The following is a 90,443-nucleotide window of genomic DNA, read 5'->3' as shown; positions in this document are numbered from 1 at the left end:
AGGTGGGAGGCTTTGAAGGCGTGACGCCAGTTGCGCTGGAGCCGTCCTTGAAATACCACCCTTGTATGTTTGATGTTCTAACGCAGGGCCCTGAATCGGGCTCGCGGACAGTGCCTGGTGGGTAGTTTGACTGGGGCGGTCTCCTCCCAAAGAGTAACGGAGGAGCACGAAGGTTGGCTAATCCTGGTCGGACATCAGGAGGTTAGTGCAATGGCATAAGCCAGCTTAACTGCGAGACGGACAGGTCGAGCAGGTACGAAAGTAGGTCATAGTGATCCGGTGGTTCTGAATGGAAGGGCCATCGCTCAACGGATAAAAGGTACTCCGGGGATAACAGGCTGATACCGCCCAAGAGTTCATATCGACGGCGGTGTTTGGCACCTCGATGTCGGCTCATCACATCCTGGGGCTGAAGTCGGTCCCAAGGGTATGGCTGTTCGCCATTTAAAGTGGTACGCGAGCTGGGTTCAGAACGTCGTGAGACAGTTCGGTCCCTATCTGCCGTGGGCGTTGGATGATTGAAGGGAGTTGCTCCTAGTACGAGAGGACCGGAGTGAACGAACCTCTGGTGTTCGGGTTGTCACGCCAGTGGCACTGCCCGGTAGCTAAGTTCGGAATCGATAACCGCTGAAAGCATCTAAGCGGGAAGCGAGCCCTGAGATGAGTCATCCCTGACCCCTTGAGGGTCCTAAAGGGCCGTTGGAGACCACAACGTTGATAGGTGGGGTGTGTAAGCGCGGCGACGTGTTGAGCTAACCCATACTAATTACCCGTGAGGCTTAACCATACAACACCCAAGAAGTGTTTCTGGCCTTGTAGCAAGTGCGTGAACTACTAACTAATTCAGTGATAGCGACGAGCCATTAAGGCCAAGTCGTTATTCACGTCAGCTTTCCGGATGAAGTTTTTTGCCTGGCGGCCATAGCGCCGTGGAACCACCTGATCCCATGCCGAACTCAGAAGTGAAACGCGGTAGCGCCGATGGTAGTGTGGCATTCGCCATGCGAGAGTAGGACACTGCCAGGCACCCAATTAGAAGAAACCCCGCTCATCGAGCGGGGTTTTTTATTGCCTGAAAATCAGTGCGTTGACTGATAATTTAGCTCGAACTCTCCCGCGGTTTGACGACATGATCTCCCCGGCCCAAAAAACTAGCCCCTTTTCTGTTCGATATTCATCCATCGGCGCCGAGTGCTGGATATAAAAAGCACAGAATGTGATGACTCTACCTTTCTTGTGATGCCCGCTCTGCTTTAATTCGTCTGCCCAGGTTCGATGGGCCAAGGAATCACAATAATCTGAGGAATGGACACATGTTCAAAAGAACAGTAACGATGATGCTGGCGGCGGGAACCCTGGTATTAGGCGGTTGCGCATCCAATGGCGGTGCAGAGCAGGCGGCAGACAACAGCGACTTCGATGGCAAATCCATCTACCTGCGCGGGGAAATGAACGACTGGATGGCGACCGATGAGAGCAAGGTGGTCAAAGTGGCCGACAAGCTCTACATGGCCAAGGGCACGCTCAAGAAAGAGTGGGCTCCCTACAAGTTCAAGTTCGCCGATACCGGCTGGAGCTGTGGCACCAACTTCGGCTACAAGAGCCCGAGTGATGGTGTCGCCGTGCTGGGCGGAGAGCCTGTGCCGGTCAATCCCTGCTCCAAGTATGAGGACATGAAGTTCTCGCCGGATGCCGATGGTGTCTACGAGTTCTATCTGAATATGGCGGGTGAGACGCCGAGCGTGTACGTCAAGAAGCCCTGAGATCCCCTCTCCCGTTAAATTTATCGGGAATGAACCGGTTAAATGCCCTGGCCCAAATATCTGCTGGCCGGGGCATTTTTTTAGGATAGAATCGGCGCCCCGTGAGAGAGATACTATATATAGTGTTATCTGGTTGATATGAAACCTATTGGTTGTGTTTTTGACTCTGTCATGACGTTGTTGCATTCACATAAGGTGGCTTGAAAATGGCTAAATCCAACCCTGTGCTAGAGAGTGGAACCGGCTCTGCCCTCATCCCCATGCAGGAAACCTCCCTCGAGATCTGGGACAGCAAGTATCGCCTCAAGAGCAAGGATGGGGCGCCTATCGACGGCACCATAGACGAGACTTATCAGCGGGTCGCCCGTGCGCTGGCGGCGCAGGAGAGCGAGCCTGATGCATGGTATGAGCCCTTCCTGTGGGCGCTGCGCAATGGGGCCATTCCAGCGGGCCGCATCACCTCCAATGCCGGGGCCTTTGAGCACAAGCCTGCCACCTCGACCATCAACTGCACTGTCTCCGGTACCATCGAAGATTCGATGGATGACATTCTCGGCAAGGTGCACGAGGCCGGTCTGACCCTGAAAGCGGGCTGTGGCATCGGCTATGACTTCTCGACCCTGCGTCCGCGCGGTGCCTTTGTCTCCGGTGCCGGGGCCTATACCTCGGGGCCGCTCTCCTTCATGGATATCTACGACAAGATGTGTTTCACCGTCTCGTCGGCGGGCGGTCGCCGTGGCGCCCAGATGGGCACCATGGATATCCGGCATCCCGACGTGATCGAGTTCATCCAGGCCAAGCGGGAAGATGGTCGCCTGCGCCAGTTCAACCTCTCCCTGCTCATCACCGAAGAGTTCGTCAAGGCGGTGAAGGAAGATGCTCCCTGGCGACTCATCTTCCCCTACACTGCCAAAGAGGTGGAGCAGGATGGCATTGCGCTGGACGATCCCGAGCAGGTGCTCTGGGCCGACTGGCCGAACAAGGAAGGGGTGGTGATCAACGCGCTGGGCCAGGTGGCCTGCAAGGTCTACAAGACCCTGCCCGCGCGCAAGCTGTGGAACGTCATCATGACCTCCACCTATGACTATGCAGAGCCCGGTTTCATCCTGATCGACAAGGTCAACCAGATGAACAACAACTGGTTCTGCGAGGAGATCCGCGCCACCAACCCCTGTGGCGAGCAGCCCTTGCCCCCCTATGGCGCCTGTCTGCTCGGCTCGGTCAATCTGACCAAATTTGTGCGCGACCCTTTTACTGAAAAAGCGGCGTTCGATTGGCAGGCATTTCGCAAGGTGGTGGCCATCTTCACCCGTATGCTCGACAACGTGGTGGAGATCAACCAGCTGCCGTTACCCAGGCAGCGCGAGGAGATCACAGCCAAGCGCCGTCATGGCATGGGCTTCCTTGGTCTGGGCTCGACCCTCACCATGCTGCAGATAAAATATGGCTCTGCCGCTTCTGTCGCCTTCACCGAGCAGGTCTCCCAGGAGCTGGCCATGACCGGCTGGCAGGAGTCCCTGCGTCTGGCCAAGGAGAAGGGCCCTGCCCCCATCATGGAGCAGGAGTTCGAGGTGACCGGCAAGATGTTGCGGCTGCGCCCCGAGATGGCGGCCGATGGCATCAAGGTCGGCGACAGGCTCAAGGGCAAGGTGCTGCATGCGCGCTACAGCCGCTACATGCAACAGGTGGCCGAGGTGGATCCCGCCCTGGTGGCCGCGCTGGCCGAAACCGGTGGTCGTTTCACCCACCACAGCAGCATAGCGCCGACCGGCACCATATCTCTGTCACTGGCCAACAACGCCAGCAACGGCATAGAGCCGAGCTTCGCCCATCACTACAGCCGCAACGTCATCAAGGCGGGCAAGAAGAGCAAGGAGAGCGTGGATGTCTACTCCTTCGAGCTGCTGGCCTACCGGGAGCTCATCAACGCCGCTGCCATGCCTTACACCGAGGATGAGGCCTGCCGTCTGCCGGATTACTTCATCACAGCCGACGACATCAGCCCGGCCCAGCACGTGGACATCCAGGCGGCAGCCCAGCGCTGGATAGATTCGTCCATCTCCAAGACGGCCAACGTACCGACCGACTTCCCGTTCGAGCAGTTCAAGGACATCTACATGTATGCCTCGGACTCCGGGCTCAAGGGTTGTACCACCTTCCGCTTCAACCCCGAGGCCTTCCAGGGGGTACTGGTGAAGGAGAAGGATCTGGAGAACACTCAGTACGAGTTCACTCTGGAGGATGGCTCCGTCATCACGGTGAAGGGGAACGAAGAGATCGAATACGATGGCGAGCTGCACACCGCCGCCAACCTCTATGACGCCTTGAAAGAAGGCTATTACGGCAAATTCTGAGAACAGATTATGGTCAAGAAGATCGACAGGAAAATCGTCGCCTACAAGGTGAAAACCCGGGATGAGCCGCAAGAAGCACCGGCCCCCGAGGATGACGTGGTGCACATGCACGAGACTGTGCTGCGTCCGGAGCGGCTGATGGGCACCACCTACAAGCTGAAGACGCCGGAGCATGTCTCCGAGCACTCGTTGTTCATCACCATCAACGACATCATTCTCAACGAAGGCACAGTCCACGAGACGCGCCGTCCGTTCGAGATCTTCATCAACTCCAAGAGCCTGGAACACTACCAGTGGATAGTGGCGCTGACCCGCATCATCTCCGCGGTGTTTCGCAAGGGCGGGGATGTCACCTTCCTGGTGGAGGAGCTGAGATCCGTGTTCGATCCCAAAGGCGGTTACTGGAACAAGGGCAAGTATGTGCCGTCGCTCATCGCCGAAATTGGCAACGTGATCGAGACCCATCTCACCGAGATAGGCATGCTCAAGGCCACCGGGCTGGATGAGCACCAGCAGGCGTTTCTGGCCGAGAAGCAGGCACAGATGCAGGCCGAACAGGAGGCTGACGCCCAGCAGTCAGGAAGCGGCTTCCCGGCCAGTGCGGCGCTCTGCTACAAGTGCCACACCAAGGCGCTGGTGCAGAAGGATGGCTGCATGACCTGCCTCAACTGTGGCGATTCCAAGTGCGGCTGACAGGCGCGGCCTGACAGACAGAAGTGAAAAACGACCGGCCAGAGTGCCGGTCTTTTCATTGCTGCTTTTATGTTCGAACGAGACTGCCTTGCAAGCGATTTGTTGCGCAGCGGTAAAATCGGGCGTAGCGTTGGGGGTAATAAAACTGTCACGGCCGTGTGGTTTCAATGACATCTGAGATTCACACACGTGGCACCTTCAGTGCCAAGGAGGATGCTTATGGACAACACGGACCGAAAGCTGTTTATCCTGGATACCAACGTTCTGCTTCACGAACCCCTCGCCATTTACTCCTTCAAAGAGCACGACGTGCTCATCCCCATGACGGTGCTCGAAGAGCTCGACAACATCAAGGATCGCCAGAAAGACGTCAGCCGTGATGCCAGGGTCGCCATCCGCGCGCTGGAAGATGTGTTTCGCGACGCCAACCCCGAACAGATAGTGCAGGGGGTGGCGCTGGCGGGTGAGGCGAGCGGTCATATCTCCATCTTCAGCGATCACCATCTTCCTCAGGATGCCGAGGTGTTCACCGACAAGGAGGCGGACAACCGCATCATCAACGCGGCCCTCTACCTGCAAAAGCACGAGATGAAACGCCAGGTGGTGCTGGTGACCAAGGACATCAACATGCGCCTCAAGGCCAAGGGGGCTGGCCTTGCCCATGTGGAGGATTATCGCAGCGACCAGCTGATCGACGACATCCGGCTGCTGGCCAAGGGCTTCCAGGTGGTGCCTGGCAGCTTCTGGGAACGGGTGGGCGAGTGCGACAGCGAGACCCATGGTCGCGACACAGTCCACGTGATCGACTCGAACCTGCTGGAGGGGGTGCACGTCAACCAGTACCTGCTGGACGAGGAGAACTTCTTCGCAGCCAGGGTGCTCAGCCACGACGGTAACAAGATCCGCCTGAAAGATCTGGGCCGCGAGCGACTGATGTCACGCAAGGCCTGGGGGGTGCATCCCAAGAACATCTATCAGGGCATGGCGCTCGATGCCCTGCTGGATCCGCACATCGATCTGGTGATTCTGACCGGCCCGGCGGGCTGCGGCAAGACCTTGCTGGCCATGGCGGCGGCCCTGGAGCTGGTGATCGAGAAGGGGATCTACGAGAAGGTCATAGTCACCCGCAACACCCCGGAAATTGCCGAGAGCATCGGCTTCCTGCCCGGCACCGAGGAGGAGAAGATGATGCCCTGGCTGGCGGCGGTGACCGACACCCTGGAGGTGCTGCACAAGCAGGACGAGAACATGAGCGGGTCCCTGAGCTACATCATGGAGAAGGCCAACATCCAGTTCAAATCCGTCAACTTCATGCGCGGGCGCAGCATCCAGAACACCTTCGTGCTGCTGGACGAGTGCCAGAACCTGACCGCGTCCCAGATCAAGACCATCATCACCCGCTGCGGCGAGGGGACCAAGATCGTCTGCTCCGGCAACCTGGCCCAGATCGACTCCAACTACCTGAGCCCGGTGACCTCGGGTCTGACTTACATAGTCGAGCGTTTCAAGGACTTCGACGGCAGTGCCAACATCTTCCTGAACGGGGTGGTGCGCAGCCGACTGGCTTCGTTCGCCGAGGAAAATCTCTGATTTAACGCAATCTCTTGTCTAGTCCTGAAATAGGTTTACACATTTTCGTCTAGCTTCACGTGACTCAGAACCCCCGATGCACTGCATCGGGGGTTCTGTATTTCAAGGCATGATGCGGTCGCTCCAGGTTGTAAATATCCACTGCCTCACGCACCATCTCCCGCGCTTGCGCCAGGTCCTGCGGGCTTTGCAACAACAACTCCCCTTTCAAAATCCCGTTCACCCGCTCCGCCAACGCATTCTGGTAACAGTCATAACCATCCGTCATTGAGCATTTCACCCCGTGCCGGGCATGCAATGACTGATACAGGCCCGAGCAATACTGCACGCCGCGGTCCGAGTGATGGATAAGCTCCCCGCCGCCACGCCGTTGCTTCAGCGCTTGTCTGAACGCCATCGCCACCGACTCGGCGTGCATCCCTTCGTGCACGTGATGGCCCACTATCTTGCGTGAGTAAGCATCCGTCACCAGGCTCAGGTACAGCGGCCCGCTCCTGGCTGGCAGATAGGTGATGTCGGCGACCCAGACTTGCTCCGGTGCCACCGGCGTGACCTGCTCCGGCCCGGCCTTGAGCAAGTTGGGATGACGGTAGATACGGTGAAAACTGTGGGTGGTCTTGTGATACGCCCGCTTTGGCTGCACCAGCAGGCGGTGCTCGGCCAATATCTGAAACAGCCTGTCCCGCCCGACCTTGAGCCCGCCATCATCCTGACCCTGAAGCAGATAATGCAGCTTGCGGGTGCCCACCCGTGGTTGTCGCAGCCGTACCTGACGCACGAAGCGCACCACCTGCAGCCCCTGTGCATGGCGCAGGTCGGCAACCCGATTGCGCTTGTAGTAAGCCTGACGGCTTATCCCCAGAAACCGACAAGCCCTGACGATGGTCAGCCTCTGGACTTGCCGCTGCGAGAGGACTTGCCGGGTCGCTTTTTTACGATGGAGACGCCGTAGTCGTTCTTCAATACATCGACGACGGCCTCAAAGAACTGGGCCTTCTGGCTCATCAGCGCCAGCTGCTGCTCGAGCTCCTTGATGCGCTGTTCGGGCGTCTGGTTGTTGGGGTCAGGCATAGTGATGCTCCTGCCGGCGCGCACAGAAGCCCCCTGGCTCCAATCTTGCCGACCATGTTTACGCAACCATACCAGAACGGTGGAGTTGCCCTGAATGCCGTATCGGGCTTGTGCCTGCTGGCAGGTGAGCTCGCCTTTTTCAATCTGCTCGACCAGTGCCAATTTAAAAGTCAGCGAGTAATCGCGCTGTGTCCGTTTCACACCTTGTCCCATCGGGTTCTCCATTTATTGGGGGGAAAGGTGTAAACCATATTCAGGACGGGACATCTGCATGAGAAAGGGGAAGCCAGCAGGCTTCCCCTTTTTTGATCCCGTTGCCGTCATTACCCTTGTGTACGGCCAAGATAGCGCAGCAGCCCGGGGTGCTCGCTGTCTTGCAGTATGTCGGGTTTGCCCTGCAGAGCGATGCGGCCTTCATCCACGAACAACACCTGATCGGCGATGAGCTGGGCATCCTCAGGGTTGTGGGACACCATGAGCACAGTGATCCCCTGTTCGCAGGCGAGGCGGGCCACTTCGGCCAGCATCTCCCGGCGCAGGGCGGGATCCAGGGCCGAGAAGGGCTCATCCAGCAGCAGCAGGGGTTTTCCCCGCACCAGGGCGCGGGCCAGCCCCACCCGCTGTTGCTGGCCACCGGAGAGCTGCTCCGGCAGGCGGGTCAGCATGTCGCCAAGACCGACCCGCTTTGCGCCCTGTTTCACCTGCTCGCGCTGGGCCGGGCTCAGGCGCAGGCCCGGGTGCAGGCCGATGGCGATGTTGTCGAACACCGAGAGGTGCAGGAAGAGGTTGTGATCCTGAAACAGGGTGGTCACCGGCCGCTCGGCGGGGCCGAGCGGCAGCAGATCGACACCATCGAAGCTGAGACTGCCGGACTCCACCGGCACGAAACCGGCGATCATTCCGAGCAGGGTGGACTTGCCGGCGCCGCTTGGCCCTATCAGGGCGGTGATCTCCCCCCTGGGCAGGGTGGCGCTGAAGCTGACGCGCCAATCCGGGTAGCTGGTGACCAGCTCATCGATGTTCAGCATTTTTTCCTCTCAAAGAGTCCGTTCGACCAGCCAGAACAGCCGCAGAAACGGTAGCGCAGGGTTTGTACCTCAATGCTCGCCATTTTTTCCTCCAAGACCTCGCTCAACCAGCCAGAACAGGGAGAAACAGAGCGTGAGCAGCAGCAGGGCTGTGGCGGCCGCCTCGGTCAGCCGGTAGCTGCCGAGCTGCTGATAGAGCAGCCAGGGCAAGGTGGTGAGGGCCTGGCTGCCGAACATGGCGATGGCGCCGAGATCCCCGAGGGACAATATCATGGAGAGCGCCATGGCCAGCGCCAGCGGGCGGCGCAGCAGGGGCCACTCCACCAGTCGCAGGCGATGCAGACCGCGCACCCCCAGGCTGTCCGCCAGCCGGTCGTACTGACGCACCACCAGCTGCATGGGGGCGCTGAGGGTGCGCAGCACATAGGGCAGCGCCATCAGGGCGTTGACCAGTACCACCAGCCAGGGGCCGAGGGCAAAGACGTCGGCAAAGGGCATGAACATGATGAAGAGACCTGTACTCAGCACCACGGCCGGGATCATCAGGATCATGGAGCCGCTGGCCTCCCACAGGGCGGCGGCTCGCCGCTTGCGCCCGCGCACCCTCAGGTGGCGGCTGGTGAGCAGCAGACCGGCGCCAAGCAGGGTCGCCAGCGACCCGGCCGCTAGGGCGATGGCCAGGGATTGACCGCCCGCCTGCCACAGTCCGGGGGATGCCAGCGCCGTCAGCAGGCCGGGGTTGAAACCGGCCACGACTATGGCCAGCAGCGGCGGCAGGAAGATGGCGAGCCCGGTGCAGAGCGCCACGGCGTCCACCAGGCCTGTCCCCGGCTGATGGCGATCCGGCCGCAGGCAGGGGCGGCGGCTGGTGAGGCGGCTGGCAGGTGTGGTCTGCAGCCTGTGTTGCAGCAGGAGCAGGGCGACGGTCAGCAGCAGCTGTACCAGCGCCAGGCCGCCCGCGGTGGCGAGATCGAAATCAAAGCGCAGTGCCTGATAGACGGCGACTTCCAGGGTGGTGGACTTGGGGCCGCCGCCCAGCGCCAGCACAGTGGTGAAGCTGGTGAAGCAGAGCATGAAGATGAGGCTGGCGAGCCCCGGCAGTATGCCGCGGATGAGCGGCCACTCCAGCAGCAGGAAGATGTGGGATGAGCGCATGCCGAGCTGGCTGGCGAGGCGCCAGGAGGTCTCAGGGACGCTCTCTATGCTCTGCAGCATGAGGCGCGCCGCCAGCGGCATGTTGAAGAAGACATGGGCCAGCAGTATGCCGAACAGGCCGTACAGGTAGTTGCCAGGATCCAGCCCCAGGCCGCGCAGCAGCTGTGGCAACCAGCCCTGGCGACCGTGTACCGCGACCATGCCGAAGATGGCGATGATGACGGGCAGCACCAGGGAGAGGCCGAACAGCTTGAGCAGCAGGGCTCGGCCGGGGAAGCGGCGCCGCGTCAGGGCACGGGCCACCGGAATGGCGAGCCCCAGACTCAGCAGGGTGGAGAGCAGGGCCTGCCCCAGGCTGAAGCCCAGCACATGGCGCAGATAGGGATCGGCCAGCAGGGTGCGGGGAGACAAGGTGCCCGCCTGCCACAGCAGGGCCGCGAGCGGCCCTAGGGACAACAGCAAGATCAGCAGGGTGGCCGCACTGCCCGGCAGCCACCAGAGGGGACGAGAGCCTGCGTTCACTGGGTGACGGCTTGCAGCCATTCGCGGATCCAGTTCTTGCGATTGGCGGCCACCTCATCGGCGCTGAAGGTGAGCGGCTTGGCTACTGTGATCATCTGCTCGAAGCCCTTGGGCAGCGACTGGTCGATCACAGGGTACATCCAGTTGCCGGCGGGGATTTCCTGCTGGAAGGCCGGGCTTATCATGAACTGCAGGAACTGGTCCGCCAGCTTGTCCTGGACTGCGCCTTTCAGCTTGGCGGCCACTTCCACCTGACGGTAATGCCCCTCTGCGAAGGCGGCCGCCTGATACTGGGGCTTGTTTTCGGCGATCAGGTGATAGGCGGGGGAGGTGGTGTAGGAGAGCACCATGTCCGCCTCGCCATCGAGGAACATGCCATAGGCCTCGGACCAGCCCTTGGTGACGGTGACCGTCTTCTTGGCCAGCTGTGCCCAGGCGGCGGGGGCCTGGTCGCCGTAGACGGACTTCATCCACAGCATCAGCCCCTGGCCCGGGGTGGAGGTGCGGGGATCCTGATAGATCACCTTGAGATCGGGCCGTTCCACCAGCTCTTTCAGGCTCTTGGGGGGCTGCTTGAGTTTGTCCTTGTCGTAGACGAAGGCGAAGTAGCCGTAGTCATAGGGGACGAAGGTGTCATCCTGCCAGCCACCCGGCATCTTGAGGGCGTCTAGCCTGGTGTGATGGGGGGCAAACAGGCCGCTCTGCTTGGCCTCGCTGACCAGGGCATCGTCCAGCCCCAGCACCAGGTCTGCCTTGCTGTGCTGGCCTTCCAGCCGCAGCCGGTTGAGGATGGCGACGCCGTCTTCCAGGGCCACCAGGTTGAGGGTACAGCCGCACTCCTTCTCGAAGGCCTGCTTGATCTTGGGACCCGGGCCCCATTCGGCTGCAAACGAATCGTAGGTGTAGACGGTGAGGGTATCGGCGGCAAATGCCTGGGCAGAGAGCAGGCCGGTCGCGAGCAGCAGCAGGGTCTTCATCAATGGCACTCCTGTGGGTACTGAGGTGCCATGGGCAGCGGTCTGCTCATCAATGGCACGTCTCCTGTGGTGAGGGCCAGCGGATGAGGGCACAAAAAACGCGCGCCATGCCTCAAATTCCTCCGCCAGCATTATCTGGATCAGGTTCACGGGTATAATCTCAGCGGTAAACCGCACCCCGTTTGAGCAACGAACCGCATTGTATTGGCCTTCTTTGGGGGAGGCCAGCACTATGTTTCACGGGCCGCGCCGTGCGAGCCACCACCAAGGAGGATGCCCCCAGTGATCACCAGCACCAAGGAAAGACGTGCCTTCCAGCGCATGGTCATCAACGCCCCCGTCACCCTGTTCCAGCGCCAGCAGGTGCTTGAGGGAGTCTGCCGGGATCTCAGCGCCAATGGCATGGGGGTCGAGGTGAATGAACATGGCTTCGATCTGGCTCAACCCATCAGGGTGAGCCTGGCCACCAGCAGCAACCTGCTACCTCCCTTTGAGGCCCAGGCCCGCATAGTGCGGGTGCTGGAGGAGGAGGGCGGGCTCTTGCTGGCGCTGGAGTTCCTGCCGCTGACCTGAGCCCGCACGCCACCCTGTTCCATCGACCAGCCACCGGCTGGTCGATGCATTTTCGGCCCGGGCCAATCTTGTCTTCCCGCCCGGGTTGCCGCCCTGGGTGCGTTTCAGTTGCTGGCCAGCACGGGTTGGACGCTCAACTGTTTGCTGTCGACCAGCGTCTTGCTGGTGGGGGCGAGCTGGCCCATGGGAAGCTGGGCGGGGCCGGTCGGTTCCAGCAGCAGATAGCTTTCCCCTTGCCAGCTCAGGGTCGCCTGACCCGGGCCGGCCGGCAGCGCCACCCCCAGCAGGGCATGGCCCGGCACGAACACCATGGCCTGCTTCAGCTCGGGAAAGCGCTGGGCCAGCAGGGCCGCCATCAGGGTGACCTTGCTGTCACAATCCCCCCGGTTCTGCTCCAGCACCTGGCGGGGGCTCAGAAAGCCCTTGCCCGAGCGCCCCGACTGGCTGTCGAGCAGCTGATAGGGGATGGCCTGGATGAAGTCGAGCATGTGCGCCACCGTCTTCTGGCGCGCTTCCGTCTCTGTGGCTCCCTCCTGCTTGAGCTGCTCGGCCAGGGGCGCCAGTTCGGCGCGGCTCTCCAGGGCGATGCGCACATGATCCTGCTTGATGGCGGGGGCGCCGTCGGGGGGGGTGAAGGGCTGGAAGTAGTGCTGCTTGAGCCACTCGGCCTCCAGCCTGGCCTGCTCCGGCTTGACCCAGAGCGAGGCTTCCCTTGCCTTGTCGGCGTTGCGGCTCTTGAGGCTGAGGGCGAGGCTGGGGCGGGAGAGGGAGAATTGCACCTCGGGGAACTCAAGGGCAGCCTGCTGCAGCAAGGTCTGCAGCACCTCCTCCTGCATCCTGGCCGGGCGATAGGCGATGAGCGGCGGCAGCTTGCCCGCCTCCAGCCGGTAGCTGAGTTGCTGGGGTTGGCCCTCCCTGTCCTGCCAGCCGACGTTGAGCTGACCGCCGTTGCTGTTGAAATAGGTCTGCCCGGCGCTGGCCGGGAGGGCGAGCAGCATGCCAAGCAGCAGGGAGAGGGAGCGGGTCGTCTTCATCATCCTTTCCTGTCGGTGAGCCCACTGTGCCTGGGCGGGACTGAGAATAAAACAGGGAGCCTGGGCTCCCTGTGGATTCTACTCGTTTTCTTGCCGCTGGCGCGTCAGAGCCAGCTTGGCTGTTTTGCCTCGAAGGCACTGATGGCCGCTTCGTGCTGCAGGGTCAGGCCTATGGCATCCAGCCCGTTGAGCAGGCAGCAGATGGATGGGGGCGGAACTCGTCGATGTGGAAATCTCATCGGGCCCGCCCTCATATGTCTGTTTAAATCCAGCTTGGCTGTTTTGCCTCGAAGGCGCTGATGGTCGCTTCGTGTTGCAGGGTCAGGCCTATGGCATCCAGCCCGTTGAGCAGGCAGTAGCGACGGAATTCGTCGATCTCGAAACCGAAAGTGAGTGCACCGGCGCGCACCTGGTTCGCCTCCAGATCCACTTCGATCTGGGTGCCCGGATTGGCCGCGACCAGTTGGAACAGGGCCTCGACCTCTTCTTCTTTCAGGCGTACCGGCACCATGCCGTTGTTGATGGCGTTGCCGTAGAAGATGTCGGCAAAGCTCGGGGCAATGATGGTCTTGAAGCCGTAATCCGCCAGCGCCCAGGGGGCGTGCTCGCGGCTCGAGCCACAGCCGAAGTTCTCCCGGGCCAGCAGTATGCTGGCACCGGCGAATTGCGGCTGGTTCAGCACGAACTCGGGGTTGGGCTGCTGGCCTGCATCGTCCAGGAAGCGCCAGTCGTGGAACAGGTGCTTGCCAAAACCGATGCGGTTTACCTTCTGCAGAAACTGCTTCGGAATGATGGCGTCGGTGTCGACGTTGGCGCTGTCGAGGGGGACGACGATCCCCTTGTGTTGCTTGAAACCTGTCATGTTAACTCCCTCTTACAGTGCGCGAATGTCGGCAAAGCGACCGGTGACGGCGGCGGCGGCGGCCATGGCCGGGCTCACCAGATGGGTGCGACCGGCACGGCCCTGGCGCCCTTCGAAGTTACGGTTGCTGGTGGAGGCGCAGCGCTCCCCCGGTTGCAGCCGGTCGTTGTTCATGGCCAGACACATGGAGCAGCCGGGCAGGCGCCACTCAAAGCCCGCCTCGAGGAAGATCTTGTCCAGCCCCTCGGCCTCGGCCTGAGCCTTCACCTGCTCGGAGCCCGGCACCACCAGGGCCTGTACCCCGGCGGCGACCTTGCGGCCACGGGCAATGGCGGCGGCGGCACGCAGATCCTCGATGCGGCTGTTGGTGCACGACCCGATGAACACCTTGTCGATGGCGACATCACAGAGCTTCTGGCCTGGCTGCAAGTCCATGTAGGCGAGCGCCTTGCGGGCGGACTGCTGCTCCATCAGATCGCTGAAGGATTCCGGTGCCGGAATGGGTTCATTGACGGCGATCACCTGGCCCGGGTTGGTGCCCCAGGTCACCTGAGGCGCGATGTCGGCGGCGTTGAGCACCACCTCGGCATCGAAGGTGGCATCGGCATCGCTCTTGAGGGTCTGCCAGTAGGCGATGGCCTGCGCCAGTGACTCGCCTGTGGGGGCGAATACCTTGCCCTGGATGTAGTCGATGGTGGTCTGATCCGGGGCTATCATGCCCGCCTTGGCGCCGAGCTCGATGGCCATGTTGCACACCGTCATGCGCCCTTCCATGGAGAGACCCCTGATGGCATCGCCAGCGAACTCCACCACGTAACCTGTACCGCCGGCAGCGCCGACCTTGCCTATGATGGCCAGCACCACATCCTTGGCGCTGATGCCCTCGGCCAGCTTGCCATTGACCGAGATGCGCATGGTCTTGGCCCGGCCCTGTTTCAGGGTCTGGGTCGCCATCACGTGTTCCACTTCCGAGGTGCCGATGCCGAATGCCAGGGAGCCGAAGGCGCCGTGGGTGGCGGTGTGGGAGTCGCCGCAGACTATGGTGGTGCCGGGCAATGTGATGCCGAGCTCAGGCCCCATCACGTGGACTATGCCCTGGTATTTGTGGTTCAGATCGTAGAGACGGACCCCGAACTCCTTGCAGTTGGCTGCCAGGGTTTCCATCTGAATTCGGGCCATCTCGCCGGAAGCGGCGATGTCCTTGGTGGTGGTGGAGACGTTGTGATCCATGGTGGCCCAGGTCAGATCCGGGCGGCGCAGCGGGCGCTTCATGGCGCGCAGGCCGTCGAACGCCTGCGGGCTGGTCACTTCATGCACCAGATGGCGGTCGATGTAGATGAGGGGGGTTTCCCCTTCCACTTCCCGGACCACGTGGGCGTCGAACACTTTCTGATAGAGGGTCTTGGACATTGCTCTGTATTCCTTGTTATGTGCTGCGTGGCTCAGATCCGTGCGGCTATCTGGCTGCCCATCTCTGCGGTGCTCTGCACCGGATGCTGTGCGCTACCCTGATGCAGATCGGCGGTGAAGTAACCCTCGGCCAGAGCCTGAGCCACGGCCTGCTCTATGGCCTGGGCGGCGGCTTCCTGGCCCAGGCTGTAGCGCAGCATCAGGGCGGCGGAGAGGATCTGGGCTATGGGGTTCGCAATCCCCTTGCCGGCGATGTCCGGGGCCGAGCCACCGGCCGGTTCGAACAGGCCGAAGCCAGATTCGTTCAGGCTGGCGGAGGGGAGCAGCCCCATAGAGCCGGTGATCATGGCGCACTCGTCGGAGAGGATGTCGCCAAACAGGTTGGAGCAGAGCAGCACGTCGAACTGGGACGGATCCTTGATGAGCTGCATGGTGGCGTTGTCGATGTACATGTGGTTCAGCGCCACGTCCGGGTAGGACTTGGCAACTTGCGTCACCACCTCGCGCCACAGTATGGAGGAGGCGAGTACGTTGGCCTTGTCGATGGAGGTCACTTTGCTGCGGCGCACCCGGGCCGATTCGAACGCTATCTTGGCGATGCGTTCAATCTCGAAGCGGTGATACACCTCGGTGTCGAACGCCTTCTCGGTGGCACCTTCCCCTTCGCGCCCCTTGGGCTGGCCGAAGTAGATGCCGCCAGTCAGCTCGCGCACGCAGGCGATGTCGAAGCCGCGATCCGAGATGTCGGCACGCAGGGGGGAGAACTGCTCCAGACCGGTGTAGATACGGGCCGGACGCAGGTTGCAGAACAGTTTGAAGTGGGCACGCAGGGGCAGCAGGGCGCCGCGCTCCGGCTGATCGTTCGGCGGCAGGTGCTCCCACTTGGGGCCACCGACCGAGCCGAACAGCACGGCATCGGCTGCTTCGCAGCCGGCTATGGTGCTTTGTGGCAGCGGGGTGCCGTGGTTGTCGATGGCGATGCCACCGACATCAAAGCGATCATAGTCGAGGGAGAAGCCGAATTTGGTCTGCACCTTTTCCAGTACCTTGATGGCCTCTGCCATCACTTCCGGGCCAATGCCGTCCCCCGGCAATACTGCGATCCGATAACTGCTCATACTCTCTCCGTCCTGATGTTGTGTTGAGTTCCATCTGCCCAGTGACCCGGTACTGCGATCCTATACCTGTTCAGACTGTCTCCGTCCTGATGTTGTGTTGAGCTCCATCTGCCCAGTGATCCCATGCTGCGATCCTATACCTGTTCAGATTGTCTCCGTCCTGATGTTGTGTTGAGCTCCATCTGCCCAGTGACCCGATACTGCGATCCTCTACCTGTTCAGACTGTCTCCGTCCCGATGTTGTGATTTCATTCCATCTGTTCAGCTAGTCGATCGCTGCTCAGACGGTTTCCGATTTGATGTTGTTATTGCGTTCCATCTGCTCGGCGACCTGATCGGCGCGCCAGATGCTGTTGATGACATGGACCAGGGCCTGGGCCGAGGACTCTATGATGTCGGTGGCCAGCCCCATGCCATGGAATTTGCGACCCTTGTACTCGGCGACTATGTCGACCTGGCCGAGGGCATTCTTGCCTTCACCCTTGCCCTTGAGTTCGTACTTGTCGATGCGGATCTCGTAGCCTGTGATGCGGTTGATGCACTGATAGACAGCATCCACAGGACCGTTGCCGGTGGCCGCTTCGCAGATCAGATCCTGGCCCACCTTGAGCTTGACCGAGGCGGTGGCGAGCACAGAGCTGCCGCTCTGCACGCCCAGATATTCCAGCTTGAAGTGCTCGGGCTCCTCGTGGATCTGGCTGAAGAAGGCCAGCGCCTCGAGATCGTAATCGAACACCTGCCCCTTCTTGTCGGCCAGGGTCAGGAACTTGCCGTAGAGGTGGTCCAGGTCGTAGCTGCTCTCGGCGTAGCCCATGCTCTCCATGCGGTGCTTGATAACGTGGCGGCCGGAGCGGGAGGTCATGTTGAGGTTGTTCTGGGTCAGGCCGATGCTCTCGGGGGTGATGATTTCGTAGGTGTTCTTGGCCTTGAGCACGCCGTCCTGGTGAATGCCGGAGCTGTGGGAGAAGGCGTTGGCCCCGACGATGGCCTTGTTCGGCTGTACCGGCATGTTGCACAGCTGGCTGACGAGGGTGCTGGTACGGTGGATCTCGTTGTGGCGGATGTTGGTGTGCACCCCGAGCAGGTCGGCGCGGGTTTTCAGGATCATCGCCACCTCTTCCAGGGAGCAGTTGCCCGCCCGCTCGCCGATGCCGTTGATGGTGCACTCTATCTGGCGTGCTCCCATCTGCACCGCGCCGATGGAGTTGGCCACCGAGAGGCCGAGATCGTCGTGGCAGTGCACCGAGATGATGGCCTTGTCGATGTTGGGCACCCGGTTGAACAGGGTCTGGATGATGCCGGAAAATTCGGTCGGTACCGTGTAGCCTACTGTGTCCGGGATGTTGATGGTGCGGGCGCCCGCCTTGATGGCGGCCTCCACCATGCGGCAGAGATTATCGATCGGCGTGCGGCCCGCATCCTCGCAGGAGAACTCCACATCATCTGTGTAGCGCAGGGCATGCTTGATGGCGCCGACCCCCATCTCCAGCACGTCTTCGAAGCTTTTCTTCAGCTTGCTCTCCACATGGATGGAGGAGGTGGAGATAAAGGTATGGATGCGAAAGGCTTCTGCGACTTTCAAGGCCTCGCCGGCTGCGTCTATGTCTTTGGGCAGGGCACGGGCCAGGGCACAGACCCGGCTGTTCTTGATGTGACGGGCTATGGTCTGCACCGATTGAAAATCACCGGGGGAAGAGACAGGGAAGCCCACTTCCATGATGTCGACACCGAGTCGTTCCAGCGCCTGGGCAATCTGCAGCTTCTCCTTGACCGTCAAGCTGGCCGACAGCGCCTGCTCGCCATCACGCAAGGTGGTATCGAATATGATGACTCGATCTGACATGTGACTTCCCTCTTCCTAAGTTCGGTGCGTGCATCCTGCATTGGCATAAAAAAACCCGTGCGGGGTGCACGGGTTTTTGTAAATTCCGGCTATGCCTTAGCCCGGCTACAAGGATCCCGCGCGAGGAGTCGCGATTAGGGGGAGCAGTAGTAGCAGAGCGGCAATATGCATGATGACTCAATCCTTCCAGTCGATAACGCTACTACCAATATCGAGATTTTTATGCTGTGTCAACTCGAAAGGACAGGTTCAATTCACTGTGTTATTTAATCGGATTGTAAAGGAGTGCAAATTTCCTTGTCCCATATTCGGTTCATGCCTGATTATCTGGTCGTTCCTGCTGTACTCGATCACCCGCACAATCAGATCGACTTATCAGCCCTTGCTGAATTATCTGAGGTATTCCATGGAAAAGCGCAGACCTGGCCGTCCGGTCGGACGTTCCGACATTCGTGACAAGCTGCTCGCCGCCGCACGCGAACGTTTTCTCAACACCCCCTACAGCAAGGTGACGACCCGTGAGATCGCCGAGCTGGCCGGCTCCAATCTGGCGATGATCCACTACTACTTCGGCAGCAAAGAGGGCCTCTACAAGGCGGTGCTGGGGGATGTGGCCGAGCCGCTGGATCAGGCCTGGCATGACGAGAGCAGCAATCGCAGCCTGACCGATCTGCTCAATACCTACTATCAGGTGATGGCGCCGAACAGCGAGCTGACTTCCGCCATCTCCAGTGCATTATCAACCGAAAAAAGCCCGGGGCGGGATTTTGTATTGAATCGTCTGCTGGAGCGTCAGCTGCCCCAGTTCGATGCCCTGCTCGAATCCATGCGCTCCAACGGTCAGCTGGGTGACAACCTGGATCCCGAGATGCTGAAGATCTCCTTCCTCAGCATGATGTGGCAGCCCTTCGTGATGAAGGATCTCTACGAGCAGGTGTTCGGCCTGACGGTGGACGAGAGCTTCATGAGCCGGTTGGCGGCCCACAACTGCCAGTTGATGGAGAACGGGCTGCGCGGTTCCCTGAACTGAGTCTTCCCGGGTAATAGCTGAAAAAGGGCCGCATGGCCCTTTTTTGCATGGTTCATGTCACAAATCTGTTATCTCTCCTTCAACCAAGTGTCACTGCGCCGCCCTAGTCTGCATTCAAGACTCAAGGGAAGGGGGCGTGATGAACAAGATCCAGCAATGGGACCTGCGGGTGTGCCGTGCCTGTCTGCTCCATCCCTACAACCGGCCGCAGGCCAGGATCAGTCGGGTCATTTCCCGTACCGGTGACGGCCCCCTCTACGCCGTGCTGGCCGCCCTGCTCTGGTGGCAGGGGGAGGCGCAGCGGGAAGTGGTACAAGTCGCCCTGCTGGCCTTTGCCGCCGAACTGCCGCTCTATCTGCTGCTCAAGAATGCCCTCAGGCGCCAGCGCCCCGTGGGCTTGCCAGTCTTCATCACCCCCTCCGATCGTTACAGCCTGCCTTCCGGTCATACCGCCGCCGCCTTCCTGATGGCCACCGTGCTGGCGGCCAGCTTCCCGCTATGGGGGCCGCTGCTGTTTCTCTGGGCCATCCTGGTCGGGGCGTCGCGGCTGCTGCTCGGGGTGCACTATCTGAGCGATCTGGTGGCCGGCGCCCTGCTCGGGGGCTGCTGCGCCCTGTGGGCGCTCGGCTGGAGCCAGGGATGAGGATACTGTTTGGAGTACAGGGGACCGGCAACGGTCATATCAGCCGCAGCAGGACTCTGGCCCGTGCCCTGAAGAGCAGGGGGATAGAGGTCGACTACCTGTTCAGCGGGCGTACCGCCGACGGCTACTTCGAGATGGGGGAGTTCGGGGACTATCGCACCTTCCCTGGCATCAGTTTCGTGAGCCATCAGGGCCGCATCTCGGGCTGGCGCACCCTCAAGGGGCTCTCTCCCCTTCGCTTCTGGCAGGACATGCGGGCCCTCGACTGCCGGGATTACGATCTGGTGATCAGCGATTTTGAGCCACTCAGTGCCCATGCCGCCCGGCGCTGGCAAAAACCCAGTCTGACCATCAGCCATCAGGCCAGCTTCGACTGGCCCATTCCGCGCTGGGGGGAGAGTGGTTTCAACCGCCAGCTGATGCGCCACTTCGCCCCTGTGAGCCGCTCTCTTGGGCTGCACTGGTTCCACTTCGGTCAGCCGCTGCTGCCCCCCATCATAGATCCCATGACCCCGGCCCCGGACAACCAGCAGATCCTGGTCTATCTGCCATTCGAGCAGACAGAGCAGATAGCTGCGCTGCTGTCGCGCTTCAACCAGCAGCGCTTCGTCTGCTTTCACCCCGGCCTTCGCAAGGCCAGCCAATGGCGCAACATCCGCTTCGAGCCTGCGGCCCGGGAAGGGTTCAAGCTAGCGCTGGCCGGTTGCCGGGGTGTCATCAGCAACGCGGGATTCGAACTGGCCTCGGAGGCGCTGTCGCTCGGCAAGAAGCTGCTGGTCAAGCCGCTGGGCGGCCAGTTCGAGCAGCTGACCAACGGCAGGACCCTGGAGCTGATGGGGCTGGCCCAGTTGATGGAGACGCTGGATGCCAATGCGTTGAGAACCTGGCTCGAGGCACCGTCACCCGGGCGGATCCGCTACCCCGATGTGGCGGGGGAGCTGGCCGACTGGCTGCTGGCCGGTGCCAAGGAGGAGCTGGCCTCTCTCTCCCGCCGCCTGTGGGGCAGGACCCTCTTCCCGGAAGAGGTGTGCGATCGCCTCAGCGAGCTGGCGGGCAACCCGGCATTGGCCCGTCCCTGGTTATCGCAACTCAGCGCCTTTGACTAGACTGAGTTGATCCCATCAAGGAGAGGACGGACAACATGCGCTTTACCAATGAAAACGGCGACACCATGACACTGGCAGACAATCTCACCCTGCATGAGCTGCTCGACATGGGGGTCAGCATCTCGGTCTGTGAAGAGACGGATCCGGATCAGCAGATCTGGCTGGTGGAGCCGGAAGACGAGCACTGAGACGGGATGGTTTTGACGGCCCGCCCTCTGGGGCGGGCCATTTATTTCCATCCCTGCCCAGATTGGCAGCATGATCCGCTAGTTTCCCCCCCATACTCCCCGCTTTGTTTCCGGTCTGGTGACCAAGTCACTGAATGTTAATAGCTGTTTGAAATTTATGACTGTTCTGGTCAGACAAAGCCGTGGACAAGCGTTCACAAGCGGGTTAAGTTGGTTTTTCACCCGCTTTTCGGGTGAATGATGGAAAAAACCTATTTTTCTACTATCGACGGCTCCGAACTCGCCTGGTCTGGATGCAGACAACAACAAGAGACGGATCGGCGCTGCCGGGAAGCAGCGGACTGTCGGTAGCTTTCGCTTAACGGAGCAAAGCCTGGAGGGCTTTATCATGGAGATGTTATCAGGCGCCCAGATGGTGGTTAGAGCGCTGGAAGATCAGGGAGTTGAGCATGTCTTCGGCTACCCTGGTGGCTCAGTGCTCGACATCTATGACGCTCTCTTCGAAAACGGCAAGATGGAGCATGTCCTGGTGCGGCACGAGCAGGCCGCGGTGCACATGGCGGACGGTTACGCCCGCTCCACCGGCAAGGTGGGCACTGTGCTGGTGACCTCGGGTCCCGGCGCCACCAACTGCATCACCGGCATCGCCACCGCCTACATGGACTCGATCCCCCTGGTGATCCTGTCCGGTCAGGTGCCGACCAGCATGATAGGGGAGGACGCGTTCCAGGAGACCGACATGATCGGCATCTCCCGTCCTGTGGTGAAGCACAGCTTCCTGTGCAAGAAGGCCAGCGAGATTCCCGACGCCATCAAGAAGGCCTACTACATTGCCGCCAGTGGCCGCCCGGGGCCCGTGGTGGTGGACTTGCCCAAGGACGTGCAGAACCCGAAAGAGAAATTCCCCTACCAGTATCCCGAGTCCGTTTCCCTGCGTTCCTACAATCCGACCAAGGCCGGACACAAGGGCCAGATCAAGCGGGCCGCCAAGCTGCTGACCGAGGCGAGCCGCCCCGTCATGTACGTGGGCGGTGGCGCCATCAACGCCAATGCGGATCACCTGGTGACCAAGCTGGCAGAGCTGTTGAACCTGCCGGTGACCACCACCCTGATGGGACTGGGGGCCTTCAGCGGCACCCATCCGCAATTCATCGGCATGCTGGGGATGCACGGCACCTTCGAAGCAAACAAGAGCATGCACAACGCGGATCTCATCTTCGCCGTAGGTGCCCGCTTCGATGACCGCGTCACCAACAACGTGGCCAAGTTCTGCCCCAACGCCACCATAGTCCACATCGACATAGACCCCACCTCCATCTCCAAGACGGTACAGGCCCATGTGCCCATCGTCGGCTCGGTGGAAACCGTGCTGGAGCAGATGCTGGAAGTGATCCGCGAGTGCGGCTTCGACAACGACAAGCAGGCGCTGGCGGACTGGTGGAGCCAGATCGATCAGTGGCGCTCCCGCAACTGCCTGGCCTACGAGACCCACCCCACCCTGATCAAGCCGCAGCAGGTGATAGAGGCGCTCTACAAGGTGACCAAGGGGGAAGCCTTCGTCGCCTCCGACGTGGGTCAGCACCAGATGTTCGCCGCCCTCTACTATCCGTTTGCCAAGCCACGCCAGTGGATCAACTCCGGGGGCCTCGGCACCATGGGCTTCGGTATTCCGGCCGCCATGGGGGCCCAGTTTGCCAACCCGGATGCTGTGGTCTGCTGCGTCACCGGTGACGGCTCGGTGCAGATGAACATTCAGGAGCTCTCCACCTGCATGCAGTACGGGGTGCCCATCAAGATCATCTCCATCAACAACCGCGCCCTTGGCATGGTCAAGCAGTGGCAGAAGATGTTCTACGGCGGCCGCCACAGCCACTCCTACATGGAATCCCTGCCCGATTTCGTCAAGCTGGCAGAGGCCTATGGCCACGTCGGCATCGCGGTGAGCGATCCGGCCGAGCTGGAGAGCGCCATGGAGAAGGCCTTCGCCATGAAGGATCGGCTGGTGTTCATGGATATCTCGGTCGACCCGGATGAGCATGTCTATCCGATGCAGATCAAGTTTGGTGCCATGGACGAGATGTGGCTGAGCAAGACGGAGAGGACCTGACGATGGAACATATTATTTCGGTCGTACTGGTGGATCCCGCCGTCGATGAGATGTGGCTGAGCAAGGCGGGGGAAATCTGATGAGGCATATCATTTCAGTACTGCTGGAGAACGAATCCGGCGCCCTGAGTCGCGTGGTAGGTCTCTTCTCCCAGCGCGGCTACAACATCGAGACCCTGACGGTGGCCCCCACCGAGGATCCCACCCTGTCCCGCATGACAATCGTCACCATGGGTGACGAACGGGTGCTGGAGCAGATCCAGAAGCAGCTGCACAAGCTGGTGGACGTGCTCAAGGTGTGTGACTTGAGCGAAGGGGAACACATAGAGCGGGAGATCGCCCTGGTCAAGGCACGCGCCGCCGGTGGTGCCCGCGACGAGCTGAAACGGCTGGCGGACATCTTCCGTGGCCAGATCGTCGATGTCACCCCGGAGCAGTACACGGTGCAGCTCGTCGGGACGAGTGAGAAGCTGGACGCCTTCATCAAGACTGCCGCCCAGACCAACGAGATCATCGAAGTGGTGCGCTCCGGCGTTTGCGGTATCTCCCGGGCCGACAAGTCCCTGCGTCCTTGATATCAGGGGCTGGTAACCTATCCCATAGGGGCTCTTCGGAGCCCTTTTTCATGGACGCAAGGGAAGGAGGGCGCTGGCTAGCGCTGTCATTTTCTTTCAAATGATCGGTAAACTATCCACAAAAGCTGTGGAAAACTCTGTAGATTAGCGGTGTGTCTGGCGTTAGTTAGCTGATCTTAAAGGGATATTCTGATTTGATCCTGACTGGATCGCAATTGTGCAATCCCCCTGCGCGGGTGTGAGTGTTTGCTTATCGCCGGCCCCTTGCCAGGAGGCGTTCGCGGCCAGTCCGGCGGATCCTGCGAGGATCCGGATTTGATCTCGCCGATCAACAGATCCCTGTCCGCCATAAAAAAACCCGCCTCTCGGCGGGTTTTTCACAGGGTCAGCGCTGGGCGATATTACTCGGCCTGGGCTGCCTGGATACCGGTCAGGGCTATGGTGTAGACGATGTCGTCTACCAGAGCGCCACGGGACAGGTCGTTGACCGGCTTGCGCATGCCTTGCAGCATGGGGCCGATGGAGACCAGTTCTGCGGAACGCTGTACCGCCTTGTAGGTGGTGTTGCCGGTGTTCAGGTCCGGGAACACGAACACAGTCGCTTTACCTGCGACCGGTGAGTTCGGTGCCTTGGACTTGGCCACGTTCTCCATGATGGCCGCGTCGTATTGCAGCGGGCCGTCGATGATGAGGTCGGGGCGCTTGGCCTTGGCCAGCTCGGTCGCTTCGCGCACTTTCTCTACGTCAGCGCCGGCGCCAGAGGTACCGGTGGAGTAGGAGATCATGGCGACGCGCGGCTCGATGCCGAAGGCGGCAGCGGAGTCGGCGGACTGGATGGCGATCTCGGCCAGCTGTTCGGCGCTCGGATCCGGGTTGATGGCGCAGTCACCGTACACCAGCACCTGATCAGGCAGCAGCATAAAGAAGATCGACGAAATCAACGAGGAACCCGGGGCAGTCTTGATGATCTGCATCGGCGGACGAATGGTGTTGGCTGTGGTGTGCACGGCGCCGGAAACCAGACCGTCCACTTCGCCACGCTCCAGCATCATGGTGCCCAGCACCACGTTGTCTTCCAGCTGCTCGCGGGCGACCACTTCGGTCATGCCCTTGTTCTTGCGCAGCTCGACCAGACGCGGCACATAGCGCTCGCGCACTTCCAGCGGGTCGATGATCTCGACGCGATCGGTCAGTACCACACCCTGCTGTTCGGCGACGCGACGGATCTCTTCCGGGTTGCCCAGCAGTACCGGACGGGCGATGCCACGCTCGGCACAGATGGCGGCAGCCTTGATGGTCCGCGGCTCTTCCCCTTCCGGCAGCACGACGCGCTTGTTGGCCTGACGGGCCAGCTCGGTCAGCTGATAGCGGAAGGCCGGCGGGCTCAGGCGACGGGAGCGGGTGGACTTGGCAGAGAGAGACTCGATCCAGTGCTTGTCGATGTGGCCAGCCACATAGTCCTGCACCAGCTCGATACGCTCGCGGTCATCTTCCGGGATGTCGACGTTGAAGTTCTGCAGGCTGACGGCGGTCTGCCAGGTGTTGGTGCCGGTGATCATGATCGGCAGGCCGGTGGCCATTGCCTGTTGGCACAGGGCAATGACTTGCGGCTCAGGGTGGTAGTTGCCGGTCAGCAGCAGGGCACCCAGCTTGACGCCGTTCATGGCGGACAGGCAGGCGGAGACGATGACGTCGGAGCGATCGCCGGAGGTCACCAGCAGGCTGCCCGGACGGAAGTGCTCGATCATGTTGTGGATGGAGCGGGCACAGAAAGTCACGGTCTGCAGGCGACGGCTGTCCAGCTCACCCTTGTGCAGGATCTTGGCGGCCAGATGCTTGGCGAGATCCTTGGCGCGCGGGGCGATCAGCTGGGTGTTCCAGGGGATGCAGCCGAGGATGCGCAGCGGGCTCTTGCCGAACACCTGCAGCACTTCCAGGTTGTGGGCGGTGTCGGAGGTGTGGTGATGGGCCTCGAACATCTCGGTCAGATCGGGGCGGGTCACGCCGTGCTCGTCAACCGGTGCACCCACCTTGTTGATGACGCAGCCCACGATACGCGGGTTGCTGACGCCACCGAAGTTGGAGCAGGCCAGCTCGATGCGCTCTTTCAGCTTTTGGCTGGAGTCGTTGCCCGGATGAGTCACGAACACCATGTCGGCGTCCAGCGCCTTGGCGACGTCGTAGTTCAGCTTGTTGGCAAAGGGCTGCTTGTCGGTCGGCACCAGGCCTTCGATCACCACCACTTCGGCACCGCTGGTCTTCACGTGCTCTTCGAAGCGAGCCACTATCTCTTCCAGCAGGATATCGGTGTTGCTGGAGGTGATCATGTTCTCGGCATAGGAGAGGGCGAACGGCTCGGGCGGGTTGATGTTGGCGGCAGCGCGGATCACGGCGGTGGAGCGCTCGGTACCGGTTTCACCCGGACGCGGCTGGGCAACCGGTTTGAAGAAGCTGACATTGACACCGTGACGTTCCATGGCGCGAACGACGCCAAGGCTCACGGAAGTTACGCCGACACCAGTGCCGACCGGGATGAGCATAATAGTGCGTGCCACTTATTACCCCTTGTTCATTTTTTGGGATCAGGAAAAGGCCGCCCTGGGGCGGCCTTGCTCTACAGCTAATTTATGCGCCGACCAGTTCCAGCGCGTCGTGGGCGATGACCCACTCTTCGTTGGTCGGGATAACCAGGGCCTTGGTGGAGCCAGCCTTGGTGATCTCGCCACCCTTGCCGAAGCGCGCCTTCAGGTTGGCGTCGTGGTCGACGTCAAAGCCCAGCAGGCCCAGCTTGTTCAGGGTGATCTCACGGATCGGGGCGGAGTTCTCGCCGATGCCGCCGGTGAAGACCACGGCATCCAGACGACCGTCCATGGCGGCGGCGTAGGCGCCGATGTACTTGGCCAGACGGTAGCAGTACACGTCCATGGCGCGCTTGGCTTCTTCCTTGCTGTCGTAGTTGTCTTCAACGAAACGGCAGTCGGAGGTGACTTCGGTCAGACCCTGCAGGCCGGATTCCTTGGTCAGCATGGTGTTGATCTCGGCGACGCTCATGCCCAGCTTGTCGTGCAGGAAGAAGATGATGGCCGGATCGATGTCACCGGAACGGGTACCCATCACCAGGCCTTCCAGCGGGGTCAGACCCATGGAGGTGTCGACGGATTTACCGTTCTTGATGGCGCAGACGGAGCCGCCGTTGCCCAGGTGGCAGTTGATGATGTTGAGCTCTTCGACCGGCTTGTTCAGCTGCTTGGCGGCTTCCAGGCTGATGTAGTAGTGGCTGGTGCCGTGGGCGCCGTAGCGACGGATGCCGTTCTCTTTGTAGAGCTTGTACGGCAGGGCGTACAGGAAGGCTTCTTCCGGCATGGTCTGGTGGAAGGCGGTGTCGAACACGGCGACGTTCTTCTCGGCCAGCTCAGGGAAGACCTTGAGGGCGGCACGGATGCCGATCAGGTGAGCCGGGTTGTGCAGCGGAGCGTAAGGAATGGCGGCTTCGATACCGGCGATCACGTCTTTGCAGATCCGCACGGAAGAAGTGAATTGCTCGCCGCCGTGTACCACGCGGTGGCCGATGGCAATCAGGTTCTTGGACAGTTCAGGGTTGAGCGGCAGGATCTTGTGGACGATATAGTCCAGTGCTTCCTGATGAGCGGCACCGGCACCCAGATCGGCACTGCCCTTCTCGCCGTTGAGCTTCCACTTGATGCGGGCGTCGTCGAGGTTGAAGCATTCGGCCAGGCCGGACAGCAGATCATCACCGGTGGTTGCGTCAATGACAGCAAACTTCAGGGACGAGCTGCCACAGTTAAGAACAAGAACCAGCTTACTCATGAATAAATCCTATCGCAGATTGGGTTGGGTTGGAGGATGCGCCGGACGCGGTGCGCCCAAAAACTATCAACTTATCCTTATGAGGGTTGGCAATCTGTTGCTTGCCCCTTGTATAGTGATACAAGACCCGTAATTCTGACGTCCCTGACAGGCCAGCAGCAAACCACTGGCGTAAAAATTGGGCGTACAAAGGATAACCTGATTGTTGAAAAATAACAAAGTCATCCTCAACCTTTGTTATTGCCTCTCAAATATTGTCGAGGTTTTGCCGTTAATACGTTCAAAAAGAGCTCGGAGGTAGTATGAGCATGAACATTTTTGGAACTAAATTACAGCAAGGCCGTCATTATATGACTCTTTGGCCGCGCCGTCCCGAGCTTAATTCCATGTTCCCGGAGAATCGGGTGATCAAGGCCACCGAGTTCGCCCTCAGGGTCATTCCGGCGCTCGCCGTGCTCAGCGTCATGCTGCAGTTCCAGTTCGGCGAGCTGCACTACTGGCCCTCCGTCATGGCCTCAGTGTTGTTCCTACTCAGTCTGCCGCTGCAAGGCTATTACTGGCTCGGCCAGCGTGCCGATACCCGGCTCCCGCCCTCCCTCGCCAACTGGTACAGGGAGATCAACGGCAAGATGAACGAGCAGGGCGGTCATCGTCAGCTGGTGGCCCGACCCCGTTACGAGGAGCTGGCCGACACCCTCAACGCCGCCTTCAAGCAGCTGGACAAATCCTTCCTCTACGAATAGCCCCGGCAGGGGAGCAAAAGGCGCCACCAGGCGCCTTTTTCACATTCAGGCGGCCAGTACCTTGCTGATCTCCTGGATGGAGAGCTTGTACTGACGGGGGCACTGACGCCAGGCCGCCAGCATGCGCTGGTACTTGTCGCGCATGGCGATGTCGCTGGAGAGCTCGTCACAGGGGCACGGCAGCTCGGGGAAGCGCTTGTCCACCTCCAGCAGGAAGCAGACATAATCCGCCAGTTCCCGCTCCTGGCTGCGGCTGTAGCCGTTGAAGGCCAGGCGACTCTCGTTCACCTCGGATCGGGTACCTGCGTCTAGGTTGCCCCAGGAGATGGCCAGCGCATGGTGCAGTTCCAGAGTGTCCAGCACCTCCTGGCAGGTGGCGAGATCCAGATGGCCGAAGCTCTTCTCCAGCTCGAGGATCTGCAGGCAGTAGCCACGCTCGACTATGGTGCTGGCCCGCTGGTAAAACGCCGCCTTCTCCGGGTTGAGTTTGGCCAGGATCTCGTACTGATTGCTCAGGATCAGGCGTTCGGTATGGCTCATGTTCATGGGCTGTCTCACTGGAAAATGAATCTGGGGCCACGTTAACCCATATCCAGGATGAATTTTTTGATCTGATAGGGGAGGTTGGCGAGAAAAACGGGGAGGAGGGCGCAACAGGGGCGCTACTTTTGGCAGGACATTCCCGGCGCTTGCGCGGCAGAGAAAATGAACAGGGCCTGCATCTGCAGGCCCTGTTGTCGTCTCTGAACTGGCGGGGCTTCAGCCCTTGACGAGATCGAGCACCACCTGATGGTGATCGCTGGTCTTGAACTTGTCGAAGCGATGGGCCACCTTGCCCTCCTCATCGATGAGGAAACTCAGCCGATGGATGCCGTCGTACTCCTTGCCCATGAACTTCTTCGGGCCCCAGACGCCAAAGGCATCGGCCACGGCGTGATCCTCATCGGCCAGCAGTCGGAAGTTCAGGCTGTCGCGCTCCTCGAACTTCTTCAAACGCTTTGCCGGATCCGGGCTGATGCCGAGCACCACCACGTTGAGGGCGGCCAGTTCGGCATTGACGTCCCGCAGGCCGCAGGCCTGGGTGGTGCAGCCCGGGGTCATCGCCTTGGGATAGAAATAGATGAGCACCTTCTTGCCCCGCAGGGAGGACAGACTGACCTGCTGACCATCCTGATCGGAGAGAGAGAAATCGGGGGCCTGAGTACCAACTTGTAGTGGTTGCATGGGGTCTCCTCGGATAAACGCCGTCAGGCGTATTTGTGATTGACGATGAACTCGAATGACTCGGCACCCAGTTCACGACAGAAATCGGCGAAGGCCGTTTTCGAGTCGGCCGCCTCTCCCTGCTTGGCCTGATTGAGCTGGAAATTGGCCTTGAGCAGGTTGAAGGGTTGCTGCTCGAGGGTGACGGTCTGCATGGCCTGAATGTCCCAGCCGTGATCGCTGAAGAACTGGGTGCACTGGCTTACGATGCCCGGCTGATCCCGGATCAGCACCTCGGCGCTGGCGCTGATGTCATATTGCAGGGAGTGGTGGCGCTCGGTGCGCTTCATCATGGTGATGAGATCCCACTCCTGGCTGCGCAGGGGGAGGCTTATCTCAAGCTGCATCAGGCTGTTCCAGTCACCGGACAACAGCATGATGAAAGTGAATTCGTTACCGAAGATGCCAAGACGGCTGTCGACAATGTTGCAACCGCAGCCACTGACGTGACGGGTAACCTCATTGACGATGCCAGGCCTGTCCGTGCCGATGGCCGTTACGACCAGGTAGTGAGTCATAAATCGTCTCTCGTCCATTTATTGCGAATGCGGTGACAGCGAGCGCGCTTGGCGGGCATGACGCCCTGCTCCGGGCCCTGTCCTGCCCTCGTGCATCCATACGTTTTGTGGCGGATGGTAACACGGCTTGTCCCTTGCCTCCCTTGTTTTTCAAAAGGGGCAGCTTTACCATTACGCCCCTGAAAATCGGGAGAAATATCCATGTTACGCGGTAGTATTGTTGCGCTCGTTACCCCCATGCTGGCCTCGGGTGACATCGATTGGACCAGTCTGGCAGCTCTGGTGGAGTATCATGTCGGTGCCGGCACCAGTGCCATAGTCGCGGTGGGCACCACGGGAGAGTCGGTCACCCTGAGCGAGCAGGAACATATCGCCGTCGTTGAAAAGACCGTCGAGTTCGCCGCCGGTCGCATTCCGGTCATCGCAGGCTGCGGCTCCAACAGCACTGCCCACGCCATCGCGCTCTCCCGGCGTTTTGCCAAAACCGGCGTGGTGGCGGGCCTCTCGGTGACCCCTTATTACAACAAACCCACCCAGGAAGGCCTCTATCGTCACTATTGTGCGATCGCCGAGGCTAGTGGTCTGCCTCAAATTCTCTATAATGTGCCCGGTCGCACCTGTTGCGATCTCAAACCGGAGACCGTGGCTCGTCTGGCCAAGGTTCCCGGCATTATCGGTTTGAAAGAGGCGACGGGTGATTTGAGCCGCACCCCGCTGCTGCGCGAGTTGTGCGGGCCGGATTTCGCGCTATATAGTGGCGATGATGCCAGCGGATGTGATTTTATGCTGCAAGGGGGCGATGGCGTCATTTCGGTCACCACCAATATTGCGGCGCCCCAGATGGCCGACATGTGTCGTGCTGCGCTGGCCGGTGATGCCGGGCAGGCTCATGACATCAACAATCGATTGATGCCGTTGCATCAGACTCTGTTCTGCGAACCGAGTCCCATCCCGGTGAAGTGGGCCTGTGCCCGCCTGGGATTGATGGCGACGGCGACCTTGCGCCTGCCGCTGACCGACCTCACCCCCGAGGGGGAACAGGCGATGGCGCGAGCACTGACGACTGCGGAGTTGATGGCGAGTGTTTAAAGCAAATGGAAAGGGAAATGCAGTGCGCCTGGTGCTGAGTGTCGCGACTGTTGCCGTGTTGGCAGCCTGTAGCTCACCCCAGGATCGCAAGATGGCCAACCGTGGCTTCGAGTATGAAGAGAGCCGCCTCGAAGGTCGCGCCTTCCTCGTGCCCGCCGGGTTGAGTACCCCCGCCTTTAACAGTAATTTCGACATTCCGGCCCTGCCTGAGAGCAGCCGCGAAGGTGCCATCGGCGCCAAGGTGGACGTGCGTCCGCCAGCCCAGCTGCTGACGGTGGTCCCTGGCAGTCAGGTGGTGGCCAAGGCCAGCGAGCCTACTCTGGCCTTCTATGCCCTGAGCACCAGCCAAAGCGTGGAGCGCGATACCTGGGCCTTCCTGATGAACTTCCTGGCCCAGCACAAGGTCACCACAGAGAAGCTGGATCAGCAGGCCGGCGTGTTGCAGACCGGCTGGTTTGACAACTCCGCCGCCCTCGATGGCTGGGCGGAGGAGGACGAAGACTTCCGCATCCGTCAACGCTACCAGTTCACCCTCAGCAACGACCTGCAGCGTCACGCCGTCAACATGTCGGTACGGGTGCTGGATCATGAAGAGACCATAGACGGCGAGACCAGCACAGTGCTGACCCCGGCCGATGCCCAGCGTTATGCGACCCGGGCACTGAACCAGTTCTCCCTCTACTACGACAAGCAGCTCAAGGCCCGCGAACAGCACAAGTCCACCGATGGCATGGGCCTGGAGCTGGGTCTGGACAACAACGAGCTGAGTGCATGGATTGCCGATGGTTCCTTCGAGCAGGTCTGGCGCCGTCTCAATCAGGTGTTGCCGGCCTACGGTTTCACCATCAAGGACACCCAGCAGTCCCTGGGCTGGATCGACGTCGAGTATGACGAGCCCAATGCCGAGTTCTGGCAGGCCAAGGGGGCCGAGCCGTTCAAGCTGGAGGAAGACCAGTACCGCTTCCAGCTGGGCGAGATGGCCGGAGGCAAGACCTCCATCACCCTGTTCGACAAGGACAAGAAGCCGGTCGCATCCGGTGTCATCTCCCAGATGTATATCAGCCTGTCCGAGGCCTTTGCCAAAGGCGTGGCCGATCAGGCTGCGAAAGCAGAATAGAAACAGGGGCCTGGTGCCCCTGTTTTGTTATGCGGAGTCCGCGCCAAGGGCCCTCCTGGGAGCCTGCCCCGGCAGAGGGGCCTAGCGCTGTTTAGCTGAATGAATCCCTCGTAGACAGGAGCCTGATGCGCCTGTCTTGTCAGTCCCACAACAGGAAGTGTTATTAGCCATGAGTCTTGCAGATCAAGTATTGGCGGTGAATGACGATTTGCCGATCCGTACCGATAAACCTGTCCATTCCGGCAAAGTGCGCAGCGTCTACTGGTTGACCCCCGCAGACAGTGCCCGGCTCATAAGAGAGAAAGGCTATGATGTGCCTGCGGATACACCGCTCGCCCTCATGGTGATCAGCGACCGCATCTCGGCCTTCGACTGCATCTGGCAGGGTGTGGATGGCTTGAACGGCGTGCCGGGCAAGGGAGCTGCACTCAATGCCATCTCCAGCCACTGGTTCAAGCTGTTCAAGGAGAAGGGACTGGCGGACAGCCACATCCTGGATATCCCGCACCCCTTCGTCTGGATAGTGCAAAAAGCCCGCCCCGTGATGATTGAAGCCATCGCCCGCCAGTACATCACCGGCTCCATGTGGCGTGCCTACAAGGACGGCGAGCGGGAGTTCTGCGGCATCACCCTGCCGGAAGGGCTCAAGAAGGATCAGAAGCTGCCCGAGATCCTTATCACCCCCTCCACCAAGGGTGTGCTGAAAGGGCTGGACGGCGTGCCGGAAGCGGACGACGTCAACGTCTCCCGTGCCGACATAGAGCGCCACCATCAGGCCTTCGGCTTCCGCTCCCCGGCAGACATAGAGAGCTATGAAGCCCTGCTCAAGGAGGGTTTCAACGTCATCAGCGAGGCTCTGGCCGCGCTGGATCAGATTTTCGTCGACACCAAGTTCGAGTTTGGCTATGTCCAGGATGCCGCCGGTCGCGAGAAGCTCATCTACATGGACGAAGTGGGTACCCCCGACAGCTCCCGCATCTGGGACGGCGCCGCCCTGCGCAATGGCGAGATCGTCGAGAAGTCCAAAGAGGGCTTCCGCCAGTGGCTGCTGAACCACTTCCCGGATCCGGACATCCTGCTCAACAAGAACCGCATGCCGGAACGCTTCGCCCTGGCCCGGGACAACAAGCTGCCCACCGAGGTGATGATGGACATCTCCCACACCTACGTGGGGATCGCCGAGAAGGTCATAGGCCACAAGCTGGTGCGCAGTGCCAATCCCAAGCAGGAGATCATCGAGGTGCTGCGCGAGCAGTACGGTCTGATCGACTGAGGCTGAGCGCCTTTTTTTGCCGCCGGCACACAAACGTTTGCCGGTGGTGAAGGCAACAAGCCGACAAACAGACGGGCCCCGTGACGGGGCCCGTTTTTATTGGCGTCTGGCAGTGGGAGGGGGCGGCCTCAGCCATTGACCCTGAAGATCTGGCCGGTCTGCACCCCCAGCACCGACTTCTTGTAAGCCTGCGCCACTTTGGCGGCGGGCACAGGCACGAAGCCCGGGAAGAAGTCGGCGTATTTGCCCATGGACTCCTCCAGCACGGTGGGGCTCACCACGTTGATGCGCAGGCCCCGTGGCAGCTCGCAGGCGGCCGCTTTCACAAAGTGATCGATGGCGCCGTTGACGGTGCTGGCGCTCACGCCCCAGTTGATCGGCTCCTCGCTCAGGATGCCGCTGATCAGGGTAATGGAACCCTTGTCATTCAAATAGGGGATGGCGGCGCGGGTCAGATTGATCTGGCCCATCAGCTTGCTCTCCACTCCCACCTGCCACTGCTCGTCGGTCATCTCGGTCAGACCGTTGAAGGCCACGCTGCCGCTGGCGACGACCAGCGCATCGAACTGGCCCAGCTTGGCGAACAGCGCCGTGATGGAGGCGGGATCGCGCATGTCGACCGTGGCATCACCACGGCTGTGGCCGACGCGGATCACCTGATGATCTTTGGCAAGCAGTTCACTGACCGCGGAGCCGACGGTGCCGGAGGCACCCACAATCACAATTTTCATCTTGGTCACTCCTGATGGGGATGTGTTGATGATAGCTGGATGAAAAGGGAGAAAAAGCGCTTAAGATGAACCCATTGTTTCCATATTGGAGCTAATGGATGGACATCGCCCATCTGAGCAGTTTCTACGAGGTGGTGCAGCGGGGCAGTTTCTCCGCCGCCGCCGATGCATTGGGGGTGAGCAAGGGGATGCTGAGCCGCCACGTCAGCGCCCTCGAATCCTCCCTCAATGCGCAACTGTTGCAGCGCACCACCCGTCGCCTCAGCCTGACCGAGGCGGGCAGGACCCTCTATGTGCAGGCGGGTCAGATAGCCGCGCTGGCCCGCCAGGCGGAGCAGGACATCCAGGCTCTGACCGAGGAGGACCGCGGTCGCCTGCGCTTCACCTGCCCGGTCAGTACCGGCGATCGCATGGTGAGCGAGCTGCTGGCGCGCTTCGCCGAGATCTGCCCCGGGGTCGAGGTGGAGCTCAATTTCACCAACGCCATGATCGACATGAGCCAGGGGGAGAATGACATCGCCCTGCGCGCCATGGATCAGGTGCCTGACAACCTGGTGGCGCTGCCCCTCGGGCAGCTGAAAGACGTGGTGGTGGCGAGCCCAACCCTGCTGGCTCGGGAGGGGCTCCCCGCCACCCCCTATGAGCTGGGCGGGCGCCCCTGCCTGCTCCAGGGGCACAACCCGGCCTGGGAGCAGTGGCATTTTCGCAAGGCAGGGGAGGAGGCCCACATCCTGGTGCAGGGGAAGGTGCGGGCCAATCACTACAGCACTGTGCTGCAACTGGCTCGCTCGGGCATGGGGTTTGCCAAGTGCCCGCTGATGCTGGTGGAGACGAGTCTGGCCAGGGGCGAGCTGGTGGCAGTGCTGACGGACTGGCAGACGGCCCTGCACCCGCTCCATGTGCTCCATGCCCAGCAGCGCCGGGTGCCGCGCAAGATACGGCTGTTCAAGCAGGTGCTGGCCCAGTGGTTTGCCGAGCGGCCCCACTACCTGCTCTGAGCCCGTTATTTTTCTGTCATCTTTGGCTGCTAGCCTGCGCCCATCATAGCGAGCAGAGAGAGACAGGGAATGAAGGGTCATCAGGGTTGGGTTGGGGTCATGTTGCTGTGTGCCGGCTTGTCGTGTGCCGGCTCGGTGCAGGCCGAGGTCAGGGTCGAGGTACCCGGGGATTTCCAGATCCTGGCGGTGAGCGACGGCAAGGTGCAGGACGAGCAGCATGGGGTGCTGGCCGACGGGGCGCAGCAGTTGCTGGTGCGTTATGAGGGGGTGATCCCGAGTCGCAACAGCAGCGACAACGATCGCCAGATCCGCTCCGATCCCCAGGTGATCCGCTATGAGGCCCGCGGCCAGTCGGTGCGCCTGCAGGCTGTGGTGCCCACCGACGAGAAAGGCATGGAGCGCTACGCCAAGGCGCCGGTCGTGAGCCTGCTGGCGGGGGACAAGCCCCTGAAGGTGCAACAGGAGGCCCTGGTGGTCAACGGCATGCAGATCGGCATGGACTGGCACGTCAGGCTGCAAGAGTACAACCGCGGCACGGGCAAGGCGGTGCTGGCGACCGGCGCCGTGGCGACCACGGCCGCGGCGACAGCGGCCCAGGCCCCTTCAGGCCCTGCCAGCGAGCTGGAGGGGCAGTTGCAGCAGCTCTTCCTGCAGGCGGACCCCGAACTTCGCAAGCGCTTCATCGGTTGGGCCGTGCCCCGGCTTTAAGTTTGCCCCCCGTTGCAGTAACGTGGGCACACTCATCTCCTGACGTGCCCATGTTGACCAGCGAGGCCCCATGTTTGAATTGCATCCCCGCCTGCAGGCGGATACCCAGATACTCGGGGACCTCCCCCTTTGCCGCGTACTGCTGGCCAAAGACAGCCAGTATCCCTGGCTCATCCTGGTGCCCAGGGTCGCCGGGCTGCGGGAAATCCACCATCTCCTCCCCGAGCAGCAGCAACAGCTGATGCAGGAGTCCTGCGCCGTCGCCGCCCTGATGGAAGAGGCGCTGGGCCCCGACAAGATCAACGTGGCGGCGCTCGGCAACCTGGTGCCCCAGCTGCACCTGCACCATGTCGCCCGCTTCAGCACCGATGCCGCCTGGCCCGGTCCCATCTGGGGAGCGCATCCCGCGATTCCCTATCAGGCACAAGATTTGCGACAGCAGGCCGATAACTGGCTAGCCCGGTTGGCCACCCTGGGTGGATTTCAGCCGTTTCTGACTGACAATCTGGTCAAGTGAGAGGCGGCTCGCGGTTTCAGCACCGGGATCACGCAATCTGTTAGCGTATCGGACGCGCGCGTGATGACATGGGCGGTGAGACAGACAAGCCTATTTTTTCGATCAGCAGGAAGGTTCCATGATAGTAACAAGATCCGAGGATGATGCCGTATTGACCACAGAGGATGTGCTGCTGAGCCTGTGCAATTCGGTCACGGGCGTCCTGAGCGCGGCGACCCAGACCCAGGTGCGCTTCTCCGGCATGGTGCAGCGGATCAGCAAGACCTGCCTCAAGCCGGATATCGGCTGCTTCGTGCTGTTTGATGGCGGCTTCTCCGGCCTGGTGGTGATCAACTTCTCCGCCGCCGCGGCCATGGAGCTCTACCAGAGCTACATGCTCAGCATGGGGCTCTCCAAGGAGGATCTCGCCATCTCCCACACCTCTGACGAGGTGAGCAACGTCATGGGCGAGCTGATGAACCAGATCCTCGGCAGCTTCACCGGCAAGGTGGGGCGCGAGCTGCAGACCCACATCACTCAGAACCAGCCCAAGATGCTGGCCCTGAACAAGCAGGTGATGCTGAGCGTAGATACCAACCTCGACAATCCCGAGACCCGCAGGGTCACCTTCTTCACCGCCAGCAACAACATCTTCTATCTGGAGCTGGCGATGGACGGCACCGAGTTCATTCGGCTGCACAACGAGGGCAGGGATCAGGAGGAGATTGACCCCGATGCGCTGATCGCCCAGACCAAGCTGGCGGCGACCAAGCAGGCCTCGGCGGTCGCGCCGGCGAGCAACGAGCACGACGATCTGCTGGACTCCCTCGGCATCTGACGCCGTCAGGAAGCGAAAAAAAGCGAGGCCACCCCTGGGGTGGCCTCGCTGTTTCCGACAGGGTTCGGCTTAGAAGTTGTACAGCAGGCCGGTGCTGAAGCGGGTGGCCTGGGTATCGTAGAAGTCGATGTCGGAGTCGGCGCCGGAATAAGCCGCCGTGAAGGTCGCGGCCAGGGCCTTGACCCCGAACAGGTTGTGCCAGAAGAAGGTGCCGTTGATGGCGAACTCGTCTGCATCGGCACGCTGGCCGAACAGGGGATTCGCCTCGTCATACTTGCGCTTGCCGGCATAGAGGTTGCTGACGATGGACCATTGCGGGCCCCGCTTGGCGTAAGTCAGCTGCAACCCTGTGTTGTCAAAGCTCTCGGCACTGCCATCCAGCCTGGCCTGCTTGTAGAGGATCGCCGGCTCCAGCAACTGGTTGCCGCCGAAGTGGAACTGGTAGGAGAGCGCCATGTCGTGCACCTTGCCGTTGCGATCCAGCATGGCGGCATACTGGGTGCCGTGTGTCTGGTCATACTGCTGACCGCTGCGCTCCTCGTCCAGATCCACCTCCCGGGTGGTGAGGGTGCCGTAGAAGTTGCTGCCCCAGATCTTGTCCCAGGCAAAGCGCACTCCCTTCGACTTCACGTCGGTGGCGCTGCGATCTACCCCGGTGGCGAAGGGATCGCTCCACAGCTCCACCGGCATGGCGTTGAACACCAGGGAGGTGGCCACTATGCCCTTGTCGCCCATCTCCTGGCGCAGGCCCAGCTGCTGGGTGAAGTCGAAGCGCACCGCATCCTGGATCAGGTTGCCGAGGAACACCTGGGTGCGGGTGTCGGCGAAGGTGTAGCGGATGTCGGCGTTGATGAGGGGGGTCAGACCGCTCTCGCTGTCGGGAGAGCCGAGGTCGTTGATTCGACTGTGGTTGTCATCGCCGGCGTAGAAGTTGGACTCGTAGCTGACGACATTGACCCCGCCGAGCAGGAAACCGGACCAGCCGGACTCTCTGGGGATCTCGCCAAGATCGGCGTGGGCGGCATTGGCGGCTAGCAGACCAAGACTCAACAGGACATGATTGCGCATGGGGTGTGCTCCTGACACAAGGGATGACAAGGGTGGCAGTGCGGCTCGGGATCCTTTGCTGAACCGGAGCTGACTGACTCAGGCGGGAATGCTACCCCAGTCGGAGTGTGACGTTAATCAATAATTTAAGGTGCAAGGGGCAAGAGTTCAGGGCGCCGTACTGGTATTCTGTTTGCGCAATAACGGGGAGAAAACAACGAGATGAAGCAAATCAAATCCTGGGCGCAATACTATGTCGACCTGATGACCAAGCTGGGACTGGTGCGCTTCAGCATGTTCCTGGCTACCGCCATCATAGTGCTGGCGGTCTCCATCCAGATGGGGGTGACCCTGTTTCTGCGCGGCACTGTGGACATAGTCGACCTGGTGCGCTCTGTCTTCTTCGGCCTGCTGGTGACCCCCTGGGCCGTCTATTTCCTCTCCATAGTCGTGGATCAGCTGGAAGACTCCCGCCAGCGGCTGACCCGCATGGTGCGCAAGCTGCAGGACATGCGCGAGCGCGACCTTGAGCTCAACAGCCAGCTGCAGGAGAACATCAGCCGCCTCAATGCCCAGATAGCCGAGACCAACCGGGCCGAGACCCTGCGCCAGCAAGCCATAGAGGATCTGGAGAACGAGGTGTTCCAGCGGGAGAAGGCCCAGCTGCACCTGGGGGAGCGCACCGCCCTGTTGCGCTCCTTCATCGATTGCTCCCCGGATCTGGTCTACTACCGCAACGAGGACGAGCAGTTCTCCGGCTGCAACCGCGCCATGGAGGAGCTCACCGGCAAGGTGGAGGCCGAGCTCATCGGGCTGACCCCGTTCGACGTCTACAAGCAGGAGATCGCCAACAAGGTGGTGGAGACCGACAAGCAGGTCTTTGCCAGCAACGAGCCCCTCACCTACGAGCAGTGGCTGGAGTACCCCGATGGCCGCAAGGCTTACTTCGAGCTGCGCAAGGTGCCCTTCTTCGACAGGTTCGGCAAGCGGCTCGGCCTGCTCGGCTTTGGTCGCGACATCACGGAGCGCAAGCAGTATCAGGACAAGCTGGAGAAGGCGAGCCGGGACAAGACCACCTTCATCTCCACCATCAGCCACGAGCTGCGCACCCCGCTCAACGGCATAGTGGGGCTGAGCCGCATGCTGATGGACACCCCCCTCGATGCCAAGCGGCAGCAGCAGCTCAAGACCATCCACCTGAGTGCTGTGACCCTGGGCAACATCTTCAATGACATCATCGATCTGGACAAACTCGATCGCCGCCGCCTCGAGATAGCGCCTGCCCCCATGGACCTGCCCGCCTTCCTCGACGAGCTGGAGATGCTGTCGCGCATCCAGGCGGAGCAGAAGGGGCTCTATCTGCATTTCGACAGGGATGGCGACATGCCGCAGCTCGTGATGGCGGACGGTACCCGGCTGCGTCAGGTGCTGTGGAACCTGGTGGGCAATGCGGTCAAGTTTACCGACGAGGGCGGGGTGACGGTGCGCTGTCTCGCCCACGCCGCCGATGAACCGGGCAAGCTGGCGCTGCACTTCGAGGTGGAAGACACCGGGGTCGGCATTCCCCGCGCCCAGCAGGAGAAGATCTTCGCCATGTACTATCAGGTGCAGGGCAAGAAGCACGCCACCGGCACCGGCATCGGCCTCGCCGTCTCCCGCCAGCTGGTGCAGGCCATGGGGGGTCAGCTCTATGTGGACAGCGATCCGGGGGAAGGCTCCTGCTTCACCGCCGAACTGGAGGTGGATTGTGTCGCGCCGCAGGCGACCCCGCCGGAGCCCGAGATGCCCTCCCTGGATATTCTGCTGGTGGAGGACGTGGAGCTCAACGTCACCGTCGCCTGCGCTCTGCTGAACAAGCTGGGTCATCAGGTGCAGGTGGCGCGGGACGGCACCCAGGCGCTGGCCATGGCCAACCCGGATGACTTCGACCTCATACTGCTGGACATCCAGCTGCCGGACATGACCGGCTTCGACGTGGCGGCCCAGCTGCTGGCCCGCTACGGCGACAGCCTGCCCCCCATGGTGGCGCTCACCGCCAACGCCACCGGCGATCGCCAGTACTACCGGGATCACGGCATGCAGGATGTGATCAACAAGCCGCTCGGCTCCAGAGCGGTGCGGGAGGTGATAGGCCACCTGTTTGCGGATCTGGCGGACGACGAGGCCGATGAGCAGGCGGACGCGGGCAACCAGGATGCACTGCTGGACCTGCCCTTCCTCACCGATTACGCCAGCACGGTCGGCAAGCCGGTGCTGCTCTCCAGCGTGGATCTGTTCGAGAAGATGATGCCGGACTACATGGCGGTGCTGGACTCCAACATGATTGCCAAGGATCAGGCCGGTGTGGTGGAGGAGGCGCACAAGATAAAAGGGGCCGCCGGCTCCATCGGCCTGCGCCGCCTGCAGCAGACGGCCCAGCTGATCCAGAGCCCGGATCACCCCGCCTGGTGGGAGAACGTGGAGGACTGGATTGAGACACTGCGCCGTGAATATCCCGGCGACATCGCCCGCTTGCGGCGCTGGTTGTTGTCGTGAACCTGACGGACGTCGCAGGCAAGGAGCCGCACCATGTATGACAGTCTGATTACCCCGGCGCGCATTCACCCCTGGGGCAGCGAGGAGCTGCTGGAGGCGACCGAGCAGGATCGTGCCCGCATAGTGCAGGCGGCGCCGGTGCGCCGCCTGCAGCAGAAGACCCAGGTCTTCCCGCTGGATGTGAAGGCCTCGGTGCGCAGCCGCCTCACCCACTCCCTGGAGGTGCAGGAGACGGGTCGCCAGATCAGCCGGCGCATCCTGGCGGCCCTGCCGGCGGGCACCGTCTGCGAGGGGGCCTTCATCAACCTGGTGGAGATGGCCTGCCTGCTGCACGACGTCGGCAACCCGCCGTTCGGCCACTTCGGCGAGCAGGTGATGAGCCAGTGGCTGGCACAGTCGCTGGATGAGCTGTTCGCCAGCGCCCATGAACAACTGCCGAGCCCGCAGTGGGCCGAGTTGCGCCAGGACCTGCTGGTGTTTGACGGCAATGCCCAGAGCCTGCGGCTGGTGCACAGCCTGCACGAGATGAACCTCACCCTGGGCCAGCTGGCGGCCCTGTGCAAATACCCGCAGCAGCCCCTGCTGCACAGTCCCCAGGGCTATGGCCAGCACCATGGCTGGACCAGCAAGCGCGGCATCTTCTTCAGCGAGCAACCGCTCTACCGCGCCCTCGGCCAGAGTCTGGGGCTGGCGCCGGGATGCCGGCATCCGCTGGTCTACATCATGGAGGCGGCGGACGACATCTCCTACTGCATCGCCGATCTGGAGGACGCGGTGGACAGGCGCATCCTCACCCAGGGGGAGCTGCTGGCGGCGCTGCGCGGTGCCGATGAGGGGGACTACATGGCCACCCTGCTCGAGGAGGCGCTGGCCTCGGAGCGGGGCTTCTTCCCCCATTTTCGTCAGCACCTGACCCGGGATCTGGTGGCGCTCGCGGCCCACACCTATGTGAGCGATCACGAGGCCATCCTGAGCGGCGCCTACCCCAGGGCGCTGCTGCACGGTCAGGCCCCGGCGGCGCAGGTGCTCGACACCCTCAAGCAGGTGGCCCGCGAGCAGGTATTCATGCGCCCCGAGGTCGAGGCACTGGAGCTGGAAGGCTATGCCGCCCTGCGCGGTGTGCTCTCCACCTACGCCTGCCTGCTGGCACTGCCGGCCGCTCAATTCGAGCGGCTGCTGGCCGGTAACGGCGGGAGCGAGCTTTTCTTCGCCCGGCGGTTGTTCCACCGGTTGTCGGCCCGCCACCTCAAGGCCTACCGGCTGGCGGTGGCCAGCCGGGATCCGCGCTTTGACAATGGCGCCGAGCAGGAGTGGTACTACAGGGTGCGGCTCCTGCTCGACTACGTCAGCGGCATGACGGATACCTATGCGCTTGAGGAGTTCCGGCTGTTGTCCGGGATTTGACCGGGGCCGCTTTTGACCGCATTCCACCCATATGGGTGGGGGAGATATTGCGTAAAATTCGGTGTTTTTTTAGACTGTGGCAACTTGTTCAACTTTCACACGGTAAGGAGACGATCATGCAACATTCCATGTTCAACGTTGCGTTCGATCGCTGCAATGGCAGCGCGAAGACTCGTGCTCTTTATTTACCGCGTGGAGGGAACAGGTAACACCTGCTTTTTCATCACCCGCGGTTGTCCCGCAGGGTGATGCCTCTCTCCGGGAGAACCGCACGTTCAACTGGAGAATATTATGTCTATCGAACTCGCCCTGCTGCGCCGCGTCGAAACCCTGGTTCAAAAACGGATCACCCGGCTGGAACGTCGCGTCAGCTATCTGCATCTCTCTCCCGCCCTGCTCAAAGACATAGGGCTGGAAGGGCACAATGTGCAGGTCGCCCATATCCGTGAGCGGGAGTTTCAAACCGGTTTCCGACTCGGGAATCGAATAACCTGAGGCGAGGGGCTCCGGCCCCCGACTCCTGGATGGCAGGCCTCGGCCTGCCATTTTTCTTTCCTGATGAGCATTATCTCAATTTTGTTGTCGCACATTTAGCCAGACACATTATGATCCCCCTCCTATCCATATGGGAGTTAACTATGCTTTGCCGCTGCTATCGCCTCATCCTGTTGTGCTGGCTGGCTTGCTGTAGCCAGGGGGCGACGGCGGTCGAGACGCTGCTGGACAGGAGCGCCTTAACGCCCTCCGGGCAGCAATGGCTCTTTACCCACGATGAGCTGGTGGTCGGCATGCCGGCGACGGCCTGGCCCCCCTATATCTATACCGATGGCCGGGGAAACTTCACCGGCCCCCTGGATGCCTTTGCCTCGCAGATTGCCGGCAGCCTGGGTCTCGAGCTGCGTTATCGCACCTATGCCAATAATACGGCGGTCCAGCAGGCGTTGCTGGACGGCAAGATTGACATGGTGATCGGCGTGGCCCCCAGCCCGATCCGCAAGCTGCAGATGCTGTTTACCTCAGAGCTGATGGCGCTGCCCCGCGCCGTCCTGTTGACCGGAGGGCGGGAGAGCCTCTCCCTGGAGGAGGCTTACGGGGTGCGCTGGGTCTGCGTCTTCGGTGTCAGCGCCTGCGATGAGCTGCTGCGCCTTGGCATCTCGAACCTGGTGACGGTAGACAGCCGGGATGAGGCGATCTTCATGCTCAAGGAGGGGAAGGCGGACGCCTATCTGGCCGAGCTGCCCATGTTGAGCCGCCTGCAGGCCATGGCGGGCATGGCGGTCACCACTGTGGACTGGATGAAGGATACCTCCCTCGCCATGGCGGTGGCGCCGGGCAACGAGCCGCTGCAGGAGCTGCTCGAGCGGGCGCTGGATGACATCTCGCCCGGCGAGCGTCGCCGCATCCTGGAGGCGGGGGGCATAGTTGACTATGAGCTGGTGAAGGGCAGCAAGGAGGTCGTCTTCAGCGCGCCGGAGCAGGCGTGGCTGCAGCAGCACCCTGTGCTCAAGTATGGGGTCGCCCCGGACTGGCCCGGGATGAGCGAGATAGACGACAAGGGACGGCTCAAGGGGCTGGTTGCCGATCTGCTGGCGATGTTGAACCAGCGCGCCGGCCTGCAGTTCACCCTGGTGCAGACCAAGAACTGGGCCCAGACACTCGAGCTGTTCCAGGCTCGCAAGCTGGATGTCATCCCGGCCATGACCCCAACCATGGAGCGCCAGCAGTTTGCCCGCTTTACGCCCAATTACGTCTCTTTGAATCGGGTGATAGTGGGCAGGCATGGCATGGCGGAGCTGGCCAGTCCCAGGGAGTTGAAAGGGTACAGGGTGGGCATGGTGGGGGGCTCGGTGGAGAAATCCCTGCTGAGCGAGGTGGGGGCCGAGGCCGTGACGGTCGCAAGCGATCCCGAGCTGCTGCCGCTTTTGGATCAGCAGAAGGTGGACTATTTGCTGATGAGCATGACCACCCTGGAGCAGTCGTTGCAGCGGGGCTTCAGCGATCGCTATCAGGTAGTCTTCTCCGGCAGCGAGTTGCGGGTTCCCATCGCCATGGCGGCCCACCTGCATGATCCCATGTTGCAGCAGATCCTGACCAAGGTGCTGCTCTCAATCCCCCCGGCGGAGCTGGTCGCCCTGGAGAAGAAGTGGCTCTCCCTGACCATACAGACGGGGTTGGATCCGCGTAAAGTGCTGCTCTGGTCCTCCCTGGGCGGGGGGATTTTTCTGCTCTTCCTGCTGCTGTTCGTGGGCTGGAACCGGACTCTGCGCCGCCAGATCAGTCAGCGGCGGGAGGCGGAGCGCCGGCTCGAAGAACAGCTGGTGTTCGTTCAGATGATGCTGGATGCCCTGCCCAACCAGGTGGTGCTGACCAATGAGCGCCATGAAATTGCGATGACCAACCTGGCATATCGACAAATGTTCCTGGGGGGCGAGAACCTGAACGGCTCCTATGAGAGCTTGCTCAAGGACCGGCTGCCGGAGGCCATTCGGGCCAGGGTGATCGAGGAGGATGCCAGGGTCTGGGAGAGCGGCGAGGAGTTTCACGGCCGCGGCGAGATCCAGCTCGCAGACGGAGTCGAGCATCAGATGATTTACACCAAGCGGCTGTTCGTCGGTCCCGACGGCAAGCGGCTCGGGATCCTGACCGTACTGACGGACGTCACCGAGCTGAGGCAGGCGCGTTCCGCGGCGCAGGAGGCGCAGACCCGGCTGACCCAGATCACCGACAGCATGCCGGGGCTGGTCTATCAGTATCACTGGCTGGGGCCGGGCAACGGCAGCTTCCTCTATACCTCCCAGGGGCTCAAGGAGATGCTGGGATCCGAGGAGACCGACGACAGCCTTCTGGGGCTGACGGGGCAAGCCCTGCATGACTTCGTGACCACGGTGGAGCGCCATGCCCTGACCATGCAGCCGCTGGATCTCGAGGTGGAGATCAAGCGCCAGGGACAAGCGGGCTACCTGCAGATCCGGGGCCACTTCGTGCGACAAGAGGGGCTGGAGGGGGTCATCCTGAACGGGGTGGTGCAGGACATCACCAAGCTCAAGCGCCAGGAGCTGGAGCTGCGTGAGGCCAGACGGGTGGCGGAAGACGCGACCCAGGTGCGCAGCCGGTTCCTCGCCACCATGAGCCACGAGTTGCGCACCCCCATCTCCGGCATGCACGGCATGCTGGAGCTGCTGCAGATGAGCTCCCTCGATGACGATCAGCGCTACATGCTGCGCAACATCTCGACCTCCACCAATCACCTGCTCTATCTGGTGAACGACATCCTGGACTTCTCCAAGATGGAGGCGGGGCAGCTGCAACTCAATCCCCATCCCTGCCGGTTGACCTCAGTCATCTGCGACGTCATCCGGGGTCATGCCACCCTGGCCTATGGCAAGGGGCTCAACGTGACGCTAGGGTGGGGGCCTGAAGTGCCGGATCACGCCAGCATGGACGCGGTGCGGGTGGGTCAGGTGATCTCCAATCTGCTGAACAATGCGGTGAAGTTCACCGAGGCGGGGGAGATTGCCATCCAGGTGGGCTATCAGGACCATCGGCTGACATTGAAGGTGCGGGATACGGGGATCGGCATAGCCCGGGAGAAGCAGGTCAATCTGTTCACCCCCTTCAAGCAGGTGGAGTCCGACATCACCCGGCGTTTCGGCGGCACCGGGCTCGGGCTCGCCATCTGCCATCAGCTGACCCTGAAGATGAGGGGTAGCCTGGTGCTGGAGAGCGAGGGGGGGGGCGGCACCACAGTGACCTTCGCGATCCCCCTGGCCGAGTGTCGGTGGGACGCCCCGCCGCTGGCAGGTCAGCGTTGGTGGTGGTTCGGTGAGGACGAGGTGCTGCAAGCCGTGATGGAGCAACTCGGCGCCACACTCCACCCCCTGACCGCAGATCAGTGGCGTCATCCCCTTGAGGGCTACCTGCTGGCGCAGGAGAGCCGCCTGGAGCAGGTCCTTGGCAGTGGCTGGTTGCAGCATTTGCAGCAATCTTCCCTCAAGGGCATAGTACTCTCCCCCCATGAGGCATTGCGTGGCCGCATGGGCAGTGACGCCTGGTGGCGGATAGGCCAGTCTCCCATCTACCCGGACCTGCTGCTGGAGACCTGTCGCCAGCTGTCGAGCGAGCGACCGAGCCAGCCGATGCAGATGCAGGGAGAGCGGCTCAGGGGCAGGGTGCTGGTGGCGGACGATCATCCCGTCAACCGTGCGCTGCTGACCCGCCAGCTCGCCATCCTCGGCATAGACCCCGAGGTGGTGGATGATGGGGAGAAGGCGCTGCGCGCCTGGCAGGGGCAGGAGTTCGCCCTGCTGCTCACCGACTGCCACATGCCGGTGATGGATGGCTATACCCTGGCGCGCACCCTGCGGGCGGCCGGTGACGAGGCGCCCATCATAGGTGTCACCGCCGATACCTCGGAGGAGGCCAGCCAGCAGATGCTGGAGGCCGGCATGAACGACATGCTGTTCAAGCCCTACAGCCTGGAAACCTTGCGCCAGACCCTGGCTCGCTGGTTACCGGCGGCCAGCCCGCAACAAGAGACAATGGTGCCCCGGCAAGCAGAGGTTCAGGCACCGGGAATAAGCTGGTTGACCCTGTTTGGTGACGAGGCGGTGGCGCGCAGCATGGGGAGGGAGTATCTGGAGGCCAACCGGCAGGATGGCGAAGACATGATGCTGGCGCTGGCCAGACAGGATACCCAGGCGCTGGTGGAGACGGCGCATCGCATCAAGGGGGCCGCCCGCATGGTGGGGCAGCAGGCCCTGGCGACCGAGGCCGCCCAGCTGGAGGCGGCGGCCAGGTTGAAGCAACTGGACAGACTCGACGAGCTGGGCCAGACGGTACAGGCATTGATGGACTCTATCAGAGGTGAAATGGAGTTATGGCTCGATGAATAGTGCACGGCATGAGTTGGTGATCATGGTGGTGGAGGATCACAACTTCCAGCGCAAGGCCCTGATGCACCAGATCCGCGGGCTTGGCTACGGCAACCTGCTGGAAGCCCAGGACGGAGAGGAGGCGCTGACCCAGTGTCAGCACCATCAGGTCGACATCCTGTTCTGCGATCTGCGGATGCCGGGCATGGATGGCATGGCCCTGCTGCGCCGCCTCTCCCTGGGTGGCTTTCGCGGCGGCATAGTGCTGTGCAGCGCACTGGAAGACGATGTGGTCGACGCCGTGCTGCGCATGAGCCGCGCCTATGGCCTGCAGGTGCTGGGGCGCATCGACAAGCCCGCCAGTCATCAGCAGATAGCCCAGTTGATCGGCGCCTGGCAACCCCAGCAGGCACGCAGCCAGGAGGAGGACGGCCACAGCCTGAGTCTGGATGAGCTGTGCCGTGCCCTGGAGCAGGACCAGCTGCTGCCCTGGTATCAACCCAAGGTGAGTTTTGAAAACGGTCAGTGGGTCGGCATGGAGGCGCTCGCCCGCTGGCAGCACCCCGAGTATGGGCTCATCTCGCCGGCCCGCTTCATCCCGCTGGCGGAGCACAACGGGCTCATGGATCCGCTGACCGAGGTGATCATCGGCAAGTCATTGCGCGACGGCCACCTGTGGGAGAAGACAGGGCTCTCCCTCAACCTGTCGATGAACCTCTCCACCACTTCGCTTATCGAGGGGGATTTGTGCAATACCCTGCTCAATCACTGCCAGCGCTGGAGCATCAACCCCGAGCTCATCACCCTGGAGGTGACAGAGAGCGCCTTCGTCAAGGATCTCGGCAAGTCGCTGGAGGTGCTGACCCGCTTGCGGATGCACGGCTTCGGCCTCTCCATCGACGACTTCGGGACCGGCTACTCCTCCATGCAGCAGCTCGCCCTGCTGCCGTTCACCGAGCTGAAGCTGGACAGATCCTTCGTCGATCGCTGCTATGAAGATCCCTCCCGCCTCGCCATTATCGAATCCAGTATCGAACTGGCGCGCAAGTTGGGGTTAAAATCGGTGGCAGAGGGGGTCGAGGACGAGGCCACCTGGCTGCTGCTGGCCAGGCTGGGGTGCGATCAATGCCAGGGGTTCTTCTCCGCACGCCCCATGCCACGCGAGGAGTTGCTCGTCTGGCATGACACCTGGCGCGAACGATTGCCCGCATTGATCGGGCGCTAATCAAGGGCAGGATGCCCGCTGCGACACAAGGATGGTCATGAAAATATCAAGCAAGCTGTTGTTGAGCTTCTGTTTTATCAACCTGCTCATCATTCTCTCCTCCGCCCTTGTCTACCATCAGCTCGGCCGGATTGAAGCCTCCCAGGAGGCCTTGCTGGGCCAGGCCCTGCCCGCCCTGCAACGGGACGAGGCGAGCCAGAAGGCCCTGATCGCCACCGTCTCCTCCCTGCGGGCCTACCTCATCCTCGGCAAGGATCCCGCGCAAGGTGCGCGCATCAAGCAGGAGTGGGAGCAGGCCTGGCGAGCCATAGAGCAGCAGGGATTCACGCCCGCCCTGAGCCGCTCCCTCAAGAGCTTCAAGGGGGCGCAGGAGAAGGTGTGGGCCCTGGCCCATACCGAAGAGAACCTGCCGGCCCACACCCTGATGCTGCTGGAAGCCGGCCCCCTGGCGGAGGCTGCCCTCGATCAGCTGCAATCCATTGCCAACGAAGAGGTGGCGACGCCCCAGGAGGCGCTGCCCGGCGATCGCCGCCTGCTGCTCAAGCAGGTGGGGGATGCCTACAACGGGCTGGCCAATGCCCTCTCCGCCCTGCGGGACTTCCTCATCTCGGGGGACAAGGAGTATCGCGACAAGTACCAGGACTACTACCAGTTCCATCTGCAGCGGGTGGCCGAGCTGAAACAGCAGCAGGCCAACTTCACCGAGGCGCAGAAGGGGTTGTGGACGCTCTTTGAGGAGATGTCTGCCCCCTTTGCCGAGCTGGTGGGGCAGGTGATCGCCAGGCGGCAGGCGCCGGACTGGGATCAGGCCAACCACCTGATGGCCACCGACATAGAACCTGCGTTGACCCAGCTGGCCAGTCAGCTGGCGAGCCAGGTGACCCAGACCCGGGGAGAAGTGGACAAGATAGCGGGCAAGCTGGCCGGGGCCAGTCAGGCCATCCACCGTACCCTGCTGCTGGCGACCACCAGCGTCATCTTGCTCGGCACCCTGGTGGCCCTGCTGTTCAGCCGCCGCCTGACCCGTGACATCGCCAGCCTGGTGAACCGGGCCGGGCAGGTCGCCGATGGCCGCCTGCCGAGGGAGCCCCTGCCGGTGCTGCGCCAGGACGAGCTGGGCGGATTGACCGGCTCCATCAACCGGATGTCGAGCCAGTTGCGCCAGCTGGTGGGGGAGATCCAGGGTGCGGTGGCGCAGGTGGAAGGGGCCGGCCGCGAGGTGGGTCAGACCACCAACGCCATAGTGGACGATCTGGCGAGTCAGAATCAGCGGCTGGATACGGTCGCGGCCGCCATAGAGCAGATGTCCGCCAGCACCCGGGACGTGGCGGGCAACATCGCCGATGCGGCCGGCGCGGCGCGGCAGACCGAGCAGCAGGCCAGGCAGGGGGAGCAGGCCCTCGCCCGCATGAGCGTCACCATGGCGCAGATTGCCGCCATGATCACCCAGGCCAATCAGGCGATGTCGCTGCTTCGCAGCCAGAGCGAGCAGGTGGGCCGCGTCACCGAGGTGATCGCCACCATAGCCGAGCAGACCAACCTGCTGGCGCTCAATGCCGCCATAGAGGCGGCGCGCGCCGGGGAGCAGGGGCGGGGGTTCGCCGTGGTGGCGGACGAGGTGCGCCAGCTGGCCAGCCGTACCAGCCAGTCGACGGCGGAGATCAACCAGACCATTGCCAGCATACAGCAGCAGACCCGGCAGACGGCCGATACCGTGGGCAGCGGCACCCTGCTGGTGGAGCAGGGCAGGGGCGCCGTGGCCTCGGCCACCGAGACCCTGGCGGCCATGTCGGCGCTGGTGCAGGATCTCTGCGGCCAGCTCGCCGCCATCGCCACCGCGACCGAGCAGCAGTCCAGGGTGGCCCAGGAGGTGGCGGGCACTGTGGAGGAGATCGCCGGGCTCAGCCATCAGTCCAGCGAACATAGCCAGCAGGGGGAGCTGATCGCCGCCAGACTGACCCGGGAGACGGGCCAGCTGACCGCGGCCATCAGCCGCTTCGAGCTGGATGCCTGAGCAAGGCTGAGGCGGCAGAAAAGCGGGGCAGGCCTATGGGCCTGCCCCGCTTTTTTTCACTCCAGACGCCGGTTGTCGACGCTGCCGCCGGTTTCCTGATTCAGCAGGCTGCCCAGCAGGGGAATGGGGCGCTTCTCGCTGCCGACTCAGTCCAGACGCCGGAAAGCCTGATTGTCGAAGCTGCTGCTGGTTTCCTGATTGAGCAGGCTGACCAGCAGGGGTATGGGCGCTTCTCGCTGCCGACTCAGTCCAGACGCCGGAAAGCCTGATTGTCGAAGCTGCTGCTGGTTTCCTGATTGAGCAGGCTGACCAGCAGGGGTATGGGGCGCTTCTCGCTGCCAACTCAGACCAGATGCTGGATGGTTAGTCCAGACGCCGGAAGGCCTGATTGTCGAAGCTGCTGCTGGTTTCCTGATTGAGCAGGCTGACCAGCAGGGGTATGGGCGCTTCTCGCTGCCGACTCAGTCCAGACGCCGGAAGGCCTGATTGTCGAAGCTGCTGCTGGTTTCCTGATTCAGCAGGCTGACCAGCAGGATGGCCCGCTTCTCCCCATCCGGCTCCAGGTAGATGGCCTCGAACCCGGCCAGGGGGCCTGATTCGATCAATACCTTGTCCCCTTGCGTCGGCAGGCAGGCGTAGCTGGCGCGCGCTTCGTCGCTGTCGTCCCGGCTCATCAGCCGGTAGATCAGCTGGCTGCTGACGGGGCTCCACTCCTTGCCGAAGTGGATGATGCGGCTGATGCCGCGGGTGGACTTCAGGGTGACCGGGGTGACCACTTCCAGATCCACGTAGATGAACAGGTAGTTGGGGAACATGGGTTCACGCTGCGGGACCCGTTTGCCACGCCGCAGTTTTTCCACTTCCACCATGGGGTAATAGGATTCAACGCCTTGCGCCGCCAGATGGGCGCGGGCGCGGGCCTCTTCCTTGGGCTTGCAGTAGGCCAGATACCATTTCTTCATTGTTGTTCTGTTTTTTCGTGTTGCCGTGCTTCTGGCTATGATAACGGGGGCAAAAAAAAAGGCCACGCTTGGCGTGGCCTTTTTTACAGAGTGAGTGATTACCAACCTTTCACCAGGCCGCCCTTGAACAGCTCGGTTCCCTTCTTGTAGACCTCGTCGGTCTGGAAGGCCTGGACGAACTCCTTGACCTTCTCGTCGTCCTTGTTGTTCTCGCGGGCAACGATCAGGTTGACGTAGGGGGACTCCTTGTCTTCGACGAAGAGGCCGTTTTCGGTCGGGGTCAGGCCAATCTGACCGGCGAAGGTGTTGTTGATGATGGAGAGATCAACATCTTCCAGGGAGCGGGGCAGCTGAGCGGCTTCCAGCTCGACGATCTTGAAGTTGCGCGGGTTGCTGGCGATGTCCAGCACTGTCGCTTCCAGACCGGCGCCTTCCTTCAGCTTCAGCAGGCCCTGCTTCTCCAGCAGGATCAGGGAGCGACCCAGGTTGGTCGGATCGTTCGGCACCGCGATCTGGGCACCGTCTTTCAGCTCGGACAGGGCCTTGATCTTCTTGGAGTAACCGGCGATCGGGTAGACGAAGGTGTTGCCAACCGGCACCAGCTTGAAGCCGCGATCACGGATCTGGGCATCCAGGTAGGGCTTGTGCTGGAAGGCGTTGACGTCGACGCTGCCGTCGTTCAGGGCCACGTTGGGAGTGACATAGTCGGAGAAGGTGACGACCTCGACGGTCAGGCCGTATTTCTCCTTGGCCACCTTGGCCGCAGTCTCGATCAGCTCGGTCTCGGGGCCGGCGATGGCGCCGACTTTCAGGGTCTTGCTCTCTTCCTTCTGACCGCAGCCGACCAGTACCAGAGTTGCCAGCAGCGCAGCTGCCGCGGATTTAATGCCCAATTTCATAAAAACCTCCTGTCAGAAATCGACGATTAACGATGATCACATTGTTTGACCAGGCGCTCACCCGCGCTCTGGATGAGTTGAACCAGTACCACCAGAATGACCACGGTGACCAGCATGACGGTAGGGTCAAAGCGCTGGTAGCCGTAGCGAATACCCACATCCCCCAGACCACCACCACCGATGGCACCGGCCATGGCGGAGTAGTTCACCAGCGTGACCAGGGTGATGATGATGCTGTTGAGGATCCCGGGCAGGGCCTCAGGCAGCAGCACCTTGGCAATGATTTGCAAGGGTTTGGCACCCATGGCCTTGGCGGCTTCGAGCAGGCCGTCCGGCACTTCCATCAGGGCACCTTCCACCAGACGGGCGATGAAGGGGATGCAACCGACGGTCAGCGGCACTATGGCGGCTATGGTGCCTATGCTGGTGCCGACGATCAGCCGGGTCAGCGGAATGATGGCCACCAGCAGTATGATGAAGGGCACGGAGCGGCCGACGTTGACTACTATGCCGAGGATCTTGTTCAGCAGTGGGTTGGCCAGGATCTGGCCGGCCTTGGTCACGTGCAGTGCCACGCCCAGCGGCAGCCCGAGCAGGCAGCCGAACAGGGCGGAGGCAAACACCATGATCAGGGTGTCGCCGAGGGCTGTGATGAGCAGATTAATCATGGCTTCGGACATGAGTCATTACCTCCAGCTGGATATGATGGCTGAGTCGCCGAGGATTGGGCGCAGCAGATTAGTCATTGCTTCGGACATAGCCCATTACCTCCAGCTGAATGTGGTTGTCGATGAAGAACTGCTGGGTGGCCTCGCACTGGGCCTCATCCCCGAACAGTTCAGCCAGCAGGAAGCCGAACTTGACGCCACCGGCGTATTCGATGTCTGCGCTCAGTATGCTGATGTCGATGTTGAAACGGCGGCTCACCTCGGAGATGAGCGGCGAATCGACGGTGGCGCCGGTGAAACCGAGCTTCACCAGGGGATAGCTGTTGGCCACCCGCTCGCTGCTCATCCTGTCCCGGTACTCCTGGGGCACCTCCAGGTGGATGGTGGAGTGGATGAAGTCACGGGCCAGCTGGGTCTTGGCGTTGCTGAAGAACCAGGCCACTTCCCCCTGCTCGATCAGGCGACCGTCGCTGATGATGGCCACTTCGTCACAGATCCCCTTCACCACGTCCATCTCGTGGGTGATGAGCAAGATGGTGAGCCCCAGCTTGACGTTGATCTCCTTGAGCAGGCTCAGGATGGATCGGGTGGTCTGGGGGTCGAGGGCCGAGGTGGCCTCGTCACACAGCAATACTTTGGGGGCCGGTGCCAAGGCGCGGGCGATGGCGACGCGCTGTTTCTGACCGCCGGAGAGTTCGGACGGATAGGCGTGGGCACGGGCTTCCAGCCCGACCAGGGCGAGCAGTTCCTCGACCCTCGCCTGGATCTGCGCCTTGCTCCAGCCCGCCAGCTCCAGCGGGAAGGCGATGTTGGCAAACACTGTGCGGGAGGCCAGCAGGTTGAAGTGCTGGAAGATCATGCCGATCTGGCGGCGAGCCTGGGTCAGATCCCGCTCGCTCAGGGCCACGAGATCCTGACCATCGACGATGACCTGGCCCTGGGTGGGGCGCTCCAGCAGGTTGACGCAACGAATAAGGGTGCTCTTGCCGGCACCGGAGGCGCCGATCACTCCGAAAATCTTGCCTTGTGGCACATGCAGGCTCACGTCACGCAGGGCGTGCACGGCGTCACTGCCTTTACCGTAGACTTTGTTGAGACCGATCAACTTAATCATGGATTCTTCCGTGCTAACAGCCTTAAAGCACAGGGCGCTACAGGCGGGTGAATTGGGCAGAGGTTTCACTGGGTTGCTCTGCCATCATGGAGGATGATGCTAAGATGTCCGGATGGCTGTGTCAACGCATGTTTCTACGTCTAGACGTCTAAAAAATGGATAAGGATTCCCGCTTCCTGACTAAGGGAAGAGGGGTAAATCGACAGCTTCAATATTAGATTCTGATTTGAATTCATCCGTCCGAATATAACCTGGATAATCCTCCTTAACTCGATGATTCCCCCGTTTTGTCACGACCTCTCCCTGGGCGCTGGCGGCCAGTTGCCAGCATGACAGGGAGGAATCTCTTTGCTCCTTCCTCCTCGTTTTCTCCTTTTTCTTTCCCATCCCTTTGATGCAGAACAAAAAATGACCGCTTTTATCCGGGCAGGGAGCGGCGTTTTTTTATACTGGCAGGAGGTGGACGGCAGGAGGAAGCCAAGATGCGATTTCAACAGATCAAGGACCTGATGCTTTACCTCGAGCAACTGCATCAGCAGCAGGGGCGCAGTTACGGGCGCCTGATCCCCCAGGTGGATGGGGAGCGCAGCCGGATGTTGCTGGCCTATCTGCAAGGGCGGGAGGACGCGGCGGCGGCCCACCTGCACGACTATCGGGAGCAGATGGGGAGCGGGGTCAAGGAGACCTGGCTGGATCAGGGATTTGGCGTGGATCTGCTGGCCGATTGCCAGCGTCTGGCACTGCCCGCCGCTGCCCAGCCCGACGAGATAGTGACCCTGGTGTCGCGGCAGGAGGAGAAACTCGTTGGTGAGCTGGGGCGCCTGGCCCGGGAGTGCCCCACGCCGGACACGGCCGCGCTGCTAGCCTCCCTGGCGTCCATGGCGCAATCCCGGTTGACCCGGCTGGTGCACGGGGCCCATCGGCTCGACGACCTCTAGGGCGCCATGGCAGAGGCCCGGTTCGGGCCTCTTGCTCTTTGCTGGGGTAGGCTCAGCCCTCTTGCCGGGCCGCGCCGTAGAGGGCGGCCCCTATGATGCCGGCCTGGTTGAGGTTGGCCGCCGCCACCAGGGGGGCCCGGGTCTCTATCCGGTCGATGAACTTGTCGAGCTTGGCGGCGCTGCCGCCTCCCAGGATGAAGAGATCGGGGGAGAAGAGGAACTCGAGGCGGGCCAGGTACTTGTTGAAGCGCTTGCCCCAGCGGTTCCAAGAGAGATCCTCGCGCTTGCGCACCGCATCCGAGCAGTAGTGCTCGGCGACCATGCCTTCCAGGATGAGATGACCCAGCTCGGTGTTTGGCAGCAGCTGGCCGTTGACGAACACCGCAGTGCCTATGCCGGTGCCGACGGTGATGAGGATGATGACCCCCTTGCGATCCCGGCCCGTGCCGAAGCGCATCTCGGCCAGCCCGGCCGCATCGGCGTCGTTGAGCACGTGGCAGGGCAGGCCGGTCACGTCGGCGAACAGGTGGGCGGCATCGGTCTCGATCCAGCTCTTGTCGATGTTGGAGGCATTCTTGGCGATGCCGTTGTGGATGGTGGCGGGGAAGCCGCACCCTATGGGCCCCTTCCACTGGAAATGCTCGACCAGCGCCTTGAGGGTGTGCGCCACGGCGGCCGGGGTGGCCGGTTGCGGCGTGGCAATGCGGTGGCGCTCGCCAATCAGTTCGCCAGTCTCGGTGTCCACCAGGCAGCCCTTGATCCCGGAGCCGCCAATATCTACTCCCAACATCTGCATCCGAATCTTCCTTTTATTGTGCCTATGGTCAATGGTCGGCAGAGCATGAAAAAAGTGCTGTCATCCGGCAAGGGCCAGATCACTTATGCGTGATCCGGCAGGCCTTTTTCGATGCAGCGGATCAGCAAACGGGTCTTCTTGTTCTCTTTCTCCTGGCGCGCGGCCAGGGTCGCCAGCGCCCATTCGATGTGTTCGGTCACCATGGGCTCGGCGCCGGGAAGCGCCTGCTGCAGGGCCGCCATGGCGTCGCTGCTGGCCGGGCCGTTGCCCAGCGCCACCGCCAGGTTGCGGCGCCAGCGTTGATAGCCGATGCGGCGAATGGGGCTGCCTTCGGTGTGCTTCAAAAATGCCGCCTCCGACCACTGCCAGAGGTCGAGCAGGGGTGGGCGGTGCAGATTGGGGCGGGGGCTGAAGTCGGGCTCTGGGCTCGCATCCGCATAGCGATTCCAGGGGCAGATGAGCTGGCAGTCGTCACAGCCATAGATGCGGTTGCCCATCAGCGGCCTGAACTCTTCCGGGATGGGGCCGTCGTTCTCTATGGTGAGATAGGAGATGCAGCGCCGCCCGTCCACCACGTAGGGGGCTATGATGGCGCCGGTGGGGCAGATGTTGATGCAGGCCACGCACTTGCCGCACTGCTCTTTTTCCACCGGGGCATCGACGGGGAGCGGCAGGCTGACCAGCAACTCCCCGAGAAAGAAGAAGGAGCCGGCCGACTCGTTGAGCAGCAGCGAGTGCTTGCCCACCCAGCCCAGCCCAGCCTTGGCCGCCAGGGGGCGCTCCAGTATGGGGGCCGAATCGACGAAGGGACGCCACTCCCCCGGGGTTTCCTGCGCGGATGGCAACAGCGCCTTACAGCGCTGCTCGATGCGCTCCCCCAGCTGCTTGAGCCGGTTGCGCAGCACCTTGTGGTAGTCGCGGCCGAGGGCATAGCGGCTGATGTAGCCGAGGGTGGGGTCCTTCAGAGTGGCGGCAAAGCCTGCCTCAAACGGCAGGTAGTTCATCCGCACCGACAAGACCCGCACCGTGCCCGGCAGCAGCTCCTGGGGCCGGGCCCGCATCATGCCATGGCGCGCCATGTAGTCCATGGTGCCGTGATGGCCCGCATCCAGCCAGGCCTGCAATCTGGGCTCCTCGAGGGCGAGATCCGTGTCCGTGATGCCGACCTGGTCAAATCCTAGCTCCCGTGCCCAGAGCTTGATATCGTGGGCCAGTTGCGCGAGTTCGGCGGCCGTCATTGTGTCTCACCTGCCTGCTGGCAGCGGCATGGCGCCCACAGCACTGAGGGTGACGAGGGCCGAGCGCCGTCATGGCATGCCATATGCCAGGTCAGGAGTCGGGCCAGTGGATGATGAAGGTGGGGAGCCGTCATGGTACAGGTTATCGAGGACGCTATCGGCAAAAAACAAGGCATCAGTCTAGCACAGCCCCTGTGGCGGGCCGAACAGATCCGCAAGATGGAGCAGTGCTGGGCCGAGCGTGAGGGGCAAGCCCTCTACGCCCTGATGGAGCGGGCCGGCGCCGCCCTGTGCAGCTATGCCCGCCACCACTGGCCCCAGAGTCACCATTGGTGGATCTTCGTCGGCCCGGGCAACAACGGGGGGGATGGCTATGTGCTGGCCCGCCTCGCCCGCCGACTCGGCCTCGAGCCCCTGGTGATAGCCGCCCGGGCGCCAGGCCTTCTCAGAGGTGACACCAGGCGGGCCGCCGACGAGTGGCTGGCGGCGGGGGGAGAGGTGATGATGGCCGATGCGCTCGAGGGGGCGCCGCTCCCTCCGCCGGATCTGGTGATAGATGCACTGCTCGGCACCGGTGTCCAGCTCCCCCTCTCCTCGCCAATGACAAGGATCGTCGCAACAATCAATGGCTTGAATGCCCCGGTTCTGGCGGTGGATCTTCCCTCCGGGCTCAATGCCGACACCGGCCGCGCCATGGGGGCCCTGGTGCATGCCACCCGCACCCTCAGCTTCATCGGCATCAAGCAGGGCATGCTCACCGCCGACGGGGTGGACGGCGTCGGCCAGCTCGACTGGGATCCCCTCGGGGTGATGCCCGAGGCCGACCAGGTGCCCGCCGCCGAGCGCCTGGATTATTCCCGTATAAAGAACCTGCTCACTCCCCGTCCCCGCTCGGCCCACAAGGGCAAGCACGGCAAGGTGCTGCTGGTGGGGGGCAACCTGGGGATGCAGGGGGCCATACTGCTGGCGGGGCAGGCAGGCCTGCGGGCGGGGGCGGGTCTGGTTCGACTGTGCCAGCACCCGGACTCTCCCCCCGCCAGCCTGGTGCAGCCCGAGCTGATGGGATGCCCGGCCGGGAGTGACGAGGGGTGGGCCACGGTGCGAGTTCTGGGGCCCGGGCTCGGTCAGGATGAGTGGGGAAGGGCCCAGTTCGAACACCACCTCAGTGCCAGTCTGCCCCTGGTATTGGACGCCGATGGATTGAATTGGCTGGCGCAGGCACCCCGTCATCAGGATAATTGGGTGCTCACGCCCCACCCCGGGGAGGCGGCCCGCCTGCTGGGGTGCGCCGTCGCCGAGGTTGAGGCGGATCGTTTCGCCGCCGTTTCCCGGCTGCAGCAGCGATACGGCGGCGTGGTGCTGCTCAAGGGGGCGGGCTCGCTCATCTGCGATGGCCAGTGCATCAGCCTCTGCGATGAAGGCAATCCCGGCATGGCCAGTGGCGGCATGGGGGATCTGTTATCTGGTATAATCGCCGCCCTCCTGGCCCAGGGCTGGTCTGCCGGCATGGCCGCGCGACTGGGGGCCGTGATCCACGCAGAGGCCGCCGATCTGGCCGCCGCCGAGGGTGAGCGGGGCATGTTGGCATCGGATCTGCTGCCCTGGATCCGCCGTCTGGTCAATCCGACACCGTAACAAGTAACAAGAAGAACATGGCAAAAACCTTGATGATGACACTGCCGGACGAGGCAGCAACTGTGGCACTGGGTGGCCGTCTGGCGCAGGCGTGCCAGCAGGCCACTACCGTATTTCTGCACGGCGCCCTCGGGGCCGGCAAGACCACCCTGACCCGCGGCTGGGTGCAAGGGCTTGGCCATCAAGGCAAGGTCAAGAGTCCTACCTATACACTGGTGGAGCCCTATGAACTGGCCGACTGGCAGGTCTATCACTTCGATCTCTATCGACTGGCGGATCCGGAAGAGCTGGAATTCATGGGCATTCGGGACTATTTCGGCGCCGACACCCTCTGTCTGGTGGAGTGGCCGGAGAAAGGGGAGGGCTGGCTGCCGTCCCCCGATCTCGAGATTACCCTGACGTATGTGAGCGAGCAGCGCGAGGCCCTGATTGCGGCCCGCACTGCTATTGGCGAAGCCATTCTGGAACGGTTGTCATCTCAGTGCGCTTGATCCTTGTTATTGCCCTCTCCCTGATGGCCTTACCCTCCTGGGCGAATCAGCTCAAGAGTGTGCGGGTCTGGCCATCGCCGGATAATACCCGGGTGGTGCTCGACATGAGCAGCGCCCCCAATTTCAACTACTTCACCCTGAGCGGCCCGAGTCGCCTGGTGATCGATCTCAAGGGGGCGAGCAACGCCGCCAACCTGGCTCGCATCGAGAACAAGAGCGAGCTGGTGCGCAAGATCCGCGAGAGCACGCCCCTCGAGAAGGGCAGCATGCGTCTGGTGCTGGATCTCAGCTCCGCCATCAAGCCGGTGGTGTTCCCGCTGGCCCCGGCCGGCCCCTATGGCCATCGCCTGGTGATCGATCTGCCCTATGAAGAGAAAGGGGGCGCCACGGCGCAGCCCGCTCCCGTCGGCGGTCAGGGCAAGGCCATCGTCATCGCCATCGATCCGGGCCATGGCGGGGAAGATCCCGGCTCCATAGGCCCGCGCCGCACCTACGAGAAACGGGTGACCCTGTCGGTGTCTCAGAAGCTGGCGGCGCTGATCGACCGCGAGCCGGGCATGCGTGCCGTGATGACCCGTCGTGGTGACTACTTCGTCGACCTCAACAAGCGCTCCGAAATCGCCCGCAAGGCCAAGGCGGATCTGCTGGTGTCCGTGCATGCGGACAGCTTCCACAACTCCACGCCGCGCGGCGCCTCGGTCTGGGTGCTGTCGACCAATCGCGCCAACCGCGAGATGGGCAGCTGGCTGGAGAAGCAGGAGAAGCAGGGGGAACTGCTGGGCGGGGTGGGCAAGGTATTGGCCGAATCCGACCCCAATCCCTATCTGGCGCAGACCTTCCTCGATCTCTCCATGGACAAGTCCAGGGCCGAGGGCTATGAGGTGAGTCGCCAGATACTGCGCTCCATGGGACGGGTTGCCCGGCTGCACAAGAAGGCACCGGAGCACGCCAGCCTGGCGGTGCTCAAGGCGCCGGACATTCCCTCCGTGCTGGTGGAAACCGGCTTCATCTCCAACCATGCGGAAGAGAAGCTGCTGGCCACTGCCAGCTACCAGGATCAGCTGGCCCGGGCCATCTTCGAGGGGATCCGCAGCTACTATCGCAGCCACCCGACCAAGGGCCCCATGATGACGGGCAAGGGGCAGCGAGTGGCCAGCGCCAGCCAGCCCGCGGCGAAAAAGGCGGCGGTTGCCCCCGCGCCCCGGCAGCAGGTGACCAACCGGATGCCGGCGACAGTGCCGAGCCGCAGCAGTGATGGCGGCGCCCCGGTCAGCAGCGTCGGCAGCGCCTCCGGTGCCGGGGTGATCAAACCCTACAAGGTGGCGGCCAAGGAGCCGAGCGTGCCGGTCGCAAGCGTGCAGAGCGACGACAAGTCCCAGATGATCCGCCACGTGGTCACCCGCGGCCAGAGCCTCTCCCGCCTCGCCGAGAAGCACGGCGTGAGCCAGGCGCGGCTGGTGGAGATCAACAAGCTCAAGTCACGGGATATCCAGATAGGGCAGGTGCTCTATATCCCGAAATAAATGGGCTGTTTTAGTGATGGTTCGGGTGGATAGCCCATCGAAAACACTGTTGTCATTGGGTTAACCCCCTCCCAGCCGCCCCCTTCAAAGGGGGGAGTCTTGTGCTCCCTCTCCTTATGAGAGGAGGGCTGGGTGAGGTTGATGTGTTCATCTTTTCCATGTTGGGCTTCGCTCAGCACCAACCTAGATCCCCAAGGTTAAAAAGCAGGAGTCAGCCATGCCGATCCGTATATTGCCTCCTATCCTGGCCAACCAGATTGCTGCCGGCGAGGTAGTTGAGCGGCCCTCCTCTGTGGTGAAGGAGCTGGTGGAAAACAGCCTGGATGCGGGGGCCGACCGGGTCGAGATCGACATCGACAAGGGGGGCGCCAAGCTGATCCGCATCCGTGACAACGGCAGCGGTGTCGCCAGGGACGAGCTGGTGCTGGCGCTGTCACGGCACGCGACCTCCAAGGTGGCGACCCTGGATGACCTGGAAGGGATCAACAGCCTCGGCTTTCGCGGCGAGGCGCTCGCCTCCATCAGCTCTGTCTCCCGTCTCACCTTCACCTCCCGCACCGCGGAGCAGTCCGAAGCCTGGCAGGCCGAGGCGCAGGGACGCGAGATGAGCGTCACCGTCAAGCCGGCGGCACATCCGGTGGGCACCACGGTGGAGGTGGTGGATCTCTTCTTCAATACGCCCGCGCGGCGCAAGTTCATGCGCAGCGAGAAGACAGAGTTTGCCCACATCGACGAGCTGGTGCGCCGTATCGCGCTCTCCCGCTTCGACATCACCCTGATCCTGCGCCATAACGGCAAGGTGGTGCGCCAGTACAAGGTCGCCAATACGGTGCCTGAGCAGGAGCGTCGCCTCGCCGCCGTCTGCGGCACCCCCTTCATGCACCACGCGCTGGCGGTGGAGAGCGAGCACAGCGACGTGCGTCTGTGGGGCTGGCTGGCGCTGCCCGCGGGGGCCAGACCGCAAAACGATCTGCAATATACCTATGTGAACGGACGCATGATGCGCGACAAGCTCATCAACCACGCCATCCGCCAGGCCTATGACGAGCTGCTGCCCGCCGGCAGCTTCGCCGCCTATGTGCTCTACATAGAGCTGGATCCCCGTCAGGTGGATGTGAACGTTCATCCCGCCAAGCACGAAGTGCGTTTCCATCAGGCGCGGCTCATCCACGACTTTATCTTCCAGGCGCTCTTTACCGCCCTGCGCCAGGAAGGGGCGGGAGCCAGCGAGCAGGACGAGCCGCTGGCCGAGAGCCTGGTCGAGCTGCCGACCAGCCCGCAGATAGAGTATCCCGGCCAGGCGCCGCGCCCCGAGTGGTATGGCGCCGAGCACAGCTATAGAGCCCCCGCCCAGACGCGGGATGGCGGTGCCGTGCGCGAAGGTGCAGGCCGCGCGGGCAACTACCAGCCCCCCGAGCCCCCCAGCCGGGAGGCGATGCGCGGCATGGGCGCCCTGCTCACCACATTGCCGGTGGTGGGGGAGGCGTCTCAGGCTGCTCCCGTCACCCCGGCCGGTCCGTCGCCCCAGGGGGTTCGCGCCCTGACTCTGGTGGAGCAGGCCTATCTGCTGATCGAGCGGGAGGGGCAACTGGCGCTGCTCTCCCTGGTGCGGGCCGAGCGGGTGCTGCTGCGCCACTGGCTGCTGGAGACCTGGGGCCAGGGGCTGGCGGCGCAACCCCTGCTGCTGCCGGTCTCCTTCAAGCTGCCAAAGAACCTGATTGCGCTGGCGGAGGAGCAGGAACGTTTGCTCAAACGCATGGGGCTGGAGTTGAAAAGCGGGGGGCGCGACACCATGATCCTGACTCGGGTGCCCGCTTTGCTGCGCCAGACCGATCTGGTGCGTCTCTTACCCGAATTGCTGCAATTGATCGAGAGCGGATCTGACAGTGATGCCGACCAGCAGGCTGAAGTACTATGCCAGTGGCTGGTGGAGCAGGGGATAAGCACCGAGAAAATATATGATTTTTCAACGGCCAGCCGGCTGCTGACGGAACTTGTGACCGATTTCAGTGACCAACTGGCAGACATTCGCATGGTGCGCCCTCTGTCGTTGGCGGCCGTGCTGGAGGGGTTTGCACGGGGCGATTGAACCGCCGGGGCTGACCTCTTCAATCCATTGATAGCTATTTGCATGGGGCGCCTCCCGACGGGGCGACCGTGCCAGAGGAACATGAAAGTGGCTGACTTGCCGACTGCAATTTTTCTGATGGGGCCGACGGCCTCCGGCAAGACGGATCTCGCCATCGCTCTGTGTCAGGCCCTGCCCTGCGACATCATCAGCGTGGACTCCGCGCTCATCTATCGCGGCATGGACATTGGCACCGCCAAGCCGACTGCCGCCGAGCTGGCCCAGGCCCCTCATCGCCTGATCGACATCCTGGACCCGGCCATGAGCTATTCGGCGGCGGATTTCTGCCGCGATGCCCTGCGCGAGATGAAAGAGATCGCCGACCGCGGCCGCATCCCGCTGCTGGTGGGGGGCACCATGCTCTACTTCAAGGCGCTGCTGGAGGGGCTCTCTCCGCTGCCCTCCGCCGATCCGACCATTCGCGCCGGGATTGAGGCAGAGGCCGCTCGCCTCGGCTGGCAAGCCCTGCACGATGAGCTGGTTCGCATCGATCCTGTGGCCGGCGCCCGCATCCACCCCAACGACCCTCAGCGGCTCAGCCGGGCGCTCGAGGTCTATCGCATCAGCGGCAAGACCCTCACCGAGCTGACCCAGGTGCAGGGGGAAGGCTTGCCCTACCGGGTGCACCAGTTTGCCATCGCCCCCTCCGATCGCGCCGTGCTGCATCAGCGCATCGAGCTGCGTTTCGACAAGATGCTGCTGGGGGAGTTCGAACAGGAGGTCAGGGCGCTCTATGAGCGGGGTGATCTTCACCCGGATCTGCCAGCTATTCGTTGCGTTGGCTACCGCCAAATGTGGGACTACCTGGCAGGGGAAGTGGGATATGATGAGATGCGTTATCGTGGCATCGTTGCCACCCGTCAGCTGGCCAAGCGCCAGATGACCTGGTTGCGTGGCTGGCCCGACCTGACCTGGTTGGAATCTGGTGAGTCTGGCAATGTGGCCAGGGTGGTCGCCCGAGCTGGTGCGGCTTGACACTCCCTGTATAATCAGGTTGTTATATTGATATCCGGTGTTTAAAAACAACAAACTATAAGGAAAAGAAAGATGGCTAAGGGGCAATCTCTCCAAGACCCGTTTTTGAATGCGCTGCGCCGTGAGCGGATTCCTGTTTCTATCTATTTGGTGAACGGCATCAAACTGCAGGGTCAGATCGAATCGTTTGACCAGTTTGTCATTTTGCTGAAGAACACCGTGAGCCAGATGGTCTACAAGCACGCCATTTCCACCGTGGTGCCGGCCCGTGCCGTCAACCATCACCAGCACGCCCCGGGCGCCGCCGGTGAAGAGCAGGGTGAAGCCGAGGCGTGATATCCCGCGGCGAGCCCACTCGCCAACTCAGAATCATCATGATACCTGTCAAGGAGCAAGCGCTTGTTTGACCGTTACGAAGCTGGTGAACAGGCCGTTCTGGTACATGTCAACTTCAGCGATGAGGGTGAGCGGGAGGATCTGGACGAGCTCAAGATGCTGGTGAGCTCGGCCGGGGTCAATGCGCTGGGGGTGATCACCACCAGTCGCAGCGCGCCCAGTGCCAAATATTTTGTCGGCAGCGGCAAGGCGGAAGAGATCGCGTCCCAGGTCCAGATGCTGGGCGCGGACGTGGTCATCTTCAACCATGCCCTGACTCCTGCCCAGGAACGCAACCTGGAGCGTCTGTTCCAGTGCCGTGTGGTGGACAGGACAGGCCTCATCCTCGATATCTTCGCCCAGCGCGCCCGTACCCACGAAGGCAAGTTGCAGGTCGAACTGGCCCAATTACGCCATCTTTCTACTCGCCTGGTGCGAGGCTGGACCCACCTCGAGCGTCAGAAGGGCGGCATAGGTCTGCGCGGCCCGGGTGAAACCCAGCTTGAAACCGACCGACGCCTGCTGCGAGAGCGCATCAAGGCGATTTTGCGTCGGCTCGACAAGGTGGCGAAGCAGCGGGAGCAGGGCCGTCGCGCCCGTAACCGCAACGAGGTGCCGACCGTGTCGCTGGTGGGCTACACCAACGCCGGAAAGTCCACTTTGTTCAACCAACTTACAGATGCCAGCGTGTATGCTGCCGACCAATTGTTCGCAACTCTGGATCCCACCCTGCGTAAATTGGTGATCCAGGATGTGGGTGATGTGATCCTGGCGGATACAGTTGGATTTATTCGGCACTTGCCCCATGATCTGGTCGCGGCCTTCAAGGCGACGCTGCAGGAGACCCGCGAAGCGGACCTGCTGCTGCACGTCGTGGACTGTGCCGATGAGCAGATGCAGGAGAATGTCGATTCGGTGCAGACCGTTTTGGCCGAGATCGAGGCGGACGACCGCCCCCAGCTGATGATCTGCAACAAGATCGACAAGCTGACCGATCGTCCGGCCGGTCTGGAGCGGGATGACGAAGGGCGCCCGCAGCGGGTCTGGCTGTCGGCCCAGACAGGTGAAGGCAGTGAATACCTGTTCCAGGCCCTGACTGAACTGCTGGCCGGATCCATGGTCCATCACACCCTGCAGTTGCCGCCCTCGGCCGCGAGATTGCGCAGTGCGCTCTATCGGCTGAAAGGCATCGAGCAGGAAGGTTTCAGCGAGGAGGGGGATTTTGTCCTGGAGGTACGCTTGCAGCTTGCCGACTGGAACCGCCTCATGAAACAAGAAGGTGAGAGTTTACAACGCTTTATCAGACATTGATCCGGCGATGAAGACAGACTTCGTCAAGGGTTGATGGTCCGATAGAGATGATATCCATCCGCATGTATTAATGGAGACGCTGATGGCTTGGAATGAGCCTGGTAACAACGGCAAAGACCGTGACCCTTGGGGGAACAACGGCAAGAATCAGGGACCCCCTGATCTGGATGAGATGCTGCGCAAGGTGAGCCGTCGTTTCGGTGGCCTGTTCGGTGGTGGCAAATCGGGTGGTGATGTGGGCAAGTTTGGCCTCTCCATCGCCTTGGTGGTGGCCGTGGTGGTGTGGGTCGTCAGCGGCTTCTACACCATTCGCGAAGCCGAGCGGGGCGTGGTGCTGCGTTTTGGGGAGTACTCCCATAACGTGGATCCGGGTCTGCGCTGGAAGCCGACCTTCATCGATCGGGTGATCCCGGTGGATGTGGAATCGGTGCGCTCCCTGCCTGCCTCCGGCTTCATGCTGACCCAGGATGAGAACGTGGTCCGGGTCGAGATGGACGTGCAGTACCGCGTGGTCGATCCCGAGCAGTATCTGTTCAGCGTCACCAATGCCGACGAGAGTCTGAGCCAGGCCACCGACAGCGCCCTGCGCTACGTGGTGGGTCACACCAAGATGGATGATGTCCTGACCACGGGTCGGGAAAAAGTCCGTCAGGAGACCTGGCAGGTGATCGATGGCATCATAGAGCCCTACCAGATGGGTCTGCAGATCGTCGACGTCAACTTCCTGCCGGCGCGTCCGCCGGAAGAGGTGAAAGACGCCTTCGATGACGCCATCTCCGCCCAGGAAGATGAACAGCGCTTCATCCGTGAAGCGGAAGCCTATGCCCGTGAAGTCGAGCCCAAGGCCCGTGGTCAGGTCAAGCGTCTGGAACAGGAAGCCGAAGGCTACAAGTCCCAGATCGTGCTGAAGGCCAAGGGTGAAGTCGCGCGCTTCAACGAGCTGCTGCCCCAGTACCAGTCCGCCCCCGAGTTGACTCGTGAGCGTATCTACCTGGAAACCATGGAAGAGCTCTATCAGCAAGCCAACAAGGTGCTGGTCGACATGCCTGCTGGCAACAACAGCATGATCTACCTGCCGCTCGACAAGCTCTCCGGCAAGGCAAATGCCGTGCAACCGGCGCGTCCGGCGGGCACACCTGCGGTGGAGCCGGCCCAGCCGTCCAACGAAGGGGCCAATTCCACTCCGACCCCGCTGCGTGGCGGTGACCGTTTCAGCACAGGGAGAAACTAATAGATGAAGAAAATAGCTATTGGTGTCATCGCTGTGGCCGCCATGGTCTGCTTCTCTTCCGTCTTCATCGTCGATGAAGGTCAGAAGGGCATAGTGGTGCAGTTTGGCAAGGTGAAGCGGGTTGACTCCGGTGAGCCCCGCCTCTATGAGCCGGGCCTGCACTTCAAGGTGCCGCTCATCGACCAGGTTCGCAAGATGGATGCCCGCATCCAGACTCTGGAAGGCCAGGCGGATCGCTTCGTCACCTCAGAGAAGAAAGACCTCATCATCGACTCCTACGTGAAGTGGAAGATCGAGGACTTCTCCAAGTACTATCTGGCGACCGGCGGTGGCAACAAGATCCAGGCCGAAGACCTGCTCAAGCGCAAGATCAACAACGGTCTGCGTTCCGAGATCGGTAACCGTACCATCAAGGACATAGTCTCCGGTGAGCGCAGTACCGTGATGGAAGATGCCCTGATGAAGATGGCTCGCTCCTCCGAGCTCGGCATCAAGGTGGTGGATGTGCGCATCAAGCAGATCAACCTGCCGGTGGAAGTCTCCAGCTCCATCTATCAGCGGATGCGTGCCGAGCGGACTGCAGTAGCCCGTGAGCACCGCTCCCAGGGCCGCGAGCAGGCCGAGATCCTGCGTGCCGACATCGACCGCAAGGTCACCGTCATGATCGCCGACGCCGAGAGTAATGCGCGTCAGCTGCGTGGTGAAGGGGATGCCGAAGCCGCCAAGATCTATGCCGACAGCTACAAGAAGGACCCCGAGTTCTTCAGCTTCGTGCGTAGCATGGAGGCCTATCGCAAGAGCTTCGCCGGCGGCAACGACCTCATGGTCTTGAAGCCTGACAGCGAGTTCTTCCGCTACCTCAAGTCGCCTCACGGTGACAAGCAGTAAGCAGGCATAGCGCCATAACCCAAAGGGCCTGATGATTCAGGCCCTTTTGCTTGATGAGACAAGGGCCCAGAGGGCAGGAGGAGTCATGCTGACAGCCATCTTGATGGGAGTGGGGCTGTTGCTGCTGTTCGAGGGGCTGGGCCCCTTGCTGGCGCCGAGGGCCTGGCAACAGATGCTGAGACTGATGAGCGATCAGCCGCCGGAGCAGTTGCGTCGCATCGGCGGTTGTCTGGTGGTGGCGGGGGCCGTCATCCTCTGGGCGCTGGCCCATTGAGCAGTCAATACAGCGCCTGAGAGCAAAACGCAGACCATAAAAAAGAGGCCTATGGCCTCTTTTTTCTTGGATGCTGACACATTGACTCAGGCGCTGCGCTGTACCGCCATCTGGGCCAGGGTCTCCAGCGCCTGCCTGTGCTGGGAGTCCGGCAGGATGGCGAGGGCGGCAATGGCCTTGTCGGCCTCTTCCCGGGCCCGCTCGCGGGAGTACTCCAGGGCACCGGTGCTATCCAGGATGGCCAGGATGCGGTCGAGATGCTCCATGCCGTTGCGGTGCTCGATGGCGTCGCGGATGAGCTGACGCTCTTCCGGGGTGCCCACGGCCATGGCGCGCAGCAGTGGCAGGGTGGGCTTGCCTTCGGCCAGGTCGTCACCGACGTTCTTGCCCATCTCATCGCTCTGGGAGCAGTAATCCATGACGTCGTCGATGATCTGGAAGGCGGTGCCCAGGTACTTGCCGTAGTCGGTCATGGCCTGTTCGACGGGCTCGGGCTGATGGGTCAGCACGGCGGCGAGGCGGGTGGCGGCTTCAAACAGCTTGGCGGTCTTGCAGTAGATGACCGTCATGTAGCTCTCTTCCGTGGTGTCCGGATCGTTGCAGTTCATCAACTGCAGCACTTCCCCCTCGGCTATGGTGTTGGTGGCATCCGACAGGATTTCCATCACCCGCAAGTTGGAGAGCTCGCTCATCATCTGGAAAGAGCGGCTGTAGAGGTAGTCACCGACCAGGACGCTGGCGGCGTTGCCGAACAGCGCATTGGCGGTCTCCCGGCCGCGGCGCAGGTCGGATTCATCGACCACGTCGTCATGCAGCAGGGTAGAGGTATGAATGAATTCGATGATGGCGGCGAGCTTGAGATGGTCCTGACCTTGGTACCCCAGTGCGCGGGCGGCCATTACCGTCAGCATGGGGCGCATCCGTTTTCCGCCTGCACTGACAATGTAGAAACCCAGCTGGTTGATCAGGCTGACATCGGACTGGAGTCTGGCCAGGATCAGTTCATTGACCGCCGTCATGTCGGCGGCACAGAGCGCACGGATAGTCTGTTGGTCCATAAGTCTCGTAACGTGACGGCAGCAATTACTGCGTTTTTAGCAATGGCGGGGATTCTACACGATTTCACAATGGGTTACAGTTAAGCGTTTATTCACGGCGGCAGATATGCGCACAAAATAAACTTTTTGCTAAATTGGCCTTGCCTAGGCAAATCGTTCTGCGTAGAATGCCCGCCCATTGTTATAGGTTTTTGCGCGTGTCTGGCCTTGAGCAAAAGACACGCCTTTACGGAGTTAATCAAATGTACGCGGTATTCCAAAGCGGCGGAAAACAACACCGTGTGGCCGAAGGTCAAATCGTTCGTCTGGAAAAGCTGAACGTTGAGACTGGCGCTACCATCGACTTCAACGAAGTTCTGATGGTTGCTGCAGGCGACACTTTTAAAGTAGGTGCTCCTTTCGTTGAAGGTGGCAAGGTTGTAGCTGAAGTTGTGGCTCACGGCCGTGGCGAGAAAGTGACTATCGTCAAGTTCCGTCGTCGTAAGCACCATCGTAAGCAAGCGGGCCACCGTCAGTGGTTCACTGAAGTCAAAATCACTGGCATCAGCGCTTAATTAGAGGAGTCCGATAAATGGCACATAAAAAAGCTGGCGGTTCATCCCGCAACGGTCGCGATTCTGAAGCTAAACGCCTTGGCGTTAAGCGTTTCGGCGGCGAAACAGTTCTGGCAGGCAGCATCATCGTTCGTCAACGTGGTACCAAATTCCACGCTGGCACCAACGTTGGCCTGGGCACGGATCACACCCTGTACGCGAAAGCGACTGGCAAGATCCTGTTCGAAGTTAAAGGTCCGCTGAATCGTAAGTACGTCAGCATCATTGCTGAGTAATTACGGACCGCAAGGATCCGAAGCCCCGCCAACAGGCGGGGCTTTTGTTTTTCTGATGAGTTTGACGAAAAAACGGCACGCGGATGAGCCGGCGCAGACGGGCCTCATCGGCCAGTTGCGTCTCGCCCCAAGGGGCCTGTACCACTATAATTGCGTATCGGTTTTTCGAATTAAGGTGACGGTTACCTATGAAGTTTGTTGATGAAGTCCAGATTCGAGTCGATGCCGGTGACGGTGGTAACGGTTGTGTGAGCTTTCGCCGTGAAAAGTACATCCCGAACGGTGGTCCGGACGGCGGTGATGGTGGTGACGGCGGTGATGTCTATCTGATCGCCGACGAGAACCTGAACACCCTGATCGACTACCGTTTCGAACGTTTCCATGCCGCCGAGCGTGGCGAGAACGGCCAGAGCGCCAACTGTACCGGCCGTCGCGGCAAGGATCGCACCCTGCGCGTCCCGGTCGGTACCCGCGCCAGCGATGAAGATACCGGTGAACTGCTGGGGGATCTGACCACCCACGGCCAGAAGCTGCTGGTCGCCAAGGGCGGTTTCCACGGCCTTGGCAACACCCGTTTCAAGAGCTCGGTCAACCGCGCCCCCTATCAGAAGAGCAACGGTACCCCGGGGGAAGTTCGCACCCTGAAGCTGGAACTGCTGCTGCTGGCGGACGTCGGCATGCTGGGTCTGCCCAACGCGGGCAAGTCCACCTTCATTCGCGCCGTCTCTGCCGCCCGCCCGAAAGTGGCCGACTATCCCTTCACTACCCTGGTGCCGAACCTGGGCGTGGTGCGTGGGGAGAACTCCCGCTCCTTCGTCATCGCCGATATCCCCGGTCTGATCGAAGGTGCTGCCGAAGGCGCTGGCCTCGGTATCCGCTTCCTCAAGCACCTGGAGCGTTGCCGTGTGCTGATCCACCTGGTGGATATCTGCCCGGTTGACGGTTCCGATCCGGCTGAGAATGCCGTGACCATAGTCCGGGAGCTGGAGAAGTACAGCCCCGAGCTGGCAGGCAAACCGCGCTGGCTGGTGTTCAACAAGATGGATCTGATCCTGGAAGAAGAAGCCCAGGAAGTGATGGACAGAGTCAAGGCCGCGCTGGCCTACGAAGGCCCTGTCTACCAGATCACCGCCATCAGCAAGGAAGGCACCAAGAAGGTCTGCTACGACATTCTGGATCTGCTGGACACCATGCCCCGTCAGCTGGAAGCCGATGCCAAGGCCGCCATCGAGAAGGTGGAGTTCAAGTGGGATGACTACCACAAGAACCAGCTGGCCCAGGCCGAGGCGGAAGCCCTGGCAGCCTCCAAGGCCTTCGATGAGGCGCTGGACGAGGACGACGACTGGGATGACGAAGACGACGACGGCGTCGAAGTGATCTACGTACGCGATTGAGACTCTCTCTCGTGACAAGACCGGAGCCCCGACAGGCTCCGGTTTTTTTATGGGAGGATCGACGGGATCACCATATAGATATATTTCTCATGCCACTTATTGCCTGCCAACCGCAACTGATTATACTGCGCCCCTGAACGTAACCAATTTGAAACATTATGCTAACCTGTCAAACTGAATTGATATGCATGACTGTTTTGGTTTGTTCTTATGGATGGTTCGCCTGATAAAATATTTATGCTTGAAATAATCCATTAAAAGCTTGTTTGTGCAGTTTTTTGGGTTATTCTTGCGCCCGTTTGCCGGGCGAGGGCATGAATATGCAGGCTGCCTGGCTGAAGGAAAAGTCATATTTAAGGCTGTCTATCATGTTGGAAAAGACCCTGGAAGCACCGGCGATCCGTACTCGCCGCAACGTGCTGATGTTTTTGATCCCGTCGCTCATCGGGATCCTGCTGTTCATGACCCCCGTCATCTATGACGGCAATGTCACCATCCCCGTCGCCGTGCTGGCGAAGCTGGTACAGACGGTGTTCGCCGACTATCTGGTGGCCATGGTCAGCGCCATCATTACCACCACCATGCTGATGACGTTGATCGCCTGGTTGTTCAAGCCGGCGATCCTGGTGAGACGCCCCTTCCTCAACAGCCTGTTCAACGTCTCCCCCTTCTGGGCCTGCGTGCGGGTACTGGGGGGCCTCTTCGTGCTGCTGACCTTCTTCGAGGCTGGCCCCGAGGTGCTGCGTTCCGGGGCGACCGGTGGCCTGGTGCTGCACGATCTACTGCCGGTGCTGTTCTCCGTCTTCATCTTCGCCGGCTTGCTGCTGCCGCTGCTGCTGGACTTCGGTCTGCTGGAGTTTGTCGGCACCATGATGACCCGCATCATGCGCCCTGTGTTCCGCTTGCCCGGCCGCTCTGCCGTGGATTGCTTCGCCTCCTGGCTGGGGGATGGCAGCGTCGGCATCCTGCTCACCAGCAAGCAGTACGAGGGCAAGTTCTACACCCAACGTGAGGCCGCCGTCATCGGCACCACCTTCTCGGCTGTCTCCATCACCTTCTGTCTGGTGGTGATCTCCCAGGTGAAGCTGGAGCACATGTTCGTGCCCTTCTATCTGACCGTCTGCCTGGCCGGGGTGGTGGCCGCCATAGTGGTGCCGCGCCTGCCCCCGCTCTCCTGGAAGAAGGATGTCTACAGCGACGGCACCCCCCTGTGCCGCAAGCAGGAGGCCATTCCCCATCAGCACAGCGTGCTGAGCTATGGCTATCAGCGTGCCCTGGCCAAGGCCGACAGCATGACGGATCTCGGCGCCGTGGCGCGGGAAGGGGTGAAGAACGCCCTGGACATGGTGTTTGGCGTGTTGCCGGTGGTGATGGCGATCGGGACCTGCGCCCTGATGCTGGCCGAGCATACCCCCATCTTCAACTGGCTGGGTGCCCCCTTCGTGCCCTTGCTTGAGCTGCTGCAACTGCCGGAGGCCGAGGCGGCGTCCAAGACCATCATGGTGGGCTTCGCCGACATGTTCATCCCGGCTGTGCTGGCCTCGACCATAGAGAGCGACATCACCCGCTTCGTGATCGCCGCCATGTCGGTGACCCAGCTCATCTATATGTCGGAAGTGGGCGCCCTGCTGCTGGGCAGCAAGATCCCGGTCAAGCTGTGGGAGCTGTTCGTCATCTTCCTGCTGCGCACCCTGGTCACCCTGCCGGTCATCGCCGGCGTGGCGCACCTGCTGTTCTAAGGGCTGCCTGGAGATGAAAAACGGTCAACCTGGGTTGACCGTTTTTTTATGGGCGCTCGGGGAATAGCGGCTAGCGCGGCTCCGCCAGCAGGGCCTGACAGGCTGCCTCGTCCAGCTGCTCGGGGGCGAGGAAACGCAGGGCATAGTCCCGCCAGACACCGCTGTCGACGAAGAGCTCGAAGAGCGCCCCGTCTATGTGCCGCTCCTGCACCATGCGCAGCATTATGGTCAGCGACTGGGAGACCGTCTTGCCCGACTTGTAGGGGCGATCGCTTGCGGTCAGGGCCTCGAAGATGTCGGCGATGGCCATGATGCGGGCAGGAATGCTCATCTGTTCACCCAGAAGCTGGCGCGGGTAGCCGGTGCCATCCATCCGCTCGTGATGGCCCCCCGCTATCTCCGGCACCTTGCGCAGGTGACGGGGGAAGGGGAGCCGCTCCAGCATGCGGATGGTCTGGATGATGTGATCGTTGATCTTGTAGCGCTCCTCCTCGGTGAGGGTGCCACGAACGATGGCAAGGTTGTAATGCTCCCCCCGGTTGTAGAGATGGGTGGGGACCCTGACCTTGAAGCCCCAGGGATTGTGCCTGGCCAGGTTGTCGTGGGCGGGGCGGGGAATGAGGTGGACCGGCTTGTCGGCCAGCAGCGGCTCGCGGCAGGGCAGCGGAGCCGCCTCCCCGGGATGGCGCCTGAGCTCCTCAGGGCTGACGCCGAGGCGATCATCCAGAGTACGCAGCCAGGTGCGGCTGGCGATGGCATCGAGCCGTGCCAGTTTTTCCGGTGCCATCCACTCGCCCCCCAGGTTGCACTCGGCGACGAAGGCGAACTCCTGATCCAGCATCTGCCAGGTCGGGGCCACAGCCTCGAGGGCTGCCTGTTGCTCGGGGGCCGGTAATCGGGCCGCCAGCGCCTCTATATGGGCGTCACGCTTGAGCACCTCGAAACGGGTGCGGATCTCGTGGATCCTGTCGTAGATGGTCTCCAGCTTGGTGGCCTTGTCCACCACGAATTCAGGTGTGGTGACCTTGCCGCAGTCGTGCAGCCAGCTCGCGATATGGATGGCCTCCCACTCCTCGTCGTTGAGGGTGAAGTCGCCAAAGGGGCCCTGCTGCTGGGCGCAGGCCGCCTCCGTCAGCATGCGGGTCAGCTCGGGCACGCGCTGGCAGTGGCCTCCGGTGTAGGGGCTCTTGGCGTCTATGGCGCCGGCGATGAGCTCGATGAAGGCCTCCAGCAACTGCTTTTGCTCCTCCAGCAGGCGCTGATTCTCGATGGCGGAGGCGGACATGCCCGCCAGCGCCTCGATGAGGCTGATGCGCGACGCCAGCTCCCTTGGTGGGCAGTCCGGCAGGATCAGCAACAGGCAGCCGATCAACTCCTGGCGGTGATTGTAGAGGGGTTCGGCCAGCAGCTGGCGGGGGCCGGGGAAGGGGCCCCAGTCGGCGAGGTAGTGCGACCACTGCTCGGCGTCGAGGGGCAGGCTGAGCCGCTCGGAATGATAGAGGCCGCCGAGCAGGGACTCCTGCCAGTTCACCCGCTCACAATCCAGGGGCTGCCGTTGCCAGATGGCCTGAACCGCCTTCATCTGCTTGTCCTGGGCCAGATAGAGGCAGCCGCCCTCCGCCTGGGCCGCCGCCACCGTCTCGTGCAGTATGCGGCTGAGCAGGGAATCGAAGCGGTGCTCCGCCGCCAGCGCCAGACCCATGCTCATGAAGTTGCCCAGGGTCAACCGCATGCTGGACATGGCGCGGGCGAGATCGTCTATCTCGCGGATCGCCGAATCAGGCCGCTCGCTCTCGCCGAAGTCGAAGTGCTGGATCCGCTCGGCCTCTTGCGTCAGTGCCAGCAAGGGGGCGGCGGTGCGCCTCGCCACCAGCCAGATGACGGGCAGCAGCAGCAGCAGACCGGCCAGGGCCCAGGCCAGGTTGCGCAGGGCATCGTGGCGGGCCGGGGCGGTGAGCTCGTCCGCTGGTACCAGCAGGGCCAGGTAGAAGGGGGATCCCTCGTCGAGGGAGGAGAGGTTGACCAGCCAGTCGCTGCCATCCTCGGCGGCCAGGGTCAGCTCGGTCGGCGCGTGCAGCAGGGTGGGCCTGGATGCCATCTCCTGCTGCAGCTTGGCCAGTATGGGGTGCTTGAGCGCCGACAGCATGGGCAGGCGACTCAGTTGTTCGAAGCTGGGCAGCCGCTTGGGATCCGTCGCCAGCAGGGTACCGAACTCGTCGAACAGCACCAGCTGGCAGTGGCTCGGCAGGGGCAGCTCGCCGATGAGGGAGGAGAGCCCCTCCACGCCGGCATCCAGCCCTATCACCGCCCGGCGATCGTCGCTCTCCACCGCCAGCGTCATGCCCGGCTCCTTGGTGGTGAAGAACAGATAGGGGTGGGTCACTATGATGCCCGTGCCCCAGCGAGCCTCCTTGTACCAGCCGCGATCGCGGGGATCGAACTGGTAGTCCGGCATGGGCCGCCGCTCCAGCAGCCGCAGGCGCTGGTTGAAATAGAGGAACTCTCCCCGGCCCTGACTCAGGCTCTGCACCAGCAGGTGGCTCCCGGGAGGGGGGTTGTCCAGCAATCCTCTGGCCCGATCGGTCAGCTTGCGCACCAGGAAGAAGTCGCCGTTCTCGTAACCGGCATAGATGGCGCCATAACTGGCGCTGTTGGCCAGCACCTCGGCCAGCTGGGGCAGGTAGCCGAGGCGGGACTCCAGGCTGGTCATGGCGGCCAGCTGGCCACTGCGCAGCAGGCTCAGGGACATGCGGGCCGGGCGCTGGTTCAGCTTGATGGCGAGAGACAGCTGTTCCCTGTACTGCTGGAAGCTTTGCCGTTCGTGCTCCAGCCCCTGCTGCAGGCCCTGCTGGAACTGCAGCATGATGAGGGCGCCCCCCAGCACGGAGAACAGCAGTATGAAGAGGGTGGCAATGTGCACGTAAAAGGGCTTGCTGCCGAGGCTTGCTTTTGTCATGGACCTATCCTTGTCCTACGGGCGCTCCCCGCGATGATCTGCCAACAGTGTGCTCGCAAGATGACAAAAAGCATAGGAGGTGGGGGCCAGAAGAGGAACCGTTATCTTCCGGCGTTCCCCTTGTCGCGAGCCGCATGGCACGGGTCCCGGCAGCCTGGTCAGGTGATTCATTCAGATATCTCGTGCTACATTGCTCCACTGGTGAATCGCCTGTGAATCAATGGAGTGTCCCATGTCTGCCATCCCCTATTCCGTCCTGGATCTGGTGCCCGTCCCCGAAGGAAGCCAGCCGGCCGAGTCGTTTCGTCATTCGCAGGATCTGGCCCGCCATGCCGAGCGCTGGGGCTACCACCGCTACTGGCTGGCGGAGCACCACAACATGCCGGGGATCGCCAGCGCCGCCACCTCGGTGCTCATCGGCCATCTGGCCGGTGCCACCAGCACACTGCGGCTGGGGGCCGGTGGCATCATGCTGCCGAACCACTCCCCTCTGGTGATCGCCGAGCAGTTTGGCACGCTGGCCTCTCTCTACCCGGATCGCATCGATCTCGGCCTCGGTCGCGCGCCCGGCACGGATCAACGCACCATGCAGGCGCTGCGCCGCCAGCGCAGCGGCGAGGTGGATGACTTTCCGGCGGACGTGCGCGAACTGATGGGCTACTTCGGTGACGAGGTCGGCGCCGTGCAGGCGGTGCCCGGTCAGGGGTTGCATCTGCCCATCTGGCTGCTGGGGTCCAGCCTCTACAGCGCCCAGCTGGCGGCCGCCATGGGGTTGCCGTTCGGCTTTGCCTCCCACTTTGCCCCCGGCCTGCTGTTGCAGGCACTCGAGATCTACCGTACCCAGTTCCGCCCTTCCGCGCGCTGGCCAAAGCCTTATGCGGTGGTCTGCATCAATGTGATCGCCGCCGACACAACCCGGGAGGCCCGCTTCCTGTTCACCACGCTCCAGCAGCAGTTCCTGCGCCTCTATCGCGGGGATGCCGGCAAGCTGCCGCTGCCGGTGCAGAGCCTGGGAGAGGAGTGGTCGCCCCGGGAGCTGATGGCGATGGAGCAGACCCTGGCTCGATCCCTGGTGGGGGATCCGGATCAGGTGCGTCACGGCCTCAAGGCCTTGCTGGCCGAAACCGGGGCTGACGAGCTGATGTTCAACGGTCCCATCGTCGATCATCAGGCCAGGTTGCGCTCCTTCGAGATCGCCGCCGAGCTGATGCGGAGCCTGTGAAGGCCTGACCGGGCGCGCTGGTCTGTGCGCCCGGGCATAGGTACCAATCCAACAGCTAGTTACAACTGATTGATTTTAAAGAATAGTCAGGTGGATGTCGGCCCTCTGTCGTGTCACCTCTGGCCTCACCGGCCCTATGCTGGCCCTGTCAGTCACCACAAGGAGTTCGAGATGATCGTCAGGAAGTTGAGATTGCAACGGGGTTGGTCCCAGGATCAGTTGGCGACCCTGACTGGCTTGAGTGTCCGCACCATACAGCGGATCGAGCAGGGCCAGCAACCTGGACTGGAATCCCTCAAGGCCCTGGCCTCCGTCTTTGAGCTCGATGTGACTCAACTGCAGGAGAGCGAGATGAAAGGGAACGAGACAGATAGTCAGGGGACAGTGCATGTGGCCAGGGATGAGCGGGAGGCGATGAAGTTCGTCGAGGGGCTCAAAGGCTTCTACGGCCACCTCATCAGCTATGTGCTGGTGATAGGGGGGTTGTTTGTCATCAACTACCTGAGCAACCCGGACTATATCTGGGCCTGGTGGCCCATGCTGGGCTGGGGGCTGGGCCTGATATCCCATGCCATCAACCTGTTCCAGCCGTTCAAGCTGTTCGGGCCCGACTGGGAGCGACGCCAGGTCGAGAAACGGCTGGGGCGCAAGCTGTAAGCCGCGACCTCACCCCATAAGGAACGGGCCCGGCAATGCCGGGCCCGTTTTATTGTCCGTCTATCGCCTAACTCGGTGCAGGCTGGGCGGCTGCACCGACGGCTTACTTGGCGTAAGCGGGGCAGGGGGTCGCTATCATGGCGTCGTCTTCATACCGCCACATAGTGAGGCTGTTGCCCCAGACGCAGCCGGTGTCCAGCCCCTTGATGTCCGCCTTGCCGGTGGCGCCCATCAGGGCCGCCCAGTGGCCGAACACCAGTATGGGATCGTCCACGTGGTGCTCCCGCTGCTCGAACCAGGGGCGCAGGCCAGGGGTGGACTCCGTGGGTCCCTTCTTGCACTTGAAGTCGAGTCGGCCGTCGAAGTAGCAGAAGCGCATCCGGGTGAAGCTGTTGATGATGTAGCGGTAGCGCTCTATCCCCAATAGATTTTCGTCCCAGCTATCGGGCTGATCGCCATACATGTTGTGCAGCAGCCAGCTGTACTGATCGCCGCGCAGCAGCGTCTCCACCTCGCGGGCGCAGCTGCGTGCCGTGTGGGCATCCCAGGCCGGAGAGAGACCGGCATGGACCATCATGATGGGCAAGTCCGGGTGCTCCGCCAGCAGGGGACGGTGGCGCAGCCACTCCAGCAGCTCGTCCCGATCCGGGGCCTCCATCAGGGCCTGCAGCTTGTCTTTCTTCTTGAGGGGGGCGACCCCATGAGCCACCGCCAGCAGGTGCAGATCGTGGTTGCCGAGCACGGTCACGGCGCGGCTTCCCAGTGACTTGACGAAGCGCAGGGTGTTGAGAGAGTCCGGCCCGCGGGCGACCAGGTCGCCGCACAGCCAGAGGGTGTCGTTGTCGGGGTCGAATTCGGCAAGATCCAGCAGACGGCGCAGATCGTCGTAGCAGCCCTGGATATCACCGACGAAACAATTCGCCATGAAACCTCAGTTGATAATGTTGGGAACGGCCAGTGTGAAAGGGGCTATGGGGGTCTCAAACTGCTGCCCCGATTCGTCTTGCAGGGTGTAACTGCCTTCCATCACGCCTAAGGGGGTGGCCAGCGGTACGCCACTCTGATAGCTGAAGGTCTCGCCGGGGGCGATGAAGGGCTGCTCGCCCACGACCCCGGGACCTTCCACTTCCAGCATCTTGCCGTTGGCATCCGTGATGAGCCAGCGCCGGTGCAGCAGTTGCACCTTGCCCGGTCCCAGATTCTCTATCTCGATGAGATAGAGAAAATGGTAAGGATCCTCGGTGCCCGCCACATAGCTGGGGTGCGGGCGAACCACTATCCGGGGGGATGCCATGGGATCAGGCCTGCTGCTGATCGGCCAGCCAGTTGGCTATCATGACGAACTGCTCGAGGGAGAGGTTCTCCGGACGCAGGTTGCCATCTATGCCAAGCTCGGTCAGCTGAGCGTCTGTGATGAAGTTGGAGAAGCTGTTGCGGATGGTCTTGCGACGCTGGCCGAAGCCCTCGGTGCAGACCCGGCTCAGGCAGCGCAGATCCTTCGCGACTATGGTCGGGTTCTTGTGTGGCACCAGTCGCACCACGGCGGAGTCCACCTTGGGGGCAGGCTTGAAGGCTCCCGGGCCCACTTCCAGCACCGGGATCACCTGGCAGTAGTACTGGACCATGACGCTCAGACGGCCATAGGCCTTGCTGCCCGGGCCTGCGCACATCCGCAATACCACTTCCTTTTGCAGCATGAAGTGCATGTCTTCGACCCGGTCGGCGAACTCGCACAGGTGGAAGATGAGCGGGGTGGAGATGTTGTAGGGCAGGTTGCCGAAGATGCGCAGGGGCGGTTTGCCTTCTCCCATCAGGGTGCCGAAGTCGAAGCGCATGGCGTCGGCCTCGATCACCGTCAGCTTGTCCTTGAGGGTCGGGTGCTCGCGCAGGCGAGCCGCCAGATCCCGGTCAAGCTCGACCACAGTCATCTTGTCCATCTGGGAGGCGACCGGTTCGGTCAGTGCCGCCAGACCCGGGCCTATCTCCACCAGGTTCTGACCCGGCTGCGGGTTGATGGCGGCGACTATCTGATCGATTACATAACGGTCGTGCAAGAAGTTCTGACCGAAACGCTTACGGGCCGTGTGGCCCATGTGCACCTTGTTGCTCTGCACCTTACTGCTCATATCTTTTTTTCTCTACCATCTGGATGGCGTGGTTAATCGCGGTGATCAGGCTGCCCGAGTCTGCCAGGCCCTTGCCTGCCAGATCCAGCGCTGTGCCGTGATCCACCGAAGTACGGATGAAAGGAAGTCCGAGGGTGATGTTGACCGAGTTGCCAAAGCCCTTGTATTTGAGCACCGGCAGCCCCTGGTCGTGGTACATGGCGAGTACCGCATCCGCATCCTTGAGGTATTTCTCCTGGAACAGGGTATCGGCCGGCAAGGGGCCGACCAGGTCTATCCCTTCCTGGCGCAGACTGGCCAGGGCGGGTTCGATCACGTCGATCTCTTCACGGCCGAGATGGCCCCCTTCCCCGGCATGGGGGTTGAGGCCGCAGACATAAATTCTGGGGTGTGCTATGCCGAACTTGCCCTTGAGATCCGCATCCAGGATGCGGATCACCTTGGCAAGGCGCTCCTGCGTGATGGCCATGGCCACGTAGGCCAGCGGAATGTGGGTCGTCGCCAGCGCTACCCGCAGCCCTTCGGTGGCCAGCAGCATCACCACGTCTGCGGTGTCTGACTGCTGGGCGAAGAATTCGGTGTGGCCGCTGAAGGAGACGCCCGCCTGATTGATGATCCCCTTGTGCACCGGACCTGTCACCACGGCGGCGAATTCGCCGCTCAGGTTGCCGTCGCAGGCGCGCTGCAGGGTGGCCAGCACATAGGCGCCATTGCCCTCGTCGAGCTCGCCCGGCACCACGGGGGCGCCGAGGGGAACGGCACACACCGTCAGGGTTCCCGCCCGCTGACCCCTCACGGGGGCAGCGGCATCATAGGGTTCCAGCTCTATGGGCAGCCCCAGCAGGGCGGCGCGCTCGCGCAGCAGCGCCGGGTCGGCGATCACCACCAGCTGGTGCGGCCAGTCCCGCTGGGCTATCTGCAGCACCAGGTCAGGGCCTATGCCGGCGGGCTCACCCGGGGTGATGGCAAGACGATGGCTGTTCATCTGCTCGCCCATTAATTGGGTTCAATCTGGATGTAGGCTTCGTCGCGCAGCTCATCCAGCCAGGCCTGGGACTCTTCGGTGAAGCGGCGGTTGAAGATGAGCTGATAGGCGCGCTGCTCCTGGGCCTTGCCGGTGGCGTCCTGGCTGCGGCGATCTTCCAGCTGCACTATGTGCCAGCCGTGGCTGGTACGGAAGGGCTCGCTGATCTGGCCCGGTTGCAGGCGGTTGACCATGTCGCGGAACTCAGGCACATAGACGTTGGGATCGGACCAGCCCAGCTCGCCACCCTGCACCGCAGAGCCCGGATCTTCGGAGTACTTCTCCGCCATGCTGGCGAAGCTGGCCTTGCCGCTCTTGATGTCGTGCAGAATGCCGTCCAGGGTCTCCTTGGCCTTCTCCTCGCTCAGTATGATGGAGGGCTTGATCAGGATGTGGCGGGCCTTCACCTCGGTCTGCATTACTTGCTGCTGACCCTTGGTGTCGAAGATCTTGACGATGTGCAGACCGGCGCCCGAGCGCAGCGGGCCGACTATGTCACCCTTGCTGGCGCCCTGTACCGCCTCTGACATCAGGGTGGGCATCTCCTGCGGGCTCATCCAGCCCCAGTCACCCCCTTCCAGGGCCTTGGGACCGTTACTCTCTGCGATGGCCAGCTTGCGGAAGTCTGCCCCTTCCTTCAGGGCGGCAAGGATGCGTTCTATCTTGGCCTTGGCGGCGTTGAGCTGCTCGGCGCTCGGGTTGTCAGGCAGGGCAACCTGGATGTGGCCGACGTGGTATTCGGTCTGTTGCTGACCCTGCTTGCTCAGGGCCTCGACCACCTGCTTAACCTCCTGCTCGGAGATGTTGATGCGGCGGCGCACCTGGCTGCGGCGCACCTCGTTCATCAGGATCTCGCGGCGCACCTCTTCCCGGTACTGGGCATAGGTCAGCCCTTCCCGCTCGAGCTGGGCACGGAGCTGCTCCAGGTTCATCTTGTTGTCGGCGGCTATGCTCTGGATGGCCTGCTCCAGCTGGGTATCACTGATCTTGAGCCCCTGGCGATCCGCCAGTTGCAGCTGCAGGCTCTCCTGGATCAGGCGATCCAGCGCCTGCTTGCGCAGGGTGACGTCATCGGGCAGGGATTGGCCGCTCTCCTGAGCGGAGGCCTTCACCTTCTGCACCAGGGCTTCCTGCTGACTGGCCAGCACCACGTCCTTGTTGACCACAGCAAGCACCTTGTCCACCAGTTCGGGCGCGGCGAGGGCGCCCTGGCTCATGACTCCAAACAGGCCTGCGGTCAGCAGGGAAATCAACGTCTTCTTCATATCCATCTCTCAAGGCGTTTGCCAGACCCGTTATTGGTCTCGCAGGTTAAACGGACGAATGTAAGGCAGTGCTTCGGTGTCAAGGGAGGTGCCCTTGGAGCCGGTACCCACGCTACCCAATCCTTTCATTTCAAATTGAATGCCGAGGCTGCGCTCGGACGTCGGGGCCAGGTTCACGTTGTCCGGCGTATTGACCCACTCCAGGTTGAAGTTGATGCTCCAGCAGCAGGAGTCATATTTCAGACCCACCTTGCGGTCAACTTTGACGTTCTGGTCGAGCTCCTGATAGTAGCCGCCATAGAGGTGCCACTGATCGTTGAGCGGTGTGGTCAACAGCAGGCCGATCTGGTTGAGATCCGTCACCTCGCCCTTGCGATCCAGGTCGTAGTTGGCGTCCCGTACGAAGCGGTGGCTCAACTGGCTGATCAGCTTCTCGTGGCGGTATTCCAGGGCGCTGTTGGAGGAGCTGATCTCCCGCTGCTCCAGGTCATATTGTGCCCCGGCATGGGCATACCACTGCTCGTTGATCTTGGCGTCTCCCTCGAACGAGAGCGGGGAGCGGGTATTGGTGCTCAGCGCGTCGCTGGAGTAGAGCTTGACCCTGGGGGCCACGAAGTCGAAGGCTTGGGCAACGGCCAGCCGAATTCGTTCATCCCCGGCCGGATCATAGATACGGGTGGTGACGCCGACCGAGAGCCGGTTGGAGTCGCTGATGCGATCCAGGCCGGCGAAGCGGCGATCGCTGAACAGGCTGTAGTAGTCCTGGCGCATGGTGGTGGAGTCGTAGACACCTATGTTGTCCTGATCCTTGTAGGGCACATAGAGGTACTGGAACTCAGGCTCCAGGGTCTGGCTGGCCCCTTCGCCGAACCATTGCTGGTTGCGCTCGAAGGTCATGCCGCCCTTGAGGCGAAACGAGGGCAGAACCCGGGTGATGATGCCCTCTTCTAGGGTGACATCCCCCCCACCTTGCGGAGTGAACCTGTTGGTGAAGGTGCTGCTCATGTCATCCGGTACCGTCTGATCGTAACGGGTGTACATCAGCTTGTACTGGCTGTCGAGGAAGTAACCGGCCTCGTCGATGAGCGGTATGGTCAGGGTGGGCGCCGTGTAGACACGGGTGCCGGTATAGGCCTCTCCCTGGTTCTGCTGGACTGCCTGGTCGTTGTTGTAGCCAAAGTTGGTCAGCTCTGTGTTCCAGGCCAGATCGTACCAACTGCCCTGCTGGTAGTAGTTGTGGTTGATGCGCGGCATCAGCTCATGGGGCTGCTGGGCGCTGGCCAGCAGAATTTGGTAGGTGCGCACCTCGGCATTGAGGTTCCAGTTCTGCTGGAAGTAGCCGGCCGTGAGGGACTGCTGCAACTGGTTGTCGACCTGGGTGCCCACGCTGGGGGAGAAGTCGTTGAAGTAGTTGTAGTCCCGATCCCGCACCTTGGTGTAGTCCACCGACACTCGCAGGGCGTTGTCCATGAACATGGAGGTGTGGCGGGCGTTGAGCAGATAGCGATGCCCGTCGGACAGGTAGTCGTTGAGGCTGTCCGTCTCGTCGTACTGCTTGTCGTCCGCCAGATTTTCGAAATAGAGGCTGCCCACGTGGGCCGGATCCGGCATGTAGCGGAACTCGACCTGCTCCATCAGGCCCCGTCTGTCCATGAAGCGGGAGGTGATGGTCGAGTCGTAGTTGGGGGCTATGTTCCAGTAGAACGGCTGGGTGATGTCCATGCCGTTCTTGGAGCTTTGGGTATAGCCGGGGTAGAGCAGGCCCGTCTTGCGCTCATCCTTGATGGGGAAGTTGATATAGGGGAAATAGAAGACCGGATAATCATAGAGCCAGAGGCTGGCGTTCCAGGCTTCCCCGAACACCTCGGACTGATCGATATCTATGCTGCCGGCTTTCAGGGTCCAGGCTTCCTGACCCGGGGGACAGGTAGTGTACTGGGCGCCCTCCAGGGTGATGTTCTGGTTGTTGTTGGTCATGGTGACTTTCTCGGCGAAGCCGCGCACCGGTGAGCCATGCACCTGATACTTGCCTTCTTCCAGCTCGGAGTTCTTGGTGTCCAGGTTGGATTTGAGGGTCTTGTCGCTGGTGACAGTAATCTGGCCATCGTTGTAATAGATGTTGCCGATGGCGATGACATCCCGGCTCTTCTGATCGAGCTGGGCGTAGTCGGAGTCAAATTTGCGCACGCCCTGACGCACCTTGACGTCACCTTCATAGACGGCGGTACCGCCCTGCTTGGCCTCCAGGCGATCGGCATCCACTTCGACGGGCTGGGCATTGGCGTCCTGACTCGCGCTGGGCTTCTCGACCTTGGGGACATAGTCATAGCAGAGGCTGTTGAGGATCCCGGTGGCCGGTGGCGCGTTGAGGGGCGCCGCCTGGACCGTGAGCGGACTCAGGGCAGGAACAAGGCTGATGGTCAGGGCGATGGGATAAGAAGACCCCAGTGTCCATTTTGTCATGTGAAGGGCTCGCGCAATCCGTAGTAAAAACGGTTGATTCAGGGCATGCATTTTATGTCAGGATCCATCGAGTTGACATTGCATGTCATTGCTTTATGTTAGCCGGCAATGATAAAGCATTATTGCGGCCAGGGCTAACAGCCAAGTGCTGCTTTCCAATTTGGTTCCCGACTCATGCACGATCGCACTTCCCTGCTATTGCAATGGGCACGCCGGATTACCGGTGATGCCAACCTCCAGTTGACCCTGATCTCCGGTGACGCCAGTTTCCGCCGCTACTTCCGTGGTGGTGGCCTGGTGTGGGTGGATGCTAATCCGAAAACCGAAAAAAATCATGAATTCGTTCGCAATGCGGCCGCCCTGCACGCCGTGGGGCTGCTGGCTCCCGAGGTCAGGGCGGTGGACTACGAGCAGGGCCTGCTGGCGGTCAGTGACCTTGGCGATACCCAGCTTATCGGCTGCCTGAACGATGGCAACGTGCTGGCCTGGTATGACAAGGCCATAGGGCTGCTGCCCCGGCTGGGAGCTGTCGGGCTGGCGCTCGAGCCCTTCGACGAGGCCTTCATGGCGCGCGAGAATGCCATCTTCCCCGAGTGGCTGCTGGGTCATCACCTGAACCTGATTCTCGACGAGACCGAACAGCAACTGCTGGACGAGATGTTCGCCTGCCTAACCGAGAACAACCTGGCTCAGCCCCAGGGGGTGATGCACAGAGACTTCCACAGCCGCAACCTGATGGTGTGCGGCGGCGATACGCCGGACGACAGCCGACTTGCCGTCATCGACTTCCAGGACATGGTTATGGGGCCGCTGAGCTACGACCTGGTCTCCTTGCTGAAAGACTGTTACGTGCGTTGGCCCGATGAGGTGATCGAGCAGGGTATGGGCCATGGCTTCGACACCCTGAGCCGGGCGGGCCTGCTCGGCGGGCTCGATTATGCCAGCTTCCGTCGTCACGCCGACCTGACCGGCATGCAGCGCCACCTGAAGGCGGCCGGCCTCTTCACCCGTCTCTACCATCGCGACGGCAAGTCTGGCTACCTCAAGGACATCCCCCGCACCCTGGGCTATGTGGTGGATGTCTGCCACACCCATGGTGCCGAGCATCCGGTGCTGGCTCGCTTCGGCGACTGGTTGCAGCGGGTGGTGCTGCCCGGTCTGGCACGCACCGGGGTGGCCTCATGAAGGCGATGATCCTGGCCGCGGGTCGTGGGGAGCGGATGCGCCCGCTCACCGACCTGCTGCCCAAGCCGCTGCTGGCGGTGGGGGGCAAGCCCCTCATCGTCCACCACATCGAGAAGCTCAAGGCGGCCGGGGTGACCCAGCTTGTGATCAACCACGCCTGGCTCGGCCACAAGCTGGTGGAGGCGCTCGGCGATGGCCGCCAGTTCGGGGTCGAGATCCTGTGGTCGGCGGAGGAGAGCGCCCTTGAGACCGCGGGCGGCATAGTGCAGGCATTGCCCCTGCTGGGCCCAGAACCCTTTCTGGTGATCAATGGCGATACCTGGATTGACGGGGATTATGGCGCTCTGGTGAATCAGTCGCTGGCGGATGACCTGGCACATCTCTGGCTGGTGCCCAATCCGCCCCAGCACCCTCAGGGGGATTTCTCCCTGCAAGGCGGCCGGGTGCTGGATGCGCCGGCCCTGACCTTCAGCGGCGTCGGCCTCTATCACCCGGCGGCTTTTGTCTCCCTGCCTTGCGGTGCCCGCAAGCTGGCACCCCTGCTGCGCGACTGGATGGCGCAAGGTCGGGTCGGTGGCAGCCTGCTGACCGGCGAATGGCGTGACATAGGCACAGTCGATCGGCTGCGCGAGCTGGATGACCAGCTGCTTGCCGGCACTCATTAACATCACGAGGTCTTGAACCATGCGTATTTGGGGTAAGGTGCTTGGCGCCTTCTTCGGTTTTCTGCTCGGCAACATCTTCGGTGCCCTGCTTGGCCTCTGGATCGGCCACCGCTTCGATCGGGGCATGGGCATTCGGGGGGCGTTCCAGCGTGCCCCCAGCCAGCAGCAGCAGGCGGTCTTCTTCCACGCCACCTTCGCCGTCATGGGCCACATCGCCAAGGCGAGCGGTCAGGTCACCGAGCACGAGATCCGGGTCGCCTCCAGCCTGATGGACAGGATGCGTCTCTCCGGCGAGCAGCGGGTGCGTGCCCAGGAGTCGTTCCGCCAGGGCAAGGAGAGCGATTTCCCGCTGCGGGAAACCCTGGCGGAATTCCGCCGTGCCAGTCTGGGGCAGCGTGACATCTTGCGTTTCTTCCTCGAGGTGCAGCTGCAGGCCGCCTTTGCCGACGGCAAGGTGGAGGCCAACGAGCGCGCCATACTGCAGACCATAGCGGACGAGCTCGGCTTCAGCCGCATCGAGCTGGGGCGGATCCTGGCGATGGCCGAGGCGCAAATGAACTTCTTCCACCGCCAGCAGCAGAGTGGACAAGGGCAGCAATACCGGCAGGAGGCCCCCTCCCAGGATCGTCTCAAGGATGCCTACCAGCTGCTGGGGGTGAGCGAGAGCGACAGCGATCAGGAGATCAAGCGCGCCTATCGCAAGGAGATGAGCAAGCATCACCCGGACAAGCTGGCCGCCAAGGGGCTGCCGCCCGAGATGATGGAGATGGCCAAGGAGAAGACCCAGGAGATCCAGCAGGCCTGGGAGTGGATCCGCGAGGCCCGCGGCATCCGTTGAACCTTGCCCTTTGCCAGCCATAAAAAATGCCCGTCGATGACGGGCATTTTTGTGTGCGAAAGCCGGGGTTAGTGGCTGTCGACCCAGACGAACTTGAGCACGAACAGCAGGGCCACTACCAGCACGCAAGGGTTGATCTCGCGCCAGCGGCCGGTGCCCGCCTTCATCACGCAGTAGGAGATGAAGCCCACGGCTATCCCCTCTGTGATGGAGAAGCTGAACGGCATCATCACCGCTGTCATGAAGGCCGGAACCGCTTCGGTCAGGTCTTCCCACTTGACCCGGGTCAGCTCGGAGCACATCAGCACGCCCACGTAGATGAGGGCGCCCGCAGCGGCGTACGCCGGCACCATGGCGGCGACCGGGGAGAAGAAGATCGCCAGCAGGAACAGCACGCCGACCACTATGGCGGTCAGGCCGGTACGGCCGCCGACGGCCACCCCCGAGCTGCTCTCGATATACGCCGTCACGGAGGAGGTGCCCATAAAGGCGCCGCCGACCGAGCTCACGCTGTCCACCAGCAGCGCCTGCTTCATGCGCGGGAAGTGGCCCTTGTCATCCGCCAGCTTGGCGCGGTTGGTGACACCGATCAGGGTGCCGGAAGAGTCGAACAGGTTGACCAGCATGAAGGAGAAGATGATCCCGGCGAGGCTGATGTCCAGCGACCCCATCAGGTCCAGCTGACCGAAGACGGGGGTGATGCTCGGCGGCACAGAGACGAAGCCCTTGAAGGTCACGTCGCCGAACAGCCAGCCCAGGGTGGTGGTGACCACTATGGCGATCAGCACGGCGGAGTGCACGCCGCGGGCGGAGAAGATGCAGATCAGGAAGAAGCCGAGCAGCCCCAGCAGGCAGGGCAGTGAGGTGAGGTCGCCCACCGTCACCATGGTGGCGGGGCTCGCTACCACTATGCCGGCGTTGTGCAGGCCGAGCAGGGCGATGAGCAGGCCTATGCCGGCTGTGATGCCGACCCGCAGGGTGAGCGGGATGTTGGCAATCAGCCAGTAGCGCACCCGCAGCAGGGTGAGGATCAGCAATCCTAAGGCACCCCAGAAGATGGTGCCCATGCCGATCTGCCAGGAGTAGCCCATGCCAGCCACCACCACGAAGGCGAAGAAGGCATTCAGTCCCATGGCGGGGGCCAGGGCGATGGGCAGGTTCGCCAGCAACCCCATGAGAATGCTGCCGATGCCGGCGATGAGGCAGGTAGTGACGAACACTGCCTGGGTGTCCATGCCCGCCGCAGAGAGGATCTGCGGGTTGACGAACACTATGTAGACCATGGTCAGGAAGGTGGTGATGCCGGCGATGACCTCGGTGCGGGCCGTGGTGCCATGGCCTTTCAGGGCAAACAGGCGCTCGAGCAATCCTTGCCCGGCGGCCTGGCTGGCAGCTTGGTGTTGTTGATTCATGTTGGATTCCAATGGGTGACGTGAAATAAGCAGCAGGCGAACGGCCAATCCCATCCATGCGGGGTAAATGGCCCTGTTTCTGGCGACTGAGTGACCAGACTCGTCCTGATACCGTGACAGCGCGCACATTTTTACACAGGCCGCGACGTTTACAAACCCCGGATCTGCGAGGGGGATCAATGAATAGAGTAAAAATTCAAACGTTTGCCCATCGAGAGGTAAAAACAAGGTTCGATAGAGGCTTGTGCTGCGATGGCGACCCTCAGAGGCTCTTGAGGTAGCGCTCCACCAGCTGGGCCAGCACGGCGTCGCTGTGCTCCTGCAAGGTGGCGAGCGTCAGCCCCATGCGCTGCAGCAGCAAGCTGGCCTGCTCTTCGCTCAGCTTGCGCCCCTCAATGAAAAACTCCTGTTCGGGCAACTGCTTGTCATGACGCGGCAGCAGCACCCAGCTCACCCGTTCGGGTTCGATGGCGGCAAAGATACGGCCGGCCGCAGCGCAGAAGGTATCGATGTGGCGCTTGCCATCCGGGCCCAGGCAGCCGGGTTCGATCCGGATCTGGATGGTGAGTCTCTTCGGGGGGGCGCTGGTCTGGGTCATCGGTGAGTGCCGGTAGGGGGAAGCGGGAAGATTGTAAGCGAAAAGGCAAGAGAAAGGGGAGCCCGGGCTCCCCTTGTGACGTTGCAATCACCCCGATGGGGCGATGCGCTTGTCTATCTGGAGCGGTGCGGTTGGTCCGCCTCACTCCATCGCCAGACGCAATTACTTGGTAATGCGTTTGTACTTGGCGCGGTGTGGCTGAACCGCATCGGCGCCATAGGTCTTCTTCTTCCACTCTTCGTATTCGGTGAAGTTGCCCTCGAAGAAGGCAATCTTGCCCTCGTCCTGGTAGTCCAGGATGTGGGTGGCGATACGGTCGAGGAACCAGCGATCGTGGGAGATGACCATGGCACAGCCCGGGAACTCCAGCAGGGCGTTCTCGAGGGCGCGCAGGGTTTCGATGTCCAGATCGTTGGTCGGTTCATCCAGCAGCAGCACGTTGCCGCCGGTCTGCAGCAGCTTGGCCAGGTGCAGACGGCCGCGCTCGCCACCGGAGAGCTCGCCGACCCGCTTCTGCTGATCGGCGCCCTTGAAGTTGAAGCGACCAATGTAGGCACGGCTCGGGAACTCGTAGTTGCCGATGCGCAGGATATCCTGGCCGTCGGCGACCTCTTCGAACACCGTCTTCTTGTCGTTCATGCTGTCGCGGAACTGATCCACGGAGGCCAGCACTACGGTATCGCCCAGGGTGATGGTGCCGGAGTCCGGCTGCTCCTGGCCCGACATCATGCGGAACAGGGTGGATTTACCAGCGCCGTTCGGACCTATGATGCCGACGATGGCCCCCTTCGGAATGGCGAAGGAGAGATCGTCGATCAGCTGCCTGTCACCATAGGACTTGCAGAGGTTCGCAACCTCGACCACCTTGTCGCCGAGACGGGGTCCGGGCGGAATGAACAGCTCGTTGGTCTCGTTGCGTTTCTGGTAGTCGTTGGTGTTGAGCTCCTCGAAGCGAGCCATACGGGCCTTGGACTTGGCCTGACGGCCTTTCGGGTTCTGACGAACCCACTCCAGCTCCTTCTCGATGGACTTGCGACGGGCCGCTTCCGAGCTGGCTTCCTGAGCCAGACGGGCGTCCTTCTGCTCCAGCCAGGAGGAGTAGTTGCCTTCCCAGGGGATACCCTCGCCGCGGTCCAGCTCCAGGATCCAGCCCGCCACGTTGTCGAGGAAGTAGCGATCGTGGGTGATGGCGACGACTGTGCCTTCATAGTCGTGCAGGAAGCGCTC

The 90,443-nt window shown here is 62.0% G+C and carries 80 protein-coding genes, 2 rRNA genes, 1 pseudogene and 1 riboswitch (2 of these 84 cut by a window edge); of the genes and pseudogenes, 48 read left to right on the top strand and 35 right to left on the bottom strand.

Features of this window, described 5'->3' with window-relative positions; genetic code table 11:
- The 6 genes from OC537_RS12570 to OC537_RS12545 all read left to right on the top strand — a co-directional run.
- Nucleotides 1-787, top strand: a 23S ribosomal RNA gene (locus OC537_RS12570); it begins 2,103 nt to the left of the window's first position.
- A gap of 124 nt (nucleotides 788-911) precedes the next feature.
- Nucleotides 912-1,026: ribosomal RNA gene (gene rrf / locus OC537_RS12565) — 5S ribosomal RNA — on the top strand.
- 287 nt (nucleotides 1,027-1,313) lie between these two features.
- Complete coding sequence (locus tag OC537_RS12560; RefSeq protein ID WP_106885884.1) at nucleotides 1,314-1,763, top strand: pullulanase; 450 nt, start codon at nucleotides 1,314-1,316, stop codon at nucleotides 1,761-1,763.
- Nucleotides 1,764-1,969: 206 nt separating this feature from the next.
- The gene (locus OC537_RS12555; RefSeq protein WP_262111681.1) at nucleotides 1,970-4,117 is read left to right on the top strand and encodes an adenosylcobalamin-dependent ribonucleoside-diphosphate reductase; all 2,148 of its coding nucleotides are present in this window, start codon (nucleotides 1,970-1,972) and stop codon (nucleotides 4,115-4,117) included.
- Nucleotides 4,118-4,126: 9 nt separating this feature from the next.
- A complete protein-coding gene (locus OC537_RS12550; protein ID WP_171276804.1) occupies nucleotides 4,127-4,810 on the top strand; it encodes an NrdJb in 684 nt (227 codons plus the stop codon).
- Nucleotides 4,811-5,029: 219 nt separating this feature from the next.
- Entirely contained in the window at nucleotides 5,030-6,400 is a 1,371-nt protein-coding gene (locus OC537_RS12545) for a PhoH family protein (RefSeq protein WP_106885887.1), read from the top strand.
- Nucleotides 6,401-6,464: 64 nt separating this feature from the next.
- Here the strand turns inward: OC537_RS12545 and OC537_RS12540 are convergent.
- The 4 genes from OC537_RS12540 to thiB all read right to left on the bottom strand — a co-directional run bounded on the left by OC537_RS12540 (nucleotide 6,465) and on the right by thiB (nucleotide 11,153).
- A protein-coding gene (locus OC537_RS12540; protein WP_262110598.1) for an IS3 family transposase occupies nucleotides 6,465-7,684 on the bottom strand; the annotation gives its coding sequence in 2 pieces (ribosomal slippage) (nucleotides 6,465-7,336 and nucleotides 7,336-7,684; 1,221 coding nt in all).
- A gap of 110 nt (nucleotides 7,685-7,794) precedes the next feature.
- The gene (thiQ, locus tag OC537_RS12535) at nucleotides 7,795-8,499 is read right to left on the bottom strand and encodes a thiamine ABC transporter ATP-binding protein (protein ID WP_262111677.1); all 705 of its coding nucleotides are present in this window, start codon (nucleotides 8,497-8,499) and stop codon (nucleotides 7,795-7,797) included.
- A gap of 69 nt (nucleotides 8,500-8,568) precedes the next feature.
- Nucleotides 8,569-10,197, bottom strand: a complete 1,629-nt coding sequence (gene thiP / locus OC537_RS12530) for a thiamine/thiamine pyrophosphate ABC transporter permease (protein WP_262111675.1) — start codon at nucleotides 10,195-10,197, stop codon at nucleotides 8,569-8,571.
- Nucleotides 10,173-11,153: a thiamine ABC transporter substrate binding subunit gene (gene thiB, locus OC537_RS12525; protein ID WP_262111673.1), complete on the bottom strand. Its 981-nt coding sequence runs from the start codon at nucleotides 11,151-11,153 to the stop codon at nucleotides 10,173-10,175. Before thiB ends, thiP begins: the two co-directional genes overlap by 25 nt.
- Nucleotides 11,154-11,253: 100 nt before the next feature.
- A riboswitch (TPP riboswitch) is annotated at nucleotides 11,254-11,344 on the bottom strand.
- Nucleotides 11,345-11,435: 91 nt separating this feature from the next.
- Here thiB and OC537_RS12520 point away from each other — a divergent pair.
- Nucleotides 11,436-11,726, top strand: coding sequence for a PilZ domain-containing protein (locus OC537_RS12520; RefSeq protein ID WP_025328169.1), 291 nt, complete (start codon nucleotides 11,436-11,438; stop codon nucleotides 11,724-11,726).
- Between the two features lie 104 nt (nucleotides 11,727-11,830).
- On the opposite strand, the gene OC537_RS12515 is transcribed toward OC537_RS12520, so the two are convergent.
- The 6 genes from OC537_RS12515 to leuA all read right to left on the bottom strand — a co-directional run bounded on the left by OC537_RS12515 (nucleotide 11,831) and on the right by leuA (nucleotide 17,993).
- Nucleotides 11,831-12,760: a transglutaminase domain-containing protein gene (locus OC537_RS12515; protein ID WP_262111670.1), complete on the bottom strand. Its 930-nt coding sequence runs from the start codon at nucleotides 12,758-12,760 to the stop codon at nucleotides 11,831-11,833.
- Between the two features lie 104 nt (nucleotides 12,761-12,864).
- Complete coding sequence (locus OC537_RS12510) at nucleotides 12,865-12,999, bottom strand: hypothetical protein (protein WP_262111668.1); 135 nt, start codon at nucleotides 12,997-12,999, stop codon at nucleotides 12,865-12,867.
- A 23-nt stretch (nucleotides 13,000-13,022) separates the two neighbouring features.
- The gene (gene leuD / locus OC537_RS12505; protein WP_262111666.1) at nucleotides 13,023-13,622 is read right to left on the bottom strand and encodes a 3-isopropylmalate dehydratase small subunit; all 600 of its coding nucleotides are present in this window, start codon (nucleotides 13,620-13,622) and stop codon (nucleotides 13,023-13,025) included.
- A 12-nt stretch (nucleotides 13,623-13,634) separates the two neighbouring features.
- Complete coding sequence (gene leuC, locus OC537_RS12500; RefSeq protein ID WP_234568407.1) at nucleotides 13,635-15,032, bottom strand: 3-isopropylmalate dehydratase large subunit; 1,398 nt, start codon at nucleotides 15,030-15,032, stop codon at nucleotides 13,635-13,637.
- Nucleotides 15,033-15,064: 32 nt separating this feature from the next.
- Entirely contained in the window at nucleotides 15,065-16,150 is a 1,086-nt protein-coding gene (leuB, locus tag OC537_RS12495; RefSeq protein WP_106885894.1) for a 3-isopropylmalate dehydrogenase, read from the bottom strand.
- A 280-nt stretch (nucleotides 16,151-16,430) separates the two neighbouring features.
- Nucleotides 16,431-17,993: a 2-isopropylmalate synthase gene (gene leuA, locus OC537_RS12490; protein WP_262111661.1), complete on the bottom strand. Its 1,563-nt coding sequence runs from the start codon at nucleotides 17,991-17,993 to the stop codon at nucleotides 16,431-16,433.
- Nucleotides 17,994-18,399: 406 nt separating this feature from the next.
- Between leuA and OC537_RS12485 the strand changes: the two genes are divergently transcribed.
- The 6 genes from OC537_RS12485 (at nucleotide 18,400) to ilvN (ending at nucleotide 23,641) form a co-directional block, all read left to right on the top strand.
- Entirely contained in the window at nucleotides 18,400-19,023 is a 624-nt protein-coding gene (locus OC537_RS12485; protein ID WP_005323843.1) for a TetR/AcrR family transcriptional regulator, read from the top strand.
- Between the two features lie 139 nt (nucleotides 19,024-19,162).
- Nucleotides 19,163-19,666, top strand: a complete 504-nt coding sequence (locus OC537_RS12480; RefSeq protein WP_262112223.1) for a phosphatase PAP2 family protein — start codon at nucleotides 19,163-19,165, stop codon at nucleotides 19,664-19,666.
- On the top strand, nucleotides 19,663-20,772 hold the full coding sequence (locus tag OC537_RS12475; RefSeq protein WP_262111659.1) for an MJ1255/VC2487 family glycosyltransferase: 1,110 nt from the start codon (nucleotides 19,663-19,665) through the stop codon (nucleotides 20,770-20,772). The genes OC537_RS12480 and OC537_RS12475 overlap by 4 nt, the downstream gene beginning before the upstream one ends.
- A gap of 35 nt (nucleotides 20,773-20,807) precedes the next feature.
- Nucleotides 20,808-20,960, top strand: a complete 153-nt coding sequence (locus OC537_RS12470; RefSeq protein ID WP_106885898.1) for a hypothetical protein — start codon at nucleotides 20,808-20,810, stop codon at nucleotides 20,958-20,960.
- A gap of 388 nt (nucleotides 20,961-21,348) precedes the next feature.
- The gene (locus tag OC537_RS12465; RefSeq protein WP_163155680.1) at nucleotides 21,349-23,067 is read left to right on the top strand and encodes an acetolactate synthase 3 large subunit; all 1,719 of its coding nucleotides are present in this window, start codon (nucleotides 21,349-21,351) and stop codon (nucleotides 23,065-23,067) included.
- A 79-nt stretch (nucleotides 23,068-23,146) separates the two neighbouring features.
- Complete coding sequence (ilvN, locus tag OC537_RS12460) at nucleotides 23,147-23,641, top strand: acetolactate synthase small subunit (RefSeq protein WP_025328160.1); 495 nt, start codon at nucleotides 23,147-23,149, stop codon at nucleotides 23,639-23,641.
- A 401-nt stretch (nucleotides 23,642-24,042) separates the two neighbouring features.
- Here the strand turns inward: ilvN and pta are convergent, their stop codons facing one another.
- Nucleotides 24,043-26,196 (bottom strand): phosphate acetyltransferase, encoded by a 2,154-nt coding sequence (pta, locus tag OC537_RS12455; RefSeq protein WP_025328159.1) that lies wholly within the window; start codon nucleotides 26,194-26,196, stop codon nucleotides 24,043-24,045.
- Nucleotides 26,197-26,266: 70 nt separating this feature from the next.
- Entirely contained in the window at nucleotides 26,267-27,469 is a 1,203-nt protein-coding gene (locus tag OC537_RS12450) for an acetate kinase (RefSeq protein WP_025328158.1), read from the bottom strand.
- A 302-nt stretch (nucleotides 27,470-27,771) separates the two neighbouring features.
- On the opposite strand from OC537_RS12450, the gene yfbV reads away from it, so the two are divergent.
- Nucleotides 27,772-28,212, top strand: coding sequence for a terminus macrodomain insulation protein YfbV (gene yfbV, locus OC537_RS12445; RefSeq protein WP_025328157.1), 441 nt, complete (start codon nucleotides 27,772-27,774; stop codon nucleotides 28,210-28,212).
- Nucleotides 28,213-28,257: 45 nt separating this feature from the next.
- On the opposite strand, the gene OC537_RS12440 is transcribed toward yfbV, so the two are convergent.
- The 3 genes from OC537_RS12440 to OC537_RS12430 form a co-directional block, all read right to left on the bottom strand.
- Nucleotides 28,258-28,758 carry a YfbU family protein gene (locus OC537_RS12440; protein ID WP_163149585.1) on the bottom strand — a complete coding sequence of 167 codons (501 nt, stop codon included), beginning with the start codon at nucleotides 28,756-28,758 and terminating at the stop codon, nucleotides 28,258-28,260.
- 213 nt (nucleotides 28,759-28,971) lie between these two features.
- Nucleotides 28,972-29,436 (bottom strand): thioredoxin-dependent thiol peroxidase, encoded by a 465-nt coding sequence (bcp, locus tag OC537_RS12435; protein WP_106885901.1) that lies wholly within the window; start codon nucleotides 29,434-29,436, stop codon nucleotides 28,972-28,974.
- 23 nt (nucleotides 29,437-29,459) lie between these two features.
- Nucleotides 29,460-29,993 (bottom strand): glycine cleavage system protein R, encoded by a 534-nt coding sequence (locus tag OC537_RS12430; protein WP_025328154.1) that lies wholly within the window; start codon nucleotides 29,991-29,993, stop codon nucleotides 29,460-29,462.
- Nucleotides 29,994-30,194: 201 nt separating this feature from the next.
- Between OC537_RS12430 and dapA the strand changes: the two genes are divergently transcribed.
- The 3 genes from dapA (at nucleotide 30,195) to OC537_RS12415 (ending at nucleotide 33,472) form a co-directional block, all read left to right on the top strand.
- Nucleotides 30,195-31,082, top strand: a complete 888-nt coding sequence (gene dapA / locus OC537_RS12425; protein WP_163138075.1) for a 4-hydroxy-tetrahydrodipicolinate synthase — start codon at nucleotides 30,195-30,197, stop codon at nucleotides 31,080-31,082.
- Entirely contained in the window at nucleotides 31,075-32,199 is a 1,125-nt protein-coding gene (gene bamC / locus OC537_RS12420; RefSeq protein ID WP_106885903.1) for an outer membrane protein assembly factor BamC, read from the top strand. Before dapA ends, bamC begins: the two co-directional genes overlap by 8 nt.
- A 169-nt stretch (nucleotides 32,200-32,368) precedes the next feature.
- Nucleotides 32,369-33,472 (top strand): phosphoribosylaminoimidazolesuccinocarboxamide synthase, encoded by a 1,104-nt coding sequence (locus OC537_RS12415; RefSeq protein WP_163155692.1) that lies wholly within the window; start codon nucleotides 32,369-32,371, stop codon nucleotides 33,470-33,472.
- Nucleotides 33,473-33,600: 128 nt separating this feature from the next.
- Here OC537_RS12415 and OC537_RS12410 read toward each other — a convergent pair whose 3' ends face one another.
- Nucleotides 33,601-34,203: a short chain dehydrogenase gene (locus OC537_RS12410; RefSeq protein WP_262111640.1), complete on the bottom strand. Its 603-nt coding sequence runs from the start codon at nucleotides 34,201-34,203 to the stop codon at nucleotides 33,601-33,603.
- Between the two features lie 98 nt (nucleotides 34,204-34,301).
- On the opposite strand from OC537_RS12410, the gene OC537_RS12405 reads away from it, so the two are divergent.
- From OC537_RS12405 to OC537_RS12390, 4 genes are all read left to right on the top strand, one after another.
- A complete protein-coding gene (locus tag OC537_RS12405) occupies nucleotides 34,302-35,201 on the top strand; it encodes a LysR family transcriptional regulator (RefSeq protein ID WP_262111638.1) in 900 nt (299 codons plus the stop codon).
- Nucleotides 35,202-35,270: 69 nt separating this feature from the next.
- Nucleotides 35,271-35,909, top strand: a complete 639-nt coding sequence (locus tag OC537_RS12400; protein ID WP_262111636.1) for a DUF2057 domain-containing protein — start codon at nucleotides 35,271-35,273, stop codon at nucleotides 35,907-35,909.
- Nucleotides 35,910-35,979: 70 nt separating this feature from the next.
- Complete coding sequence (locus OC537_RS12395) at nucleotides 35,980-36,426, top strand: HIT domain-containing protein (protein WP_262111634.1); 447 nt, start codon at nucleotides 35,980-35,982, stop codon at nucleotides 36,424-36,426.
- A 118-nt stretch (nucleotides 36,427-36,544) separates the two neighbouring features.
- On the top strand, nucleotides 36,545-37,243 hold the full coding sequence (locus OC537_RS12390; protein ID WP_262111632.1) for a DUF3334 family protein: 699 nt from the start codon (nucleotides 36,545-36,547) through the stop codon (nucleotides 37,241-37,243).
- Nucleotides 37,244-37,312: 69 nt separating this feature from the next.
- On the opposite strand, the gene OC537_RS12385 is transcribed toward OC537_RS12390, so the two are convergent.
- Complete coding sequence (locus OC537_RS12385; protein WP_163138083.1) at nucleotides 37,313-38,311, bottom strand: DUF2860 family protein; 999 nt, start codon at nucleotides 38,309-38,311, stop codon at nucleotides 37,313-37,315.
- Between the two features lie 201 nt (nucleotides 38,312-38,512).
- Between OC537_RS12385 and arcB the strand changes: the two genes are divergently transcribed.
- The 7 genes from arcB to OC537_RS12350 all read left to right on the top strand — a co-directional run bounded on the left by arcB (nucleotide 38,513) and on the right by OC537_RS12350 (nucleotide 50,608).
- Complete coding sequence (gene arcB / locus OC537_RS12380) at nucleotides 38,513-40,825, top strand: aerobic respiration two-component sensor histidine kinase ArcB (RefSeq protein WP_262111629.1); 2,313 nt, start codon at nucleotides 38,513-38,515, stop codon at nucleotides 40,823-40,825.
- 33 nt (nucleotides 40,826-40,858) lie between these two features.
- A complete protein-coding gene (gene dgt, locus OC537_RS12375; protein ID WP_163155704.1) occupies nucleotides 40,859-42,229 on the top strand; it encodes a dGTPase in 1,371 nt (456 codons plus the stop codon).
- A 291-nt stretch (nucleotides 42,230-42,520) separates the two neighbouring features.
- Complete coding sequence (locus OC537_RS12370) at nucleotides 42,521-42,724, top strand: hypothetical protein (RefSeq protein ID WP_139745667.1); 204 nt, start codon at nucleotides 42,521-42,523, stop codon at nucleotides 42,722-42,724.
- Nucleotides 42,725-42,867: 143 nt separating this feature from the next.
- Nucleotides 42,868-47,121, top strand: a complete 4,254-nt coding sequence (locus tag OC537_RS12365; protein ID WP_262111625.1) for a transporter substrate-binding domain-containing protein — start codon at nucleotides 42,868-42,870, stop codon at nucleotides 47,119-47,121.
- Nucleotides 47,114-48,325, top strand: coding sequence for an EAL domain-containing protein (locus tag OC537_RS12360; RefSeq protein WP_162520174.1), 1,212 nt, complete (start codon nucleotides 47,114-47,116; stop codon nucleotides 48,323-48,325). Before OC537_RS12365 ends, OC537_RS12360 begins: the two co-directional genes overlap by 8 nt.
- Before the next feature lie 37 nt (nucleotides 48,326-48,362).
- Nucleotides 48,363-50,339: a methyl-accepting chemotaxis protein gene (locus OC537_RS12355; RefSeq protein WP_262111624.1), complete on the top strand. Its 1,977-nt coding sequence runs from the start codon at nucleotides 48,363-48,365 to the stop codon at nucleotides 50,337-50,339.
- 35 nt (nucleotides 50,340-50,374) lie between these two features.
- A complete protein-coding gene (locus OC537_RS12350) occupies nucleotides 50,375-50,608 on the top strand; it encodes a hypothetical protein (RefSeq protein ID WP_262111623.1) in 234 nt (77 codons plus the stop codon).
- On the opposite strand, the pseudogene OC537_RS12345 reads toward OC537_RS12350, so the two are convergent.
- From OC537_RS12345 to metN, 5 genes and pseudogenes are all read right to left on the bottom strand, one after another.
- Nucleotides 50,584-50,673: pseudogene (locus tag OC537_RS12345) on the bottom strand (transcription/translation regulatory transformer protein RfaH); the annotation flags it as partial. The gene OC537_RS12350 and the pseudogene OC537_RS12345 overlap by 25 nt on opposite strands.
- 127 nt (nucleotides 50,674-50,800) lie before the next feature.
- Nucleotides 50,801-51,301 (bottom strand): transcription/translation regulatory transformer protein RfaH, encoded by a 501-nt coding sequence (gene rfaH / locus OC537_RS12340; protein ID WP_106885915.1) that lies wholly within the window; start codon nucleotides 51,299-51,301, stop codon nucleotides 50,801-50,803.
- A 98-nt stretch (nucleotides 51,302-51,399) separates the two neighbouring features.
- Nucleotides 51,400-52,200 (bottom strand): methionine ABC transporter substrate-binding lipoprotein MetQ, encoded by an 801-nt coding sequence (gene metQ / locus OC537_RS12335; RefSeq protein WP_106885916.1) that lies wholly within the window; start codon nucleotides 52,198-52,200, stop codon nucleotides 51,400-51,402.
- A 26-nt stretch (nucleotides 52,201-52,226) separates the two neighbouring features.
- Nucleotides 52,227-52,880, bottom strand: a complete 654-nt coding sequence (locus OC537_RS12330; RefSeq protein ID WP_005327310.1) for a methionine ABC transporter permease — start codon at nucleotides 52,878-52,880, stop codon at nucleotides 52,227-52,229.
- Between the two features lie 58 nt (nucleotides 52,881-52,938).
- Complete coding sequence (metN, locus tag OC537_RS12325) at nucleotides 52,939-53,982, bottom strand: methionine ABC transporter ATP-binding protein MetN (protein WP_262111620.1); 1,044 nt, start codon at nucleotides 53,980-53,982, stop codon at nucleotides 52,939-52,941.
- Between the two features lie 482 nt (nucleotides 53,983-54,464).
- On the opposite strand from metN, the gene OC537_RS12320 reads away from it, so the two are divergent.
- Nucleotides 54,465-54,920: a hypothetical protein gene (locus tag OC537_RS12320; RefSeq protein WP_111912287.1), complete on the top strand. Its 456-nt coding sequence runs from the start codon at nucleotides 54,465-54,467 to the stop codon at nucleotides 54,918-54,920.
- Nucleotides 54,921-54,972: 52 nt separating this feature from the next.
- Here OC537_RS12320 and ppgK read toward each other — a convergent pair whose 3' ends face one another.
- Together ppgK and queG are read right to left on the bottom strand one after the other, a co-directional pair.
- Nucleotides 54,973-55,716: a polyphosphate--glucose phosphotransferase gene (gene ppgK / locus OC537_RS12315; RefSeq protein ID WP_106885919.1), complete on the bottom strand. Its 744-nt coding sequence runs from the start codon at nucleotides 55,714-55,716 to the stop codon at nucleotides 54,973-54,975.
- Between the two features lie 83 nt (nucleotides 55,717-55,799).
- Nucleotides 55,800-56,954, bottom strand: coding sequence for a tRNA epoxyqueuosine(34) reductase QueG (gene queG / locus OC537_RS12310; protein WP_262111611.1), 1,155 nt, complete (start codon nucleotides 56,952-56,954; stop codon nucleotides 55,800-55,802).
- Between the two features lie 132 nt (nucleotides 56,955-57,086).
- Here queG and OC537_RS12305 point away from each other — a divergent pair, with 132 nt between their 5' ends.
- From OC537_RS12305 to OC537_RS12260, 10 genes are all read left to right on the top strand, one after another.
- A complete protein-coding gene (locus OC537_RS12305; RefSeq protein WP_262111610.1) occupies nucleotides 57,087-58,589 on the top strand; it encodes an NAD(P)H-hydrate dehydratase in 1,503 nt (500 codons plus the stop codon).
- 17 nt (nucleotides 58,590-58,606) lie between these two features.
- Entirely contained in the window at nucleotides 58,607-59,080 is a 474-nt protein-coding gene (tsaE, locus tag OC537_RS12300; RefSeq protein WP_262111609.1) for a tRNA (adenosine(37)-N6)-threonylcarbamoyltransferase complex ATPase subunit type 1 TsaE, read from the top strand.
- Complete coding sequence (locus OC537_RS12295; protein WP_163138092.1) at nucleotides 59,071-60,603, top strand: N-acetylmuramoyl-L-alanine amidase; 1,533 nt, start codon at nucleotides 59,071-59,073, stop codon at nucleotides 60,601-60,603. The genes tsaE and OC537_RS12295 overlap by 10 nt, the downstream gene beginning before the upstream one ends.
- 217 nt (nucleotides 60,604-60,820) lie before the next feature.
- Nucleotides 60,821-62,692, top strand: coding sequence for a DNA mismatch repair endonuclease MutL (mutL, locus tag OC537_RS12290; protein WP_262111607.1), 1,872 nt, complete (start codon nucleotides 60,821-60,823; stop codon nucleotides 62,690-62,692).
- A gap of 81 nt (nucleotides 62,693-62,773) precedes the next feature.
- Nucleotides 62,774-63,706, top strand: a complete 933-nt coding sequence (gene miaA / locus OC537_RS12285; RefSeq protein ID WP_262111606.1) for a tRNA (adenosine(37)-N6)-dimethylallyltransferase MiaA — start codon at nucleotides 62,774-62,776, stop codon at nucleotides 63,704-63,706.
- Nucleotides 63,707-63,778: 72 nt separating this feature from the next.
- A complete protein-coding gene (gene hfq, locus OC537_RS12280; protein WP_011704864.1) occupies nucleotides 63,779-64,042 on the top strand; it encodes an RNA chaperone Hfq in 264 nt (87 codons plus the stop codon).
- 63 nt (nucleotides 64,043-64,105) lie between these two features.
- A complete protein-coding gene (hflX, locus tag OC537_RS12275) occupies nucleotides 64,106-65,392 on the top strand; it encodes a ribosome rescue GTPase HflX (RefSeq protein WP_139435032.1) in 1,287 nt (428 codons plus the stop codon).
- Between the two features lie 82 nt (nucleotides 65,393-65,474).
- Nucleotides 65,475-66,623: an FtsH protease activity modulator HflK gene (hflK, locus tag OC537_RS12270; RefSeq protein WP_025328125.1), complete on the top strand. Its 1,149-nt coding sequence runs from the start codon at nucleotides 65,475-65,477 to the stop codon at nucleotides 66,621-66,623.
- Between the two features lie 3 nt (nucleotides 66,624-66,626).
- Nucleotides 66,627-67,511, top strand: coding sequence for a protease modulator HflC (hflC, locus tag OC537_RS12265; RefSeq protein ID WP_106885927.1), 885 nt, complete (start codon nucleotides 66,627-66,629; stop codon nucleotides 67,509-67,511).
- 85 nt (nucleotides 67,512-67,596) lie between these two features.
- Nucleotides 67,597-67,785: a DUF2065 domain-containing protein gene (locus tag OC537_RS12260; RefSeq protein WP_025328123.1), complete on the top strand. Its 189-nt coding sequence runs from the start codon at nucleotides 67,597-67,599 to the stop codon at nucleotides 67,783-67,785.
- Nucleotides 67,786-67,871: 86 nt separating this feature from the next.
- On the opposite strand, the gene ispB is transcribed toward OC537_RS12260, so the two are convergent.
- Nucleotides 67,872-68,843, bottom strand: a complete 972-nt coding sequence (gene ispB, locus OC537_RS12255) for an octaprenyl diphosphate synthase (protein ID WP_111912299.1) — start codon at nucleotides 68,841-68,843, stop codon at nucleotides 67,872-67,874.
- A 242-nt stretch (nucleotides 68,844-69,085) separates the two neighbouring features.
- Between ispB and rplU the strand changes: the two genes are divergently transcribed.
- From rplU to OC537_RS12235, 4 genes are all read left to right on the top strand, one after another.
- On the top strand, nucleotides 69,086-69,397 hold the full coding sequence (gene rplU / locus OC537_RS12250; protein ID WP_005304210.1) for a 50S ribosomal protein L21: 312 nt from the start codon (nucleotides 69,086-69,088) through the stop codon (nucleotides 69,395-69,397).
- Nucleotides 69,398-69,414: 17 nt separating this feature from the next.
- Nucleotides 69,415-69,672 carry a 50S ribosomal protein L27 gene (gene rpmA / locus OC537_RS12245; RefSeq protein ID WP_111912301.1) on the top strand — a complete coding sequence of 86 codons (258 nt, stop codon included), beginning with the start codon at nucleotides 69,415-69,417 and terminating at the stop codon, nucleotides 69,670-69,672.
- A 188-nt stretch (nucleotides 69,673-69,860) separates the two neighbouring features.
- Nucleotides 69,861-71,066: an Obg family GTPase CgtA gene (cgtA, locus tag OC537_RS12240; protein ID WP_005327243.1), complete on the top strand. Its 1,206-nt coding sequence runs from the start codon at nucleotides 69,861-69,863 to the stop codon at nucleotides 71,064-71,066.
- 368 nt (nucleotides 71,067-71,434) lie between these two features.
- A complete protein-coding gene (locus OC537_RS12235; RefSeq protein WP_111912303.1) occupies nucleotides 71,435-72,805 on the top strand; it encodes a YjiH family protein in 1,371 nt (456 codons plus the stop codon).
- Nucleotides 72,806-72,875: 70 nt separating this feature from the next.
- On the opposite strand, the gene OC537_RS12230 is transcribed toward OC537_RS12235, so the two are convergent.
- Nucleotides 72,876-75,761, bottom strand: a complete 2,886-nt coding sequence (locus OC537_RS12230) for an HD domain-containing phosphohydrolase (protein WP_262111593.1) — start codon at nucleotides 75,759-75,761, stop codon at nucleotides 72,876-72,878.
- A 232-nt stretch (nucleotides 75,762-75,993) separates the two neighbouring features.
- Here OC537_RS12230 and OC537_RS12225 point away from each other — a divergent pair, with 232 nt between their 5' ends.
- Together OC537_RS12225 and OC537_RS12220 are read left to right on the top strand one after the other, a co-directional pair.
- Nucleotides 75,994-76,983, top strand: coding sequence for a luciferase-like monooxygenase (locus OC537_RS12225; RefSeq protein ID WP_163155730.1), 990 nt, complete (start codon nucleotides 75,994-75,996; stop codon nucleotides 76,981-76,983).
- A gap of 171 nt (nucleotides 76,984-77,154) precedes the next feature.
- Nucleotides 77,155-77,640, top strand: a complete 486-nt coding sequence (locus tag OC537_RS12220) for a 2TM domain-containing protein (protein ID WP_163148703.1) — start codon at nucleotides 77,155-77,157, stop codon at nucleotides 77,638-77,640.
- A 103-nt stretch (nucleotides 77,641-77,743) separates the two neighbouring features.
- On the opposite strand, the gene OC537_RS12215 is transcribed toward OC537_RS12220, so the two are convergent.
- From OC537_RS12215 to lptD, 6 genes are read right to left on the bottom strand one after another with little or no spacing between them, the layout of a single operon-like run.
- Nucleotides 77,744-78,565 carry a symmetrical bis(5'-nucleosyl)-tetraphosphatase gene (locus OC537_RS12215; protein ID WP_262111589.1) on the bottom strand — a complete coding sequence of 274 codons (822 nt, stop codon included), beginning with the start codon at nucleotides 78,563-78,565 and terminating at the stop codon, nucleotides 77,744-77,746.
- Nucleotides 78,566-78,571: 6 nt separating this feature from the next.
- The gene (gene apaG / locus OC537_RS12210; RefSeq protein ID WP_262111587.1) at nucleotides 78,572-78,934 is read right to left on the bottom strand and encodes a Co2+/Mg2+ efflux protein ApaG; all 363 of its coding nucleotides are present in this window, start codon (nucleotides 78,932-78,934) and stop codon (nucleotides 78,572-78,574) included.
- 4 nt (nucleotides 78,935-78,938) lie between these two features.
- Complete coding sequence (gene rsmA, locus OC537_RS12205) at nucleotides 78,939-79,766, bottom strand: 16S rRNA (adenine(1518)-N(6)/adenine(1519)-N(6))-dimethyltransferase RsmA (protein ID WP_043130439.1); 828 nt, start codon at nucleotides 79,764-79,766, stop codon at nucleotides 78,939-78,941.
- On the bottom strand, nucleotides 79,756-80,751 hold the full coding sequence (gene pdxA, locus OC537_RS12200) for a 4-hydroxythreonine-4-phosphate dehydrogenase PdxA (protein ID WP_106887867.1): 996 nt from the start codon (nucleotides 80,749-80,751) through the stop codon (nucleotides 79,756-79,758). The genes rsmA and pdxA overlap by 11 nt, the downstream gene beginning before the upstream one ends.
- Nucleotides 80,752-80,762: 11 nt before the next feature.
- The gene (surA, locus tag OC537_RS12195; protein WP_262111583.1) at nucleotides 80,763-82,055 is read right to left on the bottom strand and encodes a peptidylprolyl isomerase SurA; all 1,293 of its coding nucleotides are present in this window, start codon (nucleotides 82,053-82,055) and stop codon (nucleotides 80,763-80,765) included.
- 30 nt (nucleotides 82,056-82,085) lie between these two features.
- Nucleotides 82,086-84,518: an LPS assembly protein LptD gene (gene lptD, locus OC537_RS12190; protein WP_262111581.1), complete on the bottom strand. Its 2,433-nt coding sequence runs from the start codon at nucleotides 84,516-84,518 to the stop codon at nucleotides 82,086-82,088.
- 174 nt (nucleotides 84,519-84,692) lie between these two features.
- Here lptD and OC537_RS12185 point away from each other — a divergent pair, with 174 nt between their 5' ends.
- From OC537_RS12185 to djlA, 3 genes are read left to right on the top strand one after another with little or no spacing between them, the layout of a single operon-like run.
- A complete protein-coding gene (locus tag OC537_RS12185; protein WP_234690449.1) occupies nucleotides 84,693-85,703 on the top strand; it encodes an aminoglycoside phosphotransferase family protein in 1,011 nt (336 codons plus the stop codon).
- Nucleotides 85,700-86,368 (top strand): N-acetylmuramate alpha-1-phosphate uridylyltransferase MurU, encoded by a 669-nt coding sequence (murU, locus tag OC537_RS12180; protein ID WP_262111577.1) that lies wholly within the window; start codon nucleotides 85,700-85,702, stop codon nucleotides 86,366-86,368. Before OC537_RS12185 ends, murU begins: the two co-directional genes overlap by 4 nt.
- Before the next feature lie 19 nt (nucleotides 86,369-86,387).
- Nucleotides 86,388-87,206, top strand: a complete 819-nt coding sequence (djlA, locus tag OC537_RS12175) for a co-chaperone DjlA (protein ID WP_163137104.1) — start codon at nucleotides 86,388-86,390, stop codon at nucleotides 87,204-87,206.
- Between the two features lie 68 nt (nucleotides 87,207-87,274).
- Here djlA and OC537_RS12170 read toward each other — a convergent pair whose 3' ends face one another.
- The 3 genes from OC537_RS12170 to ettA form a co-directional block, all read right to left on the bottom strand.
- On the bottom strand, nucleotides 87,275-88,618 hold the full coding sequence (locus tag OC537_RS12170) for an NCS2 family permease (protein ID WP_139745139.1): 1,344 nt from the start codon (nucleotides 88,616-88,618) through the stop codon (nucleotides 87,275-87,277).
- A gap of 262 nt (nucleotides 88,619-88,880) precedes the next feature.
- Nucleotides 88,881-89,216, bottom strand: a complete 336-nt coding sequence (locus OC537_RS12165) for a hypothetical protein (RefSeq protein WP_106885938.1) — start codon at nucleotides 89,214-89,216, stop codon at nucleotides 88,881-88,883.
- 162 nt (nucleotides 89,217-89,378) lie between these two features.
- Nucleotides 89,379-90,443, bottom strand: partial view of an energy-dependent translational throttle protein EttA gene (gene ettA / locus OC537_RS12160; protein ID WP_106885939.1) — the 3' portion only. It continues 603 nt past the right edge of the window; the window shows 1,065 of its 1,668 coding nt (coding positions 604-1,668); its start codon lies off the right edge, out of view — the gene reads right to left on this strand; the stop codon is at nucleotides 89,379-89,381.

It is taken from the genome of Aeromonas sp. Marseille-Q5825 (assembly GCF_946892685.1).
In the GTDB taxonomy this organism is placed as follows: Bacteria; Pseudomonadota; Gammaproteobacteria; order Enterobacterales; family Aeromonadaceae; genus Aeromonas; species Aeromonas rivipollensis.
This window is presented reverse-complemented; position numbering and strand designations above follow the sequence as displayed.

Coding starts and splice junctions, on each gene's coding strand:
- thiP (WP_262111675.1), bottom strand. CDS start 10,197: ATGGCTGCAAGCCGTCACCCAGTGAACGCAGGCTCTCGTCCCCTCTGG.
- OC537_RS12410 (WP_262111640.1), bottom strand. CDS start 34,203: ATGAAAATTGTGATTGTGGGTGCCTCCGGCACCGTCGGCTCCGCGGTC.
- OC537_RS12350 (WP_262111623.1), top strand. CDS start 50,375: ATGGGCCTGCCCCGCTTTTTTTCACTCCAGACGCCGGTTGTCGACGCT.
- OC537_RS12555 (WP_262111681.1), top strand. CDS start 1,970: ATGGCTAAATCCAACCCTGTGCTAGAGAGTGGAACCGGCTCTGCCCTC.
- OC537_RS12170 (WP_139745139.1), bottom strand. CDS start 88,618: ATGAATCAACAACACCAAGCTGCCAGCCAGGCCGCCGGGCAAGGATTG.
- yfbV (WP_025328157.1), top strand. CDS start 27,772: ATGAGCATGAACATTTTTGGAACTAAATTACAGCAAGGCCGTCATTAT.
- OC537_RS12390 (WP_262111632.1), top strand. CDS start 36,545: ATGATAGTAACAAGATCCGAGGATGATGCCGTATTGACCACAGAGGAT.
- metN (WP_262111620.1), bottom strand. CDS start 53,982: ATGATTAAGTTGATCGGTCTCAACAAAGTCTACGGTAAAGGCAGTGAC.
- OC537_RS12370 (WP_139745667.1), top strand. CDS start 42,521: ATGTCTATCGAACTCGCCCTGCTGCGCCGCGTCGAAACCCTGGTTCAA.
- ispB (WP_111912299.1), bottom strand. CDS start 68,843: ATGGACCAACAGACTATCCGTGCGCTCTGTGCCGCCGACATGACGGCG.
- OC537_RS12330 (WP_005327310.1), bottom strand. CDS start 52,880: ATGTCCGAAGCCATGATTAATCTGCTCATCACAGCCCTCGGCGACACC.
- mutL (WP_262111607.1), top strand. CDS start 60,821: ATGCCGATCCGTATATTGCCTCCTATCCTGGCCAACCAGATTGCTGCC.
- OC537_RS12230 (WP_262111593.1), bottom strand. CDS start 75,761: ATGACAAAAGCAAGCCTCGGCAGCAAGCCCTTTTACGTGCACATTGCC.
- OC537_RS12395 (WP_262111634.1), top strand. CDS start 35,980: ATGTTTGAATTGCATCCCCGCCTGCAGGCGGATACCCAGATACTCGGG.
- dgt (WP_163155704.1), top strand. CDS start 40,859: ATGTATGACAGTCTGATTACCCCGGCGCGCATTCACCCCTGGGGCAGC.
- OC537_RS12440 (WP_163149585.1), bottom strand. CDS start 28,758: ATGAACATGAGCCATACCGAACGCCTGATCCTGAGCAATCAGTACGAG.
- murU (WP_262111577.1), top strand. CDS start 85,700: ATGAAGGCGATGATCCTGGCCGCGGGTCGTGGGGAGCGGATGCGCCCG.
- OC537_RS12365 (WP_262111625.1), top strand. CDS start 42,868: ATGCTTTGCCGCTGCTATCGCCTCATCCTGTTGTGCTGGCTGGCTTGC.
- OC537_RS12215 (WP_262111589.1), bottom strand. CDS start 78,565: ATGGCGAATTGTTTCGTCGGTGATATCCAGGGCTGCTACGACGATCTG.
- OC537_RS12165 (WP_106885938.1), bottom strand. CDS start 89,216: ATGACCCAGACCAGCGCCCCCCCGAAGAGACTCACCATCCAGATCCGG.
- OC537_RS12550 (WP_171276804.1), top strand. CDS start 4,127: ATGGTCAAGAAGATCGACAGGAAAATCGTCGCCTACAAGGTGAAAACC.
- rplU (WP_005304210.1), top strand. CDS start 69,086: ATGTACGCGGTATTCCAAAGCGGCGGAAAACAACACCGTGTGGCCGAA.
- OC537_RS12385 (WP_163138083.1), bottom strand. CDS start 38,311: ATGCGCAATCATGTCCTGTTGAGTCTTGGTCTGCTAGCCGCCAATGCC.
- ppgK (WP_106885919.1), bottom strand. CDS start 55,716: ATGCAGATGTTGGGAGTAGATATTGGCGGCTCCGGGATCAAGGGCTGC.
- djlA (WP_163137104.1), top strand. CDS start 86,388: ATGCGTATTTGGGGTAAGGTGCTTGGCGCCTTCTTCGGTTTTCTGCTC.
- OC537_RS12465 (WP_163155680.1), top strand. CDS start 21,349: ATGGAGATGTTATCAGGCGCCCAGATGGTGGTTAGAGCGCTGGAAGAT.
- pdxA (WP_106887867.1), bottom strand. CDS start 80,751: ATGAACAGCCATCGTCTTGCCATCACCCCGGGTGAGCCCGCCGGCATA.
- OC537_RS12320 (WP_111912287.1), top strand. CDS start 54,465: ATGCGATTTCAACAGATCAAGGACCTGATGCTTTACCTCGAGCAACTG.
- tsaE (WP_262111609.1), top strand. CDS start 58,607: ATGGCAAAAACCTTGATGATGACACTGCCGGACGAGGCAGCAACTGTG.
- OC537_RS12485 (WP_005323843.1), top strand. CDS start 18,400: ATGGAAAAGCGCAGACCTGGCCGTCCGGTCGGACGTTCCGACATTCGT.
- rsmA (WP_043130439.1), bottom strand. CDS start 79,766: ATGAGCAGTAAGGTGCAGAGCAACAAGGTGCACATGGGCCACACGGCC.
- rfaH (WP_106885915.1), bottom strand. CDS start 51,301: ATGAAGAAATGGTATCTGGCCTACTGCAAGCCCAAGGAAGAGGCCCGC.
- OC537_RS12545 (WP_106885887.1), top strand. CDS start 5,030: ATGGACAACACGGACCGAAAGCTGTTTATCCTGGATACCAACGTTCTG.
- OC537_RS12235 (WP_111912303.1), top strand. CDS start 71,435: ATGTTGGAAAAGACCCTGGAAGCACCGGCGATCCGTACTCGCCGCAAC.
- metQ (WP_106885916.1), bottom strand. CDS start 52,200: ATGAAATTGGGCATTAAATCCGCGGCAGCTGCGCTGCTGGCAACTCTG.
- OC537_RS12305 (WP_262111610.1), top strand. CDS start 57,087: ATGGTACAGGTTATCGAGGACGCTATCGGCAAAAAACAAGGCATCAGT.
- OC537_RS12220 (WP_163148703.1), top strand. CDS start 77,155: ATGATCGTCAGGAAGTTGAGATTGCAACGGGGTTGGTCCCAGGATCAG.
- OC537_RS12360 (WP_162520174.1), top strand. CDS start 47,114: ATGAATAGTGCACGGCATGAGTTGGTGATCATGGTGGTGGAGGATCAC.
- leuC (WP_234568407.1), bottom strand. CDS start 15,032: ATGTCCAAGACCCTCTATCAGAAAGTGTTCGACGCCCACGTGGTCCGG.
- miaA (WP_262111606.1), top strand. CDS start 62,774: ATGAAAGTGGCTGACTTGCCGACTGCAATTTTTCTGATGGGGCCGACG.
- OC537_RS12225 (WP_163155730.1), top strand. CDS start 75,994: ATGTCTGCCATCCCCTATTCCGTCCTGGATCTGGTGCCCGTCCCCGAA.
- OC537_RS12450 (WP_025328158.1), bottom strand. CDS start 27,469: ATGAGTAAGCTGGTTCTTGTTCTTAACTGTGGCAGCTCGTCCCTGAAG.
- leuB (WP_106885894.1), bottom strand. CDS start 16,150: ATGAGCAGTTATCGGATCGCAGTATTGCCGGGGGACGGCATTGGCCCG.
- leuA (WP_262111661.1), bottom strand. CDS start 17,993: ATGTCAGATCGAGTCATCATATTCGATACCACCTTGCGTGATGGCGAG.
- bcp (WP_106885901.1), bottom strand. CDS start 29,436: ATGCAACCACTACAAGTTGGTACTCAGGCCCCCGATTTCTCTCTCTCC.
- OC537_RS12260 (WP_025328123.1), top strand. CDS start 67,597: ATGCTGACAGCCATCTTGATGGGAGTGGGGCTGTTGCTGCTGTTCGAG.
- OC537_RS12480 (WP_262112223.1), top strand. CDS start 19,163: ATGAACAAGATCCAGCAATGGGACCTGCGGGTGTGCCGTGCCTGTCTG.
- OC537_RS12355 (WP_262111624.1), top strand. CDS start 48,363: ATGAAAATATCAAGCAAGCTGTTGTTGAGCTTCTGTTTTATCAACCTG.
- lptD (WP_262111581.1), bottom strand. CDS start 84,518: ATGACAAAATGGACACTGGGGTCTTCTTATCCCATCGCCCTGACCATC.
- OC537_RS12430 (WP_025328154.1), bottom strand. CDS start 29,993: ATGACTCACTACCTGGTCGTAACGGCCATCGGCACGGACAGGCCTGGC.
- surA (WP_262111583.1), bottom strand. CDS start 82,055: ATGAAGAAGACGTTGATTTCCCTGCTGACCGCAGGCCTGTTTGGAGTC.
- arcB (WP_262111629.1), top strand. CDS start 38,513: ATGAAGCAAATCAAATCCTGGGCGCAATACTATGTCGACCTGATGACC.
- OC537_RS12510 (WP_262111668.1), bottom strand. CDS start 12,999: ATGAGATTTCCACATCGACGAGTTCCGCCCCCATCCATCTGCTGCCTG.
- queG (WP_262111611.1), bottom strand. CDS start 56,954: ATGACGGCCGCCGAACTCGCGCAACTGGCCCACGATATCAAGCTCTGG.
- apaG (WP_262111587.1), bottom strand. CDS start 78,934: ATGGCATCCCCCCGGATAGTGGTTCGCCCGCACCCCAGCTATGTGGCG.
- OC537_RS12470 (WP_106885898.1), top strand. CDS start 20,808: ATGCGCTTTACCAATGAAAACGGCGACACCATGACACTGGCAGACAAT.
- OC537_RS12515 (WP_262111670.1), bottom strand. CDS start 12,760: ATGAAGACGACCCGCTCCCTCTCCCTGCTGCTTGGCATGCTGCTCGCC.
- hfq (WP_011704864.1), top strand. CDS start 63,779: ATGGCTAAGGGGCAATCTCTCCAAGACCCGTTTTTGAATGCGCTGCGC.
- OC537_RS12560 (WP_106885884.1), top strand. CDS start 1,314: ATGTTCAAAAGAACAGTAACGATGATGCTGGCGGCGGGAACCCTGGTA.
- OC537_RS12185 (WP_234690449.1), top strand. CDS start 84,693: ATGCACGATCGCACTTCCCTGCTATTGCAATGGGCACGCCGGATTACC.
- ilvN (WP_025328160.1), top strand. CDS start 23,147: ATGAGGCATATCATTTCAGTACTGCTGGAGAACGAATCCGGCGCCCTG.
- hflC (WP_106885927.1), top strand. CDS start 66,627: ATGAAGAAAATAGCTATTGGTGTCATCGCTGTGGCCGCCATGGTCTGC.
- OC537_RS12405 (WP_262111638.1), top strand. CDS start 34,302: ATGGACATCGCCCATCTGAGCAGTTTCTACGAGGTGGTGCAGCGGGGC.
- cgtA (WP_005327243.1), top strand. CDS start 69,861: ATGAAGTTTGTTGATGAAGTCCAGATTCGAGTCGATGCCGGTGACGGT.
- thiB (WP_262111673.1), bottom strand. CDS start 11,153: ATGAAGACCCTGCTGCTGCTCGCGACCGGCCTGCTCTCTGCCCAGGCA.
- thiQ (WP_262111677.1), bottom strand. CDS start 8,499: ATGCTGAACATCGATGAGCTGGTCACCAGCTACCCGGATTGGCGCGTC.
- hflK (WP_025328125.1), top strand. CDS start 65,475: ATGGCTTGGAATGAGCCTGGTAACAACGGCAAAGACCGTGACCCTTGG.
- dapA (WP_163138075.1), top strand. CDS start 30,195: ATGTTACGCGGTAGTATTGTTGCGCTCGTTACCCCCATGCTGGCCTCG.
- OC537_RS12475 (WP_262111659.1), top strand. CDS start 19,663: ATGAGGATACTGTTTGGAGTACAGGGGACCGGCAACGGTCATATCAGC.
- OC537_RS12400 (WP_262111636.1), top strand. CDS start 35,271: ATGAAGGGTCATCAGGGTTGGGTTGGGGTCATGTTGCTGTGTGCCGGC.
- leuD (WP_262111666.1), bottom strand. CDS start 13,622: ATGACAGGTTTCAAGCAACACAAGGGGATCGTCGTCCCCCTCGACAGC.
- rpmA (WP_111912301.1), top strand. CDS start 69,415: ATGGCACATAAAAAAGCTGGCGGTTCATCCCGCAACGGTCGCGATTCT.
- OC537_RS12415 (WP_163155692.1), top strand. CDS start 32,369: ATGAGTCTTGCAGATCAAGTATTGGCGGTGAATGACGATTTGCCGATC.